The 112,351-nt window shown below is 73.7% G+C and carries 112 protein-coding genes and 1 tRNA gene (2 of these 113 only partly in view); 72 read left to right on the forward strand and 41 right to left on the reverse strand.

The genetic code is table 11. The features are described 5' to 3' along the window. The 9 genes from IG63_RS20520 to IG63_RS0107810 form a co-directional block, all read right to left on the reverse strand. Positions 1–1,437, reverse strand: partial view of a S1C family serine protease gene (locus tag IG63_RS20520; protein ID WP_084596871.1) — the 5' portion only. The gene continues 3 nt to the left of window position 1, outside the view; the window shows 1,437 of its 1,440 coding nt (coding positions 1–1,437); the start codon lies at positions 1,435–1,437; its stop codon lies off the left edge, out of view. Positions 1,438–1,521: 84 nt separating this feature from the next. Then, a complete protein-coding gene (locus tag IG63_RS0107775; protein WP_084596819.1) occupies positions 1,522–2,976 on the reverse strand; it encodes a sensor histidine kinase in 1,455 nt (484 codons plus the stop codon). A 29-nt stretch (positions 2,977–3,005) separates the two neighbouring features. Further along, positions 3,006–3,707, reverse strand: a complete 702-nt coding sequence (locus IG63_RS0107780; RefSeq protein WP_051706350.1) for a response regulator transcription factor — start codon at positions 3,705–3,707, stop codon at positions 3,006–3,008. Positions 3,708–3,897: 190 nt separating this feature from the next. Further along, entirely contained in the window at positions 3,898–4,752 is an 855-nt protein-coding gene (locus tag IG63_RS0107785) for a fructosamine kinase family protein (RefSeq protein WP_036194714.1), read from the reverse strand. A 70-nt stretch (positions 4,753–4,822) separates the two neighbouring features. Next, positions 4,823–5,416: a TIGR03086 family metal-binding protein gene (locus IG63_RS0107790; protein WP_030483815.1), complete on the reverse strand. Its 594-nt coding sequence runs from the start codon at positions 5,414–5,416 to the stop codon at positions 4,823–4,825. A 1-nt stretch (position 5,417) separates the two neighbouring features. Next, complete coding sequence (locus IG63_RS0107795) at positions 5,418–6,485, reverse strand: sigma-70 family RNA polymerase sigma factor (protein ID WP_084596821.1); 1,068 nt, start codon at positions 6,483–6,485, stop codon at positions 5,418–5,420. Positions 6,486–6,559: 74 nt separating this feature from the next. Further along, positions 6,560–7,057, reverse strand: a complete 498-nt coding sequence (locus IG63_RS0107800; RefSeq protein WP_030483817.1) for a low molecular weight protein-tyrosine-phosphatase — start codon at positions 7,055–7,057, stop codon at positions 6,560–6,562. After that, positions 7,054–7,428 (reverse strand): phage holin family protein, encoded by a 375-nt coding sequence (locus tag IG63_RS0107805; RefSeq protein ID WP_030483818.1) that lies wholly within the window; start codon positions 7,426–7,428, stop codon positions 7,054–7,056. The genes IG63_RS0107800 and IG63_RS0107805 overlap by 4 nt, the downstream gene beginning before the upstream one ends. A 9-nt stretch (positions 7,429–7,437) precedes the next feature. Next, entirely contained in the window at positions 7,438–8,130 is a 693-nt protein-coding gene (locus IG63_RS0107810) for a GntR family transcriptional regulator (RefSeq protein ID WP_051706351.1), read from the reverse strand. A gap of 110 nt (positions 8,131–8,240) precedes the next feature. Between IG63_RS0107810 and IG63_RS0107815 the strand changes: the two genes are divergently transcribed. From IG63_RS0107815 to IG63_RS0107825, 3 genes are read left to right on the forward strand one after another with little or no spacing between them, the layout of a single operon-like run. Continuing rightward, the gene (locus IG63_RS0107815; RefSeq protein WP_051706353.1) at positions 8,241–9,155 is read left to right on the forward strand and encodes a dimethylarginine dimethylaminohydrolase family protein; all 915 of its coding nucleotides are present in this window, start codon (positions 8,241–8,243) and stop codon (positions 9,153–9,155) included. A gap of 28 nt (positions 9,156–9,183) precedes the next feature. After that, positions 9,184–10,269 carry a histidinol-phosphate transaminase gene (hisC, locus tag IG63_RS0107820; protein WP_030483821.1) on the forward strand — a complete coding sequence of 362 codons (1,086 nt, stop codon included), beginning with the start codon at positions 9,184–9,186 and terminating at the stop codon, positions 10,267–10,269. Positions 10,270–10,306: 37 nt separating this feature from the next. Continuing rightward, positions 10,307–11,266, forward strand: coding sequence for a glutathione S-transferase family protein (locus IG63_RS0107825; protein WP_030483822.1), 960 nt, complete (start codon positions 10,307–10,309; stop codon positions 11,264–11,266). 18 nt (positions 11,267–11,284) lie between these two features. On the opposite strand, the gene IG63_RS0107830 is transcribed toward IG63_RS0107825, so the two are convergent. Next, positions 11,285–12,880: an MFS transporter gene (locus IG63_RS0107830; RefSeq protein WP_051706354.1), complete on the reverse strand. Its 1,596-nt coding sequence runs from the start codon at positions 12,878–12,880 to the stop codon at positions 11,285–11,287. A 113-nt stretch (positions 12,881–12,993) separates the two neighbouring features. On the opposite strand from IG63_RS0107830, the gene IG63_RS21390 reads away from it, so the two are divergent. Then, positions 12,994–13,908 (forward strand): MarR family winged helix-turn-helix transcriptional regulator, encoded by a 915-nt coding sequence (locus tag IG63_RS21390; RefSeq protein WP_051706356.1) that lies wholly within the window; start codon positions 12,994–12,996, stop codon positions 13,906–13,908. Here the strand turns inward: IG63_RS21390 and IG63_RS0107840 are convergent. Then, positions 13,905–14,117, reverse strand: coding sequence for a hypervirulence associated TUDOR domain-containing protein (locus IG63_RS0107840; protein ID WP_030483825.1), 213 nt, complete (start codon positions 14,115–14,117; stop codon positions 13,905–13,907). The genes IG63_RS21390 and IG63_RS0107840 overlap by 4 nt on opposite strands. Positions 14,118–14,287: 170 nt before the next feature. Here IG63_RS0107840 and IG63_RS0107845 point away from each other — a divergent pair, with 170 nt between their 5' ends. The 6 genes from IG63_RS0107845 to IG63_RS0107870 all read left to right on the forward strand — a co-directional run bounded on the left by IG63_RS0107845 (position 14,288) and on the right by IG63_RS0107870 (position 20,589). Next, positions 14,288–14,938, forward strand: coding sequence for a hypothetical protein (locus IG63_RS0107845; protein WP_051706358.1), 651 nt, complete (start codon positions 14,288–14,290; stop codon positions 14,936–14,938). A 183-nt stretch (positions 14,939–15,121) separates the two neighbouring features. After that, positions 15,122–16,291, forward strand: a complete 1,170-nt coding sequence (gene pdhA / locus IG63_RS0107850; RefSeq protein WP_030483827.1) for a pyruvate dehydrogenase (acetyl-transferring) E1 component subunit alpha — start codon at positions 15,122–15,124, stop codon at positions 16,289–16,291. After that, a complete protein-coding gene (locus IG63_RS0107855; protein WP_030483828.1) occupies positions 16,288–17,280 on the forward strand; it encodes an alpha-ketoacid dehydrogenase subunit beta in 993 nt (330 codons plus the stop codon). The genes pdhA and IG63_RS0107855 overlap by 4 nt, the downstream gene beginning before the upstream one ends. A gap of 12 nt (positions 17,281–17,292) precedes the next feature. After that, positions 17,293–18,771, forward strand: coding sequence for a dihydrolipoamide acetyltransferase family protein (locus tag IG63_RS0107860; protein WP_030483829.1), 1,479 nt, complete (start codon positions 17,293–17,295; stop codon positions 18,769–18,771). A gap of 70 nt (positions 18,772–18,841) precedes the next feature. Then, entirely contained in the window at positions 18,842–19,792 is a 951-nt protein-coding gene (locus IG63_RS0107865; RefSeq protein ID WP_030483830.1) for an ABC transporter ATP-binding protein, read from the forward strand. Next, on the forward strand, positions 19,792–20,589 hold the full coding sequence (locus IG63_RS0107870; protein WP_030483831.1) for an ABC transporter permease subunit: 798 nt from the start codon (positions 19,792–19,794) through the stop codon (positions 20,587–20,589). The genes IG63_RS0107865 and IG63_RS0107870 overlap by 1 nt, the downstream gene beginning before the upstream one ends. A gap of 21 nt (positions 20,590–20,610) precedes the next feature. On the opposite strand, the gene IG63_RS0107875 is transcribed toward IG63_RS0107870, so the two are convergent. Continuing rightward, complete coding sequence (locus tag IG63_RS0107875) at positions 20,611–21,618, reverse strand: NAD-dependent epimerase/dehydratase family protein (RefSeq protein ID WP_030483832.1); 1,008 nt, start codon at positions 21,616–21,618, stop codon at positions 20,611–20,613. A gap of 74 nt (positions 21,619–21,692) precedes the next feature. On the opposite strand from IG63_RS0107875, the gene IG63_RS0107880 reads away from it, so the two are divergent. After that, entirely contained in the window at positions 21,693–22,355 is a 663-nt protein-coding gene (locus IG63_RS0107880; RefSeq protein WP_157210071.1) for a hypothetical protein, read from the forward strand. Here the strand turns inward: IG63_RS0107880 and IG63_RS0107885 are convergent. The 5 genes from IG63_RS0107885 to IG63_RS0107905 form a co-directional block, all read right to left on the reverse strand. Beyond that, positions 22,342–22,836 (reverse strand): GNAT family N-acetyltransferase, encoded by a 495-nt coding sequence (locus tag IG63_RS0107885; protein WP_245604363.1) that lies wholly within the window; start codon positions 22,834–22,836, stop codon positions 22,342–22,344. The genes IG63_RS0107880 and IG63_RS0107885 overlap by 14 nt on opposite strands. After that, positions 22,833–23,744 (reverse strand): SDR family NAD(P)-dependent oxidoreductase, encoded by a 912-nt coding sequence (locus IG63_RS0107890; protein WP_051706361.1) that lies wholly within the window; start codon positions 23,742–23,744, stop codon positions 22,833–22,835. Before IG63_RS0107890 ends, IG63_RS0107885 begins: the two co-directional genes overlap by 4 nt. Positions 23,745–23,751: 7 nt before the next feature. Then, positions 23,752–24,567 (reverse strand): maleylpyruvate isomerase family mycothiol-dependent enzyme, encoded by an 816-nt coding sequence (locus tag IG63_RS0107895; protein ID WP_030483836.1) that lies wholly within the window; start codon positions 24,565–24,567, stop codon positions 23,752–23,754. Positions 24,568–24,658: 91 nt separating this feature from the next. Beyond that, a complete protein-coding gene (locus IG63_RS0107900) occupies positions 24,659–24,883 on the reverse strand; it encodes a DUF6458 family protein (RefSeq protein WP_051706367.1) in 225 nt (74 codons plus the stop codon). A gap of 124 nt (positions 24,884–25,007) precedes the next feature. Then, a complete protein-coding gene (locus IG63_RS0107905) occupies positions 25,008–26,885 on the reverse strand; it encodes an acyl-CoA dehydrogenase (RefSeq protein WP_030483838.1) in 1,878 nt (625 codons plus the stop codon). Between the two features lie 203 nt (positions 26,886–27,088). Here IG63_RS0107905 and IG63_RS0107910 point away from each other — a divergent pair, with 203 nt between their 5' ends. The 5 genes from IG63_RS0107910 to IG63_RS0107930 all read left to right on the forward strand — a co-directional run bounded on the left by IG63_RS0107910 (position 27,089) and on the right by IG63_RS0107930 (position 30,436). Next, entirely contained in the window at positions 27,089–27,547 is a 459-nt protein-coding gene (locus tag IG63_RS0107910; RefSeq protein ID WP_030483839.1) for an RrF2 family transcriptional regulator, read from the forward strand. A 124-nt stretch (positions 27,548–27,671) separates the two neighbouring features. Next, positions 27,672–28,112 (forward strand): hypothetical protein, encoded by a 441-nt coding sequence (locus IG63_RS0107915; RefSeq protein ID WP_030483840.1) that lies wholly within the window; start codon positions 27,672–27,674, stop codon positions 28,110–28,112. Positions 28,113–28,190: 78 nt separating this feature from the next. Then, on the forward strand, positions 28,191–28,862 hold the full coding sequence (locus IG63_RS21395; RefSeq protein ID WP_030483841.1) for a S24/S26 family peptidase: 672 nt from the start codon (positions 28,191–28,193) through the stop codon (positions 28,860–28,862). Further along, on the forward strand, positions 28,859–29,269 hold the full coding sequence (locus IG63_RS0107925; protein ID WP_030483842.1) for a hypothetical protein: 411 nt from the start codon (positions 28,859–28,861) through the stop codon (positions 29,267–29,269). Before IG63_RS21395 ends, IG63_RS0107925 begins: the two co-directional genes overlap by 4 nt. 75 nt (positions 29,270–29,344) lie before the next feature. Further along, complete coding sequence (locus tag IG63_RS0107930) at positions 29,345–30,436, forward strand: hypothetical protein (protein ID WP_030483843.1); 1,092 nt, start codon at positions 29,345–29,347, stop codon at positions 30,434–30,436. 4 nt (positions 30,437–30,440) lie between these two features. On the opposite strand, the gene IG63_RS0107935 is transcribed toward IG63_RS0107930, so the two are convergent. The 4 genes from IG63_RS0107935 to dcd all read right to left on the reverse strand — a co-directional run bounded on the left by IG63_RS0107935 (position 30,441) and on the right by dcd (position 32,761). Beyond that, the gene (locus tag IG63_RS0107935) at positions 30,441–31,184 is read right to left on the reverse strand and encodes a DUF2461 domain-containing protein (RefSeq protein ID WP_425411773.1); all 744 of its coding nucleotides are present in this window, start codon (positions 31,182–31,184) and stop codon (positions 30,441–30,443) included. Between the two features lie 125 nt (positions 31,185–31,309). Further along, a tRNA-Gly gene (locus IG63_RS0107940) sits at positions 31,310–31,382 on the reverse strand. Positions 31,383–31,410: 28 nt separating this feature from the next. Then, entirely contained in the window at positions 31,411–32,172 is a 762-nt protein-coding gene (locus IG63_RS0107945) for an SGNH/GDSL hydrolase family protein (protein WP_030483845.1), read from the reverse strand. A gap of 13 nt (positions 32,173–32,185) precedes the next feature. After that, positions 32,186–32,761, reverse strand: coding sequence for a dCTP deaminase (gene dcd, locus IG63_RS0107950; protein ID WP_030483846.1), 576 nt, complete (start codon positions 32,759–32,761; stop codon positions 32,186–32,188). A 102-nt stretch (positions 32,762–32,863) separates the two neighbouring features. Here dcd and IG63_RS0107955 point away from each other — a divergent pair, with 102 nt between their 5' ends. Next, on the forward strand, positions 32,864–33,826 hold the full coding sequence (locus IG63_RS0107955) for a siderophore-interacting protein (RefSeq protein ID WP_030483847.1): 963 nt from the start codon (positions 32,864–32,866) through the stop codon (positions 33,824–33,826). Between the two features lie 109 nt (positions 33,827–33,935). Here IG63_RS0107955 and IG63_RS0107960 read toward each other — a convergent pair whose 3' ends face one another. Beyond that, entirely contained in the window at positions 33,936–37,523 is a 3,588-nt protein-coding gene (locus IG63_RS0107960) for a heterodisulfide reductase-related iron-sulfur binding cluster (protein WP_030483848.1), read from the reverse strand. Between the two features lie 109 nt (positions 37,524–37,632). Continuing rightward, positions 37,633–38,388, reverse strand: coding sequence for an IclR family transcriptional regulator (locus IG63_RS0107965; protein ID WP_030483849.1), 756 nt, complete (start codon positions 38,386–38,388; stop codon positions 37,633–37,635). A 29-nt stretch (positions 38,389–38,417) separates the two neighbouring features. Between IG63_RS0107965 and IG63_RS0107970 the strand changes: the two genes are divergently transcribed. Beyond that, positions 38,418–38,978: an HAD family acid phosphatase gene (locus IG63_RS0107970; RefSeq protein WP_051706369.1), complete on the forward strand. Its 561-nt coding sequence runs from the start codon at positions 38,418–38,420 to the stop codon at positions 38,976–38,978. Between the two features lie 24 nt (positions 38,979–39,002). On the opposite strand, the gene IG63_RS0107975 is transcribed toward IG63_RS0107970, so the two are convergent. Further along, complete coding sequence (locus IG63_RS0107975; protein WP_030483851.1) at positions 39,003–39,998, reverse strand: glycoside hydrolase family 25 domain-containing protein; 996 nt, start codon at positions 39,996–39,998, stop codon at positions 39,003–39,005. Positions 39,999–40,346: 348 nt separating this feature from the next. Here IG63_RS0107975 and hutH point away from each other — a divergent pair, with 348 nt between their 5' ends. The 4 genes from hutH to IG63_RS0107995 all read left to right on the forward strand — a co-directional run bounded on the left by hutH (position 40,347) and on the right by IG63_RS0107995 (position 46,033). Then, positions 40,347–41,897, forward strand: coding sequence for a histidine ammonia-lyase (hutH, locus tag IG63_RS0107980; RefSeq protein WP_030483852.1), 1,551 nt, complete (start codon positions 40,347–40,349; stop codon positions 41,895–41,897). Further along, the gene (hutU, locus tag IG63_RS0107985; protein ID WP_030483853.1) at positions 41,894–43,558 is read left to right on the forward strand and encodes a urocanate hydratase; all 1,665 of its coding nucleotides are present in this window, start codon (positions 41,894–41,896) and stop codon (positions 43,556–43,558) included. The genes hutH and hutU overlap by 4 nt, the downstream gene beginning before the upstream one ends. A 118-nt stretch (positions 43,559–43,676) precedes the next feature. After that, entirely contained in the window at positions 43,677–45,158 is a 1,482-nt protein-coding gene (locus IG63_RS0107990; RefSeq protein WP_036194721.1) for an amino acid permease, read from the forward strand. Then, positions 45,155–46,033, forward strand: coding sequence for a universal stress protein (locus tag IG63_RS0107995; RefSeq protein ID WP_030483855.1), 879 nt, complete (start codon positions 45,155–45,157; stop codon positions 46,031–46,033). The genes IG63_RS0107990 and IG63_RS0107995 overlap by 4 nt, the downstream gene beginning before the upstream one ends. 139 nt (positions 46,034–46,172) lie before the next feature. Here the strand turns inward: IG63_RS0107995 and IG63_RS20535 are convergent, their stop codons facing one another. Beyond that, complete coding sequence (locus IG63_RS20535; protein ID WP_169741774.1) at positions 46,173–46,796, reverse strand: class F sortase; 624 nt, start codon at positions 46,794–46,796, stop codon at positions 46,173–46,175. Beyond that, positions 46,793–47,323: a DnaJ family domain-containing protein gene (locus IG63_RS0108005; RefSeq protein WP_030483856.1), complete on the reverse strand. Its 531-nt coding sequence runs from the start codon at positions 47,321–47,323 to the stop codon at positions 46,793–46,795. The genes IG63_RS20535 and IG63_RS0108005 overlap by 4 nt, the downstream gene beginning before the upstream one ends. A gap of 67 nt (positions 47,324–47,390) precedes the next feature. Between IG63_RS0108005 and IG63_RS0108010 the strand changes: the two genes are divergently transcribed. The 4 genes from IG63_RS0108010 to IG63_RS0108025 all read left to right on the forward strand — a co-directional run bounded on the left by IG63_RS0108010 (position 47,391) and on the right by IG63_RS0108025 (position 50,757). Next, positions 47,391–48,176, forward strand: a complete 786-nt coding sequence (locus IG63_RS0108010) for a TSUP family transporter (RefSeq protein WP_030483857.1) — start codon at positions 47,391–47,393, stop codon at positions 48,174–48,176. A 22-nt stretch (positions 48,177–48,198) separates the two neighbouring features. Beyond that, on the forward strand, positions 48,199–48,789 hold the full coding sequence (locus IG63_RS0108015; RefSeq protein WP_030483858.1) for a hypothetical protein: 591 nt from the start codon (positions 48,199–48,201) through the stop codon (positions 48,787–48,789). 151 nt (positions 48,790–48,940) lie between these two features. Continuing rightward, complete coding sequence (locus IG63_RS0108020) at positions 48,941–49,951, forward strand: daunorubicin resistance protein DrrA family ABC transporter ATP-binding protein (RefSeq protein ID WP_030483859.1); 1,011 nt, start codon at positions 48,941–48,943, stop codon at positions 49,949–49,951. Next, a complete protein-coding gene (locus IG63_RS0108025; RefSeq protein ID WP_030483860.1) occupies positions 49,951–50,757 on the forward strand; it encodes an ABC transporter permease in 807 nt (268 codons plus the stop codon). Before IG63_RS0108020 ends, IG63_RS0108025 begins: the two co-directional genes overlap by 1 nt. 79 nt (positions 50,758–50,836) lie before the next feature. On the opposite strand, the gene IG63_RS23005 is transcribed toward IG63_RS0108025, so the two are convergent. Together IG63_RS23005 and IG63_RS0108035 are read right to left on the reverse strand one after the other, a co-directional pair. Continuing rightward, a complete protein-coding gene (locus IG63_RS23005; RefSeq protein WP_169741775.1) occupies positions 50,837–50,980 on the reverse strand; it encodes a hypothetical protein in 144 nt (47 codons plus the stop codon). Between the two features lie 161 nt (positions 50,981–51,141). Continuing rightward, the gene (locus IG63_RS0108035) at positions 51,142–51,813 is read right to left on the reverse strand and encodes a nitroreductase family protein (RefSeq protein WP_342665949.1); all 672 of its coding nucleotides are present in this window, start codon (positions 51,811–51,813) and stop codon (positions 51,142–51,144) included. Between the two features lie 10 nt (positions 51,814–51,823). On the opposite strand from IG63_RS0108035, the gene IG63_RS0108040 reads away from it, so the two are divergent. The 8 genes from IG63_RS0108040 to IG63_RS23010 all read left to right on the forward strand — a co-directional run bounded on the left by IG63_RS0108040 (position 51,824) and on the right by IG63_RS23010 (position 60,849). After that, positions 51,824–53,029: an allantoate amidohydrolase gene (locus IG63_RS0108040; RefSeq protein ID WP_245604364.1), complete on the forward strand. Its 1,206-nt coding sequence runs from the start codon at positions 51,824–51,826 to the stop codon at positions 53,027–53,029. Next, positions 53,026–54,243, forward strand: coding sequence for a formimidoylglutamate deiminase (locus IG63_RS0108045; RefSeq protein ID WP_051706371.1), 1,218 nt, complete (start codon positions 53,026–53,028; stop codon positions 54,241–54,243). The genes IG63_RS0108040 and IG63_RS0108045 overlap by 4 nt, the downstream gene beginning before the upstream one ends. Beyond that, positions 54,240–55,397, forward strand: coding sequence for an imidazolonepropionase (gene hutI, locus IG63_RS0108050; RefSeq protein ID WP_030483864.1), 1,158 nt, complete (start codon positions 54,240–54,242; stop codon positions 55,395–55,397). The genes IG63_RS0108045 and hutI overlap by 4 nt, the downstream gene beginning before the upstream one ends. 118 nt (positions 55,398–55,515) lie before the next feature. Next, positions 55,516–55,647, forward strand: coding sequence for a hypothetical protein (locus IG63_RS23805; protein WP_281174277.1), 132 nt, complete (start codon positions 55,516–55,518; stop codon positions 55,645–55,647). An 8-nt stretch (positions 55,648–55,655) separates the two neighbouring features. Further along, a complete protein-coding gene (locus tag IG63_RS0108060) occupies positions 55,656–58,496 on the forward strand; it encodes a helix-turn-helix transcriptional regulator (protein WP_169741776.1) in 2,841 nt (946 codons plus the stop codon). Between the two features lie 111 nt (positions 58,497–58,607). Further along, the gene (locus tag IG63_RS0108065) at positions 58,608–58,835 is read left to right on the forward strand and encodes a hypothetical protein (protein ID WP_030483866.1); all 228 of its coding nucleotides are present in this window, start codon (positions 58,608–58,610) and stop codon (positions 58,833–58,835) included. Continuing rightward, complete coding sequence (locus IG63_RS0108070; RefSeq protein WP_030483867.1) at positions 58,832–59,971, forward strand: cupin domain-containing protein; 1,140 nt, start codon at positions 58,832–58,834, stop codon at positions 59,969–59,971. The genes IG63_RS0108065 and IG63_RS0108070 overlap by 4 nt, the downstream gene beginning before the upstream one ends. 89 nt (positions 59,972–60,060) lie before the next feature. After that, positions 60,061–60,849: a ferredoxin family protein gene (locus IG63_RS23010; protein ID WP_051706372.1), complete on the forward strand. Its 789-nt coding sequence runs from the start codon at positions 60,061–60,063 to the stop codon at positions 60,847–60,849. Between the two features lie 9 nt (positions 60,850–60,858). Here IG63_RS23010 and IG63_RS0108080 read toward each other — a convergent pair whose 3' ends face one another. Genes IG63_RS0108080 through IG63_RS0108090 form a run of 3 tightly spaced genes read right to left on the reverse strand, consistent with a single transcriptional unit; the run spans position 60,859 to position 64,882 of the window. Continuing rightward, positions 60,859–63,534 (reverse strand): FtsX-like permease family protein, encoded by a 2,676-nt coding sequence (locus IG63_RS0108080; protein WP_030483868.1) that lies wholly within the window; start codon positions 63,532–63,534, stop codon positions 60,859–60,861. Continuing rightward, positions 63,531–64,262, reverse strand: coding sequence for an ABC transporter ATP-binding protein (locus tag IG63_RS0108085; RefSeq protein ID WP_030483869.1), 732 nt, complete (start codon positions 64,260–64,262; stop codon positions 63,531–63,533). Before IG63_RS0108085 ends, IG63_RS0108080 begins: the two co-directional genes overlap by 4 nt. Continuing rightward, on the reverse strand, positions 64,259–64,882 hold the full coding sequence (locus IG63_RS0108090; RefSeq protein WP_030483870.1) for a PadR family transcriptional regulator: 624 nt from the start codon (positions 64,880–64,882) through the stop codon (positions 64,259–64,261). The genes IG63_RS0108085 and IG63_RS0108090 overlap by 4 nt, the downstream gene beginning before the upstream one ends. Positions 64,883–65,033: 151 nt before the next feature. On the opposite strand from IG63_RS0108090, the gene IG63_RS0108095 reads away from it, so the two are divergent. The 10 genes from IG63_RS0108095 to IG63_RS20545 all read left to right on the forward strand — a co-directional run bounded on the left by IG63_RS0108095 (position 65,034) and on the right by IG63_RS20545 (position 75,001). After that, positions 65,034–66,425 (forward strand): L-lactate MFS transporter, encoded by a 1,392-nt coding sequence (locus IG63_RS0108095; RefSeq protein WP_030483871.1) that lies wholly within the window; start codon positions 65,034–65,036, stop codon positions 66,423–66,425. Continuing rightward, positions 66,422–66,589: an MFS transporter small subunit gene (locus IG63_RS22605; RefSeq protein WP_157210074.1), complete on the forward strand. Its 168-nt coding sequence runs from the start codon at positions 66,422–66,424 to the stop codon at positions 66,587–66,589. The genes IG63_RS0108095 and IG63_RS22605 overlap by 4 nt, the downstream gene beginning before the upstream one ends. Before the next feature lie 53 nt (positions 66,590–66,642). Next, the gene (locus tag IG63_RS0108105) at positions 66,643–68,052 is read left to right on the forward strand and encodes a cytochrome P450 (RefSeq protein WP_211249251.1); all 1,410 of its coding nucleotides are present in this window, start codon (positions 66,643–66,645) and stop codon (positions 68,050–68,052) included. Further along, a complete protein-coding gene (locus IG63_RS0108110; RefSeq protein WP_030483873.1) occupies positions 68,049–68,264 on the forward strand; it encodes an SCO4848 family membrane protein in 216 nt (71 codons plus the stop codon). Before IG63_RS0108105 ends, IG63_RS0108110 begins: the two co-directional genes overlap by 4 nt. A gap of 198 nt (positions 68,265–68,462) precedes the next feature. Continuing rightward, positions 68,463–69,425: an ABC transporter permease gene (locus IG63_RS0108115; RefSeq protein WP_030483874.1), complete on the forward strand. Its 963-nt coding sequence runs from the start codon at positions 68,463–68,465 to the stop codon at positions 69,423–69,425. Between the two features lie 83 nt (positions 69,426–69,508). Continuing rightward, entirely contained in the window at positions 69,509–71,275 is a 1,767-nt protein-coding gene (locus IG63_RS0108120) for an ABC transporter substrate-binding protein (protein ID WP_030483875.1), read from the forward strand. A gap of 124 nt (positions 71,276–71,399) precedes the next feature. Continuing rightward, positions 71,400–72,413 carry an ABC transporter permease gene (locus tag IG63_RS0108125; protein ID WP_030483876.1) on the forward strand — a complete coding sequence of 338 codons (1,014 nt, stop codon included), beginning with the start codon at positions 71,400–71,402 and terminating at the stop codon, positions 72,411–72,413. Then, a complete protein-coding gene (locus IG63_RS0108130; RefSeq protein WP_030483877.1) occupies positions 72,410–73,477 on the forward strand; it encodes an ABC transporter ATP-binding protein in 1,068 nt (355 codons plus the stop codon). The genes IG63_RS0108125 and IG63_RS0108130 overlap by 4 nt, the downstream gene beginning before the upstream one ends. Next, positions 73,474–74,469: an ABC transporter ATP-binding protein gene (locus IG63_RS0108135; RefSeq protein WP_051706374.1), complete on the forward strand. Its 996-nt coding sequence runs from the start codon at positions 73,474–73,476 to the stop codon at positions 74,467–74,469. The genes IG63_RS0108130 and IG63_RS0108135 overlap by 4 nt, the downstream gene beginning before the upstream one ends. Positions 74,470–74,479: 10 nt before the next feature. Then, positions 74,480–75,001, forward strand: a complete 522-nt coding sequence (locus tag IG63_RS20545; RefSeq protein ID WP_036194728.1) for a hypothetical protein — start codon at positions 74,480–74,482, stop codon at positions 74,999–75,001. Between the two features lie 84 nt (positions 75,002–75,085). Here the strand turns inward: IG63_RS20545 and IG63_RS0108145 are convergent, their stop codons facing one another. Together IG63_RS0108145 and IG63_RS0108150 are read right to left on the reverse strand one after the other, a co-directional pair. Further along, positions 75,086–75,934 carry an aldo/keto reductase gene (locus IG63_RS0108145; protein WP_030483879.1) on the reverse strand — a complete coding sequence of 283 codons (849 nt, stop codon included), beginning with the start codon at positions 75,932–75,934 and terminating at the stop codon, positions 75,086–75,088. 43 nt (positions 75,935–75,977) lie between these two features. Further along, on the reverse strand, positions 75,978–76,883 hold the full coding sequence (locus IG63_RS0108150) for an EamA family transporter (RefSeq protein ID WP_030483880.1): 906 nt from the start codon (positions 76,881–76,883) through the stop codon (positions 75,978–75,980). Positions 76,884–76,923: 40 nt separating this feature from the next. Between IG63_RS0108150 and IG63_RS0108155 the strand changes: the two genes are divergently transcribed. After that, complete coding sequence (locus IG63_RS0108155) at positions 76,924–77,463, forward strand: MarR family winged helix-turn-helix transcriptional regulator (protein WP_051706378.1); 540 nt, start codon at positions 76,924–76,926, stop codon at positions 77,461–77,463. 19 nt (positions 77,464–77,482) lie between these two features. Here the strand turns inward: IG63_RS0108155 and zwf are convergent, their stop codons facing one another. Then, complete coding sequence (gene zwf, locus IG63_RS0108160; protein ID WP_030483882.1) at positions 77,483–78,925, reverse strand: glucose-6-phosphate dehydrogenase; 1,443 nt, start codon at positions 78,923–78,925, stop codon at positions 77,483–77,485. 287 nt (positions 78,926–79,212) lie between these two features. Between zwf and dnaK the strand changes: the two genes are divergently transcribed. From dnaK to IG63_RS22070, 6 genes are all read left to right on the forward strand, one after another. After that, positions 79,213–81,084, forward strand: a complete 1,872-nt coding sequence (gene dnaK, locus IG63_RS0108165) for a molecular chaperone DnaK (protein WP_030483883.1) — start codon at positions 79,213–79,215, stop codon at positions 81,082–81,084. Then, complete coding sequence (gene grpE / locus IG63_RS0108170) at positions 81,081–81,695, forward strand: nucleotide exchange factor GrpE (protein ID WP_051706381.1); 615 nt, start codon at positions 81,081–81,083, stop codon at positions 81,693–81,695. The genes dnaK and grpE overlap by 4 nt, the downstream gene beginning before the upstream one ends. 41 nt (positions 81,696–81,736) lie before the next feature. Beyond that, on the forward strand, positions 81,737–82,915 hold the full coding sequence (dnaJ, locus tag IG63_RS0108175; protein ID WP_030483885.1) for a molecular chaperone DnaJ: 1,179 nt from the start codon (positions 81,737–81,739) through the stop codon (positions 82,913–82,915). Then, entirely contained in the window at positions 82,915–83,355 is a 441-nt protein-coding gene (locus IG63_RS0108180; RefSeq protein ID WP_051706444.1) for a heat shock protein transcriptional repressor HspR, read from the forward strand. The genes dnaJ and IG63_RS0108180 overlap by 1 nt, the downstream gene beginning before the upstream one ends. 139 nt (positions 83,356–83,494) lie before the next feature. Beyond that, positions 83,495–84,808, forward strand: a complete 1,314-nt coding sequence (locus IG63_RS0108185) for a DUF445 domain-containing protein (RefSeq protein WP_051706383.1) — start codon at positions 83,495–83,497, stop codon at positions 84,806–84,808. Then, on the forward strand, positions 84,805–85,695 hold the full coding sequence (locus IG63_RS22070; protein WP_084596832.1) for an Abi-alpha family protein: 891 nt from the start codon (positions 84,805–84,807) through the stop codon (positions 85,693–85,695). Before IG63_RS0108185 ends, IG63_RS22070 begins: the two co-directional genes overlap by 4 nt. Positions 85,696–85,699: 4 nt before the next feature. Here the strand turns inward: IG63_RS22070 and IG63_RS21400 are convergent, their stop codons facing one another. Further along, positions 85,700–86,458, reverse strand: coding sequence for a response regulator transcription factor (locus tag IG63_RS21400; protein WP_051706385.1), 759 nt, complete (start codon positions 86,456–86,458; stop codon positions 85,700–85,702). Positions 86,459–86,848: 390 nt separating this feature from the next. On the opposite strand from IG63_RS21400, the gene IG63_RS0108205 reads away from it, so the two are divergent. Next, a complete protein-coding gene (locus tag IG63_RS0108205) occupies positions 86,849–89,464 on the forward strand; it encodes an ATP-dependent Clp protease ATP-binding subunit (protein ID WP_030483890.1) in 2,616 nt (871 codons plus the stop codon). 9 nt (positions 89,465–89,473) lie between these two features. On the opposite strand, the gene IG63_RS0108210 is transcribed toward IG63_RS0108205, so the two are convergent. Continuing rightward, entirely contained in the window at positions 89,474–90,307 is an 834-nt protein-coding gene (locus tag IG63_RS0108210) for a YidC/Oxa1 family membrane protein insertase (RefSeq protein WP_030483891.1), read from the reverse strand. Positions 90,308–90,349: 42 nt separating this feature from the next. Then, positions 90,350–90,619 (reverse strand): hypothetical protein, encoded by a 270-nt coding sequence (locus IG63_RS0108215; protein ID WP_030483892.1) that lies wholly within the window; start codon positions 90,617–90,619, stop codon positions 90,350–90,352. 88 nt (positions 90,620–90,707) lie between these two features. Between IG63_RS0108215 and IG63_RS0108220 the strand changes: the two genes are divergently transcribed. After that, complete coding sequence (locus tag IG63_RS0108220) at positions 90,708–91,838, forward strand: hypothetical protein (RefSeq protein WP_030483893.1); 1,131 nt, start codon at positions 90,708–90,710, stop codon at positions 91,836–91,838. 12 nt (positions 91,839–91,850) lie between these two features. Here the strand turns inward: IG63_RS0108220 and IG63_RS0108225 are convergent, their stop codons facing one another. After that, the gene (locus tag IG63_RS0108225) at positions 91,851–93,047 is read right to left on the reverse strand and encodes a pyridoxal phosphate-dependent aminotransferase (RefSeq protein ID WP_036194730.1); all 1,197 of its coding nucleotides are present in this window, start codon (positions 93,045–93,047) and stop codon (positions 91,851–91,853) included. Between the two features lie 78 nt (positions 93,048–93,125). On the opposite strand from IG63_RS0108225, the gene IG63_RS0108230 reads away from it, so the two are divergent. The 10 genes from IG63_RS0108230 (at position 93,126) to IG63_RS0108280 (ending at position 101,610) form a co-directional block, all read left to right on the forward strand. Next, complete coding sequence (locus IG63_RS0108230; RefSeq protein WP_169741777.1) at positions 93,126–93,839, forward strand: class E sortase; 714 nt, start codon at positions 93,126–93,128, stop codon at positions 93,837–93,839. Between the two features lie 49 nt (positions 93,840–93,888). Beyond that, positions 93,889–94,437 (forward strand): orotate phosphoribosyltransferase, encoded by a 549-nt coding sequence (gene pyrE, locus IG63_RS0108235; protein WP_030483896.1) that lies wholly within the window; start codon positions 93,889–93,891, stop codon positions 94,435–94,437. Beyond that, on the forward strand, positions 94,434–95,096 hold the full coding sequence (locus IG63_RS0108240) for a VTT domain-containing protein (RefSeq protein ID WP_030483897.1): 663 nt from the start codon (positions 94,434–94,436) through the stop codon (positions 95,094–95,096). Before pyrE ends, IG63_RS0108240 begins: the two co-directional genes overlap by 4 nt. A 107-nt stretch (positions 95,097–95,203) precedes the next feature. Beyond that, positions 95,204–95,836, forward strand: a complete 633-nt coding sequence (locus IG63_RS0108245) for a TrmH family RNA methyltransferase (RefSeq protein ID WP_036194897.1) — start codon at positions 95,204–95,206, stop codon at positions 95,834–95,836. A 114-nt stretch (positions 95,837–95,950) separates the two neighbouring features. Further along, positions 95,951–96,982: a class II fructose-bisphosphate aldolase gene (fbaA, locus tag IG63_RS0108250; protein ID WP_030483899.1), complete on the forward strand. Its 1,032-nt coding sequence runs from the start codon at positions 95,951–95,953 to the stop codon at positions 96,980–96,982. A 220-nt stretch (positions 96,983–97,202) separates the two neighbouring features. Then, positions 97,203–98,231 carry a hypothetical protein gene (locus IG63_RS21405; RefSeq protein ID WP_157210075.1) on the forward strand — a complete coding sequence of 343 codons (1,029 nt, stop codon included), beginning with the start codon at positions 97,203–97,205 and terminating at the stop codon, positions 98,229–98,231. A gap of 175 nt (positions 98,232–98,406) precedes the next feature. Beyond that, positions 98,407–99,084 (forward strand): response regulator transcription factor, encoded by a 678-nt coding sequence (locus tag IG63_RS0108265; RefSeq protein ID WP_030483901.1) that lies wholly within the window; start codon positions 98,407–98,409, stop codon positions 99,082–99,084. Beyond that, on the forward strand, positions 99,077–100,420 hold the full coding sequence (locus IG63_RS0108270; protein WP_030483902.1) for a sensor histidine kinase: 1,344 nt from the start codon (positions 99,077–99,079) through the stop codon (positions 100,418–100,420). Before IG63_RS0108265 ends, IG63_RS0108270 begins: the two co-directional genes overlap by 8 nt. An 88-nt stretch (positions 100,421–100,508) precedes the next feature. After that, a complete protein-coding gene (locus IG63_RS0108275; RefSeq protein WP_030483903.1) occupies positions 100,509–101,054 on the forward strand; it encodes a PepSY domain-containing protein in 546 nt (181 codons plus the stop codon). 133 nt (positions 101,055–101,187) lie between these two features. Then, positions 101,188–101,610: a DUF3151 domain-containing protein gene (locus tag IG63_RS0108280; RefSeq protein ID WP_030483904.1), complete on the forward strand. Its 423-nt coding sequence runs from the start codon at positions 101,188–101,190 to the stop codon at positions 101,608–101,610. An 18-nt stretch (positions 101,611–101,628) separates the two neighbouring features. Here IG63_RS0108280 and IG63_RS0108285 read toward each other — a convergent pair whose 3' ends face one another. After that, positions 101,629–102,540 (reverse strand): diacylglycerol/lipid kinase family protein, encoded by a 912-nt coding sequence (locus tag IG63_RS0108285; protein WP_030483905.1) that lies wholly within the window; start codon positions 102,538–102,540, stop codon positions 101,629–101,631. A 209-nt stretch (positions 102,541–102,749) separates the two neighbouring features. Between IG63_RS0108285 and IG63_RS0108295 the strand changes: the two genes are divergently transcribed. Continuing rightward, a complete protein-coding gene (locus tag IG63_RS0108295; RefSeq protein ID WP_030483906.1) occupies positions 102,750–104,033 on the forward strand; it encodes an adenylosuccinate synthase in 1,284 nt (427 codons plus the stop codon). Here IG63_RS0108295 and IG63_RS0108300 read toward each other — a convergent pair. Continuing rightward, positions 104,023–104,610, reverse strand: coding sequence for a maleylpyruvate isomerase family mycothiol-dependent enzyme (locus tag IG63_RS0108300; RefSeq protein WP_030483907.1), 588 nt, complete (start codon positions 104,608–104,610; stop codon positions 104,023–104,025). The genes IG63_RS0108295 and IG63_RS0108300 overlap by 11 nt on opposite strands. Positions 104,611–104,683: 73 nt before the next feature. On the opposite strand from IG63_RS0108300, the gene IG63_RS0108305 reads away from it, so the two are divergent. The 8 genes from IG63_RS0108305 (at position 104,684) to IG63_RS0108340 (ending at position 111,474) form a co-directional block, all read left to right on the forward strand. Then, the gene (locus IG63_RS0108305; RefSeq protein WP_030483908.1) at positions 104,684–105,136 is read left to right on the forward strand and encodes a MarR family winged helix-turn-helix transcriptional regulator; all 453 of its coding nucleotides are present in this window, start codon (positions 104,684–104,686) and stop codon (positions 105,134–105,136) included. 22 nt (positions 105,137–105,158) lie between these two features. After that, complete coding sequence (gene purD, locus IG63_RS0108310) at positions 105,159–106,400, forward strand: phosphoribosylamine--glycine ligase (RefSeq protein WP_030483909.1); 1,242 nt, start codon at positions 105,159–105,161, stop codon at positions 106,398–106,400. An 11-nt stretch (positions 106,401–106,411) separates the two neighbouring features. Next, positions 106,412–107,830: an adenylosuccinate lyase gene (gene purB / locus IG63_RS0108315; RefSeq protein WP_030483910.1), complete on the forward strand. Its 1,419-nt coding sequence runs from the start codon at positions 106,412–106,414 to the stop codon at positions 107,828–107,830. Positions 107,831–107,933: 103 nt separating this feature from the next. Beyond that, positions 107,934–109,526 (forward strand): M28 family metallopeptidase, encoded by a 1,593-nt coding sequence (locus IG63_RS0108320; protein ID WP_030483911.1) that lies wholly within the window; start codon positions 107,934–107,936, stop codon positions 109,524–109,526. Between the two features lie 123 nt (positions 109,527–109,649). Beyond that, entirely contained in the window at positions 109,650–109,793 is a 144-nt protein-coding gene (locus tag IG63_RS22610) for a hypothetical protein (RefSeq protein ID WP_157210076.1), read from the forward strand. Between the two features lie 141 nt (positions 109,794–109,934). Further along, positions 109,935–110,843: a phosphoribosylaminoimidazolesuccinocarboxamide synthase gene (locus tag IG63_RS0108330; RefSeq protein WP_030483912.1), complete on the forward strand. Its 909-nt coding sequence runs from the start codon at positions 109,935–109,937 to the stop codon at positions 110,841–110,843. Then, entirely contained in the window at positions 110,843–111,289 is a 447-nt protein-coding gene (locus IG63_RS0108335) for an SRPBCC family protein (protein ID WP_030483913.1), read from the forward strand. The genes IG63_RS0108330 and IG63_RS0108335 overlap by 1 nt, the downstream gene beginning before the upstream one ends. Next, the gene (locus IG63_RS0108340) at positions 111,286–111,474 is read left to right on the forward strand and encodes a hypothetical protein (RefSeq protein WP_030483914.1); all 189 of its coding nucleotides are present in this window, start codon (positions 111,286–111,288) and stop codon (positions 111,472–111,474) included. Before IG63_RS0108335 ends, IG63_RS0108340 begins: the two co-directional genes overlap by 4 nt. A gap of 6 nt (positions 111,475–111,480) precedes the next feature. On the opposite strand, the gene IG63_RS0108345 is transcribed toward IG63_RS0108340, so the two are convergent. After that, positions 111,481–112,351: the 3' portion of a type VII secretion protein EccC gene (locus tag IG63_RS0108345; protein WP_030483915.1), read on the reverse strand. It continues 3,125 nt past the right edge of the window; 871 of the gene's 3,996 nt are visible here — the last part of the coding sequence; the start codon falls outside the window, past its right edge; the stop codon is at positions 111,481–111,483.

The following is a 112,351-nucleotide window of genomic DNA, read 5'->3' on the forward strand; positions in this document are numbered from 1 at the left end:
GGAGGTCGAGGTGCCCTCGTCGGAGGCCAGCGTGGCGGTCGTGGTGCGGGTGTCGCCGTCGCGCTGGTAGGTCAGCGTGACCTCGTCGCCAGGGCGGTGCCCGCGGATGGTGGCGACCAGCGAGTCGGGTCCCTCGATGACCTGGTCGTCGACCTTGGTGATGACGTCGCCCTCCTGGAGGCCTGCCTCCCCGGCGGCACCGCTCGGCTCGACCTGGCTCACCAGCGCACCGGGCGCGGGGTTGTCGATGGTGGCCTCGGGCTCGCCGACCGAGACGCCCAGGCGGGCGTGGGTCGGGGTGTCGCCGGCGACGATCTGGTTGACGATCGGCAGCACCTCGTCGATGGGGATCGCGAAGCCCAGGCCGATCGAGCCCGACTGGCCGCTGCTCTCGCTCGCGGTGCGGATCGAGGAGTTGATGCCGACCACGCGACCGGACATGTCGACCAGCGGACCACCGGAGTTGCCGGGGTTGATCGCGGCGTCGGTCTGCACGGCCGGGTAGGTCGTCGACTGCGAGGCCGTCTGGCCCTGCTGCTGGCCGAAGGGGTCCGGCTGCTGCGGCTGGCTGCCCACCGAGACCGGGCGGTTGAGGGCGCTCACGATGCCGGAGGTGACCGTGGCGTCGAGGCCGAAGGGCGACCCGATGGCGACCACGGACTGGCCGACCTTGAGGTCGTCGGACTGCCCGATCGACGCCGGCGTCAGGTCGCTGACCCCCTCGGCGCGGATCACCGCGATGTCGACGAGCGGGTCGGTGCCGACGACGGTGGCGCGGGCCGTGGTGCCGTCGTTGAAGCTCACCGAGATGGCGCCGTCGCCCTCGGCGCCCTCGACCACGTGGTTGTTGGTGAGGATCTCGCCGTCCTCGCTCAGCACGATGCCGGATCCTGACCCGGCGCCCTCCTGCCCGACCACGTTGACCTTCACCACGCTCGGCAGCACGGCGTCGGCCACCGACTCGACGGTGCCGTCCTCGACCACGGAGGTCTTGGTGGCCTCGAACTCGGTCGGCGCGGTGCGCGTCGCGGCCGGGCCGTCGCCGTTGAGGGCGTCGTACGCCGCGGCCCCGCCGACGCCGGCCGCGCCGCCGACCACCAGGGCCGCCACGAGGACCCCGGCGACGAGCCGCTTGCGGCCACGCTCGCGGGGGGGCGCGGTGGCGACGGCCGCGGGCGCGGCGTAGGGGGCGCCGGCCCAGATCGGCGGCTCGTCGAAGCGCCGGGTGTCCTCGGTGGGGGCGGTGGAGGGGTGGTGGCCGGCGACGGGCTGGTCGCCGGCGGGAGGGCCGACCTGACCAGGCGCGACGCCCGGCGCCTGGCTCGTGCCGGGCTGCGGTCGGTCGGTGGAGGCGGCGTCCGACGGCGGGGGGAAGAGCGGGCGGGTGTGCTCGTCGTGCGAGTCGGCCTCACCCGGGCGGCGGTTGTCCTCGGTCATGTCCACCATCGTGCGCGCCCATCCTGAGAGCCCGCTGGGAGGGCCCTACGACTCGCCTGGAAATCGTCGGGCGCCGACGCCGGGCTAGGTCCGGGCGACCGAGCGGGCCGCGGCGTCGTCGACCCCGGGAGGGTTCGGCGTGCCGGGGACGTGGAACCAGAAGGCCGCGCCGCCGTCGGGTCCGGTGCCGGCCCGCACGACGCCACCGTGCCGGTCGGCCACGGCCTTGACGATCGACAGGCCGAGCCCCGAGCCGGGCATGGTGCGCGACTCCGCCGAGCGGTAGAAGCGCTCGAAGACGTGCGGCAGGTCGACCGCGGCGATGCCGGACCCCTGGTCGGCGACCATCACGGTGCCCTCGGCGACCTCGACGGTGACCACACCACCGCCGGGGCTCCACTTCACGGCGTTGTCGAGCAGGTTGGTGATCGCCCGCTCCAGGGCCGCGGCGTCGCCCATCACCCACCACGGCCGCGTCGAGACCTCGAAGGAGACGGTGGTGGTGCGACGGCGCACGCGCGTGACCGCCTGGGCGACCACGGCGGCGAGCTCGACCGGCTCGACGGACGGGGCGCTCGGGGCGTCGCGCGCCAGCTCGGTGAGGTCGCCGATCAGCTGGGTGAGCTCGTCGATCTGGGCGCGGACGTCGTCGAGCAGCTCGCGGCGCGCCTCGCGGGAGAGGTGGTCGGAGGACTCGGCCTGCGCGAGCAGGTCGAGGTTGGTGCGCAGCGAGGTGAGCGGGGTGCGCAGCTCGTGACCGGCGTCGGCGACGAGCTGTCGCTGCCGCTGCTGAGAGGCCGACAGCGCGGCCAGCATCGCGTTGAAGGCGACCGCGAGCCGAGCCACCTCGTCGTTGCCCTCGACGGTGATCGGGCGCAGCTGCTCGGTGCGCGCGATCTGCTCCACGGCGGTGGTCAGGCGGCGGACCGGGCGCAGGCCGTTGCGCGCGACCGCCCAGCCGGCCAGGCCGGCCGAGACCATGCCGAGGGTGCCGAAGAGCAGCATCACCAGGCCGAGCCGGTCGAGCATCCGGTCGGTCGGCTGCAGCGACTGCGCCAGGATCAGCGCCTCCCCGGACTGCGCGGGCACCGCCACCACGCGGTAGCGCTCCCGGTCGATCAGCACCGTGCGCGCCGACCACGCCTCGGTGCCGAGCGCAACCTTGGCCTCGGGCAGGTAGTCCATCGACGCGCTGGTCTGACCGTCGGCGCTCTGGATCAGGCCGGTGCGGGCGTCGAGGAAGAGGATCTTGACGTCGGCGGCGCCGAGCATCCACGGCGGCACCTGCTGGCGCTGCAGCACCTCGAGGGTGTCGGTGTGCGCCGCCTGCGCGGCGCGGGTGCGCAGCGACTCGTCGAGGCTGTCGAGGGTCTGCATCCGCACCGTGGCGTACGCCGCGAAGGCGACGCCGGTCACCGCCAGGCCGACCGCGATCGTGGTGAGCAGGGTGACCCGGCTGGCCAGCGAGCGGCGGTAGCGCCACGTGCCACGGCGCCCGACGGGTCCGCCGTCGCCGCCGGGGTACGCCGCGCCGCTCACCGCTGTCTCACTTCTGGCTCACCGCTGCCTCACTGGCTCTCGCGCAGCACGTAGCCGACACCGCGCACGGTGTGCAGCAGCCGGGGCTCGCCGGCCTCCTCGGTCTTGCGCCGCAGGTAGCCGACGTAGACCTCCAGGCTGTTGGCGGTGGTGGGGAAGTCGAAGCCCCAGACCTCCTCGAGGATGAAGGAGCGCTCGAGCACCCGACGCGGCCGGCGCAGGAAGAGCTCGAGCAGGTTGAACTCCGTGCGCGTCAGCTCGATGGCGCGGCTGCCGCGGCGTACCTCGCGGCTGGCGAGGTCCATCGAGAGGTCGGAGAAGGCCAGCCGCTCGTCGCCCTCGTCGGTCGGCGTCACGCGCCGCAGCAGCGCCCGCAGGCGGGCGAGCAGCTCCTCGAGGGCGAAGGGCTTGGTGAGGTAGTCGTCGGCGCCGGCGTCGAGTCCCTCGACCCGGTCGCCGACCGCGTCGCGCGCGGTGAGCACCAGGATCGGCACGGAGTTGCCCACCTCGCGCAGCGCACGCGTCGTCTCCAGCCCGTCGAGGCGCGGCATCATCACGTCCATCACGACGGCGTCGGGGTCGATCGCCCCGATCCCGGCCAGCGCCTCCGCGCCGTCGCTCGCCGTCGAGACCTGGTAGCCGTTGAACTCCAGCGACCGTCGCAGCGACTCGCGCACGGCCCGGTCGTCCTCCACGACCAGCACGTGCTGCCGCTCCTGATCCGCACTCACGCAGGCAAGGGTGCCACTGGTGGCTGAGCGGGCGCTGAGACGCGCGCCGGGCCGGGCGCTTTCCGCGGGGAAAGCGGGTGGGTCCCGCTTTCCGCGTGACCGGGTCGTCGTACGTCGGCGTGTCGGGTGCCGTCGGCGCGGAAACCCGGGCGCGGGGGTCTTTCCCCGCGGAAAGGCCGGCGGCAGCGGCTCAGGCGTAGCGGCGCGCGAGCTCGGCGGCGCGCTGGCCGTAGTGGCCGCCGAAGAGGGCGGCGTGGACGAGCACGGGGTGGAGCTGGTGCAGCGGCTGCCGCTCCTCCCAGCCGTCGGCGAGGGGGCTGGCCTCGGCGTAGGTGTCGAGCAGGCGTCCCAGGTGCGGCAGGCCGAAGAGGGCGAGCATGGCGAGGTCGGTCTCGCGGTGGCCGCCGTGCGCGGCGGGGTCGACCAGGGTGGCGTGGTCGACCGACCAGACCACGTTGCCCGACCAGAGGTCGCCGTGGAGCCGCGCCGGGGGCTCCGCCGGTCCGGCGAGCTCCACCAGGCGGCGTACGACGGACTCGACGGCGGCGACCTCGTCGCGCGCGACGTGGCCGCGGTCGCGGGCCAGCTTGAGGTAGGGCAGCACCCGCGTGGTGGCGTAGAAGTCGGGCCACGTGGTCGTCTGCTTGCCCGGCAGCGGCAGCGTGGCGATGTAGCCGTCGGCGCCCTCGATCCCGCCGTACGCCGGGGCGCCGCTGGCGTGCAGCTCGGCGAGCTCGCGACCCAGCCGGGCCGCCACCTCGGGCGTCGGCCGCGCGTGCTCGACCCAGCCGAGCACGAGGCAGTCGTGCTCGACGGCCAGGACCTCGGCGACCGGGGCGACGCCGGGCTCGGCCAGCCAGCGCAGGCCGCGCGCCTCGACCTCGAAGAAGTCCTCCGGCGCGTGCGCCCGGGTCTTCACCAGCGCCGAGGTGCCGTCGGAGAGCCGCACCCGCGTCGCGGTGCAGACGTCGCCGCCCGCCACCGGGGTGGTGGACACGACGGCGCTGTCGAGCAGCCGCTCGACCCGCTCCGCCACGCCCCGCATCCGTGCCACGCCCCTCAGCCTGCCGCGACACCGGTCACGACGCCAGGGCGCGCTCGTCGGGAGGACGGCCTCAGGCGGTGCGGGCGACCGGCCGGCACCACCCCGGGTCGCGGCCGAGGTGTGCCAGCAGCCGGTCGGCCGCCGGAGCGCCCGCGGGCAGCGGCACGGCCGGCGCGAAGCGGCGTCCGCGGTCGCCGACGACGGCCCGCGCGACCGGGAGCAGCCGCTCGCCGAGGTCCTCGGGCAGGGCGTAGGGAGCCTCGACGGTGCGGGCGACGTCCCAGCCGTGCACCAGCACCTCGACCGCCCCGACGAGGGCGAGCGTGTCGCGGCCGAGCGGCAGGTCGTCGATCCGCACGGAGGCCGAGGTGACGCGGGCCGCCCACGCGGTGCGGGTCTCGAGGGCGCGGCGGCACACCCGGTCGACCAGGGCGCCGGTGTCGTCGCCGGGAGCCGGCTCCACCGCCACGTGGCCGAGCCGCGCCGCCTCGCCCAGCGCCGCGAGCGAGTCGTGCATGTGGACGAGGAGGTCGCGCAAGGTCCACGCCGCGCAGGGCGTCGGCAGGAGCGGGTCGGCGGCGCGGGCCAGCTGCAGCGAGCCGCAGGTCCACGTCAGCGCGGCGTCGAGGACCGCCAGCGAGGGCGGTCGCTGACGCGGGGCCACGTCAACCGCCGACGTACGACGCGGGCAGCCGCTCGGGCAGCCCGAAGGTGCGGAAGAGCTCGCTCGCTCCCGCGTGCGGCTGGGCGTCGGGGCCGACCGGCACGTCGTCGCGGCTCAGGTCGAAGAAGGCCACCACGTGCTGCACCAGCCCGCCGACGATCTGCAGCACCTGCAGCTGGAAGGGCACGAAGTCGCCGTCGGGGGTGCGCATGTAGAGCCCGAAGGCCGGCTGGCCGTTGGCCGTGGTGCGGATCATCGGCATGTCCTGCGGGCCACCGGGGCAGTTGTGCTGGATCAGCTCGCCGATCGTCTCGGGGCCCTGGTACCAGCCGGTGAAGGGCGGCATCTCCCAGACGGCGTCGGCCGCGAGCATGGTGGCCAGCGCCTGGGTGTCCTTGGCCCAGAACGCCGCGGTGTAGCGGTCGAGCATCTGCTCCAGCTCGGGGGTGAGCTCGTCCTCGACGGTGCCCTCGGTCAGCTGCTTCTCCGCGAGCTGCGCGTGAGCGCGCTGCAGCGCGCTGTTGACCGCCGCGACGGTCGTGTCGAGCGCCTGGGCGGTCTCCTTCGCGCTCCACCGCAGCACGTCGCGCAGCACCAGCACGGCCCGCTGCCGCGGGGGCAGGTGCTGCAGCGCGGCGACGAAGGCGAGCCGGATGGCGTCGCGGTTGCCGACGACCTCGGCCGGGTCGACGTTGGCGACGTCGACCATCACGTCGGGCATCGGCTGCAGCCACGGCACCTCGTCGGCGGTCACCAGCTCGTCGGTCGCGCCCGAGTCGGGCATGCCGAGGCCGGTCGGCAGCGGCCGGCGTCCCTTGCGCTCCAGGCCGGTGAGGCACACGTTGGTGGCGATCCGGTAGAGCCAGGTGCGCACGCTCGAGCGGCCCTCGAAGTCGTCGAAGGCCTTCCACGCGCGCAGGTAGGTCTCCTGCACCATGTCCTCGGCGTCGTAGACCGACCCGGTCATCCGGTAGCAGTGCGCCGTCAGCTCGCGACGGAACTGCGCCGTGGCCTGGTCGAATCCCTCCGGTGCGGGCACGGCGGTTGTGGCGTCGTCGAGCTGGGTCATGCGTCCTCCTGGTGCGGTCTCCCGAGCGTACGTAGCCATAGACCCCGCGTCAGCCCTCGACTCATCGGTGCCGCTCAGCCCAGGAGTCGGCGCAGGTCCTCGACCAGCGTGTCGCTGGTGCGCTCGACCACCGCCAGCACGTCGGCGAAGCCCTCGTCGCCGCCGTAGTAGGGGTCGGGCACCTCCCGGTCGTGCGGCGTCGCGAGCGGGTCGAAGGAGCGGAAGAGCCGCACCCGCTCCGTCTCGCCCCGGCCACCGGTGAGCTCGTGCAGGTTGGCGGCGTCCATGGCCAGGAGCAGGTCGTGCTCGTGCCACGCGGGCGACAGGTGCTGCGCGCGGTGGCGGCTGGCGTCGTAGCCCGCGGTGGTCAGCTGCGCGGCCGCCCGCGGGTCCATGGCCTTGCCGACGTGCCAGGAGGCGGTGCCGCAGCTGGCCACGGCGACGCGGGAGGAGAGCCCGGCCGCCTCGACGCGCTGCGAGAGCACCACGTCGGCCATCGGCGAGCGGCAGATGTTGCCCAGGCACACCAGCCCGATCCGGTACGGCGTGCCGAGCGGCTCCGGCAGGGTCACCGCTTGGCGCCGGGCAGCAGGGCGGTGAGCACCATCAGCGCCAGCGAGATCACGATCGAGCCCCACACCGCCGGCCAGAAGCCGCTGACCTCGAAGGCGACGCCGAGGGCGTCGGCGATGACGCCGCCGAGCATGAGCATCAGCGCGTTGATGACGATCCAGAAGAGGCCGAGCGTGAGCACGATGAAGGGGATCGAGAGCACCCGCACGATCGGGCGCACCACGGCGTTGACGGCGCCCAGCACCGCCCCGACGACCACGAGGTTGAGCGCGAGCTCCCCGCCCTCGCCGCCCACGCGGATGCCCGGCACCAGCAGGTCGGCGACCCACAGGGCGACCGCGTTGACCACGAGCCACAGGAGGATCTGCATGTCGCGAGTCTAGGAGTCGCGCGAGACCACCACGTCGAGCAGCGAGCTCTCCGCCTCGGCGAGGTGGGCCTCGAGCTCGGCCAGGGCGGCCTCGGTGTCGCCCGACTCGACCAGGCGCACCAGCTTCTCGTGGGAGTAGACCTGCTCGGCGGCGTTGCCCCGGGAGCGGTCGACGTGCGCGAGGGCGACGCGCATCTCGGCGTAGAGCCCGTCGGCGAAGGCCAGCAGCCGCTCGGAGCCGGCCAGCCCGACCAGCGCCCGGTGCACGCGCAGGTGGGCGGCGGTGAACTCGGTGATCGGCCCGTCGAGCGTCCGCACCTCGGCGTACGCCGCCAGCGCCTCGCGCAGCTCGGTGCGGGCCTCGGCACCGGAGCCGGCGTACGCCCGCACCCCGGCGCTCTCGGCGACCAGTCGCGCGCGGGTCACCTCGCGCACCTGCACGGCGTCCATGCGGCGCACCTGGATGCCGCGACGGGGGAGCCGGTCGGCGAGCCCCTCGGCGACGAGCACGCCGAGCGCCTCGCGCACCGTGGAGCGCGCGACCCCCAGGGCGTGGGCCAGCGCGACCTCGCGCAGCGGCGTCCCGGGCTCGATCTCGCCCTCGAAGAGGGAGCGGCGCAGCTCCTCCACCGCACGGTCGACCGTCGAGATCGACTCGAGGCTGAGCCCGGCGTAGGGGTCGCTGGCGGAGGAGGGCGGCATCGGCCCTCATTGTCGGACAGATCACGTGTCGGGCCAACCCCGGGTGTGCGACACTGGCGTCGGATTGTCTGACAATCAGGCAACTGTGATCCTCGTCTCCAGGAGGTGCCGTGAGCACTGCTCGTCCGTCCCGCCCGCTCGACCGCTCCCTGGAGTGGGGCCGCCACTACCTGGCCGTCTCGCCCGACCACTTCCGCATCGACTACGCGATCAACCCCTTCATGCGGCTCGACGACCAGCCCGACCCGGTGCGCACCCGCGCGCAGTGGGACGCCATGGTCGGCGCGATCGAGGCCGCCGGCGCGCGGGTGGAGGTGCTGCCGCAGCTGGCCGAGACCCCCGACATGGTCTACGCGATGAATCTCGGGCTCGCCATGCAGCGCCCCGACGGCAGCCCCCACGTGGTGCTCTCGCACATGCGCTACGCCGAGCGCCGCGGCGAGACCCCGGCGGCGCAGGCCTGGTTCGCGGCGTACGGCGCCACCACGCAGCGCGTCGGCGCCGAGGGCGTCGGCGCCCACCTCGAGGCGGGCGACGCCTTCGCCTGGCGCGGCGAGCTGGTGGTCGGCTTCGGCCCGCGCACCGAGGAGCTGGCCCTCAAGCACCTGGCCACCGAGCTGCAGGTCGCCGTGCGTGGCCTGCGCATCGTGCACCCGGGGATGTACCACCTCGACCTGGCCTTCTGCCCGCTCACCGAGACCGCGGCGATGGTCTGCCCCGACGCCCTCGACGACGCATCGGCCGAGGCCCTGCTCGCGCTGGTGCCCGACCCCCTGGTGCTCAGCGAGGCCGAGACGATGACCTTCTGCGCCAACTCCGTGGTCGTCGGCCGCACCGTCGTCATGCCCGCCTGCCCCGACCGGGTGCGGCACTGGCTCGAGCGGCGTGGGCTGGAGGTCGTCGTCGTCGACGTGACCGAGCTGCAGAAGGGCGGCGGCGCGGTGCGCTGCCTGACCAACCCCCTCGACGTACGCCTCGGACGCGACCTGGTGGAGGTGCCCGGGGGCCGGGTGCTGCTGCCCTGAGCGGCGCGGGCCTCCTAGGGTCGGAGGCGTGAGCACACCTCCCCAGCCGCGGGCCGCGGTCGCGGCCATCCCGGCGTACGTCGCGGGCAGGCCGCCGGTGGCCCGCGACGGCCGTCGCGTCTACAAGCTGTCGTCCAACGAGAACCCCTACCCGCCGCTGCCCGGCGTGGTCGAGGCCGCCGAGCGGGCGGCGCGGCAGATGAACCGCTACCCCGACATGGGCAACACCGCGCTCTACGCCGCCCTCGCGGGGCGGCTCGGCGTCGACGCCGGTCAGCTGGCCGCCGGCACCGGCTCGGTGGCGGTGCTCTACCACCTGCTGCAGGCCTTCTGCGAGCCCGGCGACCAGGTGGTGCATGCCTGGCGCTCCTTCGAGGCCTACCCGATCGCGATCACCGCGAGCGGGGCGGAGGGGGTCCGGGTACCGCTGCTGGCCGACGGCCGCCACGACCTCGACGCGATGGCCGACGCGATCACCGAGCGCACGCGGGTGGTGCTGGTGTGCACCCCCAACAACCCGACGGGGCCCAGCGTCACCGGCACCGAGCTGCGCGCCTTCGCCGAGCGGGTGCCGGCGCACGTGCTGCTCGTGGTCGACGAGGCCTACCGCGAGTTCGTGCGCGCCGACGACCCGGCCGACCCGGTCGCCCTGCTCGCCGAGCACGCCCACGTCGCGGTGATGCGCACCTTCGCGAAGGCCTACGGCCTGGCCGGCTTCCGCGTCGGCTACCTGGTCGCCCACCCCGAGGTCGCCGCCGCCGTGCGTGCCTGCTCATTGCCCTTCGGCGTCTCCAGCGTGGCCCAGGCGGCCGCCGCCGCGGCGCTGGAGGCCGAGCCCGAGCTGCTGGCCCGGGTCGACGCCCTCGTGGCCGAGCGCGACCGCGTGCGGGGGGCGCTGCTCGCGCAGGGGTGGGAGGTGCCGGACGCCCAGGGCAACTTCGTGTGGCTCCCGCTCGGCGCCGACGCGCTCGGCTTCACCGCGGCCGCCGAGGAGGCCGGGATCTCGGTGCGACCCTTCGCCGGCGACGGCGTCCGCGTGAGCATCGGGGAGCCGGAGGCCAACGACCTCCTGCTCGGTGTCGCGGAGCGCTGGAAGGAACGTTCCACCCCCTGACTCGTTGAAACTTGTCAGATATGGGCAAACTGCTCCCATGGGGAGTGACAAGGGGACCGGCTCGTACGTCGAGCCCGGCAAGGGCTTCGACCGCGACATGAACTACATCCCGGACCGGATCGTCCGGGACCCGCAGCCCGACGCCGACCCGCCGCAGTGGCCGGTCGAGCCGGGCCGCTACCGGCTCGTGGCGGCCAAGGCCTGTCCGTGGGCCAACCGCGCGATCATCGTGCGCCGGCTGCTGGGGCTCGAGGACGTCATCTCCCTCGGCCTGTGCGGCCCGACCCACGACGCGCGCAGCTGGACCTTCGACCTCGACCCGGGCGGCGTCGACCCGGTGCTCGGCATCGAGCGGCTGCAGCAGGCCTACTTCGCGCGCTTCCCCGACTACCCGCGCGGCATCACCGTGCCGGCGATGGTGGAGGAGTCCACCGGCCAGGTCGTGACCAACGACTTCCCGTGGATCACCCACGACTTCTTCTTCGAGTGGCGCGACCACCACCGCCCCGACGCGCCGGACCTGTGGCCCGACGACGTCCGCGAGGAGATGGACGCGGTGATGAAGCGGGTCTTCACCGAGGTCAACAACGGCGTCTACCGCTGCGGCTTCGCCGGCTCCCAGGAGGCCTATGACGACGCCTACGACCGGCTCTGGACCGCGATGGACTGGCTCGAGGAGCGGCTGGCCGACCGCCGCTACCTGATGGGCTCGACCATCACCGAGGCCGACGTGCGCCTCTTCACCACGCTGGCGCGCTTCGACCCCGTCTACCACGGCCACTTCAAGTGCAACCGCAACAAGCTCACCGAGATGCCGAACCTCTGGGGCTACGCCCGCGACCTCTTCCAGACCCCCGGCTTCGGCGAGACCGTCGACTTCGACCAGATCAAGGCGCACTACTACGTCGTCCACACCGACGTGAACCCCTCGGGCATCGTCCCGAAGGGTCCCGACCTCGCCGGCTGGCACACGGCCCACGGCCGCGAGCGGCTGTAGTCGCCGGCGTACCAGCCGTCAGGCGCCGGGGGTCGAGGCCGGTGCCTCGCCGCGGACGACGAAGTCGCGCTGGCGGATGAGCACGAGGCACAGCGCGCCGCAGACGTAGGCGACCACGGCGGAGATCAGCGTGATGTGGTTGAGCGCGTCGACGACGCCGGTGGTGCCGACCTGGGTGACCAGGTCGGCGGCCGCGCTGCCACCCCGGGTGCCGGCGGCCTCGGCGGCGGCGCGCACCTGGCCGCCCGAGAGGGCGGCGACGAGGCCGTCGAGCGCGTCGCCGGAGGGGACGGCGCTCGCGAGCGCAGGGCGGACGGCGTCGGTGACCTGCTGGGCGAAGATCGACCCGAGCGCGGCGATGCCGGTGGCGATGCCGACCTGGCGGAAGGTCGAGTTGACGCCGCTGGCCATCCCCGAGCGCTCGACGGGCACGACGCCCACGGCGGTCGAGGCGAGCGGCGGGTTGATCATGCCGATCGCGAGCCCGCAGACCACCATGCCGGGGATCAGGTGGGTCCAGGCCGACTCGGTCGTCAGGCCGCGCAGCAGCAGCAGCCCGGTGCCGAGCAGCAGGAAGCCGGGGGCGATGAGCCACTTCACCGGCACCTTCTCGGTGAGCCGGCCCGCCGCGACGGCCGCGACGAAGGACGCCGCCGAGAGGAAGAGGAAGCGGACGCCGGTCTCGACCGCGGAGTAGCCGAGCACGTTCTGCACGTAGATGACCAGGTAGGTCAGCAGCGAGAAGATCGACGCCGAGACGCCGAACGCCGCGACCAGGCCGCCGACGAAGGTCGGCTTGCGCAGCAGCGACAGGTCGAGCATCGGCGAGCGCTGGCGCTGCTGGCTGACCACGAAGCCCACCAGCAGCACCGCGGCCACCCCCAGCGACCAGAGCACCCGCGTCGAGCCCCAGCCGAGCTGACCGGCCTCGATCAGGCCGTAGACCAGGGCTCCGAGCGCGACCGAGAAGGTCGCGAAGCCGAGCCAGTCGGGGCGTCCGGCGCGCGGGTCGTGCGACTCGCGCACCCGCCAGGCCGTCACGACGAGGGCGACCAGGCACAGCGGCACGTTGACGAAGAAGATCCAGCGCCACGACAGCCCCGAGGTGAGCACGCCGCCCAGCACCGGGCCGATCGCGACCGCGACGCCCGTGACGGCGCCGAAGGCGCCGAAGGCCACCCCGCGGTCCTTGCCGCGGAAGGCGCTGGCGAGCAGGGCCAGCGCGGTGGCGAACATGGCGGCGCCGCCGATGCCCTGGAAGGCGCGCGACCACGTCAGCACGGTGATGTCGGTGGCGGCGCCGCAGGCGATCGAGCCGAGGGTGAAGAGCACGGTGCCGACGAGGAAGAGGCGCTTGCGGCCGTAGAGGTCGGCCAGCGAGCCCGCGGTCAGCAGCAGCGAGGCGAGGCTGAGCGCGTAGGCGTCGATCACCCACTGCAGGTCGGAGATCGAGGCGTCGAGCTCGGTCTGGATGTCGGGCAGCGCGACGTTCACGATCGTGATGTCGAGCAGCAGCATGAAGACGCCGAGGCAGACCGCGGCGAGGGTCCACCACTTCGGGTCGGTGGCGGGTCGGCCGGCGCGGTGGGCGGGCGCGGTGGCGGTGTCGGTCATCGGACCTCGTGAGGTGGGCGCGGAGCAACCGTCAAGGAGTTAACGATCACCTGAAGTACGGTACGCCGTGTGCAGGATCCGTCAAGTGGCTGACGATCTGGCAAGGTACGAGTGTGACCGAGTCGACCGCCGGGAGTGCCTCCGGCAGCCCCGCCGACGGCGGCCCCGTGCTGCTGGCGGAGCTCGCCGTCCTGCCCGGTCACCTGCTCTGGCGAGCCGCGGCACGGGTCACCGCGACCGCCGCGACCGAGCTCCCCGACGAGGTCGACGTGCACGCCTACGCCGTGCTGGTCGCGCTCAAGGGGGGCGCCGTCCGGTCGCAGCAGGACCTCGCCGACGGGATCGCGGTCAGCCGCACCACGATGACCAAGGTCGCGCGCGACCTCGTCCGGGCAGGCCTGGTCGCGCGCGTGCGCAACCCTGAGGACCGTCGCTCCTACGCCCTCTCCCGCACCCCGGCGGGCACGCGCGCCGAGGCGACCTGGCGCGCGCACGTGCTGCGGGTGCAGCGCGCGGTGGCGCCGGGGCTGAGCGTGCCCGAGCGGGCCGACCTGGCGGACCTGCTCCGCCGCGTGGTCGAGCCGCGCCTGTCGGCCGACATCCCGGCCGAGCTGTGGTCGGCCCTGGGCTTCCTGGTCGTCAAGGCCCACGCCGTGGCGCACCGTGACGTGCTGGCCGCGCTGGAGCCGTGGGGCCTGGAGCCACGCCACCTCGGCTCCTCGACCGTGCTGCGCGCGCTCGGCCCGGTGCCGCAGGTGGCGCTGGCCCGCGCCCTCGGCGTCACCCCTGCCAGCACCGTGCAGATCGTCGACGAGCTCGAGCGACTCGCCCTGGTCGAGCGCCGCCGCTCCACGACCGACCGGCGCACCCAGCTGCTGCACCTGACCCCCGGCTCGGCCGCGGTGCTGCCCGAGGCGGGACGCGCCGCCGGCCGGGCGATGGACGACGTGCTCGGGGTGCTCGACGCCTCCGAGCGCTCGCGGCTCGTCGCGCTGCTGCAGCGCTTCGTGACGAGTGCGACTTCCTAGGACTCCTGCAGCTCGCTCTTCAGCTTGAGCACGGTCGTCCCGTCCTCCTGCTCGATGACGTACGCCGGGTCGTCCTTGCTGCCGTCGCGCGTGACCTGCTCGCCCTTCGACGTCCGGCTCACCTTCTCGTGGTGGGTGCTCTGCACCGTGCCCTCGGCGGTGTTGCTGCCCCACTTCCAGCTGACCTTGCTGCCCTTGCGGATGGCCATGGCGGTCTCCTTCCCGAGTCCTCGATCGTGACGCTGTGAGGGGGGTACCCGGCCACGTCGGCGTTTCGCGCCCGGCTGCGGGCCGCGCGCGGGAGAGGGTGGGGGCGCAGCAGAGCACGGCGCACACCCACCTGCGCACACACACTGGGGGACGGATCGAGGAGGAGCCCATGGTCAGCATGCGACGCAAGCGTCCGGAGGACGGCACGGGGGAGCAGCCCGGAGGGACCCCGCACGACGGGACCCTGCACGATGGCACCCTGCGCGACGGGCAGGCGCCGCCGGCGGCCGAGCCGGTCGACCCGGCGTACGAGCGCTTCGGGGGCGTCAACCTCGGGGCCGCCTTCTTCGGCTGGATGGTCGCCGTGGGCATGACCGTGCTGCTCACCGCGATCGTGGGAGCGGTGTACGCCGTCGTCGGGCAGAGCGTCACCGTCGACGAGCTGCAGGCGGGGGCGGACCTGACCACCGCGGGCATCGTCACGGGCGTGGTGCTGCTGGCCGTGCTGCTGGTCGCCTACTACTCCGGCGGCTACGTCGCCGGCCGGATGTCGCGCTTCGATGGCGGCCGCCAGGGCCTCGCCGTCTGGCTCCTCGCCCTGCTCTTCGCGGTGCTCGCCGCGGTCGCCGGCTGGGTCGCCGGGGAGCGCTACCAGGTGCTCGACCGGGCCGACCTGCCCACGCTCTCGGTCACCACCCAGGACCTGACCGTGGCCGGCGTCGTCAGCCTCGTCGTCGTCCTCGGCGGCACCCTGCTGGCCGCCATGGCCGGCGGCAAGGTCGGGCGCCGCTACCACGTGCGCGTCGACCGCGCCCTCTGACGCCGAGCCGACACCCGGCCGTGATTTCCGGCCTTACCTGACCGCGCGGTAGGTTTCTCCCACGGTGTGGCCCCGGTCACACCGCCTGGCTCTGCCCGGACGCGGCACCACCCTCGCCGCCCGGGCGCTGACGAACGCCGGTGCGGTGACCCCGCGGCGGTGCGAGACGACGAAGGAGCGGCGATGACGCCTACCCCGAACCCCGGTCCCGACTTCGGCCCCGGCCTCGCCGAGGTCTTCGGGCCGCAGCAGCAGGACGGCGGTCCCGAGCTGGTGCAGCTGCTCACGCCGGAGGGGGAGCGGCGCCACCACGACGACTTCGACCTCGACTTCTCCGCCGAGCAGCTCCGCGGCTTCTACCGCGACATGGTGCTCGTGCGCCGCCTCGACACCGAGGCCACCGCGCTGCAGCGTCACGGCGAGCTCGGCATCTGGGCGCAGCTGCTGGGCCAGGAGGCGGCGCAGATCGGCTGCGGTCGCGCGCTGCGTCCCCAGGACTACGTCTTCCCGACCTACCGCGAGCACGGCGTCGCGTGGTGCAAGGGCGTCGACCCGCTCGACCTGCTCGGCCTCTTCCGCGGCGTCGACCACGGTCGCTGGGACCCGCGGGAGAACAACTTCCACCTCTACACGATCGTCATCGGCGCGCAGGCGCTGCACGCCACCGGCTACGCCATGGGCGTCCAGCGCGACGGCGCGGTCGGCACGGGCGACCCCGAGCGCGACACCGCGGTCGTGGCGCACTTCGGCGACGGCGCGAGCAGCCAGGGCGACGTCAACGAGGCCTTCATCTTCGCCGCGTCCTACCAGGCGCCGGTGGTCTTCTTCTGCCAGAACAACCAGTGGGCGATCTCGGAGCCGATCGAGCGGCAGAGCCGGATCCCGCTCTACCAGCGCGCCCTCGGCTTCGGCTTCCCCGGCGTGCGGGTCGACGGCAACGACGTGCTCGCGACGTACGCCGTCGCCCAGGCCGCGCTGCAGCGGGCGCGCGAGGGCAGCGGGCCGACCCTGGTCGAGGCCTACACCTACCGGATGGGCGCGCACACCACGACCGACGACCCCACGCGCTACCGCGTCGACGACGACGTGGAGCACTGGAAGCTCAAGGACCCCATCGCCCGGCTCGAGGTCTACCTGCGGCGCAACGGCCTGATCGACGACGACTTCCAGGCGACCCTCAAGCAGGAGGCCGACGACCTGGGTCACCGGCTGCGCGAGGGCTGCAAGGCCCTGCCCGACCCGGCCCCGTCGGCGATGTTCGACCACGTCTACGCCGAGGAGACCCCCGAGCTGCGGGCGCAGCGCGAGGGCTACGCGGCGTACCTCGGGTCCTTCGAGGAGGCCGGCCGATGAGCGCGCAGCGGACCACCCGGATCACCCTCGCCAAGGGCCTCAACATGGGGTTGCGCCGGGCGATGGAGGACGACCCCAAGGTGCTGGTGATGGGGGAGGACGTCGGCAAGCTCGGCGGCGTCTTCCGGATCACCGACGGCCTGCAGAAGGACTTCGGCGAGGACCGCGTGATCGACTCCCCGCTGGCGGAGTCGGGCATCGTGGGCACGGCCGTCGGCATGGCGCTGCGCGGCTACCGCCCGGTGGTGGAGATCCAGTTCGACGGCTTCGTCTACCCGGCGTACGACCAGATCGTCTGCCAGGTCGCGAAGATGTGCTACCGGTCGAAGGGCCGCACGCCGATGCCGATGGTGATCCGGATCCCCTTCGGCGGCGGCATCGGTGCGGTCGAGCACCACTCCGAGAGCCCCGAGGCGCAGTTCGCCCACACCCCCGGCCTCAAGGTCGTCGCGTGCTCCAACCCCGTCGACGGCTACTGGATGATCCAGCAGGCCATCGCCAGCGACGACCCGGTGGTCTTCCTGGAGCCCAAGCGGCAGTACCACGCCGACAAGGCCGACCTCGACGAGACGACGACCCCGGAGCCGCTCTTCGCCTCCCGCGTCGTGCGCCGCGGCACCGACGCCACCGTGGTCGCCTACGGCCCGACGGTCAAGACCGCGATGCGGGCCGCCGAGGCCGCCGCCACCGAGGGCCAGAGCCTCGAGGTGGTCGACCTGCGCACCCTCAGCCCGCTCGACCTCGACCCGGTCTACGACTCGGTGCGCCGCACCGGCCGCCTGGTCGTGTGCCACGAGGCGCACGTCAACCTCGGCATGGGGGCGGAGGTCGCCGCCCGGGTCGCCGAGGAGTGCTTCTACTCGCTGGAGGCCCCGGTGCTGCGGGTCGGCGGCTTCGACACGCCGTACCCCGCCTCCCGCATCGAGGAGGACTTCCTGCCCGACCTCGACCGCGTGCTCGACGCCGTCGACCGCTCGCTCGCCTACTGACCGGAGGACACCGTGGCTGACTACCTGCTGCCCGACGTCGGCGAGGGGCTGACCGAGGCCGAGATCGTGGCCTGGCGCGTCAAGGAGGGCGACACGATCGAGATCAACGACGTCGTCGTCGACATCGAGACCGCGAAGTCGATCGTCGAGCTGCCCTCGCCGTACGCCGGCACCGTCACTGCCCTGCTCGTCGCCGAGGGCGAGACCGTCGAGGTCGGCACGCCGATCATCTCGATCGGTGCCGCCGACGCGACGTCGCCGGCGCCCGCCCGGGAGGAGCCGCCTGTCGCCGACATGGTCATCGACCTCTCCAACCCCGCCGCCTCCGGAGGCGGCGAGGGCGAGAGCCTGGTCGGCCGCAACAAGGCCGACCGCGGGCCGCAGCGGCGTCCGCGCAAGGGCTCGGCCTCGCCCTCGAGCCCGGCGGCCGCCGCCACCCAGATGCAGCTGCAGGGCGCCTTCGCGCCCGGCGGCGCGCAGAGCCAGCCGGTCGTGGAGTCCGAGGAGCCGGCCGTGCCCGCCCGGGCCGCCCGGGTCGAGGGGCCGCCCGACGCCTTCGTGCCCGACCGCGCCCGCGGCGACGTCCGCGTGCTCGCCAAGCCGCCGGTGCGCAAGCTGGCGAAGGACCTCGGCGTCGACCTCGCCGACCTGACCCCCTCCGGCGCCGGCGGCACGGTCACCCGCGACGACGTGCAGGCCGCCGCCTCGGGAGGCCCTCTGGGGCCGAAGGCACGCGACACGCCGAGCTCCGAGAGCCCCGTGGCCGGAAGACCCGGCGAGCGGGAGTGGCGCGAGCCGGTCAAGGGCGTGCGCAAGATGATGGGCGAGGCGATGGTGGGCTCCGCCTTCACCGCCCCCCACGTCACCGAGTGGGTGACCGTCGACGTCACCCGCACCACCGAGCTCGTCGAGCGGCTGCGCGCCCACCGCGACTTCCGCGACGTCAAGGTCAGCCCGCTGCTGGTGCTGGCCAAGGCCGCGCTGCTCGCGCTGCGGCGTACGCCGGTCGTCAACTCCACGTGGGACGACGCCGCCCAGGAGGTCGTCTTCAAGCGCTACGTCAACCTCGGCATCGCCGCGGCCACCCCGCGCGGGCTGGTGGTGCCCAACGTCAAGGACGCCGACGCGCTCGACCTGCGCGGCCTGGCCGAGGCGCTGGCCGCGCTGACGGCCACGGCGCGGGAGGGTCGCACGCAGCCCGCCGACATGGCGGGCGGCAGCTTCACCATCACCAACGTCGGGGTCTTCGGCGTCGACGCCGGCACCCCGATCATCAACCCGGGCGAGTCCGCGATCCTCTGCTTCGGCGCTACCAGGCGGGCGCCGTGGGTCGTGGGCACCGGCGCGGAGGAGCGGCTGGAGATCCGCGACGTCTGCACGCTGGCGCTCTCCTTCGACCACCGGCACGTCGACGGCGAGGCCGGCTCGCGCTTCCTGGCCGACGTCGCCGCGATCATGGAGGACCCCGCCAGCGCGCTGCTCTACGCGTGACAGACGTCATGACGTGCCGGTGACGTCCGCGACTTGGCCCGCCCCCACGGCGACCCGTAGCGTCCTCGGCATGGACTCCCGCAGCACAGGCGCCCGCGTGGAGGTACGCGGGCTCACCAAGCGCTTCGGCGGCTTCACCGCCGTCGACGACCTCACCTTCACCGTCGAGCCCGGCCGCATCACCGGCTTCCTGGGGCCCAACGGCGCCGGCAAGACGACCACGCTGCGGATGGCGCTCGGGCTGGTGCGACCGACCTCGGGCGACGTGCTCATCGACGGTCAGGCGTACGCCGACCTCGTCTCGCCGCTCTCGGTGGTCGGGGCGGCGCTCGAGGCGACCAACTTCCACCCCGGGCGCTCGGGGCGCGACCACCTGCGGGTGCTCGCCACGACCGCCGGCATCCCCACGAGCCGGGTCGACGAGATGCTCGAGCTGACCGGGATCCCGGCCTTCGCCCGCCGCCGGGCGGGGGCCTACTCGATGGGCATGCGGCAGCGGCTCGCCCTCGCCGCGGCCCTGCTCGGCGACCCCCGCGTGCTGGTGCTCGACGAGCCCGCCAACGGCCTCGACCCGGAGGGCATCCGCTGGCTGCGGGGCTTCCTGCGGATGCTGAGCCGCGAGCACGGCAAGACCGTCCTGGTCTCCAGCCACCTGCTCCAGGAGGTGTCGCAGACCGCCGACGACGTCGTCATCCTCGCCAACGGACGGCTCGTCCGGGAGGGCACCATGGCCGACCTCCAGGGAGAGCCGTCGGTGCTCGTCCGCACCTCCGACGCCTCGGCGCTCGCCGAGGCCCTCAACGCGCGCGAGCTCGCCGTCGAGCCGGGGGGCGACGGCGGGCTCGTGGTGCGCACGGCCGACCCGCGGGTGGTCGGCGACGTCGCGCTGGCCGCCGGGCTGCCCGTGTGGGAGCTGACGCCGCAGCGGGCCGACCTCGAGCAGCTCTTCTTCTCCCTCACCGAGGGCACCAACCGCAACCTCGGCCCCGTCGCCGGGGCCACCCGGGAAGGAGCCGCGTGATGACCGGCGCGATCAGGGCCGAGCTGCTGAAGTTCTTCACCACCCGGCTGTGGTGGGGGATGGCGATCGGCATCTTCCTGGCCGGGGCGGCCTTCGCGCTGCTCTTCGGGCTGCTCTTCACCGGGGCCTTCGGCGAGGAGTCGATGCAGGGCATGCCGACCGGCGACGCCACGCAGGTCGCCAACAGCGTCTACACCGGCGGGCTGAGCATCGGCTACCTGCTGATGCTGACGATCGGCGTGATCCAGATCGGCTCGGAGTACCGCCACCACACCATCACCTCGACCTTCCTGGCCCAGCCCCACCGGCTCCGGGTGATCGCCGCCAAGGTCGTCGCGCTGCTGGCGATCGGCGCGGGCTACGGCCTGGTGAGCCTGGCTGGATCGGTGCTCGTCGGGGCCCTGGTGCTGACGGCCCGTGGTGAGGAGGCCTTCCCCTCCGGCGACGTCGCGCGCACCCTGGCGCTGAGCCTGCTCGTGCTCGGCCTGTGGGCGCTGATCGGGCTCGGCGTCGGCATCCTGATCCCCAACCAGGTCGCGGCCCTGCTGATCGGGGTCGGTGTGGCCTGGATCGTCGAGCCGCTGCTCGGGCTGGCGCTGCGCGCCTTCGAGTTCGGCCGGGAGAACCTCGCGCCGTACATGCCCTCGGAGGCGACCAACGCCATCATCGACGCCGTGCAGCAGAGCCCGGACCAGCAGCGTCTGGAGTGGTGGGCGGCCGCCCTCACGCTGACCGCCTGGGCCGCGGTGCTGGCCGGCGCCGGCTCCGTGCTCACCGCCCGCCGCGACGTCAGCTGACCCTCCCGCGCGCACGCCGGGTCAGGCGTGGGGGGCGCTCGCGCCGAGGGTGGTGAGGTGCCAGTCGTCGAGGAGGTCCTGCTCCTCGGCGCGGGCGAGGCCGGTGACCTGGCCCCGACCGGCGGGGGTGCGCAGCCAGGCGAGGGTGTCGGCGGCGGTCTCGGCCACCGGGCGGGTCCGCAGGCCCGCCTCGAAGGTCGCGCAGACGTCGTGGGTCAGCATGCCGCCCATCTCCTCGGGCAGCCACAGCGGCAGCGACCGCGGACCCGCCCACGGCTCCACCTGGTGGCGGCGCAGGAAGCCGGGGTGGGCCCAGAAGAGCCGGGCGTCGCTCCCGACCCCCTCGGCGACGGCCTCGAGCAGCTCGCCCATGGTGGTGATCCAGCCGGTCGCGTCGAGCACCCCGGTGCGCTGCTGCTCGGCGCAGTCGACCAGCCACGCGGCGAGGTCGCGGACGTCGAGCACCTGGACGTCGCGCTCGGGCGCGCCGGGGGCGAGCACGTCGCCCCCCTCCGCGAGCCGGTCGGGCCAGTAGGAGAAGCGGCCGCTGGGGTCGCCGGGACCCACGAGGAGCCCGGGTCGGACCACCAGCGAGGACGCCGCCCGCTCCCGGACGAGCTGCTCGCACGCGACCTTGTGGCCGCCGTAGGTCTCCGGCGTCGTCTCGACGTCCTCCTGCCACAGCGGCTCGAGCAGCGGCAGCGTCTCGGGGCTGCCGTGGGGCGTGGCGTGGTCGGCGTACACGCTGATCGAGGAGACCAGCAGCCAGTACGCCGCCCGCTCGCCGAGCGCGTCGAGCGCGGCGGAGACCCACGAGGGGGTGCGGGCGACGTCGACCACGGCGTCGAAGTCGCCCTCGAGGACCGACCAGTCGGGGTCGGTGCGGTCGAGCCGGGCCAGCCGGGCGCCCTCGGGCACCTCGCCCGACGTGCCGCGTGCCGCGCACGTCACGTCGTGGCCGCGGCGCACTGCCTCCGCGGCGACCTCGTGGGAGAGGAAGACCGTGCCTCCGAGCACCAAGAGCCTCATGGCCCCACCCTCTCCTGCAGGCGACGCGCAGCCAACCACCCGTAGCGGACACCGGTACGCCCTAGGGTGCAGCAGTGACCAGAGTGACAGGTGTGGTGCCCGGAGTCGTGCCGAGCGTGCTCCTCGGCCTCGTGCTGGCGCTGCTGCCCGCGTGGGCCACCGCCACCGCGGAGGCCGCCGCGCCGAGCCACCGGGCGGTGCTCGTCTTCGCCAAGAACCACGACGACCCCTTCGACTCGCGGCTCGTCTGGAGTCTCTACGAGCGCCGCGGGGCCGAGGAGCGGCTCGTCGAGCGGCGCGACTGGCGCGCCGGCGCCGGACTCCCGGCCAGGGGTGGCAAGGACCCCTGCGTCCGCTCGGTCGGCTGGCCGCCCGACGGCAGCTACCGGCTCACCTACCACCGCGACTACGGCGGCAACGCGATCAAGGGCCGCGCCTTCCGGATGGACGACAAGGCCTGCCGCGACGGCACGGTGCGCCGGAGCCTCTTCATCCACACCGAGCAGGGGGCCGGGAGCCGCCAGTGCGCCGACCGGCCGGGCGACCAGCTCTGCCGCTGGGAGTGGCCGCGGATCAACGACTACAAGTCCAACGGCTGCCTGAAGATGTCGCCCGGCGACCTGCGCGAGCTGGCCGGTCTCTTCGAGCGCCGCTTCAGCGCCGGCGTGCACCCCCCGCTCTCGCGCGTCGACCTGCAGGTGCGCACCGTGCGACCCCGCTGGATCAGCCAGCACTGAGGTCGGGCGCCAGGGCCTTGGCCATCATCGAGACCAGGTGGCCGCCCGACTCCCGCTGCCCCACCTCGACGTAGCCGCGACCGCGGTGGAAGGCCAGCGACGCCTCGTTGGGCGGCTCGAGGTTGACCTCGAGGCAGAGCACCGGCCGGCCGCAGTCGCGCTCGAGCTCGTCGTAGACGGCGCTGGCCACGCCCTGGCGCCGCGTGTGCGGAGCGAGCACGATGCGGTCGAGGTAGTGCAGGTCGTCGTACCGGGCGCCGAACCAGGCGAAGTTCTCCCCGTCGTACGCCGACCCCGTCGCGAAGGTGAGCACGAAGCCGGCGAAGCCGCCGTCGAGCTCCACCACGAGGGCGCGGTCGGACCAGGCCACCAGGCGCTGCAGCCGCTCCTCGTCGATCGGCGACAGCAGCTCGACGAAGTCGGCGTTGAGGGCGAGCACCTCGGCGTGGTCGTCGGGGACCATCGGCCGGGTGCGGGTCACGCCCACGGCTCGGCCCCGGCGTGCTCGACGGCGAGCGCCCACAGCCGGGCGCGCAGCTCGCGGTCGCGGGCGGTGCGCGGCGGGTTGACGATGCGCGCCGTCGTACCCAGCCCGAGCGCACCGCCGAGCCCGACGACCGTCGAGCCCGGGAGGTCGGCCGTGGCCGCCATCAGCACCGGGTGGTGCGCGACCTCGCCCCGCTGGCCGACGGCCCGGGCGGCGGCGTCGAGGATGCTCGGACCGCGGCCGCGGCGCACCTGCTCGGCGCGTCCGAGCGGACCGGAGACGTCGAGCCCGGCGACGGCGGCCAGGCTGCGCAGCCCGGCGCCGGCGTCCCGGGCGCGCGCGTCGAGCTCGAGGGCGAGCAGCAGCGTCGCGAGCGCGGCCTCCGACGGCCCGCCCCAGCCCGTGCGCCGCAGCATCCCCTCCTCGTCGAGCTCGGCCGAGACCTCGCGCGCCAGCCGGTAGGAGGGCGGCACCACGCTGACCACGCGCCCGAGCAGGTCGTGCAGCCGGGCGACCAGCAGGAAGGGTCCCCAGGCGCGCGCCACCAGGGCGACCTCCTCGCCGTCGGACGTCGTCGCGCCGCGCTCGCGCCCCGCGTCGTGCAGCACCAGCAGGTCGAGGCCCTCGAGCGCGACGCTGCGCGCGTGCGCCGCCGCGTCGCGCACCGAGTCGAGGTCGGCCAGGTCGAGCGGCACCGCGACGGGTCGCGCGGCACCGGCGGCGTCGACGCGGCGCACGGCGTCACCGAGGGCGTCGAGGTCGTGGTCGGCGAGGAGCAGCTCGGCGCCGCGACCGGCGAGCGCCAGCGCGGTCTCGCGGCCGAGCGCGCTGCCCGCGCCCGTGACCAGGGCGCGGCGGCCGGTGAGGTCGGGCAGGTCGTCGGGCGACCACGGCGTGCTCATGGGGTGCTCACGGGGTGACCGCCAGCGAGGCGAGCAGGCGTGCGGCGAGCTCGCGGTCGCCCTCGACCTCCGGCGCCGTCGCCTCGGGTGGCCGCCGGCCCGCCGCGAGCACGACGTAGTCCTCGGTGGTCAGCCGGACCGTGGTCGCCGGGACGGCGTCCTCGTCGAAGCGGGCGCGGCCGTCGTCGCCCACCACGGCCGTGACGCCGAGGCCGGCCTGAGGCAGCTCGAGCCGCACGCCGCGACCGACCTCGGGCGCCACCCGCTTGCCCACGACCATCGGCAGCCCGGCGACCAGCACGCTGAGCGTGTGCCGCGCGGGGGCGCCGTCGAGACCGCCGGGGCGTCCGAGCGCACGCCGGATGTCCTGCTCGTGCAGCCAGACGTCGAAGGGTCGGTTGCGCAGCACCGTGCCGGTGTCCCACCCGACGCCGCCGGGCGTGCGCGGGGGTGGGGCGCTCGCGTCGGTGGGCGGGTCGGCGCGGAGGGCGGCGTACCGGGTGGTGACCGCCTCGCGCAGCTCCTCGACGAGCTCGGGCAGCAGCCGCCCGCGGCGCGCGAGCACGCCCGCCTCGGTGTAGTACTGCATCGGCCGCTGCAGGTGCGGGGCTTCGGGCACCTCGACGTCGTGCTCGGGCGCCCCGGCCAGCACGGCCTCGAGGTGGGCGAGGTGGGCGAGGTTGTCGGCGACGTTCCACCCCGGGAGGTCGGTAGCGACCAGGCCGTCGGAGGGATCGAGGTCGGCGACCAGGGTGGTGAGGTCGTCGACCGCCAGCAGCCACACCTCGACCAGTCGCCACAGCCTCTGCGCATCATCGCTCATGGGGGCCAAGGTAGGCCGGGACGCACGACGACCCGCCTCCGGGCGGGGGCGGGTCGTGGTGCGGCGGTCTGGCGGAGCCGCCGGTGCGTCGTCAGGTGCCGTCGACGCGGCGCTCCTCGACGTGGGTGTGGGTGCTGGAGTGACGCTGCTTGTTCATCACCATCGCCAGCACGATCGCCAGCACGCCGACGATCACGAAGATCCACCCCAGCGTGTCGGACGCGACGGCGTTCTCGATGCTGGCAGGGAGCGAGACCGCGCCGAGGGCCAGGATGAGGCCGATCAGCAGCAGCACGACTCCGAGTCCGATGCCCATGGCAGGCCCCTTTTCGCTCGACTAGCGCGCTAGTGCCCCGAGCCGCCGCAATCCATGCGCCGGTGCGCGGCGGCCCCGGCTCCCACGTGGGAGCCGGGGCCGTCGGGCGTGGTGCGGGGTGCCTCTAGAAGGCCGCCTCGTCGAGGTCCATCACCGAGAGGTCGGTGGCCTCGAGGATCGCCCGCTCGGCGGTCAGCTTGGGCAGGTTGTGCTGGGCGAAGAACTGCGCGGCGGCGACCTTGCCCTCGTAGAAGCGCTGGTCCTGCGGCGAGGCGCCCTCGTCGAGCCGGCGCAGCGCCACCTCGGCCCCGCGCAGCAGCAGCCACGAGCAGACCACGTCACCCAGGGCCATGAGCAGGCGCGAGGTGTTGAGGCCGACCTTGTAGATGTTGCGCACGTCGCCGCCCTCGGCGCCGGGGTCGGCGCTCATCAGCATCTCGATCATCGAGCCGACCATGGCCTGGGCGTCCTCGAGCGCGGTCGCCAGCAGGGCACGCTCGTTCTTCAGCCGGCCGTTGCCCGCCTCGCTGGCCAGGAAGGCCTCGATCTCGCCGGCGAGGTGCCCCAGGGCCTTCGCCTGGTCCTTGACGATCTTGCGGAAGAAGAAGTCCTGGCCCTGGATCGCCGTGGTGCCCTCGTAGAGGGTGTCGATCTTGGCGTCCCGGACGTACTGCTCGATCGGGTACTCCTGCAGGAAGCCCGAGCCGCCGAAGGTCTGCAGCGACTCCGTGCCGAGCAGGGTCCACGAGCGCTCCGAGCCGTAGCCCTTGACGATCGGGAGCAGCAGGTCGTTGACCCGCATTGCGAGCTCGTCGGTCTCGCCGCGGTGCTCGGCCAGCTGCACCCGGTCCTGCCAGGAGGCGGTGTAGAGCACCAGCGAGCGCATCGCCTCGGCGAAGGACTTCTGCACCATCAGCGAGCGGCGGACGTCGGGGTGGTGGGTGACGGTGACGCGCGGTGCGGTCTTGTCGGACGCCTGGGTCAGGTCGGCGCCCTGGACGCGCGTCTTGGCGTAGTCGAGCGCGTTGAGGTAGCCGGCGGAGAGCGTCGCGATCGCCTTGGTGCCGACCATCATCCGGGCGTTCTCGATCACCTGGAACATCTGCGCGATGCCGTGGTGCACCTCGCCGAGCAGCCAGCCGCGGGCCTGCTCCCCGCCACCGACGGACGGGTCGCCGAAGGTGACCTCGCAGGTGTTGGAGACCTTGATGCCCATCTTGTGCTCGACGTTGGTGACGTAGACGCCGTTGCGCTCACCGGTCGGCTCGCCGGTCTCCACGTCGAAGTGGTGCTTGGGGACGATGAAGAGCGAGAGCCCCTTCGTGCCCGGACCGCCCACGCCCTCGACGCCCACGGGACGCGCCAGCACCAGGTGGATGATGTTGTCGGAGAGGTCGCTCTCGCCCGAGGTGATGAAGCGCTTGACGCCCGTGATGCTCCAGGTGCCGTCGTCGTTGGGCGTGGCCTTGGTGCGGCCGGCGCCGACGTCGGAGCCGGCGTCGGGCTCGGTGAGCACCATCGTGGTCGTCCACTGCCGGTCGATGATGTGCTGCGCGATCTGCTTGTCGCGGTCGTTGCCGTTGCGGTGCACGATGCCCGCGAAGGCCGGCCCGGCGCCGTACATCCAGATGGGGGCGTTGGCGCCGAGCACCATCTCGCCGAGCGCCCAGACCAGCGACGCCGGCGCGGGCGTGCCGCCGAGCTCCTCGCTGACCTGGAGCCGCCAGTACTCGGCGTCCATCCAGGCGCGGTAGCTCTTCTTGAACGACGGGGTGACCGGCGCGGTGTGCGTGGCGGGGTCGAAGACCGGGGGGTGGCGGTCGCTGTCCTCGTAGGACGCCGCGAGGTCCTCGCGCGCCAGCCGCTCGACCTCGACGAGGATCGAGCGAGCCGTCTCGCCGTCGATGGCCTCGAAGGGACCCTGCCCGAGCACGTCGTCGCGGCCGAGCACCTCGAAGAGGTTGAACTCGATGTCGCGCATGTTGGTCTTGTAGTGGCTCACGGCCGACCTCTCTGACGAAGGGGGAAGTGGGGCGGTGGGTGGCTACTGACGGGTTCTACCTGTCGGTAACATCCAAGTATCCAGACGGATCGTCCACCACGCAAGGGAATCCGCCGTTTCGAGGCCCTGCTCACTCGATCGCGTGGGCCGCCGTGGCCGCCGCCTGCGCGTCGACACGCGGGGTCTCTGACAGACTTCGGGGCATGCGCGTCTCCGCCAAGGCCGACTACGCCCTCCGGGCGCTGATCGAGATCGCGGTGCGCGACGACGGTCGCCCGGTCAGCGCCGAGGAGCTCGGCCGGCTGCAGGACATCCCGCACGGCTTCCTGCAGGCGATCCTGGCCGACCTGCGCCGGGCCGGCATCGTGGTCAGCCAGCGCGGCCAGTCCGGAGGGTGGCGGATGGCCGCCCGCCCGGCGGACGTCAGCGTCGCCGACGTGATCCGCGCCGTCGACGGGCCGCTGGTCAGCGTCTACGGCCTGCGTCCCGAGGCGGTCTCCTACAACGAGGCCGCCGAGGTGCTCCAGCTGGTCTGGATCGCCGCGCGCTCGTCGCTGCGCGAGGTCTTCGAGACCGTGACGATCGAGTCGCTGGCCGCCCGCGAGCTGCCCCCCGAGGTGGCCGCGCGCACCGAGGACAAGGACGCCTGGCAGCCCCGCTGAGGGTCGCCGACTTTCAACAGTTCTGACGATGTGCCGGGGTCGGTGCGGGCGGCAGGGTGAGCCTCGCCGCCGACGCCTCCAGCGTGTCGGGGCGATCCCCCTTCACGCTCGAGGAGAACCAGCCATGAAGAAGCTCGTCGTCGTCCCCGTCGTCGCGGTCGTCGCCGCTGTCGGCGCCGCCTCCGCTGCCGGCTTCGCCGGTGGCGTCAGCGCCGGTCCGCTGCAGGTCGGCCAGACCGACGACCTGGAGTGCGCCACCAGCGCCAAGGTCATCGAGTGGGGGTACGACGACGGTCAGGTCCAGGCCGACTTCCCCTCCGTCGTCAACGTGCGGGTCCAGCTCGAGGGCGCCCAGTGCTCCAACCAGGCCGTCAACGTGATCCAGATCGACGAGGACGGCAACCAGTCGGGACCGCGCGCCAGCGGTCGCATCCCGCAGCAGGACGCCGGCAAGCAGACCGTGCGCTTGAAGTTCGACAAGCCGGTCGACGCGGAGAAGCTGGACAACATCCGCATCTCCATCGACCCCGGCTTCAACGGTCAGGGCTACGGCACCATCGGCTGACGTACCGGTGGGGACGGCGCCCAGCGCTCCGTCCCCACCGTCGTCGTCCACCGCTCCTGACCGACCCCGGAGGTCCCCGTGTCCCGCCGCGTGCGCCGCACCCTCGCCAACTTCGGCGTCGTCGCGCTCCTCGGCGCGTGGTTCGTGACCTTCGCGCCGACCGCCTTCGGCGGGCCCGCGGCGTACATCGAGGTGCAGGGCCACAGCATGGACGGCACCTACGCCACCGGTGACCTCGTGGTCACCCGCGAGCAGGACACCTACGCCGTCGGCGACATCGTGGCCTTCCGGGCGGGGCAGGGGCAGGTGATCCACCGGATCACCGGCGGCGACGGGGAGGGCGGCTACACGCTCCAGGGAGACAACAACCCCGACCCCGACCCGTGGCACCCGACCGACGGCGACGTCGTCGGCGCCGCCTGGCTGCACCTGGAGCAGAAGGCGTGGCTGCTGCACCTGCCGCGCGAGCCGTGGTTCGCCGGGCTGACCGCCGGGCTGCTCACCCTCCTCGTGCTCGGGTGGGACGCCCGACCGCGGCGTGGCGACGCCGTCCGCGCCGACGGGAGCGCCGAGACCGACGTCGAGCCGCTGCCCGCGCCACCGGCGCCGATCGTGGTCCCGGCCCAGCGCCGCGGCGACACCGCTCCCGGAGCCGTGCCGCCGTCCACCCGCCGCCGGCTGCGGGCCGTCGAGCCGGGTCTCAGACCGGCCGGCGACCCCTCCGACGACCTGCCCGGTGGTGGCCGGTGAGACGCGTCGTGCTCTGGCTCGTCGTGCTCGCGGCGGTGCTCGGGACCGGCCTGGCGCTGCGGCCCGCGGCGGCCGCCCGGCTCGAGGTGAGCGCGGCACCGCTGCAGACCTGGACGCAGTCCGTCAGCCTCGACGTGGCGCCGCCACCCACCGAGCCCGAGGAGCCGGCACCGTCGGCACCACTCGGGCCAGCGGTCTCGGCGGAGGCGCCTGCTGCCGCGCCCACGACGCCGGCGACGCCCCAGCAGGCGCCGCAGGACGGCGTCACGCCTCCGGTCCCCACGCCCGCCGTCGAGCCCCCCGTCGCCCCGCCCGCCGAGCTGCCCGCCGAGCCAGCGGCGGTGCCGGCCGTCGACGAGCCCACCGTCGACGAGCCCGCCGTCGCGGAGCCGACCGCCGGCGGTTGAGGTGGCCACGCGGTCGTCGCCGGCAGGTCACGCCGATGTCACCGCGACGTACGCCGCCGGGCGCACGCTGGCGGCATGGCACGACGCACGCTGATCTGGCACCTGGGCCTGGCCGATGCCGCCCGGCCCGTCGTCCCGGCCGGGCTCGAGCACCACCGCGACGCCCTGCGCGACCTCGGCGTCGAGGTGGTGGCCGACCGTCGCGAGGCGGAGCTGGCGACCCACGAGCTGCTGCGCACCCACGAGGAGGTGGGCCTGCGACGGCGCGACGTCGAGGGGCGGTGGGCCCGGATCGCCGACCGCGTCTGGGCGCACAAGGGCGTCTCGCTGCTCTCCACGCCCCAGCTGGGCGCCGCCGACAAGGACCGGCTGCGGCTCGCCCTCGACCCGCTCGTCGGCGTCGAGGTGCACCTCGTGGTCACCGTCGAGCACCTCGCCGACCAGCTCTACGGCGCCTGGGTCGCCGACCTGCTCCGGGGCAGTCGCAGCGGCGCGCGCAAGCACGCCCGCCGCGTGGAGCTGCCGCTGCTCGAGCCCGGCGCCGGCACGGCCGCCTCGGCGCGCTTCTGGGCCGGGCACGAGCTCGGCTCCTTGCTCGCCCGGTGGGGCTGGACCATGCACGCCGACCGTCTGCACGTCGTCCCGGGGGACGTGCGGGCGCACTGGGCCGGGCTGCTCGAGGTCGCCGGGCTCGAGGCCGGGTCGCTGCCGCCCGTCGTGCCGGCGTACGTCGACCCCGCCTCGGCGGCGCTGCTGCGCGAGGTCAACCGGCGGGTCGACGAGCCGCTGCCCTACGCCGAGCGGCTGGCCCTGCTGGAGGAGTGGTCGGTCGACGACCCCGCGGCGACGCCGGCGCCGGCGTACGACGTGCGCGGCTACGCGGCGCTGGTCGACCGCTGGGCCGCCGCGGCGACGCGGGCGGGCCACGACCTGCGCGGCGACCTGGGCGGCGCCGTGCTCGCGCAGCCGGTCATCGCAACGGCGGCCCCGGGTCCGCGGGTCCGGTGGGAGGTGGCCGCCCAGGCGCTCGCCGACGTGCTGGGCGAGCAGGCCGCGCTGCGCGACCGGGTCGCCCGGCTCGAGCGCGAGGTCGAGACGCTCGACCGCAAGCGACGCACCTGGAAGCGCCGCGCGAGGGAGCAGCAGCCGCTCTCCGCGGTGTCGTGACCGGTCAGCCGAGCGGGTCGACCCGCTCGGCGAACCAGTCGACGAGCGGCCGCAGCCGGCGCCAGTCGGCCCGCACCAGGTCGAGCAGCTCCGCGGTGTGGATCACGGGCTCGAAGCCGTAGCTGCGACCCAGCGCCAGCGACTTGTGCCGCAGCAGCGCGATGCGCGGGTGGTCGGCGGGCCAGCCGCGGGGCGAGGTCTTGAGCTGCTCGCCGCTGCGCTCGAAGCCCCGGCGCTGCAGCCGGGCGAGCAGCCGCTCCAGCTCGCGCCCGGAGTGCTCGGCGTCGATCGCCGCGCGGATCCGCGCCAGGTCCGGCGGGTCGGCGTGGTAGAGCCCGGCCCCGACACGCACGCCGGGAGCGCTGACCTGGACGTACCAGCCCAGGCCCGGACCCGCGTGCACCACGGCCCCCTGGTGGGTCTTGTACGGCGTCTTGTCCTTGCGGAAGCGCACGTCGCGGTAGGGGCGGAAGATCTTGGCCTGCCCGAACTCGTCGGCCAGCGCCGCCGTGAGCGCCTCCATGGGCGCCCGCACCGCCGCGTCGTACACGTGCTTGTGCGCGGCCCAGAACGTCTTGGTGTTGTCGAGCTCGAGGTCGTCGTAGAAGTCGAGGGCGGTGACGGGGAAGCCATCGAATTCGGGGATGGAGTCGGGGATGACTCGGCGCTCCTGGGATCGGTGTTCGGTCTCGCGGTCGGGCCGGGTCACCGACGGCGGGCGCCGACGCCGCTCACTGACGCCGCTCACCGACGGCGGGCACCTCACCGGGTCTCGTCGCGGCCGTCGCGACCTCGTTCCTCGGTCGCGGGCCTTGCTCGACCTTCGGCCGCGACGGACCGGTGCTCCTTCGTCGCACAGGTCCTGCGTCCTTGAGCGGATGACGAGACTCGAACTCGCGACATCGACCTTGGGAAGGTCGCGCTCTACCAACTGAGCTACATCCGCGCGCCCGGCGTACCGGACGGAGCAGAGGCTACCCGACCTGCTGCAGCGTGGGGCGCCGGGGCGAGAGGCCGTCGCCGGAGGAGCGACCAGTGAGGCGGCGGTGCACCCAGGGGAGCGCGAAGTCGCGGGTCCAGGCGGCGTCGGCGCGGAGCCGCTCGGCCAGCGAGACCTCGGGCGGCGGCACCGGCTCGGGGGCGCGGAGGTCGTGGGCGACGCCGAGCGCGTCGAGCACACCGGCCGCGACGACGGTGTGGCCACGGGCGTTGAGGTGCATCCGGTCGGCGTCGAAGACGTCGGCCACGGGCTCGCCCCGCATCCGCCACAGGTCGACGACGGTGGCGTCGTGGCGCTCGGCGATCTCGCGGACGTGCTCGTTGAAGATCGCCATCCGGCCCCGCAGCGCGGAGTAGAGGCCGCCGCTGCCCGGGTCGTAGACGGTGAACATCGCGACGGTCGCCCCGCCGGCGCGCAGCCGCCCGATCGCCTCGTCGTACGCCGCGGCGAGGGCGTCGAGGTCGACCTTGGGCCGCAGCACGTCGTTGGCGCCGCCGTGCACCGTCACCAGGTCCGGCTCGAGCGCGAGGGCCGGCTCGAGCTGCTCCTCGATGATCGGCAGCAGCTTGCGGCCGCGGATGGCGAGGTTGGCGTAGCCGAAGGGGTCGGCGCGGGTCGCGAGCACCTCGGCGACCCGGTCGGCCCAGCCGCGCAGTCCGTGCGGCCGTGCCGGGTCGGGGTCGCCGACGCCCTCGGTGAAGGAGTCGCCGAGGGCGACGTAGCGGTGCCAGGTCATCGTGCGGGGCGTCTCAGATCGGGGTGCGGTGGAAGTTGGCGTAGGACTTCGACGGCGTCGGGCCGCGCTGGCCCTGGTAGCGCGACCCGTACTTCGCCGAGCCGTAGGGGTGCTCGGCCGGGGAGGTGAGCCGGAAGAAGCACAGCTGCCCGATCTTCATGCCGGGGTAGAGCTTGATCGGCAGCGTCGCGACGTTGGCCAGCTCGAGGGTGACGTGGCCGGAGAAGCCGGGGTCGACGAAGCCCGCGGTGGCGTGGGTGAGCAGGCCGAGGCGTCCCAGCGACGACTTGCCCTCGACCCGCGCGGCGAGGTCGTCGGGGAGGGTGACGACCTCGAAGGTCGACCCCAGGACGAACTCGCCGGGGTGCAGGATGAAGGGCTCCTCGCCCTCGGCGACGACCTCGCGGGTCAGGTCGGACTGGTCGACGGCCGGGTCGATGTGCGGGTAGCGATGGTTCTCGAAGACCCGGAAGTAGCGGTCGAGCCGGAAGTCGATCGACGAGGGCTGGATCATCGCGGGGTCGTAGGGATCCATCGCGATGCGACCCGCCTCGACCTCGGCCAGGATGTCGCGGTCGGAGAGCAGCACGGGGGTCAACCTACCCGCGGCCGCGCGGGCGCCCCTGTCGGTCCGCGCGTCGATCAGGTTAGGCTGACCTAAGTCCCTGCTTCGGACCCGGAGGTTCCGCCCATGAGTGCCGCGCGCGTCGAGACGCCCGTCGACTTCCCGATGGTGATCGCGCCGATCGTCGCGGCGTCGGTCGAGCGCCTCTCGCCGACCTTCGTGCGCGTCGAGTTCGCCGGCGAGGCGCTCGCGGACCTGGGCGTCGACGGGCCCTGGTACGACCAGCGGGTCAAGCTGGTCTTCCCGCACGGGGACGGCCCGGTGCCGACCTTCTGCCTCGACGACTCGTGGTACACCGCCTGGCGGGCGCTGCCCCTGGAGCAGCGCGGCCACATGCGCACCTACACCGTGCGCGACGTGACCGGCTACGGCGTCGACACCCGGCTGGTGGTCGACTTCGTGGTGCACGACGACGGCCACGCCGGACCGGGCGCGGGCTGGGCGCAGCGCGCCTCGACGGGCGACGAGCTCGTCCTGATCGGCCCCCGTCGCGGCGTCGCGTGGGGCGGCATCGAGTTCACGCCCGGCGAGGCCTCCTCGCTGCTGCTCGTGGGCGACGAGTCCGCCGTGCCCGCGGTGGCCGGGATCCTGGCCGGGCTCGGCTGCGACGCCCGCGGCCGCGTCTACCTCGAGGTGCCGTCGTCCGCCGACGTCCAGGACCTGCCGCGTCCGCCCGGCGTCGAGGTGTGCTGGCTGCCGCGCGGCCACGACGAGGTCGGGTGCCGGCTGGTGCCCGAGGTGCGTGCCTACGTCGGCCTCCCCCCGCCCCCGGCGGGCGACGAGGAGGTCGGCGACATCGAGCCGACACTGTGGGAGACCCCCGTGTGGTCCAGCTCCGGCGAGCCCGTCGACGGCGCCGTGCAGCCCGCCCTGCTCGGTCACGAGCTCGCCGGCGTCTTCTGCTGGATCGCCGGCGAGTCCGCCATGGTCACCCGGCTGCGCCGCGCCCTGGTCCGCGAGCTCGGCGTCGACCGCCGTCAGGTCGCCTTCATGGGCTACTGGCGCCGCGGCGTCGCCATGGCCTCCTGACGCCCACCCGCCACCTGCGGCGTCGGCCCCGCATGTAACGCTCCGTTACGCGGTCTGAGTGACCCCTGCGCGGGGTGTACGCGCGGCACAACGGAGCGTTACATGGCGCTCACAGGTCGAAGAGCGAGCCCGACTCCTCGATGTCGGTGTCGGTGCGGGGCTGGTGCGCCTCGCCCGACGGCGCCTTCTGCGTCGAGGTGCTCGCCTCAGGCTCCTCCTCCGCGTCGTCGTCCGAAGGCTGCGGTACGGCGCTCCCCGCCGCGTCGGGCTCGCCGGCCGGCTCGGGCTGGTCGGTCGCGTCGTCGGAGGGGCTCTCGCCCGCGAACTGCGCCTTGATGTCCTTCAGGCTGCGGATCGGCGCCGTCTCGGCCTCCGCCGCCGGCTTGGGAGCGGTCTCGGGGTCAGGCTCGGGGTCGGTCTGGTCCTGGTCGGGGGCGACGTCGGTGTCGGCGGCGTCCTGGGACCGGTCGACGCCTGCGCCGGTGTCCTGCGTGCTCGGTTCCGAAGGCGCAGCGGCCGGGGTTGCCGAGGTCTCGGTCTCCTCGGGCTCGAGGTCGAAGAGGGAGCCGCCCTCGGGGATCTCGGTGGCCGGGGTGACGGTCGTGGTGGTCGCCGCGGTCGGTGCCGGCTCGGGCTCGGGGTCGGACTGGTCCTGCTCGGGGGCGACGTCGGTGTCGGCGGCGTCCTGTGACCGGTCGACGCCTGCGCCGGTGTCCTGCGTGTTCGGCTCCGCGGGTGCGGAGCTCTCGGTCGGCTCGACGTCGAAGAGGCTGCCGCCCTCGGGGATCTCGGTCGCGGGGGTGACGGTCGTGGTGGTGGGCGACGAGGTCGGTGCCGGCTCTGGCTCCGTGGTCTCGACAGGCTCGACCGACGAGGTGGGCTCGACCGACGAGGTGGTCTCGGTGGGCTCGACGTCGAAGAGGCTGCCGCCCTCGGGGATCTCGGTCGCGGGGGTGTCGACGCTGCGGGTGGGGTCGGGCTGGTCCGTCTTGGTCTCGACAGGCTCGACCGACGAGGTGGGCTCGACGTCGAAGAGGCTGCCGCCGTCCGGGACCTCGGTCGCCGGGGTGTCGACGGTCGCGGTGGTCTCGACAGGCTCGACCGACGAGCTCTCGGTGGCCTCCCCGTCGTCGCCGCCGACGTCGAACAGCGAGCCGCCCGGGGCAGCGGTCTCGGTGGTCGAGGAGTCGGTGTCGTCGGCGTCGAAGAGCGAGCCGCCCGTCGGGGTGGCCTCGGTGGTCGAGGAGTCGCTGTCGTCGGCGTCGAAGAGCGAGCCGCCGGTGGTGGCGGTGTCCTCCGTCGCCGCGTCGTCGAAGAGCGAGCTGCCGCCGGAGGCCTTGGCGAGCGGGCCGACGTCCTCGGTGTCGGTGACGGTGTCCTCGGTCTGGGTGACGTCGTCGGCGTCAGGCTCGGCCTTGAGCGCGGTCGCCGTACCGGCGCCGGCCGCAGCAGCCGTGGCGGCCGGCGCCGCAGCAGCCGGGGCGGGCGCGCGGGTCTCGCCCTTCACGGAGGCGAGCAGCATCTGCGCGACGTCGAGGACCTCGACCTCCTCGCGGGCCTCGCCCTTCGACTGCTGGTTGGTCAGCCCGTCGGAGAGCATCACGCGGCAGAAGGGGCAGCCGACCGCGATCTGGTCGGCGCCGGTCTCGACGGCCTCCTTGGTGCGGTTGAGGTTGATCCGCTCGCCGGTGTTCTCCTCCATCCACATCCGCGCGCCGCCGGCGCCGCAGCAGAAGGACCGCTCGGAGTTGCGGGGCATCTCGACGAGGTTGGCGTCGGGGATGACCTCGAGCAGCTCGCGCGGCGGTGAGTAGACGCCGTTGTGGCGGCCGATGTAGCAGGGGTCGTGGTAGGTGACCGACCGCTTTGGGCCGGTGCTGTCGGTGGCCACGGGGGTGAGGCGCTTCTCGCGGACCAGCCGGTTGAGCAGCTGCGTGTGGTGCACGACCTCGAGCTCGACGCCGAAGGCGGCGTACTCGTTCTTCAGCGTGTTGAAGCAGTGGGCGCAGGTCGAGACGACCTTGGTGGCCCTGGTCTCCTTGAGCACCTCGGCGTTCTGCGCCGCGAGGCCCTGGAAGACGAACTCGTTGCCGGCGCGGCGTGCCGGGTCACCGGTGCAGGTCTCGCCGTTGCCGAGCACGGCGAAGTCGACGCCGGCCATGTCGAGCAGCTCGGCGACGGCGCGCGTCGTCTTCTTCGCGCGGTCCTCGTAGGCGCCGGCGCAGCCGACCCAGAAGAGCCACTCGACCTCCTCGAGGCTCTCCACCTGCTCGCCGACGACCTTGACCTCGAAGGGCAGGTCCTTGGCCCAGTCGAGCCGGGCCTGGGGCGACATGTTCCAGGGGTTGCCCTTGTTCTCCAGCCCCTTGAAGAGGCCGTTGAGCTCGGAGGGGAAGCTGCTCTCGATCAGCACCTGGTAGCGACGCATGTCGACGATGTGGTCGACGTGCTCGATGTCGACGGGGCACTGCTGCACGCAGGCGCCGCACGAGGTGCAGTTCCACAGCACCTCGGGGTCGATCACGGCGGCCCCGCTCTCGGGCATGTAGAACCAGTCGTCGCCGGTGTCGCCGACCAGCGGGCGCTCGGCCTCGACGGCGAGCCGCGGGTCGGCCTCGAGCAGCGCGGCACGGTCGCCCTCGCTCGCCTGCACGTACGGCGCCTTGGCGTAGGCGTGGTCGCGCAGCGCGGTGATGAGCAGCTTGGGGGAGAGCGGCTTGTCGGTGTTCCACGCCGGGCACTGGCTCTGGCAGCGGCCGCACTCGGTGCAGGTGGAGAAGTCGAGGATGCCCTTCCAGGCGAAGTCCTCGACCGACCCGACGCCGAGCCTGGTGTTCTCGTCGATGTCGTCGAGGTCCTCGAAGTCGATCGCCTGGCCGCCCGAGGTCATCGGGGCGAGGCCGCCGAGGGAGGTGCGGCCGGTGGCGTGGCGCTTGAAGAAGATGTTGAAGAAGGCCAGGAAGCGGTGCCAGGCCACGCCCATCGAGGGCTGCCGCGAGATGACGATCATCCAGGTGAAGGAGATGACGATCTTCAGCGTCGCCACGACCCAGATCAGGTTGGCCAGGCCGGCCTCGGAGACGCCGCTGAAGAGCTCGCCCAGCCAGGAGGTGAGCGGGAAGTGGAAGGCGCTGGCGTAGTCGGGGTCCTCGTACGTCGCGAGGGCGTACTCCAGGCCGCGCAGCAGCACGATGCAGATGCCGACGCCGAGGATGACCAGCTCGACGAAGTAGCCCTGCCACATCGTCGAGCCCCAGAAGCGACCGCGAGGGCCGCGCACGCGCTCCTTCGGGCGGGTGGCGCGGTAGGAGATGAAGGCGACGATCGCCACCAGCATCACCCAGGTGAAGAGCTCCGTGGCCCACTCGAAGAGGAAGAAGTGACCCAGCAGGGGGATGTGGAAGCTCGGGCTGAAGAGCTGCCCGAAGGCCGTGACGAGGGTGAAGAAGAGCAGCCCGAAGCCGGTCATCACGAACCAGTGGCCCGCGCCGACCCACGTCCACTGCAGCATCCGGGTGTGGCCGAGCGTCTCGCGCACCATCGTCACCGTGCGCGCGCCGAGGCGGTCGGTGCGGTGCGCCGGCTGCCCGATCCTCATCGTCGCGATGATCTGGCGGATCGCGCGGACGAAGAGCGTGATGCCCACCGCCGCGATGGACAGCGAGATCACGAGCGCGAGGACCTGCAGGACCGGCATGGAGACTCCCGTCGGGCTGGGACGTGCGGCGGCTGGCTGAGCCTACGACCCGAGTGCCCCGCCGCGTGTCAAGTGTGACGAATGCTACCTGGGGGTAACTTGGCGCCGCTCACGCCCGCCCGCCCACGCGCTGGCTGACGGTGCGGGCCGTGGCCGTGACGGCGGCGACGAGGGCGGACCGGTCGACGGCCTCACGGGTGTCCCAGGTGCAGGCGATGCCCCCGAGGGGGCTGCCGTTGGGGTCGAGCACGGCGACGGCGACCGAGGCGAAGCCGGGCGTGACCTCGCCGTCCTCCGCGGCCCAGCCGCGCTGCCGGGCCTCGGTGAGGAGCCGGCGCAGCGCCGTCAGCGTGGTCGGACCCCGGCCGTGACGGTCGACGAAGGCGTCGCGGTCGGGGTAGAGCGCGCGCACCTGCGCCTCGGGCAGGCCGGCCAGGATGGCGCGTCCGCTGGCCGTCAGGTGGGCCGGCAGGCGTACGCCGACGTCGGTCACCAGCGGCGGGCGGCCGGGCGCGCGCTCCTCCACGACGTACAGCACGTCGCGACCGTGCGGCACCGCCAGGTGCGCCGAGAGGCCGGTCCGGTCGACCAGCGCCGTCAGCGACCTGCGCGCCAGGCGCTGCAGCGGCGCCTGCCGGGCGTAGCCCGTGCCGACCTCGAAGGCCGCGACGCCGAGGCAGTAGCGGTGGTCCTCGGCCACGTGGGTGACGAAGCCCTCCTCGATCATCGCCCGCAGCAGGTGGTACGCCGTGGAGCGCGGCAGGCCGACGGCCGCGCAGATCCGCTCCAGCGGCACCGGGTCGGGCTGCGTCGCGAGGAATCGCAGCACCCGCAGCGCGCGGGATGCTGCCGGAACCTGGCTCACGACCGCAATCTACGGGGCACAATGAGGGCGTGCGACGACTCCTCGGCACCCTGGTGACCCTGCTGCTGCTCGGCACCCTCGTCGCGGCCACCCCCACCGCCCACGCGTCCCGGATGCCCAGCAAGCGCACCTGGCAGGCGCAGAACGCCAAGATCATGCGCGGCTCCGTGACCTGGCTCCGCGAGCGGGTCGAGAGCCGTCACCCGACCGAGAAGCTGGCGATCAACCTCGACATCGACAACACCTCGCTCGCGTCGTACTACGCCCCCGGCAAGCCCGTCCGGCCGACGCTGCGGCTGGCGCGGGTGGCCGACTCGCTGGGCGTGAAGGTGCTCTTCAACACCGCGCGCCCCGAGAAGGGCAAGCGCAAGGCGGTGCGCGAGCTGCGCCGGGCCGGCTTCCCCGTCTACGGCATCTGCGCGCGCGCCAAGGGACTCAGCGTGGTGGAGGGCAAGCAGGACTGCCGCGCCCGCTTCCGCAAGCGCGGCTACACCCTCGTCGTCAACGTCGGCAACCGGCCGACCGACTTCGAGGGCGGCGGCTTCGAGAAGCGCTACAAGCTGCGCTCGTACGGCGGCCGGCTCAGCTGACCCGCGCCTGCGCCTGCTTCTGCCTCAGGTCTGGGCGAACCACTCGGGCAGCCGCGCCGAGGCGCCGGGACACGTCACGTTGAAGTCGCGGCTGTCCATCACCCACTGCGACATCACCGGCGACCCGCCCTGGATCGAGGCCTCGGGCCCGCAGCGCCGCAGCGCCTCCTCGCGGGAGGTCTGGCCCGCCGCACGCCACTCGGGGACGCCGAGGGTGAGGTCGGCGACGATCTCGCGCCACATGTACTGCGTGGAGTAGACGCCGACCCGGTAGCCGGCGTCGGTGTAGCCGCGCGCCGCACCCTCGACGACGGCCGCGTTGGCCACGGGGTCGTCGCTCCACGAGAAGCTCGGCACCGGCTCCACGTCGAGCCACACCAGCGGCGTGCGGAAGCCGATCCGCTGCATCGTGGCGACGTTGTAGCCGGCCTGCTGGTAGCCGACGTTGCGCAGCGCGCCGAGCCGGGTGCTGCCGTCGTACGGTCCCTCGTCGCCGTAGCGCGCGAGCTGGTCGCCGTAGGGGTAGGAGAGCACCGAGTAGGCGGAGACCAGCAGGCCGCGCTCGCGCACCCACGCCAGTTGGCTCTCCACGCAGGGGTTGGGGGTGAAGCCGGGGCCGTTGGTCAGCCCGATCACGACGTACGCCGCCTCCGGCACCGGCATCGGCAGGCCGAGGGTGCGCTTCTGCGGGATGCCCATGCCCTTCGGGCACTGCGGCCAGCTCACGTCGCCGCCGAGCACCGGGCCGCGTCGCGCGGCGGCCGACTCGAGGCCCTCGGGGATGGTGATCTCGTCGGGGTCCGGCACGCGCTGCCGCTCCTCCGGCTCGGCGCTCCCGCTCGCGCCGGCCGACGGGCTCGGTGCGTCGGTCCGGGTGGGGCTGGCGCTGGCGGTCGGGCTGGGGCTCGCGGTCGGGCTCACCTCGGCGCTGCGCCGTGACTCCGGCTCGAGCGGCGCCTGGCAGCCGGCCAGCGCGACGCCCACGGCCAGCGCCGCGACCGTCGTACGCCCTCGCCCCATGCCTGCCCCCTTTGTGACCGCGATGGTGCCACGGGGGGCCGCGCCGGGCCCATGTAACGCGGGGTTATCGCATGTGGAGAAGTGCTGTGCACGGCGTGTCGCGTCCACAGCACCGCGGCAGAGGGGAGTGAGCCGCTGGGGCGACGCCGCGGCCGGCGAGAGCGCCGCGCCACAGGTACTGCGGGGCTCTTGCGTTGGTGGGCGCGCATAGGCCTTGTTCACATGCGATAACCCCGCGTTACATGCCGGACGCCCCCGCCGCCCCTCGCCCCGCCCGGTCTCGAATCCGAGACGCGCGGTACGCCGTGAGGCTGGCGGGCGGCGGTGGGACGCGCGTTGACTGAGGTCATGCAGGCGGTGGAGGTGGGCGTCGGGCCGGTGACCCCGGCGGAGGTCGTGGCGGTGGCGCGGCACGGTGCGGCGGTGCGGCTCTCGGAGCCGGCGCTGCGGGCGATCGACGGGGCGCGGGCGGCGGTCGAGGTGCTGGCGGCGGCCGCGACACCGGCGTACGGCGTGAGCACGGGCTTCGGCGCGCTGGCCACCCGCCACATCCCGACCGAGCTGCGCGCACAGCTGCAGCGCTCCCTCGTGCGCAGCCACGCCGCGGGGTCGGGGCCGGAGGTCGAGCGGGAGGTCACCCGGGCGCTGATGCTGCTGCGGCTGAGCACGCTGGCCACCGGCCGCACCGGCGTACGACGGGAGACCGCGCAGCTGATCGCCGGCCTGCTGAGCCACGGCATCACCCCGGTGGTGCACGAGTACGGCTCGCTGGGCTGCTCCGGCGACCTCGCGCCACTCTCGCACTGCGCCCTGGCGCTCCTGGGCGAGGGGATGGTGCGTGACGCCGGCGACCGGCTGCTGCCGGCCGGGGAGGCGCTCGCCGCCGCCGGCCTGGAGCCCGTCGAGCTGGCCGCCAAGGAGGGCCTGGCGCTGATCAACGGCACCGACGGGATGCTCGGGATGCTGGTCCTCGCCCTGCACGACCTCGACCGGCTGGTGCGCACCGCCGACGTGGCCGCCGCGATGAGCGTGGAGGCCCAGCTGGGCACCGACCGGGTCTTCGCGGCCGAGCTGCAGGAGCTGCGCCCGCACCCCGGCCAGGCCGCCTCCGCGGCCAACCTGCGCGCGCTGCTGCGCGACTCCGGGGTGGTCGCCAGCCACCGCGGCCCCGACTGCCACCGGGTGCAGGACGCCTACTCGCTGCGCTGCTCCCCGCAGGTGCACGGAGCGGTGCGCGACACCCTCGACCACTGCCGCACCGTCGCGGGCCGCGAGCTGGCGAGCGCGGTCGACAACCCCGTCGTGGTCTCGACGGGCGAGGAGCCCCGCCTGGAGAGCAACGGCAACTTCCACGGGGCCCCGGTGGCCTACGTGCTCGACTTCGCCGCGATCGTCGCGGCCGACCTGGCCTCGATCAGCGAGCGGCGCACCGACCGCTTCCTCGACAAGGCGCGCAACCACGGGCTGCCGCCCTTCCTCGCCGACGACCCGGGCGTCGACAGCGGCCTGATGATCGCGCAGTACACCCAGGCCGCGGTCGTCTCCGAGCTCAAGCGGCTGGCCCACCCGGCGAGCGTCGACTCGATCCCCTCCAGCGCGATGCAGGAGGACCACGTCTCCATGGGCTGGTCGGCCGCCCGCAAGCTGCGTCGCGCCGTCGACGGGCTCGGTCGGGTGCTCGCCGTCGAGGTCATGGCCGGCGCCCGCGCGCTCGACCTGCGGCGTCCGCTGCAGCCCTCGCCCGCCACCGAGGCCGTCGTACGCCGCCTCCGCGACGCCGGCGTCGCCGGGCCGGGCACCGACCGCCACCTGGCCCCGGAGATCGAGACCACCCACCAGCTCGTCGTCAGCGGGGCCGTCGTGGCCGCCGCCGAGTCCGCGATCGGAGAGATGCAGTGACCGAGACCAACCCCCGCCTCCCCATCCACGCCCCCCACGGCACCGAGCTCTCCGCGCGGTCCTGGCAGACCGAGGCGCCGCTGCGGATGCTGATGAACAACCTCGACCCGGAGAACGCCGAGCGCCCCGAGGACCTCGTCGTCTACGGCGGCACCGGCAAGGCCGCGCGCAGCTGGGAGGCGTACGACGCCCTGGTGCGCACGCTGCGCGACCTGCGCGACGACGAGACCATGCTGGTGCAGAGTGGCAAGCCCGTCGGGGTGATGCGCACGCACACCTGGGCGCCGCGGGTGCTGATCGCCAACTCCAACCTGGTGGGCGACTGGGCCAACTGGGAGGAGTTCCGGCGGCTGGAGGACCTCGGGCTCACGATGTACGGGCAGATGACGGCCGGGTCGTGGATCTACATCGGCACCCAGGGCATCCTGCAGGGCACCTACGAGACCTTCGCCGCGATCGGTGAGAAGCGCGGCGGCACGCTCGCCGGCACCATCACCCTCACCGCCGGCCTGGGCGGCATGGGCGGCGCGCAGCCGTTGGCCGTGACCATGAACGACGGCGTCGCCGTCTGCGTCGAGGTCGACCAGGCCCGCATCACCCGGCGGCTGGAGCACCGCTACCTCGACGTGCAGGCCGACGACCTCGACCACGCCTTCGCGCTCGCGGTCGAGGCCCGCGACGAGCGGCGTCCGCTCTCCATCGGCCTGCTCGGCAACGCCGCCGAGGTCTTCCCGGCCGTGCTCGAGCGCGGGCTCCCCGTCGACGTCGTCACCGACCAGACCAGCGCCCACGACCCGCTGTCCTACCTGCCGGTCGGCGTGCCCTTCGACGACTGGCACGACGCGGCGCGCCGCGACCCCGACGGCTTCACCAAGGACGCCCAGGCCTCCATGGCCGCCCACGTGCGCGCCATGGTCGAGCTGCAGGACGCCGGCGCCGAGGTCTTCGACTACGGCAACTCGATCCGCGACGAGGCCCGCAAGGGCGGCTACGACCGGGCCTTCGCGTTCCCCGGATTCGTGCCGGCCTACATCCGGCCGCAGTTCTGCGAGGGTCGCGGCCCCTTCCGCTGGGCCGCGCTCTCCGGCGACCCCGCCGACATCGCGGCCACCGACCGGGCCGTGCTCGAGCTCTTCCCCGACGACGAGCGGCTGCGGCGCTGGATCACCATGGCCGGCGAGAGGGTGCACTTCCAGGGCCTGCCCGCGCGCATCTGCTGGCTGGGGTACGGCGAGCGCCACCGCGCCGGGCTGAGGTTCAACGAGATGGTCGCCAGCGGCGAGCTCAAGGCGCCCATCGTGATCGGCCGCGACCACCTCGACTGCGGCTCGGTCGCCTCGCCCTACCGCGAGACCGAGGCGATGCTCGACGGCTCCGACGCCATCGCCGACTGGGCGCTGCTCAACGCGCTGGTCAACACGGCGTCCGGGGCGACCTGGGTGAGCATCCACCACGGCGGCGGCGTCGGGATCGGCCGCTCGATCCACGCCGGCCAGGTGTGCGTCGCCGACGGCACCGCCCTGGCCGCGGAGAAGCTCGAGCGCGTGCTGACCAACGACCCGGGCATGGGCGTGATCCGCCACGTCGACGCCGGGTACGACCGCGCGGCGGAGGTCGCGGCCGAGCGCGACGTCCGGGTGCCGATGTCGGAAGAGGGCTGAGGCCCCCGACCGCACGCGGGGCCGGCGTTGCGTTCGTGTGAACGCCGCCCGTGGCCCTTCCCTCGCATGGTTGCGCGGGTCTACCTTCAGCCCAGGGGGCAAGGGAGGGAGACCCGCGATGACGGACGTGGCCAACAGGGGCGGATCGGGGATCGGCGCCCAGCTGCGACGGCGCAAGCCCATCGACCTGGCCCGCTCGGGGCAGGGTGGCAAGCTGGAGCGGAGCTTCGGCACCTTCCAGCTCATGATGTTCGGGGTCGGCGCGACCGTCGGCACCGGCATCTTCTTCGTGCTGCAGGAGGCGGTGCCCGACGCCGGCCCCGCGGTGATCGTGGCCTTCCTGATCGCCGGCCTCGGCGCCGGGCTCTCGGCGATCTGCTACGCCGAGGTGGCCGGGGCGATCCCGGTGAGCGGGTCGACGTACTCCTACGCCTACCACTCCATGGGCGAGCTGGTGGCGATGGTCGTCGCGGCCTGCGTGCTGCTGGAGTACGGCGTGGCCGCCTCCGCGGTCGCGGTGGGCTGGAGCGGCTACTTCAACGAGCTGCTCTCCAACCTGATCGGCACCGGGCTGCCCGACGCGCTGTCGTACTCCCCGGTGCCCTACGAGGACAACACCACGGGGCTGGTCAACCTGCCCGCCGTGGTGCTCGTGGTGATGTGCGCGGTGCTGCTGGTGCGGGGGGCCAGCGAGTCGGCGCGCGCCAACACGATCATGGTGATCATCAAGCTCAGCGTGCTGCTGATGTTCGTCGCCATCAGCCTCACCGCCTTCCAGGTCGACCACTTCCAGGGCTTCTGGGACGCCGGCCCGAAGGGCATCGGCGCGGCCGCGGCCACGATCTTCTTCTCCTTCATCGGCCTCGACGCCGTCTCGACCGCGGGCGAGGAGGTGAGAGACCCGCAGCGCGCGCTGCCGCGCGCCATCATGGGCGCGCTCGCCGTGGTCGTGACGGTCTACGTGCTGGTGGCCATCGCTGGCGTCGGGGCGCAGCCGACCGAGGAGTTCGAGAGCCCCGAGCAGCAGTCGGCCGGGCTCTCGGTGATCCTGGAGAACATCACGGGCAACAACGTGTCGGGCACGGTGCTGGCCGCGGGCGCGGTCATCTCGATCTTCTCCGTCACCCTCGTCACGCTCTACGGGCAGACCCGGATCCTCTTCGCGATGGGCCGCGACGGCATGCTGCCCGACCGCTTCGCCTCGGTGAACCCGCGCACCCTGACCCCGACCTACAACACGGTCGTCGTCGCGATCGTCGTCTCGATCGTCGCCGGCTTCGTGCCGGCCGACTACCTGTGGGACACCGTCTCGATCGGCACCCTGATCGCCTTCTCCGTGGTGGCGCTCGCGGTGCTGGTGCTGCGGCGTACGCAGCCCGACCTGCACCGGCCCTTCAAGGTGCCTGGCTACCCGGTCACCCCCGTGCTCACGATCGTGGTCTGCGGCTACATCCTCTACGGCCTGCCGCTGGTGACCTGGGTGATCTTCCTGGTCTGGCTCGCCCTCGTGCTGGGCTTCTACCTGCTCTGGGGACGCCGCCACGCGGCGCTCGACCGCGGGCTCGTCGCCGACACCGACCTCCCCGGGGAGCAGCCGTGACGCTCGTCGTCGGTCACCCCCCGCACAAGGAGGACCGCGGGGCGCTCTACCTGGCCGCCTCCTTCGCCCGGGCCGCCGGCGAGGACCTGCGCCTGGTCAGCGTCGTCCCCGGGGCGTGGCCGACACCGGTCTCGGGCGGACCCGACAAGGAGTTCGCCCGGTGGTCGCGGGAGTACGGCGAGCAGGCCGTGGCCACCGCCACCTCCGCGCTCGCCGAGCTGTGCGCCGACCTGCAGGCCTCGGCGACGACCCGCCACGGCTCCTCGGTCGCCGCCGAGCTCATCGACGAGGCGGCCGAGGTGGCCGCCGGGATGATCGTGGTCGGGTCCGGCAGCGACGGCGCCTGGGGCCGGGTCGTGATCAGCTCCACCGCCGACCGCCTGCTGCACTCCTCGCCGGTGCCCGTGGCCGTCGCCCCGCGCGGCTTCCGCAGCGAGCCGGGTGGGCGCGTCTTCCGGGTCACCTGCGCCTTCCGCGGCGACGAGGCCTCGCGCGACGTGCTGGCGCGCGCCGTCCGCATCTGCCACGGGATCGGCGCCGAGCTGCGCGTGGTCACCTTCGCGGTGCGCGGGCGCACGATGTACCCGCCCGAGGTGCTCGGCGAGGGCGACGTGCTGGCGGCGTACGTCGAGCAGGCGGCGCACCGGCAGCAGCAGGCGATCGACGAGCTCGTGCGACCCACCCTCGGCCACGTCGACAGCGCCGTCGCCACCGGCCGCAGCTGGGCCGAGGCGCTCGAGCAGGTCGACTGGCACGGCCACGACGTGCTCGTGCTCGGCTCCTCCTCCGCCAGCCTGATGTCGCGCCTCTTCCTCGGCTCCAACGCGACCAAGATCATCCGGCACTCGCCCGTCCCGGTCGTCGTGGTGCCCTAGCGCGTCCGGTCGGGGGGGTGGCGAAGTCACTGGTCAACCAGTGACTTCGCCACTTCGCCAAGGAGATCTTCTTGGCGAAGTGGCAGTCTCACTGGTTGACCAGTGACTCTGCCCGGGCGGAGACCCGCGCCGGAGCGTCCTACGCCGACGGGCTCGCGAACCACACCGTCCGCTTGGTCCAGACGCCGGGGCCGAGGCGGGTGCCGGAGCAGACGACCAGGGCGACCTGCGGCCGGCCGTCGGTCTCGTAGTAGCGGAAGAAGGGCTCGGTGGCGTCGACCTCGACGCGGTCGGTCACGCGGTAGCAGAGCCGCCCGTCGGGGCCGGAGAGCACGAGTCGGCCGCCCTCGCGGAGACCGTCGAGCAGGCGGTTGCCGAGGGCGGAGCCGTCGGGGAAGGTGTGCGCGTTGAGGAGCACGTTGCCGCGCCGGTCGCCGGGACGCACGCCCTGGTCGCGGTCGAAGGCGACCTGCTGCTTGCCCACCGCGTCGGTCGGCGGGGTGCCGGGCACGTCGGCGGTCACGCGCGCGGGGTAGACGACCTGCACGTCGGCCTGCACTCCGGCCACGACCACCGTGGTGGGCTCGAAGGGGCGCGCGCGGTCGGGGCAGGGCCGCTCGCGCAGCTCGGTGCCGCCGGCGACGGCCTGCGGGCGGGCCGTGGGCGCCGCCTGCTCCTCCTCGGGCCCCGGCCGTGCGCCGCACCCGCTGACGGCGAGCGCCAGCGCGACTGCCGCCAGGCCCGCCCTCACTGGCGCCCTCACCGGCGCCGCCACCAGCGCCGAGTCCGCGGCGGCTCGGGCGGGGCGGGCGGCGGCGTACGACGCGCGCGCAACCGCTCGCGCCACGCCTCGACCGCAGCGTCGACGTCGCGTGTGGGCGTGACCACCGGCGGGCCGCCCTGCAGCTGTCGTCGCGCCTCGACGACGCGGCGGTTGAAGTCGTCGACGAGGTCGCGCACCCGGCGCTCGGCGGTCTCGCGGTCGAGCAGCGCGTCGAGCTCGGCGTCCTCCTTGCGCAGCTGCAGCGCGGGCGGCAGCACGCCGGTGATCTGCTCGCGCTCGATCAGCTTGCGCAGCCACCACTCGCGGTCCTCCGGCGCGCCGAGGTCGCCGAGCGGCTTGCCGGCACCCGGCAGGTCGTCGAAGTCGCCCCGCTCCATCGCGCGCTGGATCTGCAGGTCGACCCAGCGGGCCTGGTGCTGAATCCGCGTCGCGGCGGCGCTGCTCCCGGTGCGCTGGTCGCGCTCGCGCTCCTGCCGCTGGCGGCTGGGTTCGCGCTCGTCGGTCATGGTCCGTCCCGGGATCGGCTGCGGTCCCAGGATAGGTGGGCGGGGGAGCGGACCGTAGCCTCGCCGGGTGCTCGACGACGTCTCGCTGACCGTCCTGCTGCTCCTGGTGCTGGCGGGGCTCGTGGCCGGCTTCGTCGACGCTGTCGTCGGCGGCGGTGGGCTGGTGCAGCTGCCGGCCCTGCTCCTGGGACTGCCGGGAGCCAGCCCGGTGCAGGTGCTGGCGACCAACAAGATCGCCGCGGTGTGCGGCACGGCGACGAGCGCGGCGACGTACGTGCGCCGGGTCCGCCCCGACCCGCGGACCTTCGTGCCGCTGATGGTTGCGGCCTTCGCGGGCTCCGCGGCCGGCGCCGTCGTCGCCAGCGGCCTGAGCAAGGAGGTCTTCACCCCGGTCGTGCTCGGCGCGCTCGTGGTGGTCGGCGCCTACGTGCTGCTGCGGCCCGAGCTCGGCGCGGTCACCGAGCTGCGCTTCGCGGGGCGTCACCACACCGCCGCCGCGGTCGGCGTCGGGCTGGCCGTCGGCTTCTACGACGGCGTGCTCGGTCCGGGCACCGGCAGCTTCCTGGTGATCGGCCTGGTGGCGGTCCTGGGCTACGACTTCCTGCAGTCCTCCGCGAAGGCCAAGATCGCCAACGTCGCGACCAACCTGGCCGCGCTGTGCGTCTTCGTGCCGCAGGGCGCGGTGCTGTGGCAGGTCGGGCTGCTGATGGGGGCGGCGAACCTGCTCGGCGGGTGGGTCGGCGCCCGCACCGCGATCGGTCGGGGCTCCCGCTTCGTGCGGGTCTTCTTCCTCGTCGTGGTGGGGGCCTTCGTGGTGCGCCTGGGCGGCGAGGTGCTGGGCCTGTGGGGTTGAGGGCGTGGGGTTGACTGGGCGGATGTCGCCCCTCGTGCTCCCGCCGCTCGCGCTGGCCGACGTACGGCGCTGGGCGGTCGTGGTCGCGCTCGGGCTGCTGGTGCTCAGTGCCGCCGCCTGGTGGCTCACCGACGCACCCGTGTGGGTGGCGCTGGTCTCGCTGGCGCCGCTGGTCGTGCTGCTGTGGGTGAGCGCGCGGCGCGTGCACCTCGACCCGGAGACCGGCGACCTCACCGCCGTGCGCCTCGGGGTGCGGCGTACGACGCGCCTCGCCGAGGCCGAGTGGGTGCACCTCGCCGACGTCGGCGCCGGCTGCATGGCCCTGCTCGTGGGTCCGCCGCGCGGCGCCACGCTGCGGGTCGGGGTCCTGGTCGTCGGCCGCTGGGCCGAGGACTGCCGCGACCCCGAGGTTCTGCACCTGCTCGCGACGGCGCTGGAGCGCCACGCCCGCACCGACGACCCGCTCGCCCAGGTGCTCCGGCTGCAGGCAGCCCACCTGCAGGCAGGCGGAGACGTCGCCTCCTCGCCACTGGCCGGCATCGTCCTGCGGCCGCGCTCGCGGCGCGGCTCCGGCGAAGGCAGCAGCTCGGCCCTGGCCCGCCTGCTGGAGTGACCGCGGGCGGCGTCCGCGTCGCCCCGCTCCCGCCGCTCTGCCGGCCGGTGACTGTCACACCGGCGGCCTACTGTCGTCACTGCGATGAGTCCCGGCCCGACGCCGGGTCGACACGCACACATCTGCACCACCAGGGGAGCGAGGCGACGGCATGGCGACGGCGATCAGGGCGCAGGGGTTGCGCAAGCGCTACGGCAGCGAGGTGACGGCCCTCGACGGCCTCGACCTCGAGGTCGAGGAGGGCACCGTGATGGGGCTGCTGGGCCCCAACGGCGCCGGCAAGACGACCACGGTGCGCGTGCTCACCACGCTGCTGCGGCCCGACGAGGGCACGGCGGAGGTCGCCGGGATCGACGTCCTGGCCGAGCCCCAGCGGCTGCGCCGCAGCATCGGCGTCTCCGGCCAGTACGCCGCCGTCGACGAGCACCTCACCGCGCGGGAGAACCTCGACATGGTCGGCCGGCTCTACCACCTCGGCCGCGACCGGAGCCGGCAGCGGGCCAGCGACCTGCTGACCCGCTTCGACCTCGACGAGGCGGCCGACCGGCAGGTCAAGGGCTTCTCCGGCGGCATGCGGCGCCGGCTCGACCTGGCCGGGGCGCTGGTGGCGGAGCCGCCGGTGCTCTTCCTCGACGAGCCCACCACCGGCCTCGACCCGCGGGGCCGGGCCGGGATGTGGGACGTCATCGAGGACCTCGTCGCGGGCGGCACCACGCTGCTGCTCACCACGCAGTACCTCGAGGAGGCCGACCGCCTCGCCGACCGCATCGCCGTGATCGACCACGGCCGCGTGATCGCGCTCGGCACGGCCGACGAGCTGAAGTCGCAGGTCGGTGGCGAGCGGGTCGAGGTCGTGGTCGCCCATGCTGCGGACCTCGACCGGGCCGCCGCGCAGGCGCGCACCCTCGGGCCGGCCGAGCCCGTGCTCGACCGCCGCGACGGGCGCGTGACGGTGCCGGTCGACGGGGGCGCCCAGGCGCTGGTGGTGCTGCTGCGGCTGCTCGACCAGGAGGGCATCGAGGTGAGCGACGTGGGCCTGCGACGCCCGACGCTCGACGACGTCTTCATGCGGCTCACCGGCCGCCCCGCCGAGGACGCCGCACCCACCGCCGAGGAGCCGGAGACGTCCGAGTCGGCCGCGACGACCGAGGAGGTCGCGTGATGAGCGCCGTGGCCGAGCTGGCGACCGACACGGTCACCATCACCCAGCGCAACCTGAAGAAGATCCTGCGCGTCCCCGACGTGTTGGTCTTCACGCTGATCTCGCCCATCATGTTCGTGCTGCTCTTCGCCTTCGTCTTCGGCGGCGCGATCGGAGACCAGGGCGGCGTGGGCTACCGCGAGTTCCTCATCGCCGGCATCTTCGCCCAGACGGTCGTCTTCGGCTCGACCTTCACCGGCTTCAGCCTGGCCGAGGACCTGCAGAAGGGCATCGTCGACCGCTTCCGCTCGCTGCCGATGTCGCCCGGCGCCGTGGTCTTCGGCCGCACCCTGGCCGACGTCGGCATCAACGTGCTCAGCCTCGTGGTCATGGCGCTCACGGGCCTGCTGGTGGGCTGGCGCATCCGCACCTCGGTGCTCGAGGCGGCGGCCGGCTTCCTGGTGCTGCTCGTCTTCGCCTACGCCATCTCGTGGGTGATGGCCTACGTCGGGCTGCTGGTGCGCACCCCGGAGGTCGTCAACAACGCCTCCTTCATCGTGATCTTCCCGCTCACCTTCAGCGCCAACACCTTCGTGCCCATCGAGACGCTGCCGGGGCCGCTGCGCGTCTTCGCGGAGTGGAACCCGGTCTCGTCGGTCACGCAGGCCGCGCGCGAGCTCTTCGGCAACACCGCGCCGGGAGCGCCGGAGCCCGAGGGCTGGGCGCTGCAGCACCCGGTGCTCTACACCCTGCTGTGGGCGGCGGTCATCGTGGCGGTCTTCGCCCCGCTCGCGGTCCGGCAGTACCAGCGGGCGGCCAGCCGCTGAGCTGCCGGCCGCCCAGACACCGCAGGCCCCGTCCGGATCGGACGGGGCCTGCGGTGTCGTGCGGTGTCGCGCGTCGAGGTCAGAAGACCCGTCGTCGCGTGCCGCCGATGGGCACCAGGTTGAGGATCAGCCCGACCACGATCAGCACGATGCCGATCGTCGTGAGGATCGACTGGGGAAGGACCAGTCCGAGGATGAGCAGGATCAGACCGAGGACGATCATGTGGCGACTCCTTTGTCGGGGGGTGGGCATGCCGAGCCTCCCCGTACCCCCACCCCGATCCGCACAAACCGGGCCGACCTGGTCTCGGATCCGAGACGTCGCCTCGGTGTGGGCGGTGGCCCCCGACGGCCCCGGTCGGGTGGACTGGCGTGGTGCCCCGCTCACCCGCCCCAGCGTCCGCGGTGCACCACGTCCGTCGCCGGACGCCGACGGCGCCGAGCGGGGGAGCCCGCGGCGCCGCCGGCCTCGGGGTGCCCGAGGGTGACGGCGCCCACCGGGTCGAAGTCGGCCGGCACGCCGAAGGCGTCGCGCAGCGGCTGCACCCGGTCGGCCGCGACGCCGAAGAGGCAGCCGCCCAGGCCCTCGTCGACGGCCGTCTGCAGGATGAGCAGCGCGGCCATCGCGGCGTCGGTGTGCCAGTAGGGCACCGGCCAGCGCTCCTCGTCGCGGTCGGTCCAGCCCTTGTCGGGCAGCGCGTAGCGCTCCAGGTAGGCCTGCTTGCTCGAGCACGGCACCACCACGACGGGGGCGCGCATCATCCCCTCGAGCCAGCGGTCGGGCTGCGCGAGGTCGTCGGGATGGCGCACCGTGGCGGTCCAGAAGCGACGCACGTCGTCGGCCGTGTCGAGCACGAGGAAGCCCCAGCCCTGCGTGAAGCCGGCGCTCGGCGCCCGCACCGCGTGCGCGAGCGCCCGGTCGACCACGGCCGGGTCGACGGGCTCGTCGCGGTAGCGGCGGACCATGCGGCGACGGCGGACGACCTCGGCGAACTCCATGCCGCCCAGTATCGAGATGCCCAGCATCGAGATGCCGCCCAGTGTCGAGCGCCCCACCGGAGGACCCGTGCCTGACGACTTCGAGACCATGTGGCGAGACCTCGCCCCCGTCGGCCGGGCCGCCGGCGGTGGCTACTTCCGCCAGCCGTACGCCGCGGCGGAGCGCGAGCTGCGCGCGTGGTTCGCCGAGCAGTGCGAGGCGCGGGAGCTGGTGGTCGAGGCCGACGGCGACGGCAACCTGCTGGGCTGGTGGCACCCGCCGGGCGGCTCGGCCGACCGGGCGGTGCTCACCGGCTCCCACCTCGACTCCGTGCTCGACGGTGGGGCGTACGACGGCCCGCTCGGCGTGGTCTCGTCGCTCGCGGCGGTCGACCTGCTGCGCGAGCGCGGCGTGGCGCCCGCGCGCCCGCTCGCGGTGGCGGCCTTCGCGGAGGAGGAGGGGTCCCGCTTCGGGGTGGCCTGCCTGGGGTCGCGCCTGGCGGTCGGGGCCACGACGCCGGAGGCGGCCCGCGAGCTGCGCGACCGCGACGGCGTCGCCCTCCTCGACGCGATGGCCGCGGCGGGCGTGGAGCCCGGGCTGGGCCGCGCGTCCTGGCTCGACCGGGTGGGCTGCGCGGTCGAGCTGCACGTCGAGCAGGGGCGCGACCTGGTGCACCGGGAGCGCGCGGTCGGACTGGCGTCGGTGATGTGGCCCCACGGTCGGTGGCGCTTCGACTTCGCGGGCGAGGCCAACCACGCCGGCGCCACCCGGATGGAGGACCGGCACGACCCGATGCTGACCTACGCCATGACCGTGCTGGCGGCCAACAAGCAGGCCCGGCTGGCCGGCGCCCGGGCCACCTTCGGGCGCGTCGCGGTCGAGCCCAACGGCACCAACGCCGTGCCCTCGCTCGTGAGCGCCTGGCTCGACGCCCGTGCCGACACCTCGGCGTCGCTGGAGGAGCTGGTCGCGGGCGTCGCCCGCCAGGCCGGCGAGCGCGCCGAGCGTGACGGCACCCGGCTCGAGGTCACCCCCGAGTCGGTCTCGCCCGAGGTCGCCTTCGACGCCACCCTCACGGCCCGGCTCGCGGGGCTGCTCGGCGACGCCCCCGCGATCCCCTCCCTGGCCGGGCACGACGCCGGGGTGCTGGCCGCCGCGGGGGTGCCCACGGCGATGCTCTTCGTGCGCAACCCGACCGGGGTCTCGCACTCCCCGGCCGAGCACGCCGAGACGGTCGACTGCCTGCAGGGAGTGGTGGCGCTCGCCGACGCCCTCGAGGAGCTGCTGAGGTGACGGCGTACCTGCTGGAGCACGCGCTGCTCCCCGACGGCGAGGTGCACGCCGACGTGCCGGTGGAGGTCGCCGACGGGAGGATGGTCGCCGTCGGAGGCCCGCCGGTCGCGACGGTCACGTCTGTGCCCGGACTCACCCTGCCCGGGCTGGCCGACTGCCACAGCCACGCCTTCCACCGCGGGCTCCGTGGCCACGTGCAGCGCGAGCGGGGCTCCTTCTGGACCTGGCGGGAGCAGATGTACGCTTTGGCCGCGACGCTGACGCCGGAGTCGTACTTCACGCTCGCGCGCGAGACCTACGCCGAGATGCGGGCGACCGGCATCACCGCCGTGGGGGAGTTCCACTACCTGCACCACCAGCCCGACGGCACGCCCTACGCCGACCCGCACGCGATGAGCCGGGCCCTGCTCGCGGCGGCCGACGAGGCCGGGGTCCGGATCCGGCTGCTCGACGCCTGCTACCTCGCCGCCGGCTTCGGGCGCGAGCCCGAGGGCGTGCAGCGACGCTTCAGCGACGGCGACGCCGCCGCGTGGGCGGAGCGGGTGGCCGACCTCGACGACCCGCGCGTCGGCGTCGCGATCCACTCGGTGCGGGCCGTGCCGCCCGCCCAGCTGGCCACCGTGGTCGAGGCCGCCCGCGGCCGGCCGCTGCACGTGCACCTCTCGGAGCAGGTGGCCGAGAACGAGCAGTGCCTCGCCGCGACCGGCCTCACCCCCACCCAGCTGCTGGCCGAGACGGGCGCCCTGGGCCCCCTCACCACCGCCGTGCACGCGACGCACCTGACCGACGACGACGTGCGCCTCCTGGGTGAGAGCGGCACCCGGGTGTGCTTCTGTCCCACCACCGAGCGCGACCTCGCCGACGGCCTCGGACCGTCGCGCCGCTTGCACGAGGCGGGCGCGGTGCTCACGCTGGGCTCCGACAGCCACGCGGTGGTCGACCTCTTCGAGGAGATGCGGGCGGTGGAGATGCACGAGCGGCTCGCGACGCAGCGCCGCGGCCACTGGAGCGCGGCCGAGCTGCTCGCGGCCGCCACCCACGACGGCCACGCCTCCCTCGGCTTCGACGACGCGGGCCGGATCGAGGTCGGGGCGCGTGCCGAGCTGGTCACCGTCGCGCTCGACTCGGTGCGCACGCGGGGCACCGGGGCGAGCGCCGAGACGCTGGTCTTCGCGGCGTCGGCCGCCGACGTGACGCGGGTGACGACGCCGTGACGACCCTGCTCCTGACCGGCATCGCCGAGCTGGTCACCAACGACGCAGAGGCCGGGCACGACGCCACGCCCCTCGGCCTCGTCGAGGACGCCGCCGTGGTGGTCGAGGCGGGCCGCGTCGCGTGGGTCGGCCGCCGGGTCGAGGCGCCGGCCGCCGACGTCGCCCGCGACCTCGGGGGCCGCGCCGTGGTGCCGGGCTTCGTCGACTCCCACGCCCACCTTGTCTTCGCGGGTGATCGGGCGGCGGAGTTCGCGGCCCGCATGGCCGGCACGGCGTACGACGGGGGCGGCATCCGCACCACCGTCGCCGCGACCCGCGCGGCCACCGACGAGCAGCTCGAGGCCAACCTGCTGCGCTTGCTGGCCGAGATGCGCCGCCAGGGCACCACCACCGTCGAGGTCAAGAGCGGCTACGGCCTCACCGTGCACGACGAGGCCCGCTCGCTGGCGATCGCGCGCCGTCACACCGACGAGACGACCTTCCTCGGGGCGCACGTGGTGCCCCCTGAGCACGCCGACGACCCGGCGGCCTACGTCGACCTCGTGACCGGGGCCATGCTCGAGGCCTGCGCGCCGCACGCCCGCTGGGTCGACGCCTTCTGCGAGCGCGGCGCCTTCGACGTCGACCAGGCCCGCGCGGTGCTGGCGTCCGGGGCCGCGTCGGGGCTGCGCTGCCGGCTGCACGCCAACCAGCTCGGCCCGGGCCCGGGCGTCCGGCTGGCCTGCGAGCTCGGCCTGGTGGCCGTCGACCACTGCACCCACCTCGACGACGCCGACGTGGCGGCGCTGGCCGACTCGGGCACGGTCGCGACGCTGCTGCCGGGGGTCGAGTTCAGCACCCGCTCGCCCTACCCCGACGCCCGGCGGCTGCTCGACGCCGGCGTCACGGTCGCGCTGGCCAGCGACTGCAACCCCGGGTCCTGCTACACCTCCTCGATGCCGCTGTGCGTGGCCCTGGCGGTGCGCGAGATGCGGATGACGCCGGCCGAGGCGCTCTGGGCCGCCACCGCGGGAGGCGCGCTGGCGCTCGACCGCGACGACGTGGGCGTGCTGGCGCCGGGGCGCCGGGCCCACCTCGTCGTGCTCGACGCGCCGTCGCACCTCCACCTGGCCTACCGCCCCGGGGTGCCGCTGGTGGCCGAGGTGCTCGCCTGAGGCACCTCAGACGACCTCAGGCCGTGGGCGGGGCGGCGTACGGCGCGATCTGAGGCTTCGCCCGATGTGCCGGGGGCGGCTCAGGAGTGGCATGGGGGTCACACCGAGAGCAGAGGACGTGATCCCCATGTACAACTCCCTCGCCCTGGACGCGCTGCGCGTCGAGCACGAGCGTCGCCTGGCCGAGCTCACCCGCCGGCGCGGCCGGCCCGTCGGCACGGGTCGCCCCTGGGGGCGCCGTGCGCGATGATGCCGGACGTGCGTCACGACCGGGCCCGGGCCGAGCTCCTCGTCGGCCGTGACGCCGAGGTCGAGGCGCTGGTCGGGTACGCCGACGACGACACCACGCGGCTCGTGCTGGTACCCGGCGAGGCCGGGGTCGGCAAGACCCGGCTGCTGACCGAGGCCGTGCGCCGGTGGGAGCAGCAGGGCTGGCGCTGCGTGGTCGGCCACTGCCTCGACCTCGGCGAGGGCACCATGCCCTACCTCCCCTTCGCCGAGATCGCCCGCGGCACCGACGCGGCGCCGTGGGGCCGCGACGGCGCGCTCGACCGCGGCGCGGTGGCCGACGGCGTCCGGGCCATGCTCGACGGGCTCGCCGCCGAGGCGCCGCTCGCCGTCGTCGTCGAGGACGTGCACTGGGCCGACGCCAGCACCCGCGACCTGCTCAGCTTCCTGCTGGCCACCCAGCTCACCGGTCGGGTGCTGCTGGTGGCCACCTACCGCTCCGACGAGATGCACCGCCAGCACCCGCTGCGCGCCCAGGTCGCCGAGTGGGTACGCCGCCCCGGCGTGCAGCGCCTGGCCCTCGAGCCGCTGCCGGCGGGGGCCGTGAGGCGGATGGTCGGCGAGCTGGCGGGGGACCTGGCCGGGGAGGCGCCCGCGGCCGACGCCGTCGACCGGATCGTGCAGCGGGCCCAGGGCAACGCCTTCTACGTCGAGGAGCTGGTCGCCGCCCTGGCCGCGGGCGAGCGCGACCTGCCCGACGACCTCGCCCAGCTGCTGCTCGTGCGGCTCGACCGGCTCGGCGAGCCGGCCCGCCAGCTGGTGCGGGTGGCGGCCGTCGCCGGCCAGCGGGTGCCGCACGACCTGCTGGCCGCCGTCGCCCCCGACCCCGACGGGCTCGACGCCGCGCTGCGCGAGGCGCTCGACGCCCACGTGCTGGTGCGCAGCGGCGAGAGCGAGTACGCCTTCCGGCACGCGCTGCTCGGCGAGGCGGCGTACGACGACCTGCTTCCGGGCGAGCGCACCCGGCTGCACACGGCGTACGCCGCCGCGGTCCGCGAGCTGCGCGGGAGCCGCGGCGCGCCCGAGCTGGCGCGGCACGCCCTGGCCTCGCACGACCTGCCGGCGGCGCTGCTGGCCAGCGTCGAGGCGGCCGCCCTCGCGATGGCGGCGGGCGGCCCCGAGGAGGCTGCCCGGCACCTGCGCACCGCGCTCGACCTGCACCCCCGGGTGGCCCCCGGCATGGCCGACGCGCCGCCCGAGGAGGACCTGGTGCTGCGCGCGGTGGAGGCGCTGGTGGCGGCGGGTCGTCCCGAGCGGGCGGCGGCGCTGGCCGGGCAGCACGTCGCGGCGGCCACCGACCGCGAGCCGCGGCGCCGCGCGGTGCTGCTGCTGGCGCACCTCGACGCGATGCGCGCCACCGAGGCCGTCGCGCACCCCGTGGAGGTCAGCGCGGAGGCGCTCGCGCTGCTGGGCCCCGAGCCCACCCCGCTGCGGGCGCGGGTGCTCGCGGCGCACGCACTCGCGCTGATCTGGGAGGACCGCCACGCCGAGGTGCTCCCGAGCGCCGAGGAGGCGCTGGCGCTGGCCGACGAGCTCGGCCTGCCCCACGTGGCCTCCGACGCCCGGCTGTCGCTGACGTGGGTGCAGCAGCGCCTCGGCCGCGGCGAGAGCGCGGTGGCGGAGGTGCGGCGCATCGTGGCGCAGGCGCGCGCCGACGGCGACGTCTACGCCGAGGGGCGGGGCCTGACCCGACTGGCCTTCATCGCCGCCGAGGCCGGCCGGCTGGAGGAGGCGCAGCAGCACTTCGTCGACACCGTGCGCGTGGGCCGCGAGTCGGGTCGGCGGTGGAGCACCATGGCGGTCGTCGGTCGGACCCTGGCGGGCCTGATGGCCTTCCAGCGCGGCGAGTGGGACGAGGCGCTCGCCCTCGTCGACCACCGCGACGAGGACCCGCCGCCGACGCCCCGGGCCCTGCTCGACAGCGTGGCGATGGTGGTGCGGGGCGCGCGGGGCGACGTCGACGCGCTCCGGCTGCTCCCGGCGGTGCGCGAGCGGTGGCGCGACGACGGGCTCACCGGCACCTGGTCCTCGCACGCCGCGATCCAGCTCCGGGGGTGGCAGGAGGGACCGTGGGCCGCGCTGGCGGCGTACGACGAGGTGGTGCGGGTCTTCGCGCCGCTGTGGGGTGACCGCTTCGACGCCATGGTGCGGCTCGGCGCGCTGACCCTGGCGGCGCTCGCCGACGCCGCGCGCCGCGCGCCGACGGGTGAGCGGGAGGAGCTGCGTGCGGCGGCCGACCGGGTCGTCGCCGACGTCGACCGCGTGCGCGACGGGTGGGTCGCCGACGACTGGACGCCGGGGGTCGAGGGGCGCGCCTGGGCGGCCCGGGTCGGGGCCGAGCGGCTGCGCCTCGACTGGCAGCTGGGCGACGAGGTCGACCTCGCCGCCCTGGAGTCCGCCTGGCGCGAGAGCACCCGGCTCTTCGACGAGCTCGGCTGGGTCGAGGAGGCCGCCCGGTCGCGAGCCCGGCTCGGCGCGGTGCTGCGGGCCGCCGGCCGCGGGGAGGAGACCCAGCGGGAGGCGCGGGCCGCGCTGCACGCCGCGCGCGAGGTGGCGGTGCGGCTGGGCGCCGCACCCCTGCTGGAGGAGGTGGGCGAGCGAGCCCCGTCGGCCGACCTGCTGACGCCGCGCGAGCACGAGATCCTCGCCCTCGTGGCCGACGGGCGCAGCAACCCCGAGATCGGCACCCGGCTCTTCATCTCCGCCAAGACCGTCTCGGTGCACGTCTCCAACCTGATGGCCAAGCTGGGCGCCGGGAGCCGCACCGAGGCCGCCGCCCTCGCCCGCCGCGCCGGCCTGCTCGACCCCTGAGGGGCGGCGGCCGGCCCCCGGTGGCGGCGGCGGAATGCATCCGCCAGGATCGGGAACGCCATCACGTACGGCGCCCCGCCGGGCGCCGCGCACCCACTTCAGGAGGACACCATGGACCAGGGCCTGGGCGACGACGAGATCGAGACCACCCCGACCGCCGGGAGCACGCCGAGCGCGGCCGACGCCGACGGCACCGACGGCGACGCGACCGACGGCGACGGTGACGCCACCGACACCACCGACGGGGACGCCAGCGACGGCGACGCGACCGACGGTGACGGTGACGCGACCGACACCACCGACGGCGACGCGAGCGACGGCGACGCCACCGACGGGTGAGCGCGCTCGACCTGCTCAGCGGTGACGCCCGGGCCTTCTGCGAGAAGGTCTGGGCGTCCCGGGTGCACCTCCACCACACCGAGCCCGAGCGGCTGGTCGGCCTGCTCTCCTTCGACGACGTCGACCACCTGCTGACCAGCACGGCCATCCGGACCCCTGCGGTGCGCCTGGCCCAGGACGGGGCTGTGCTCGCCGCCTCCCGCTACACCCGGGGCGCCACGCTGCAGGGCCAGCCGCTCACCGGGCTGGTCGACGCCCGCAAGGTGCTCGACCTCTTCGAGGGCGGGGCCACCGTGGTGCTGCAGGGCCTGCACCGCTACTGGCCGCCGCTCTCGCGCCTCTGCGCGGAGCTCGAGCTGGAGCTCGGCCACCCGACGCAGGCCAACGCCTACCTCACCCCGCCCGGCTCGCAGGGCTTCGCCGTGCACAGCGACACCCACGACGTCTTCGTCTTCCAGACCCACGGCTCCAAGCGGTGGGAGGTGCACCCGCCCGACGGGGAGGGCGAGGTGCAGGACGTGTTGCTCGAGCCCGGGCTCGCGATGTACCTGCCCACCGGCACCCCGCACGCCGCGCGGGCGCAGGACACCGTCTCGCTGCACGTGACCCTCGGCATCAACCAGCACACGTGGTCGACGCTGCTCGACCGCGCCGTGCGCCGTGCCCGCGGCGCCGTCGACGACACCGGCCACCTGCCCGCGGGCCACCTCGAGCAGCCGTCGCTGCTGGCCGAGGGCCTCGCCTCGCGCCTGGAGCAGCTGGCCGCGGCGCTGCGCGAGACCGACCCCGTCGACGTGGTGGCGGCCCACCAGACCGACTTCGTGGAGCACCGCGTCACCCCGCTGCGCGGCGGGCTGCTCGACCGGGTCTCGCTCGCCGACCTGGCTCACGACACGCCGCTGCGGCGGCGTCCGGGCAAGCCCTGCGTCGTGCGCCGCGTCGGCGACCGTCTCGAGCTCTCGCTCGGCGACCGTCGCGTCACGGTGCCCGCCCGCATCGAGGACGCGGTCGAGCGGCTGCGCGCGGTGCTGACCGAGCCGTCCTTCACGCCGGCGGCGCTCGGCATGGACGAGCGCTCCGACCTGGTGCTGGCCCGCCGGCTGGTGCGCGAGGGACTCCTCGAGGTGGTCCGCTGACTGCCGTCCCTCCGGCCGCCTTCCGCTGCACGGCGGCCTCGCTCTCCCGCGGCGACGACCTCGCGGGCACGGCCACCCACGTCAACGGCGTGGTGCTGGTCGAGCACGACGGCCCCTGGGGCGAGGTCGCGCTGCGCGACGCGCGCCTCGACGCCCCGGTGCGCGCGCACCTCTCGGGCCACCGCGGCCTGAAGGTGCTGCTGGTCCGCCGCCACCGGCGCCCCGACCGCCTCGGCGGGTGCCGGGTCTTCGTCTGGACGCCGGGCCGCTCGCTGCTCACCGCCTCCTTCGAGCGGCACGCCGACCTGCTCGACCTCGACGTCGCGGCGGTGGCGCGCCGCGAGGCGCCGGCCGGGCTCGTCGCCCACCCCGATCCGGTGTACGCCGTGTGCACGCACGGCCGCCACGACGCCTGCTGCGCCGAGCGCGGTCGTCCGGTCGCGCGGGCGCTCAGCGAGGTCCGGCCCGACCAGACCTGGGAGGTCTCCCACATGGGTGGCGACCGCTACGCCGGCAACCTGCTGGTGCTGCCGCACGGTCTCTACTACGGGCGCGTCACGCCCGAGACCGCGCCGGGCATCGCGGCGGCGTACGACCGCGGCGAGGTCGACCTGGCCCACCTGCGCGGCCGCAGCTCGCGTGCGATGGCCGTGCAGTACGCCGAGATCGCGCTGCGCCGCCACCTCGAGGAGCCCCGGCTGGCGGCGCTGCGCCTGGTCGCCCGCGACGACGCCACCACCGAGTGGCAGCACGGCGACACCCGGTGGCGGGTGCGGGTCTCCCGCAGCCTGGGTGCCCCCGACCAGCTCACCTGCGGAGCCGCCCGCCTCAACCCGGTGCCGTCGTACGCCGTCGAGGAGCTCGTCCGGCTCGCGTGACCGGTCCGGTCACGCCGCCCGTGCCACCAGGGGCAGCCGCGAGCGCGTGAGCAGGCCCACGACGGCGGCGGTGAGCAGCGGCAGCACCACGACCAGCCCCAGCACGAGCAGCCAGGGCACGTCGAGGAAGGGTCCGGTCACGGGCGGTGCGCCGCTGACGACGTCACCGCCCTCGACGGTCCAGCCCCCGTCGGCCCCCTGCGAGGTCAGCGGCACCGCCACGGCCAGCCCGGGCACCAGGCCGACGACCGCCCCGAGCGCGGCGCCGACGAAGCCCACCACGAAGGCGTAGGAGGCGGCGATCCCGCGTCGCGCCCGTGGTGAGGCGCCCACGGCCGCGAGCGTGGCGAGGTCGGGCCGGGCGTCGGAGAGCGCCAGGAAGGTCGCGGTGAGCGTCCCGCCGAGCACCAGCACCGCTCCCAGCGCGAAGAGCACCAGCAGCACGATGACGTCCTCGTCGTCGGCCTGGTAGCCGCGCTCGACGTAGAAGGAGCCCTGCATCCCGAGGGCCGCGACGCCCTCGCTGACGGCCTCCTCCTGCGCGTCGCCGATCGGCGCCCCGTCGACCACCAGGCCGACGGTCCGGGTCGGACCGAGCTCGCGCGCCAGCTCCGGCGGCAGCAGCAGCTGCGCCGGGGCGGTGGCCGCGCCCACCGCGACGTAGGTCGCGGGCAGCGTCCGCTGCGCCACCCGCGAGGTGGTGCCGTCGTCCTCGACCCGCTCGACCCGCACCCGCACCGTGTCGCTGTCACCGGTCTGGTCGGCGAAGACGACCGCCCGCCCGTCCGCGAGCGCCGTACGGACCCGCTCGAGGGTGGCCGCGGAGAGTCCGGGCGCCGCCGCGAGTGCCTCGTCGCCGACCAGCTCGGAGCCGCCCAGCGCGGAGCCGTAGGAGGAGAGCACCGGCACGCTGCTGCCCGGACGGCTCACCTCGGTGTAGGAGTTGCCGTCGTCCTGGCCCAGCCCGACGACGGCTGTCGTCCGCGCCTCCGGCAGGGCACGCTCGACGACGGTCTCGGCCGCCTCCCAGGAGCCCGGCAGGGGCTCGCCGGTCTCGCTCCAGCCGGGCGTGACCACCCCGCTGCCCATCGCCAGCGAGGGCTGGTAGGTGCTCCTGCTCTCCAGGGCGTCGCTGCTCGCGCCGATGCCGAGCGTGACGACGCCCGCGACCGTCGCCGCGACCGCGGCCACCGCCGGGGCGGTGCGCGAGCGCTGGCGGGCTGCGTCGCGCACGGCGTACCGCACGACCAGCGGGAGCCGTCGCGCCAGCCTGCCGAGCAGCGCCAGCACCAGGGGCACGAGCAGCACGGTGCCGAGCACGCAGAGCACGGCCGCGAAGGCGATGAAGAGCTCGCTGCCCCGCGTGAGGGCGCCGTACGCCGACCCCGCGACGCCGAGGGCCAGCAGCAGCGTGCCGACGACGGGGGAGACACGCGAGGGGCGCGCCTCGCCGCGACGACCCGCCAGCACGGCGACGACGTCCTGCCGCGCGACCATCACCGCCGGGGCGAGCGCGGCGAGCAGGGCGCTCAGCAGCCCGAAGGCGAGCACGGCGAGGACCGGCAGCCAGGGCACGTCGAAGGGTCCGAGCCACGAGGCGGAGAGCCGCTGCACCAGGGGCATCGCCGCCGCGGCGAGGGCGAGACCGAGCAGCACGCCGCCGACGGCCGCGACCGAGCCCAGCACCACGGCGGTGGCGAGCAGCGAGCGCCGGACCTGCGCCGGCGTCGCGCCGCTGCTCGACATCAGCGCGAGGCTGCGGGCCTGGCGCTTGGCGCCCACCGCGAAGGCGGGTCCGGCGAGCAGGACCACCTCGAGGAGGACCATCGCGACCACGAGTGCGACCACGGCCACGATCACCGGGTCGGTGGTCCCCGTGACGCCGAGCTCGTCGGGGAGCTGGTCGGCCGGCGGAGGATCGAGCACCACCGAGCGCGACACCACGACGGCCCCGGCCCGGTTGAGCCCGCGCACCTCGGACCAGGTGACGGGGTCGCCCCCCACCAGCCAGCTGCGGAGGCCGCTCGTGTCGATGCCGAGGCTGCCGAGTGGCCCCGCGGCCACCGGGGAGCTGCGCACCGTCGTCGACTCCGCGACGCCGACCACCCGGGGCGAGGGGCCCCCCTCCGCCGCCGGCTCGAGCCGGTCGCCCACCGCGAGGCCGAGGCGGTCGAGCAGGGCCTGGTTGGCCACGACCTCCCCGGGGCCCGAGGGCCAGCGGCCGGAGGTGAGGTCGAAGAGGCCCCGGGTGAGCGGGTCGCCCAGGTCGAGCTCGGTCGTCTCCACCGGGGCGGCCCCGTCGTCGCTGACGAAGCGCGCCTGCGACTGCCTCAGCTCGGTCGTGGGCGCGCCACCGAGGCGACGGGAGAGGTCTGCCGCGTCGAGCGGGCGCTGCGGGGCGGGACCCTCGGTGATGAGGGCGCCCTGGTCGGGGTCGGCACCTTGGACGACGCGCCCGATGTCGGGGGAGACGTCCACGCGCGCCTGGGCGGTCCCGAGACGCCGGTCGATGCCCTCGGCGCCGGAGACCTGCGTGGTGGCCACGACGACCGCGCTGGCGGTGACGGCCAGCACCGGGAGCGCGATGAGCACGAGCACCAGCAGGCTGCGTCCCTTGGAGCGCCAGGCCTCGCGACGGGCGACGCGCAGCGGCAGGGCCCAGCGCGCGGCGAGGCGGCCGGTCATCGCAGGCTCGGCTCGAGCAGCGCCGTCGGCGGCAGCGGGCTGGACTCGTCGACCACGACGCCGTCGCGCAGGAAGACCACGCGGTCGGCCCACGCGGCGTGCCGCGCCTCGTGCGTCACCATCACCGCCGCGGTGCCGGCGTCGCACCGTGCGCGCAGCATCCGCAGCACCTCCTCGCCCGTCTCGCTGTCGAGCGCCCCGGTGGGCTCGTCGGCCAGGACCAGTCGCCGCTCGCCCACCACCGCCCGCGCGATGGCGACGCGCTGCTGCTGCCCGCCCGACATCTGGTCGGGGAAGCGGTCGGCGAGCTCCTCGATCCCGAGCTCGCCGAGCGCGGCGAGGGCCGCCCCCCGCGCGGCCCTCGCCCTCACGCCGTCGAGCTCGAGCGGCAGCGCGGCGTTCTCGGCCGCGGTGAGCGCGGGCACCAGGTTGAAGTCCTGGAAGACGTAGCCCACCGACGTTCGCCGCAGCCGCGCCCGGCCCGCCCGGTCGAGCCCACCCAGGTCGCGACCCTCGACGCACACGGTGCCGCTGGTGGGGGAGTCCAGCCCGCCCGCGATCGTGAGCAGCGTCGACTTGCCCGACCCCGACGGCCCCATCACCGCGACGAGCTCGCCGGGGTAGACCGCCAGGGAGACGCCGCGCAGGGCCTGCACCTCCGTGGCCGCCTGCCCGTGCACGCGGTGCACGTCGTCGAGCCGCAGCACCGCGGTGCCCGCGGCGTTCACCGGGCACCGCCCGGGGTCTCGACAGGCTCGACCGACGAGGACGGCTCGACCGACGAGGACGGCTCGACCGACGAGGACGGCGTGCGGCGGGCGCGGTCGATCTCGGCGCGGCGCAGCCGGGTCTCGCAGTGGTCGAGCCAGCGGATCTCCGACTCGGCGGCGAAGACCAGCGAGTCGAGCACGAGGGTCCACGCGAGCTCGGCGGGGTCGTCGACCGCCGCGCGCGCCTTGAGCCGGGTGTACTCCTGGAGCGCGGTCATCGTCGCCGAGCGCTGCTGCTGGATCATCGCGCCGACGTCGACGCCCGGCACCGTCACGGCGACCGCCAGCTTGATCGCCAGCTCGTCGCGGGCCGGCTGGCTGCGGGCGACGGGGGTGGCGAACCACTCGCCGACCGCCGCCGTGCCCGCGGGCGTCGCGGCGTACATCCGGTGCCCCTCGCCGTCGTCGCCCCGGGCCTCCACCAGGCCGTCGCGCTCCAGGCGCGCCAGGGTGCTGTAGACCTGCCCGACGTTGAGCGGCCATGTGCCGCCGGTGCGCCGCTCGAACTCCGCCCGGAGCTGGTAGCCGTACATCGGCCCCTCCTCCAGCAGTGCCAGCAGCGAGTGCCTGACCGACATGGGTCCCCCCGGGTTCTCGTGGCCGCCCGACGCGACCATACCGGGTATGCATACCACGTATGCAGTGCCTCATGCGAGGGATCTGCGCGGTGGTTCGTGTTTCCACCACTTCGTGGGGGGTAAGTAGCCAGAGGCATTCACGAGGTGTCTCGTGGCCCTGACGTTCCTCGACAAGAAGCGCAGCGTGGCCGGACCCGGCTACAGCAAGTGGCTGATCCCCCCGGCGGCGCTGTGCGTGCACCTGTCGATCGGGCAGGTCTACGCCTTCTCGGTCTTCAAGAACTCCCTGGTGGAGCGCTTCGACACCTCGGGCACGGCGATCGCGTGGATCTTCTCGATCTCGATCGTGATGCTCGGCCTCTCGGCGGCGGTGCTCGGCACCTGGGTCGAGCGCAGCGGACCCCGCAAGGCGATGTTCGCCTCCGCGATGTGCTGGTCCACCGGCTTCCTGGTGGGCTCGCTCGGCATCGCCACCGGTCAGCTGTGGCTGCTCTACCTCGGCTACGGCGTCATCGGCGGCATCGGCCTGGGCATCGGCTACATCTCGCCGGTCTCCACGCTGATCAAGTGGTTCCCCGACCGTCCCGGCCTCGCCACCGGCATGGCGATCATGGGCTTCGGCGGTGGCGCGCTCATCGCCTCGCCGCTGTCGACCGCGCTGCTCACCCTCTACGGTGGCAGCGCCGACAGCGCCGGCGCCTCGGCCCTGGCCAGCACCTTCCTGACCCTGGGCGCGGTCTACCTCGTCTTCATGCTCATCGGTGCCTCCCTCGTCCGCGTGGCCCCCGGTCACGAGGACGACGAGAAGGCCGAGCACCAGCCGGGCCGCAACGGCGCGCTGGTGCGGGCCAACGAGGCGGTCAAGACCCGGCAGTTCTGGGCGCTGTGGGTGATCCTCTTCTGCAACGTCGCGGCCGGCATCGGCATCCTCGAGCAGGCCGCCCCCATGATCCAGGACTTCTTCCGCGGCGAGGGCGGCGAGAGCAGCGTGAGCGCGGCCGAGGCCGCCGGCTTCGTCGGCATGCTGAGCCTGGCCAACATGGCCGGCCGCTTCGTCTGGTCGAGCCTCTCCGACAAGGTCGGCCGCAAGCCGACCTACATGATGTACCTCGGCGTGGGCGGCGTGCTCTACGCGCTCATGGCCACGCTCGGCCAGACCAGCGTCGGCCTCTTCGTCGTCCTGGCCCTGGTCATCCTCAGCTACTACGGCGGCGGCTTCGCCACCATCCCGGCCTACCTCAAGGACATGTTCGGCACGCTCGAGGTGGGCGCCATCCACGGCCGGCTGCTCACGGCGTGGGCCGCGGCCGGCGTGATGGGCCCGCTCATCGTCAACGGCTTCCTCGACGCCGCCGGCACGCCCGGTCAGCTGGTCGCCTCCGACTACTACCCGGCGCTGCTGACGATGGTGGCGCTCCTCGGCGTCGGCTTCGTCGCCAACCTCACGGTGACGCCGGTCGCGGAGAAGCACGTCGACCACGACGTCGCGGGCGCCTCGGAGCAGGACGCCGCACCGGCCCACACCACGGGAGGCACCCGATGACCCAGACGCCGCAGACACCGCAGACCGCCTCGTCGGGGCACGCTCCGGGGAGCGGGTCCACCACCCCGCCGTTGGTCATCGCGGGCGCCTGGACCCTGGTCGGAGTCCCCCTGGCCTACGGCCTGTGGCAGACCCTGATCAAGGCCGCCCAACTGCTCGGCTGAGCGGCGGCGAGACGGCTCTCGCCCCGGCCGTCGTCTCCGGGCAGACTGCCGGTATGGCGACGTCGACCCCCTCGACCACCGACCACGCGCGCATCACGCTGCGCCGCTTCGAGCGGATGCGCCCCGACCGCAGCCGGGCGGCGCGCCGGCCGCGCGCGACGGACCTGCCCCCAGGCCCGCGGTGGCCAGGGCTGGTGCAGAGCATCGCGCTCACCCGCTTCCGGCACCGCTTCGTGCCGGCGCTGCGCCGCCGCTACGGCGACGTCTTCACGATCTCGATCGTGCCCGAAGACCAGCAGGTGGTCTTCTTCCACCGCCCCGAGCACGTGCGCGAGATCTTCGCCGGCGACCCGGAGGTCTTCCACGCGGGCAAGGGCAACGCCATCCTCGGGCCGGTGATGGGCGAGCACTCGCTGCTGCTGGTCGACTCCTCGCAGCACAAGCGCGCCCGCCGGCTGCTGATGCCGGCCTTCAACGGTCACGCGCTGCGTGGCTACGAGGACCTCGTGAGCGGCCTGGCCAAGTCGGAGGTCGGCTCCTGGGCCCACGGTGCGGAGGTGCGGGCGCTCGACCGGATGAACGCGCTGACCCTCGAGGTCATCCTCCAGGTGGTCTTCGGGGTCACCGACGAGGCGCGCCTGGCCGAGCTGCGACCGCTGGTCAACAAGACCGTCGACATCCACCCGATCGTCTTCCTGGGGTGGGGCATCCCGCAGCTGCAGCGGCTGGGCCCATGGAAGCGCACCGTCGACAACCAGGTCGAGCTCGACCGCGTGATCTTCACCGAGATCGCCGAGCGGCGCCGGGCCACCGACCTCGAGCACCGCACCGACGTGCTGTCGCAGCTGCTGCGGGTGCGTGACGAGGAGGGGGCCGGCCTGGGCGACGAGGAGCTGCGCGACCAGCTGGTCACGCTGCTGCTGGCCGGCCACGAGACCACCGCGACGGCGCTGGCCTGGGCCCTGCACGAGCTCGGCAAGGACCCCGCGGCGCAGGCGCGGGCGCGGGCCGCGGCCATCGAGGGCGACGCCGACCACCTCGAGGCCGTGCTCAAGGAGTCGATGCGGCTGCACCCCGTCATCCCGATGGTGGTGCGCCAGCTGCGAGCGCCTGCCACGGTCGGCGGCGTCGACCTGCCGGCGGGCGTCACCGTCGCCGCCTCCATCCTGCTCGCCCACGCCGACCCCGAGCAGCACCGCGACCCCGAGGCCTTCCGGCCCGAGCGCTTCGCCGACGGCGAGGTCGCGACCAACACCTGGATCCCCTTCGGCGGGGGCGTACGCCGCTGCCTCGGCGCCGGCTTCTCCCTCATGGAGGGGGTGGCGGTGCTCCGCGAGGTGCTGACCACCCACGAGCTCGGCCTGCCCGAGGGCGAGGCGGCCAAGGAGCACCCGCGGGTGCGCAACATCACCAGCGTCCCCGACCGCGGCGCCCGCGTCGTGGTCCGTAGGCTCGGGGCGTGAGGCTCGAGCGCAAGCACGCCCTGGTCCTGCTCGCCGTCGCGGCGTGGAACGTGGTGACCTACGCGCAGTTCACCAAGGCGCTGGTGGAGACCGAGGAGGACCGCCCGACGGCGTACTTCGTCGCCCACGGCGTCCTGATCGTGGTCAACCTGGTCATCGCGGCCGTGCTCGGCCGGTGGGGCTGGCGGGCGCTGCGCACCCCGCACGACTGACCCGACGCGACCGGTCGGTCACCGGCACGTCTCGGCGCGGTCACGATTCGGCATACCTGGGCACCGATTGCTTGACCCTGACCACTACCCGGGCGCAACGTGCCTTGACCGCGCCGCCGGGGTCCTCGACCCGGGCGGCCCCAGCCGCACGTCGAGCCCCCGGAGGCCGCGCTGAGCACGATCGACGAACCCGGTGCCATGACCGCCGATCCCGAGGCGGTGGTGGCCGGTGAGTCGCACATCCAGGGACGCTCGCTCAGCCAGATCGCGTGGAGCCGGCTCCGCCGCGACAAGGTGGCGCTGACGGGCGCGGTCTTCATCGTCTTCCTGGTGCTGCTCGCGGTCTTCGCGCCGCTGGTCACGCGGGTGTGGGGCGGCGAGCCCAACGCCTACCACCAGGACCTGGTCAACCCCGCCCTCGGCGGCATCCCCTACGGCGCCTGGGGCGGCATGAGCTGGGAGCACCCGATGGGGGTCGAGACCGTCAACGGTCGCGACATCTTCAGCCGGGTGGTCTACGGCGCGCGCATCTCGCTGCTGATCGCGATCCTCGCCACCGCCCTCTCGGTGGTCATCGGCACCACCGTCGGCGTCATCTCCGGCTTCTTCGGCGGCTGGGTCGACGCCGTGCTCTCGCGCCTGATGGACGTCTTCCTGGCCTTCCCGCTGCTCGTCTTCGCGATCGCGCTGTCGGGGGTGATGCCCGACCAGGCCTTCGGGCTCTCCGGCCTGCGGCTCGACCTGACCCTGCTGATCTTCATCATCGGCTTCTTCAGCTGGCCCTACCTCGGCCGCATCGTGCGCGGGCAGACGATCTCGCTGCGCGAGCGGGAGTACGTCGAGGCCGCGCGCAGCCTGGGCGCCCGCTGGCCCTACATCCTGCGCACCGAGCTGCTGCCCAACCTGCTGGCGCCGATCCTGGTCTACGCGACCCTGATCATCCCGACCAACATCCTCTTCGAGGCGGCGCTGTCGTTCCTCGGCGTCGGCGTGCCCCCGCCGACCGCCAGCTGGGGCGGCATGCTCGCGGACGCCGTGAAGTTCTACACCGTGCCGCACTTCATGTTCTGGCCCGGGCTCGCGATCTTCCTGACCGTGCTGTCGTTCAACCTGCTCGGTGACGGCCTGCGCGACGCGTTCGACCCCAAGAGCAGCCGGTGAGCGGCCGGCGTACCCAGACCTGGTCGCGGCGTGGGCCGCGGCCGGCCGGCGGACCAGGCCGGACGACACGAGAGGTGACATCCATGCGCATCACGCGTAAGCAGGCTGCGGCGGCATTCGTCGCGGTGGCGGCGCTCGGGCTCAGTGCCTGTGGCGGCGGCGGTGGCGGAGGCCAGGCCGGGGAGGGCGAGCCGGAGCTCTCCAACGCCGCGCTCGGCGGCATCGCCGAGGAGAGCGACGAGAAGGGCGGCACCTTGAAGTTCGGTCTCGCCGGCGAGTGGGGCGACACCGTCGACCCGGGCGAGACCTACTACGGCTACTCCTGGGACATGCTGCGCAACTACGCGCGCTCGCTGGTGATGTTCAAGACCGAGCCCGGCGAGGCCGGGGTCGAGCTCACCCCCGACCTGGCCGAGGACCTCGGTGAGTCCAGCGACGGCGGCAGGACCTGGACCTACACCCTCAAGGAGGGCCTGAAGTTCGAGGACGGCTCCCCGATCACGGCGCAGGACGTCAAGTACGCCGTGCTGCGCTCGACCGACAAGCAGACCTTCCCCAACGGTCCGGCCTACTTCGAGGGCCTGCTCGACCTGCCCGAGAACTACCAGGGCCCCTACAAGACGCCCGACGTCAACACCGACCAGGCGATCGAGACGCCCGACGAGCGCACCATCGTCTTCAAGCTCAAGCAGCCCTTCGCCGGCTTCGACTACCTCGCCCAGCTGCCGCAGACGGCACCGGTGCCCGAGGACAAGGACACCGGCACCCGCTACAAGGACCACGTCATCTCCTCGGGTCCCTACATGTTCGACGGCGAGTTCGACCCGACCAACGGCTTCACGCTGGTCCGCAACCCCAACTGGGACGCCGCGACCGACCCCAACCGCAAGGCGCTGCCCGACGAGATGACCGTGCAGCTCAACATGGACCCCGACGACGTCGACAACCAGATCATCGCGGGCACGCTCGACGTCGACATCGCGGGCACCGGCGTGCAGCCGGCCGCGCTGCCGAAGGTGCTGCAGCAGGCCGACCTGCGCGAGCGCGCTGACAACCCGACGCTCGCCCGGCTCTGGTACAGCTCGATCAACCCGACGGTGGCGCCCCTCGACGACATCGAGTGCCGCAAGGCCGTGATGTACGCGATGAGCCCGACGTCGTACCAGAACGCCTACGGCGGCGAGTACGCCGGCGGCGCGATCGCCACCACCATCCTGCCGCCCATGATCCCGGGCTACGAGGACTTCGACCTCTACGGCTTCAAGGACAACCCCAACGGCCAGGAGGACAAGGCGACCGAGGCGCTCGAGGCCTGCGGCCAGCCCGACGGCTTCGAGTTCAAGGTCGCCTACCGGGCCGAGCGCCCCAAGGAGAAGGCCACCGCCGAGGCGTTCCAGCAGTCGCTGGAGAAGGTCGGCATCACCGCGACCCCCGAGCCGCTCCCCGAGGGTGACTACTTCTCCGCGACCTGCGGCCTCCCGTCGTACGTCGTGGAGAACAACATCGGCATCTGCGTCAACGGCTGGGGTGCCGACTGGCCCGACGGCTACGGCTTCCTCTCCCAGATCGTCGACAGCCGCGTCATCCGTGACACCGGTGGCTCGTCCAACACCTCGGTCCGGATCCCCGAGGTCGACGACATGATCGACGAGGCGCTGGTGGAGCAGGACGAGGACACCCGCAACGCGATGTGGGGTGCGATCGACAAGCGCGTCATGGAGGAGGCGGTGATCTTCCCGGGCGTCTACGCCAAGGCGGTGCTGCTGCGCTCGCAGAACGCCACGAACGTCTTCGTCAACGAGTCGTTCGGCTACTACGACTACACCGCCATGGGCGTCAAGCCGGAGTAGTCGGCTCCCGACACCCTTCCACCCCGCCCACACCAGGAAGCAGGTACGGCGCAGGCGAGTGGGTCCGGTCCCGGCACTGCCGGGGCCGGACCCCTCCGCCGAGCCAGCCCATGAGGTCTGCGCAGTGATCCTCTACATCATCCGACGGCTGCTCGCCGCCGTCGGTCTCGTCGTGGTCCTCTCGATGATCACGTTCGCGATCTTCTACCTGATGCCGCGTCTGGCCGGTGCCTCGCCAGAGACGCTCGCGACCCGCTACGTCGGCCGCTCCTCGACCGGCGCGACCGTGGAGCAGCGCGCGGAGAGCCTCGGCTTCTACGACCCGGTCCCGGTGCAGTACTGGAACTGGCTCAAGGGCGTGCTCTTCGGCACCGACGTCAGCACCGGCGCCGACACCGTGCGCTGCCCCGCGCCGTGCCTGGGCTACTCGTTCAAGACCCAGGACCCGGTGCTGCCGGAGATCCTCGACCGGCTCCCGGTCTCCTTCTCGCTCGCCATCGGTGCGGCGGTCATCTGGCTGGTGCTCGGCGTCTCCATCGGCGTGCTCTCCGCGCTCAAGCGGGGCTCGTTCTTCGACCGGGCCGCGATGACGCTGGCGCTCGCCGGCGTCTCGCTGCCGATCTTCTGGACCGGTCTGCTGGCGCTGTCGATCTTCAGCTACCAGCTCGGCTGGACGCCGCCGGGAGGGTCGTACACCCCCTTCTCGGAGAGTCCGCTCGACTGGGCCTTCGCGCTGCTGCTGCCGTGGGTCACGCTGGCGCTGCTCTTCTCCGCGCAGTACGCCCGGCTCACCCGCGCCGGCATGCTCGAGACGATGAGTGAGGACTACATCCGCACCGCGCGCGCCAAGGGCCTGCCCGAGCGCACGGTGGTCGCCAAGCACGGCCTGCGCGGTGCGCTGACCCCCATCGTGACGATCTTCGGCCTCGACTTCGGCCTGCTGATCGGCAGCGCCGTGCTCACCGAGAGCGTCTTCGGGCTGCCCGGGCTCGGCGCCCTGGCCGTCGACTCCACCCGCAACAACGACCTGCCGATGGTGCTCGGCGTGGTGCTGCTCGTGGCGGTCTTCGTCGCGGTGGCCAACCTGGTCGTCGACCTGCTCTACGCCGTCATCGACCCGAGGGTGCGCACGCGATGAGTCTCATGACCCCCACCTCGCCCGAGGCGTCCCGCCACACCGGGCCCTACCTGCAGGTCGAGGACCTGCGGGTGCACTTCGAGACCGACGACGGCACGGTGAAGTCGGTCGACGGGCTCTCCTTCGCCGTCGAGAAGGGCAAGACCCTCGGCATCGTCGGCGAGTCCGGCTCGGGCAAGTCGGTCACCTCGATGGCGGTGATGGGCCTGCACACCTCCAAGAACGCCCGCATCAGCGGGTCGATCAAGGTCGACGGGCAGGAGCTCGTCGGGGCGCCGATCGACGTGGTGCGGCGGCTCCGCGGCCAGAAGATGGCGATGATCTTCCAGGACCCGCTCTCGGCGATGCACCCGTACTACACGGTGGGCAACCAGATCGTGGAGGCCTACCGGATCCACAACGACGTGTCGAAGAAGGCGGCCCGCGCGCACGCCATCGACATGCTCGACCGCGTCGGCATCCCCTCGCCGCGCGACCGCGTCGACGCCTACCCCCACCAGTTCTCCGGAGGCATGCGGCAGCGCGCCATGATCGCGATGGCGCTCTCCTGCGACCCCAGCCTGCTGATCGCCGACGAGCCGACCACCGCGCTCGACGTCACGGTGCAGGCGCAGATCCTCGACCTGATCCGCGACCTGCAGCGCGAGTTCCACTCCGCCGTCGTGATCATCACCCACGACCTGGGCGTCGTGGCCGAGCTGGCCGACGACATCGTGGTGATGTACGCCGGCCGCAAGGCCGAGCACGGCTCGGCCGAGCAGCTCTTCGGCGAGCCGCAGCACCCCTACGCCTGGGGCCTGCTGGGCTCGATGCCGCGCTTCGACCGGCCCCCGACCGAGCGGCTGCTGCCGATCAAGGGCACGCCGCCGTCGCTGATCAACGTCCCCGAGGGCTGCGCCTTCAACCCACGCTGCGAGTTCTCCTCCCGGGTGCCCGGTGAGCGCTGCGTCACCGACCGGCCCGAGGCGCTCGACGCCGGCGGCGGCCACCGCGTCGCCTGCCACCTGCCCACCGCCCAGCGTCGCCAGATCTGGGCCGACGAGATCGCCCCGAGGCTCGCATGAACGACGCTGCTCCGCTGCTCGAGGTCGAGGACCTCGTCAAGCACTTCCCCGTCAAGGGCAGGGGCCTGCTCCAGCGCGCGACCCAGGCCGTGCAGGCCGTCGACGGCGTCTCCTTCTCGGTGCGCCGCGGCGAGACCTTCTCGATCGTCGGGGAGTCCGGCTGCGGCAAGAGCACCACGGCCCGCCTGGTCACGCGGCTGCTGGCGCCGACGTCGGGGACGGTCCGGCTCGACGGCAAGGACATCTCCACGCTCCCGGAGCGCCAGCTGCGGCCGCTGCGCCGCGACGTGCAGATGATCTTCCAGGACCCCTACTCCTCGCTGAACCCGCGCCACACCGTCGGCAAGATCGTCGGCGCGCCCTTCCGGCTGCAGGACGTCGAGCCCGAGGGCGGTCGCAAGCGCGCCGTGCAGGAGCTGCTCTCGCTGGTGGGCCTGAGCCCGGAGCACTACAACCGCTACCCCCACGAGTTCAGCGGCGGGCAGCGCCAGCGCATCGGCATCGCGCGCACGCTGGCGCTCAAGCCCAAGCTGATCGTCGCCGACGAGCCGGTCTCGGCCCTCGACGTCTCGATCCAGGCGCAGGTGGTCAACCTGCTCGAGGACCTGCAGGACGAGCTCGGCCTGACCTACGTGATGATCGCCCACGACCTCTCGGTCGTGCGCCACGTCAGCGACCGGGTGGCGGTGATGTACCTCGGCAAGATCGTCGAGGTCGCCGACCGCGACGACCTCTACGAGCACCCGCGCCACCCCTACACCGCCGCCATGCTGAGCGCCGTCCCCGTGCCCGACACGAGGCGGCGCACGGAGCGCGAGCGGATCCGGCTCCAGGGCGACGTCCCGAGCCCGATCGACCCGCCGCCGGGCTGCCGCTTCCACACCCGGTGCTGGAAGGCCACGGAGGTGTGCCGCACCGAGGAGCCGCCGCTCGTGCAGATCGGACCGGCGCCCGGCCACCTCGCCGCCTGCCACCACCCCGAGGAGAAGTAGCCTCGGGCTCATGGAAGAGGAGCAGGGCCACGTCTGGGGCGTGCTGATCAAGGCGCTGGTCGCGCTCGCGCTGATCGCGGGTGCGATCGCGGTCGGCACCATCGTGATGGTGCGCATCCTGGGGCTCGACGAGGGACCGGCGTCGTCGGGGGCCGCGGGCGGTGCCGCCGGCGGCGGCGACCCGCTACCGACCACCGCGCTGCCCGTGCCCGGCGAGGAGTCGCCGTCGCCCTCCCAGCGGCCCAGCGAGTCGGAGTCGCCCGAGACCGGGCTGCAGCTCTCGGTGAGCCCGCCGCAGGTCGGCCCCAACCAGCGGATCAACCTCACCGGCAGCTACGAGGGCGGCGACGCCGAGCTGCAGGTGCAGCGCTTCGAGAACGGCGCCTGGGTCGACTTCCCGGTCACCGCCTCGGTCACCGCCGGCACCTTCCAGACCTGGATCCAGACCGGCCGCACCGGCGAGCAGCGGCTGCGGATGTTCGACCCCGCCGCCGACGTCGCGAGCAACGAGGTCCGCGTCACCGTCGGCTGACCCGCCCCAGATGCACACCGACCCGCCCCAGATGCACACCGACCCGCCCCGAATTCCGGAATTCGGGGCGGATCGGCGCGAGAGTCAGTCGGGGATGTAGTCGAAGGTGTCGGGGTTGGGGCCGGTGCGGCCGTCCTCGCCACGGTCGAGCCCGCTGATCGCGGAGACCTGGTCGTCGCTGAGCTCGAAGTCGAAGATCGCGAAGTTCTCCGCCATCCGCTCGGGCGAGGACGACTTCGGGAAGACGATGTCACCGCGCTGCACGTGCCAGCGCAGCGTCACCTGCGCCGGCGTCCGGCCCAGCTCGTCGGCGATGCCCGTGACGACCTGGTCGTCGAGCACCGCGCCCTGGGCGATCGGCGACCACGCCTCGACGAGGATGCCGGCGTCGCGGCTGGCGGCGCGGGCGGCCTCGTTGGTGAAGTAGGGGTGCACCTCGATCTGGTTGACCGCGGGCACGACGTCGGTCTCCTTCGCGAGCCGGGCCAGGTGGTCGGGCTGGAAGTTGGAGACGCCGATCGACTTCACGCCGCCCTGCTGCTGCAGCTCGATGAGCGTCTGCCAGGTCGAGACGTAGTCGCCGTCGTACTGCGTGGGCAGCGGCCAGTGGATCAGGAAGAGGTCGAGGTAGTCGATGTCGAGGTCGGCCATGGTCTGGTCGAAGGCCCGGCGGGCGTCGTCGGGCCGGTGGAAGCCGTTGTTGAGCTTGCTGGTCACCCAGAGCTGGTCGCGGGCGATGCCGGAGGAGCGCACGGCCTCGCCGACGCCCTTCTCGTTGCCGTACATCTCCGCGGTGTCGATGTGCCGGTAGCCGGCCTCGAGCGCCTGCGAGGTGAGCCGGGCGGTGTCCTCGGCGGGCACCTGGAAGACGCCGTAGCCCAGCTGGGGGATCTCGCGGCCGTCGTTGAGGGTCAGGTTGGGGACTGAAGTCATGCCTAGTAGATGTCCCCGCGCCCCCCGGGTATTCCGCGCCGGCTCAGGCGGCGCGGGCCAGCCGGGCGCGGGGGCTGCCCTGCGCGCGGGTGCGGCTGCGGCGCTGACCTGCGACGACGCCGCCGAGTACGAGGGCGGTGCCGAGCGCCTGGACCGGCCCGAAGACCTCGCCCATGACGGCGACCCCCAGGAGCGTGCCGACGACGGGGTTGAGCAGGCCGACCAGGGCCGTGGCGCCCGCCGGGGCGCGGGTCAGGCCGCTGAACCAGCAGACGTAGGCCAGGGCCGTGCCCACGCCGCCCAGCCACACGAATCCGGCCACGGCCGGCAGGTCGAGCGCCGGGGGCGCGCCCTCGACGAGCAGGGCGATCGGCACCAGCAGCACTCCGGCGGCCACGAGCTGCCACGACACCTGCGTCACCATGTCGACGTCGGCGGGCAGCCGCGGCTTCCAGCGCTTGAGCAGCACGAAGCCCAGGCTGCTGACGAGCACCGAGCCCGCGGCGGCGGCCAGTCCGACGGCGTCGACGCCACCCGGGCTCCGCAGCACCAGCAGGGCGACGCCGACCAGGCCGGCCAGCGCCCCGACGACCTGTCCGGTGCCGGCCCGCTCGGAGAGCAGGCCGAAGGCGAAGGCCATCACCACCAGGGGCGAGGTGGCCTGCAGGGTGGCGGCCAGGCCCCCGGGGAGGTGGTAGGCGGCGAGGAAGATCAGCGGGAAGAAGAGCCCGATCGTCAGCGTCCCGAGCACGGCGCTGCGCCACCACCAGTCGCCGGTCGGCAGCCGGCGCCGCCACGCGAGCAGCAGCAGCCCCGCGGGGAGCGCCCGTACGGCGGCCGCGAAGAGCGGCCGGTCGGGCGGGAGCAGCGCCTCGGTGACGAGGTACGTCGTGCCCCACGCGAGCGGGGCGACGGCGGTGAGGGCGAGCACCCGGTATTTCTCTTCCACGGAAGATAAAATAACTTCCAAGGAAGATATATTCCACCTCATGGCACGAGAGGTGGGTCACGGCGCCGCCGGGGCGACCGACGCGATCGATGTGGCGCTGGCCCAGTGGGCGCGCGAGCGACCGGACCTCGACGCCCGCCCGATGTCGGTGGTCGGGCGGCTGCACCGCCTGGGCGACCTCTGGGAGGGCGAGCTGCGCACCTTCTTCGCCGAGGCGGGGCTCGGCAACGGCGACTTCGACGTCCTGGCGTCGCTCCGGCGCGCGGGGGCGCCGTACCGGATGAGCCCGGGGCAGCTCGCGGCCAGCACGATCGTCACCTCCGGTGCGGTCAGCAAGCGGGTCGACCGGCTCGAGGCCCGCGGCCTGGTGCGCCGCACCGTCTGCGCCGACGACGCCCGCGGCCGCGACGTGCAGCTCACCGATGAGGGCGTCCGCTTCACCGACGAGCTGGTCGCCCGTCACTGGGCCAACGAGGAGCGCCTCCTCGGCGCCCTCGACGAGGGCGAGCAGGAGCAGCTGGTCGGCCTGCTGCGCCGCCTGCTCGTCGACCTCGAGGGCCCGGCCGACGTGCCCGACTGACCACCGAGCGGCCGCGGGCTCAGCCCCCGACCTCGTTGGGGTCGCGCCAGGTGCGCTCGAAGGGGAGCCGCCAGGCGTTGGGGGCGATCAGCTGGTGGATCCGGTTGGGTCCCCACGAGCCCTGGGCGTAGGGGCGCACGACGGGCGGGTTCTCCAGGAGCGGCGTGGAGACCTCCCAGAGCCGCTCGATGCCCTCGGCGGTGGTGAAGAGGGTGCGGTCGCCGCGGGCGGCGTCGTAGATGAGCCGCTCGTAGGCCTCGAGGATCGCGCCCGACCAGGCGGTGTCGTGCATGGCGAACTGCATCGAGAGCTTGTCGAGGCGGAAGCCGGGGCCGGGGCGCTTGCCGTAGAACGACAGCGACATCTTCGACTGGTCGGCCAGGTCGAAGGTCAGGTGGTCGGGACCGTTGTCGCCCACGCCGGACCCGGCGGGGAACATCGAGCGCGGGGGCTCGCGGAAGGCGATGGAGATGATGCGGGCGCCCTCGGCCATCCGCTTGCCGGTGCGCAGGTAGAAGGGCACGCCGGCCCACCGCCAGTTGTCGATGTAGCACTTCAGCGCGATGAAGGTCTCGGTCTCGGAGTCGTGCGCGACGCCCTCGACGTCGCGGTAGCCGACGTACTGGCCGCGCACCACGTCGCTGGGCTCGATGGGCAGCATCGAGCGGAAGACCTTGTTCTTCTCCTCCCCGATGGCCCGCGGCTCCAGCGCCGTGGGCGGCTCCATGGCGGTGAAGGCCATCACCTGGAAGAGGTGGGTCACCACCATGTCGCGGTAGGCGCCGGTGGCCTCGTAGAAGTCGCCGCGCTGCGCCAGCCCCAGCTCCTCGGGCACGTCGATCTGCACGTGGTCGATGTGGTTGCGGTGCCAGATCGGCTCGAAGAGGCCGTTGGCGAAGCGGAAGGCCAGGATGTTCTGCGCCGCCTCCTTGCCCAGGAAGTGGTCGATGCGGAAGATCTGGTCCTCATCGAAGACTTGGTGCAGCTCGTGGTTGAGCGCCTGCGCCGAGGCCAGGTCGGTGCCGAAGGGCTTCTCCATGATGATGCGGCTGCGCTCGACCAGGCCGGCGCTCTCGAGCTCGTGGACCACGGTGAGGGCGGCCTTGGGCGGCACGCTCAGGTAGTGGAGCCGCCGGACGTCCTCGCCCGGGGGGAAGAGCGACTCGGCGTGCTCGACGGTCTCGCGCAGTGCCTGGGGTCCGCCCTTGCCGGGCGCCCAGTGCAGCCGCTTGAGGAACTCCTCGAGGCCGGCCGGCTCCGGGCCCTCGCCGCCGTGGTCGACGATGGCGCGGCGGGCCAGGGCGATGAAGGAGTCGCGGTCGTGCTCCTCCAGCGAGGTGCCCACGACCTGCACCTCGCTGAGCAGTCCGGTCTCGAAGAGGTGCAGCAGGCCGGGCAGCAGCTTGCGCTGGGCGAGGTCGCCGGTGGCGCCGAAGAGGACGACGGTGGTGGGGGTCGGCATGGGTCCAAGCCTGCCGCCGTCGGTCCCGGTTGCAAAGGGCGGTGCCGGATTGGCCCGGCGGCGTCACGCAGCCGTTGCACGCGCCGTACGCCGTCGGGGTCGAGGTGCGAGACCCGACCGGGGGAACAAACCCCTGAAACGACCCGTTGGGACGAGTGTCTACAGTTGAGCCCGAGCGACTCAACTTGTTTGACTCCCGAGATCACACTCAGCAGCATGGCGCGTGGTCCTGACCGGACCCGCAGTCGTCTCAACCCAGTCGTCCCAACACGGAGGTAGCAACAACCATGGCAAAGGCCGTCGGCATCGACCTCGGCACGACGAACTCCGTCGTGGCCGTCCTCGAGGGTGGAGAGCCCACCGTCATCGCCAACGCCGAGGGCGCCCGCACGACGCCCTCGGTGGTGGCATTCTCCAAGTCCGGCGAGGTGCTGGTCGGTGAGGTCGCCAAGCGGCAGGCCGTCACCAACGTCGACCGCACCATCCGCTCCGTCAAGCGCCACATGGGCACCGACTGGAGCGAGAAGATCGACGACAAGGACTTCACGCCCCAGCAGATCAGCGCCTTCGTGCTGCAGAAGCTCAAGCGCGACGCCGAGGCCTACCTCGGCGAGACCGTCACCGACGCGGTGATCACCGTGCCGGCGTACTTCTCCGACGCGCAGCGCCAGGCCACCAAGGAGGCCGGCGAGATCGCGGGCCTCACCGTGAGCCGCATCGTCAACGAGCCCACCGCGGCCGCGCTCGCCTACGGTCTCGACAAGGGTGAGTCCGACCAGACCATCCTGGTCTTCGACCTCGGTGGCGGCACCTTCGACGTCTCCCTGCTGGAGATCGGCGAGGGCGTCGTGGAGGTCAAGGCCACCAGCGGCGACAACCTGCTGGGCGGCGACGACTGGGACAACAAGGTCGTCGAGTGGATGGTGAGCAAGTTCAAGAACGCCAACGGCGTCGACCTGTCGAAGGACAAGATCGCGCTGCAGCGGCTCCAGGAGGCCGCGGAGAAGGCCAAGATCGAGCTCTCCGCCTCCAGCACCACCAGCATCCACCTGCCCTACATCACCCACGGCGAGTCCGGCCCGCTGCACTTCGAGGAGACGCTGTCGCGCAGCGAGTTCCAGAAGCTCACCGCCGACCTGCTCGAGCGCACCAAGGCGCCCTTCCGGCAGGTCATCAAGGACGCCGGCATGGACGTCAAGGCCATCGACCACGTCGTGCTCGTCGGCGGCTCGACCCGGATGCCCGCGGTCACCGAGGTCGTCAAGGAGCTGACCGGCGGCAAGGAGCCCAACAAGGGCGTCAACCCCGACGAGGTCGTCGCCATCGGTGCCGCGCTGCAGGCCGGCGTGCTCCGCGGCGAGGTCAAGGACGTGCTGCTCCTCGACGTCACCCCGCTCTCGCTCGGCATCGAGACCAAGGGCGGCGTGATGACCACGCTCATCGAGCGCAACACCACGATCCCGACCAAGCGCTCCGAGGTCTTCACCACGGCCGACGACAACCAGCCCTCGGTCGAGATCAAGGTCGCGCAGGGCGAGCGCCAGATGTGGGGCCAGAACCAGCCGCTCGGCAACTTCGAGCTCACCGGCCTGCCCCCGGCGCCGCGTGGCGTGCCCAAGATCGAGGTCACCTTCGACATCGACGCCAACGGCATCGTGCACGTCTCGGCCAAGGACCAGGGCACCGGAAAGGAGCAGTCGATGACGATCTCCGGCGGCAGCGCGCTGTCGAAGGACGACATCGAGCGCATGGTCCGCGACGCGGAGAAGTACGCCGAGGAGGACGCCGCGCGCCGCGAGAGCGTCGAGACGCGCAACCAGGCCGACTCGCTCGTCTACTCGACCGAGAAGTTCCTCTCGGAGAACGACGACAAGCTGCCCGAGGACGTCAAGACCGAGGTGCGCACCGACGTCGACGAGCTGAAGAAGCTGCTCGAGTCCGACGACACCGACAAGGACGCCCTGGCCGCGGCGATCGCCAAGGTCGGCGAGTCCAGCCAGAAGATGGGCGCGGCGATGTACGAGGCCGCGGCCGCCGAGGCGCCCGCCGACGGCGAGCAGGCCGAGACCACCGAGTCGCAGGACGACGACGTGGTCGACGCCGAGATCGTCGACGAGACCGACGAGACCGGCGACGACAAGAAGGACGAGTCCAAGTGACGGCTGGCGACGGCCGTCCGGACCCCGGTCCCGACCTCACCGACGCCACCTCCGCCCCGGCCGGGGAGTCCGCTCCCCGGCCGGAGGCCGGTGCCGATGTGCCCCCGGCGACCGAGGGGCAGCCGGCAGAGGGGTCGGAGACTCGCGCCGAGACCGGCCCCGAGACTGGCCCCGGTCCGCAGGTCGCGGAGCTGGAGGCCCAGCTGGCCGAGCGCACCGCCGACGTGCAGCGCGTGCAGGCCGAGCTGGTCAACTACCGGCGCCGGGTCGAGCGCGACCGCGAGCTGGTCAAGCAGAACGCCACCTTCGCGGTGCTGACCAGCCTGATGCCGGTGCTCGACGACGTCGACCGGGCCCGGGAGCACGGCGAGGTCGAGGGCGGCTTCAAGGCCGTGGCCGACAGCCTCGACCGTGCGGTGACCTCGCTGGGGCTGACCAAGTTCGGCGCCACGGGGGAGGAGTTCGACCCCAACCTCCACGAGGCACTGATGCACGGTCACAGCGCCGAGGTCACCACGACGACCGTTGACAAGGTGGTCCAGGCGGGCTACCGCATCGGTGAGCGCGTCGTCCGCGCCGCCAAGGTGACCGTGCTCGACCCCGAGGCGTGACCACGCCTCGCTGACGACCGACCCCGGAGAGGAGGGATGACATGGCCGGCAACGCCGACTGGGTGAACAAGGACTACTACCAGGTGCTGGGCGTGGCCAAGGACGCCGACCAGGCGGCCATCAAGAAGGCCTACCGCAAGCTGGCGCGGGAGAACCATCCCGACGGACACCCGGGTGACAAGGCCGCGGAGGACCGCTTCAAGTCGGTCGCCGAGGCCTACGACGTCGTGGGCGACCCCCCGAAGCGCAAGGAGTACGACGAGATGCGCGCCGCCTTCGCGGGCGGTGGCTTCCCGGGCGGCTTCCCCGGTGGCTTCGGGGGCGGGGGCGCCTCGCGACCGGGCGGTGGGCAGGCCGGGGGCTTCGACTTCGGCGACCTGCTGGGCGACCTCTTCAACCGCGGCGGCGCGGGTGGGGGTGCCGGCGGTGGCTTCGGCCGCCCCCGCACCTCCGCGCGCCCGCAGCGGGGTGCCGACCTCGAGACCGAGACGACGCTGTCCTTCACCGACGCGCTCGAGGGCACCACGATCAGCATGCGGCTCTCCTCGGACGCCCCGTGCCCGACCTGCTCGGGCACCGGTGGCAAGCCCGGCACCCGCCCGCACGTGTGCACCACCTGCGAAGGCGCCGGCTTCGTCGCCAGCACCTCGGGCGGCGGCTTCTCGATGACCGAGACCTGCCCCGAGTGTCACGGCCGCCAGCTGGTCTACGACGACCCCTGCCCCACCTGTCACGGGTCGGGCCGCGGCGTCTCCCACCGCACGGTCTCCGCGCGGATCCCGGCCGGCGTCAAGGACGGCCAGAAGATCCGGCTCAAGGGCAAGGGGGCGCCGGGCGACTCCGGTGGTCCCGCCGGCGACCTGCTGGTCACCGTACACGTGCGCCCCCACTCGCTCTTCGGGCGCAGCGGCGACAACCTCACCCTCACGCTCCCCGTCGCCTTCGACGAGGCCGTGCTGGGGGCGGAGGTCAAGGTGCCGACGCTCGGCGGAGCCCCCGTCACCGTGCGGATCCCGCCCGGCACCCGCAACGGCCGCACCCTCCGGGTGCGCGGTCGCGGCGCGACCCGCAGGGACGGCTCCCGCGGCGACCTGCTGGTCACCGTCGAGGTGCTGGTGCCCGACGCACCCGACGAGCAGATCCGCGAGGCCGTCACGGCGTACCGCGCGGCCCGAGGTGGCCACGACCCGCGCGCCGGGCTCTTCGAGGGCGGTGCGTGATGGCGGCGCGTCCCTCGGAGTCGCACCGGGTCCCCGGCCCGACCGTGCCGGTCTACGTGATCAGCGTGGCCGCCGAGCTCACCGGGCTCCACCCGCAGACGCTGCGGCAGTACGACCGGGCCGGCCTGGTCTCCCCGGGTCGCACGGGAGGCGGCGGTCGCCGCTACTCCCTGCGCGACATCGAGCTGCTGCGCGAGGTCGCCGAGCTGACCTCCGCCGGCATCGGGCTGGAGGGCGTGCGCCGCATCCTCGAGCTCGAGGCCCAGGTCGCGGCCCTGCGCTCGCGCAACCGCGAGCTCCGCGGCCAGGTCGCCGACCTGGCTGCCGCCCTCGAGGCGACCGTCGGCAGCCTGCGCGAGCGACGTCCCAACCTGCCGGCGCTCCGCCCGCCCGGCACGCTGAGCCCGCTCGACCCGGGCCACCCCTTCGGCCGGCGCTGAGCGCCCTGCCCTCCGGCCCGAGGGGTCAGGAGCATCCCAGCGGCCCCTGTGTCCGGCATCTCGGTGACCCCGGCGGCTACTCGCCGTTAACCTCCGCAAGGACGCGTGCGACGACGCTCGGGTCGGACTAGGGGGGTCGATGCTGCCGCTGCAGGTGGACTGGCTCTTCCGTGAGGCCGACTGGCTCCACGTGCTGACCGTCCCGGTCTTCACCGGGGTGGTCGGCTTCCTGATCAACTGGACCGGGCTGTGGATGCTCTTCAGCCCGGTGCAGTTCCGCGGCGTCCGGGTGCCCGGCATGCGCACGCTGTCGCGGGTGCTGCCGCGCAAGCTGCAGGAGGTGCCCGGCCTGCTGCAGGGCGGGGTCGGCTGGCAGGGCATCGTGCCCGCCCGCGCCGCCAAGATGGGCAGCATCGCCGTCGACAAGGCGATCGCCAAGCTCGGCACCCCGGCCGAGTTCTACCACCAGCTCGACCCCGACCGGATCGCCGAGCACATCGTCACCGTCTTCGAGCCCGAGCTGCCGACGATGATCGACCAGGTGATGCGGCGCGAGCACCCCGCGCTGTGGCGCGACCTGCCCCCGCGCGCGCGGCAGGCCGTCGTACGCCGGGTGCAGCAGCAGCTGCCGGTCGTCGTGCACCACGTGACCGACGAGATCGGCGAGCACATCGACCAGCTGCTCGACCCGAAGATCATGGTGATCAACCACTTCCGGGCCAACCCGGGGCTGGTGGTGCGGATCTTCCGCGACTTCGGGCAGCGCGAGCTCAACCTGATGGTCGCCTTCGGCTTCGTCTTCGGCTTCCTGCTCGGCGTCCCGCTGGCGGTGCTCGACCACTGGATCGCGCAGTGGTGGGTGCTCCCGGTGCTCGGCGTCGTGGTCGGCTGGATGACCAACGCCCTGGGCATGTGGCTGATCTTCGAGCCGCCGGAGCCCCGGCGCGTGCTCGGCGTCAAGGTGCAGGGTCTCTTCCTGCGCCGCCAGGAGCAGGCGGCCGAGGTCTACGCCCGGATCATCGCCGACGACGTCATCACCCTGGAGAACATCGGTGACTTCCTGCTCGACGGCCCGCGCGGCGACCGCACCCGCCAGATGCTCGCCGACGCGATGCGGCCCGCCATCGACAACGCGGCCGGACCGGTGCGCGGCGCCGTCCGGGTCGCCGTCGGCCGGCAGCACTTCGACAACATCAGGGAGGCCGTCGCCTCCGAGGCGGTCGACCGCACGGGCGGCGCCTTCCGCGACCCCGAGTTCTCCCGGCAGCAGGCCGAGCGGATCAACGCGCTCGTCGCGCGTCGCACCAAGGAGCTGGCCCCGACCGACTTCGTGGAGATGATGCGCTCGGCGATCCGTGAGGACGAGTGGATGCTCTACGCCCACGGCGCCATCATGGGCTTCGGTGGGGGCCTGCTCCACCTCGCACTGCTCGGGACAGGAGGGCCGGCATGAGTGGCACCGACGGGAGACGGCCCGCGCCGCGCGACCCGCGCAGCCCGGCGCTGCGCGAGGCCACCGAGGCGCTGCCCGGGGTGGCCCGCATCGCCGCCACCGCCGCGGCGCGGTCGGCGGCATGGTCGCTGGGCTCGGGGCTGCGCTCGACCCGGTTGCTCGCCCGGGCGCTGACCGACCGCGAGGCCGCCGACGAGCTCGTGCAGGGGGTGGCCGAGGACGTCGCGGAGGCCTCCCGCACCGTGGGCGACGTCGCCCGCGCCGTGGCCGCCGGCGTGCCGGTGCCCAAGGCCCTGCTCGACGCCACGGTGTCGCTCTCCGAGGTGGTGCTCGCCGACGTCGAGCCGCAGCGGCCCGCGCACGCGCCGACGCTGCGCGAGCGTGGCGAGGAGCTGCTCCACCGCTCCCGCGACGTCTGGCAGGAGGAGCAGGCGCACCCGGCGTACGGTCGCATCCTCGACGAGCTGGCGCCCGACGAGGCCCGCATCCTGCTGCTCCTGCTGCGCGGGGGACCTCAGCCGTCGGTCGACGTGCGCACCGGCGGCCCGGTGGGGCGGGTCAGCTCGACCCTGGTGGCCGGGGGGCTGACCATGATCGGCGGCCGCGCCGGGCTGCGGCACCCCGAGCAGGTGCCGGCGTACCTCAACAACCTCTTCCGGCTCGGCCTGGTGTGGTTCAGCCGCGACCAGCTCGAGGACCCGATGGAGTACCAGGTCGTGGAGGCGCAGCCCGACGTGCTCGAGGCGGTGCACTCGGTGCGCTTCGCCAAGGTGGTGCGCCGCAGCATCCACCTGACCCCCTTCGGCACAGGCTTCTGCCGCAGCTGCCTGGTCGACCCCGAGGAGCCCACGGGCGACCTGCCCACGCACCTCGCGCCGGAGGAGTGAGCGCCTAGTCCCGGGGGATGAGCACCAGCACGCGGTCGTCGCCGTCGCGCAGGAGCGTGACCTGGAGCGGGACCGCACCCCCGGCCGGGAGGTCGAGCCGCGCCGAGTCGGCGGCGGCGTACGGCGCCAGCAGCGCTGCCAGGGAGCCCGACGTCGCCGCGAGGGGCTCGTCGAGGGCCACCGCGACGCCGAGCGCCGAGCCGGCTGCGGCGTTGCACTGCCGCACCACCAGGTCGGGCGAGGAGCTGAGGCGCAGCACGCCGAAGGGGACGGCGTCGAGCCAGGCCGGCCAGCGCGAGGTGCGGGGGGCGGCGGTCGGCGCCGACGCGGCCGGCTCGGGCACGACGGCCAGCTGCGGCGCGGGCGGGAGCGTCGCAGGCGGGTCGACCACCTCGCGCACGTAGCGCAGCGTGTCGCTGAGGCTCGCGCCCTTCTGCAGGTAGCCGTCGGCTCCGAGGTCGTGGGCGCGGGTCGACATCGCGCCGGCGTCGAAGCCCGAGAGGACGACGATCTTGGCCCGCGGACAGGCGCGCCGCATCCGGGGCAGTGCCTCGAAGCCGTCCATCACCGGCATCGCCAGGTCGAGGAGGACGAGGTCCGGGGCGTGCTCCTCGACGGCCGAGATCCCCTCGCGACCGTCGCCCGCCTCGGCGACGACGGTGAACTCGTGCTGCTCCAGCGCGAAGCGGAGCAGCTCGCGCAGGTCGGCGGTGTCGTCGACGATTACGACGCGCACCGGCTGCACCTCGGGGACGGCGCTCACCGCCCACCTCCGGAGCCGGTGGCGTCGTCGAGCAGGGCCAGCCAGCCGAGCTGGAGCAGCTCGGGGCCGGCGGTCACGACGGACACGGGCACGGCACGACACCTCTCGTCGACGGGGATGGACGCGGGCGGTCCCGGCCGACGGTAGGGGGCGGAAGCCCGCCAGAGCGCCGGATCTGGTCAAGTGGTCAACGATTCGTGCCAGTGAAACAGGACATCCACCCGCAAAGACGACGCCGGAGCTAGGCCAGTTGCTGGACCAGTCGGAGAGGTCGCCCACCTCGATTCTGCGGTGACATGAGGCATCGACGTGCGTAAAGTTGAGGGGAATGGACTCAACTTCGGGCGCGTTGCGGAGGTAGTGTCCCGAGCGAGAAGTGAAGGAGTGGGAGTGGACGCGAGCAAGCTGACCTCACGGAGCGTCGAGGTCCTCAACGCCGCCAGCACACGCGCGGTCAACGCCGGAAACCCGCAGGTCGAGCCGCTGCACCTCGCCGAGGCGCTGCTGCAGCAGGAGGGCGGCATCGCCCGGTCGCTGCTCACCCGCGCCGAGGTCGACGCGGGGGCCGTCGAGGTCGCCGTCGCCCGCGCGGTCGCGGCGCTGCCGCGCGTCTCCGGGTCGACCGTCTCCACCCCCGGCGCCAGCGCGGGGCTCACCCGCGTGCTCGCGAAGGCGCTCGAGCTGGCGGGCGAGCTCGGCGACGACTACGTCGCCACCGAGGTGCTGCTGCTCGCGCTCACCGTCGTCGAGGGTCCCGCGCGCACGCTCCTCGCCGAGCACGGCGTCACCGAGCCGGTCGTGCGCGCGGCCATCACGGCCGTCCGCGGCACCCGGACCGTCTCCAGCCAGGACGCCGAGGCGTCGTACGAGGCGCTGGAGAAGTACGCCGTCGACCTCACCCAGCGCGCCGAGGAGGGTCGCCTCGACCCGGTGATCGGTCGCGACGCCGAGATCCGCCGCGTCGTGCAGGTGCTCTCGCGCCGCACCAAGAACAACCCCGTGCTCATCGGCGAGCCCGGTGTCGGCAAGACCGCGGTCGTCGAGGGGCTCGCGCAGCGCGTCGTCGCGGGCGACGTGCCCGACTCGCTGAAGGGTCGCCGCGTGCTGAGCCTCGACCTGGCGGCGATGGTCGCGGGGGCGAAGTACCGCGGCGAGTTCGAGGAGCGCCTGAAGTCGGTGCTCGAGGAGATCAAGGCCTCCGAGGGCCAGGTGATCACCTTCATCGACGAGCTCCACACCGTCGTCGGCGCGGGCGCCGGCGGCGACTCCGCGATGGACGCCGGCAACATGCTCAAGCCGATGCTCGCCCGGGGCGAGCTGCGGCTGATCGGCGCCACCACGCTCGACGAGTACCGCGAGCGCATCGAGAAGGACCCGGCGCTGGAGCGCCGCTTCCAGCAGGTCTTCGTCGGCGAGCCGAGCGTCGAGGACACCGTCGCCATCCTGCGCGGGCTGCAGGAGAAGTACGAGGCCCACCACGGCGTCAAGATCACCGACGCCGCGCTGGTCGCCGCGGCGATGCTCTCCGACCGCTACATCACCGGCCGGCAGCTGCCCGACAAGGCCATCGACCTGGTCGACGAGTCGGCCTCCCGGCTGCGCATGGAGCGCGAGAGCTCGCCGGTCGAGATCGACCAGCTGCGCCGCTCGGTCGACCGGATGCGGATGGAGGAGCTCGCGCTCGAGCGCGAGACCGACGACGCCACCGTCGACCGGCTGGAGCGGCTGCGCGCCGACCTCGCCGACCGCGAGGAGGAGCTGCGTGGCCTCGAGGTGCGCTGGGAGCGCGAGAAGCAGGAGCTCGAGGGCGCCGCCGGGCTGCGCGCCGAGCTCGACCGGGTGGGCACCGTGATCACCCAGACCCAGAACCAGCTCGGCAGCGGCATCAGCGAGGAGCAGCGCCGTCCGCTGCTCGAGCAGCTGGCGACGCTGCACCAGACCCGGATGCGGCTGGAGCAGGAGATCGCCGCGGCCGAGAGCGCCGAGCACGACCTCGGTGACCGCATGGTCGGTGAGTCCGTCGGCCCGCAGGAGATCGCCGACGTGGTGGAGGCCTGGACCGGCATCCCGACGGGCCGGCTGCTCGAGGGCGAGACCGCCAAGCTGCTGCGCATGGAGGAGATCCTCGGCGAGCGGCTGGTCGGCCAGCGCGCGGCGGTGGCCGCGGTGAGCGACGCCGTACGCCGCTCCCGCGCCGGCATCAGCGACCCCGACCGGCCGACCGGCTCCTTCCTCTTCCTCGGTCCCACCGGCGTCGGCAAGACCGAGCTGGCCAAGTCGCTGGCCGACTTCCTCTTCGACGACGAGCGCGCGATCGTGCGCATCGACATGAGCGAGTACTCCGAGAAGCACTCGGTGGCCCGCCTGGTCGGGGCGCCCCCCGGCTACGTCGGCTACGACGAGGGCGGCCAGCTGACCGAGGCCGTGCGTCGGCGTCCCTACAGCGTGGTGCTGCTCGACGAGGTCGAGAAGGCCCACCCGGAGGTCTTCGACATCCTGCTGCAAGTGCTCGACGACGGTCGGCTCACCGACGGCCAGGGCCGCACGGTCGACTTCCGCAACACCCTGCTGATCCTCACCAGCAACCTCGGCTCGCAGTACCTCGTCGACCCGACGCTGGACCCCGACGAGCAGCGCGACGCCGTGATGGCGGTGGTGCGGTCGTCCTTCAAGCCGGAGTTCCTCAACCGGCTCGACGAGGTCGTGATGTTCGAGGCCCTCGGCAAGGAGGAGCTCGCCCACATCGTCGACCTGCAGCTCGCGGCCTTCGACCAGCGGCTCGCGCCGCGGCGGATCACCGTGAGGGTCACCGACGCCGCCCGCGACTGGCTCACCGAGCACGGCCACGACCCGGCGTACGGCGCCCGCCCGCTGCGGCGGCTCGTGCAGACCGCCATCGGCGACCCGCTCGCCCGGATGCTCATCGGCGGCCAGGTCACCGACGGCAGCACCGTCACCGTCGACCACCTCGACGGCGCCGAGGACCTGACGCTCACCGTGGAGTGAGCTGACGGCTCACGCGGCCGCGGCTCGCCCTGCCGCTCGTGCCGCGGCGGGCGAGCCGGGGGTCGGCCACCAGCGCCAGACCGTCGCCGACCAGGCAAGGGTCCACGCCTGGCTGCACACCCAGTAGACGAGCAGCGCCACCGGCACCAGCCCCCCGGCCAGGAGCAGCCCGCCGGCCGAGACCAGGGGCAGCAGCTGCTGGGTGGTGCTCAGGGCCTCGACGAGCTCGGGACGGGTGCCGTCCTGCGGCTCCCAGGGCACGGCGTTCTGGGCGACGAAGACCCGCTGGGTGACGAACGACAGCAGCGCCGCGACGCCCGCCAGCCCTGCCACGACCGCGAGGTGGCCGGGGCCGGCGCCGAGGTAGCCGCTCGCGGCGAGTGGCACGCCGGCCACCGTCGCGGCGGCCAGCGAGGTCACCAGAGGCGCGTCCAGCGGTCCCGTCGGCACCCCGAGCGCGGCGTGGGAGACCAGCTGGTAGAGCGCGATCCACACCGGCAGCTGCAGCAGCAGTGGCAGGCAGCCGAGCCTGGAGACTCCGTGCTCGGCGTTCAGGCGGCGTCGCTCGGTCAGGTGAGCCCGCACGCTGTCGGGGTCGGTGCGGTGGCGGTACCTCGCCGCGAGGTCGCGCACTGCGGGCCGGGCACGTGCCGAGGCGCGCGTGAGCCGCAGTGCGTGGACGGCCGCCGGGAGCAGGCAGAGGCGGACGGCCACGACGAGCAGGGTCAGGCAGGCGACCCAGGTGGGGCCCGTGTCGGGGTCGGCGCCGAGGGAGGTCAGGGCGCTGTGGGCGCCGGCGAGGATCGCCGCGAGGGCGTGCGAGATCGGTTCGAGCAGGGACATGCGTGGACTCCTGGACTGTGGGAGGACGGGCGCTGAGGGAGCTCAGCGCGCGCCAGGAGCCCGCGGTCGGCGCGGGTGGTGCACGGGGTCGGCGACGCGTCCGCGCAGCGCCGAACCGTCGTCGTAGGAGGTGCGGGAGGTCACGGTGCACGGCTGCGTCACGAGCAGCGTCGGCCGCAGGGCGACGAGTGCCGCCAGCGCCACGGCGAGGGCGACGAGGCCCGCGTGCGGAGCAGGCTGGGTCAGCAGGGGCGCGACGAGCACGAGCGCGGCGGCGAGCAGCCCGGCGTACGTGGCGAGGTGGCGCTCCATGCCCGGATCCTACGTGCCGGGGCAGCGCTCGGGCCGATCACGGCGTACGGCTGACGGGTCGGCCTGGTCCGGTTGGCAAGATGTCTGCATGAGCGACCGCAGCACGCCGGCCCGCCCGCGCCAGGTGACCATGGCTGCGGGCCTCGCGGTGGGTGGCTCGCTCTTCCTGCTGCTCACCGTCTTCGAGACGCTCGGCCGGCTGCCGTCGGTGCGGATGCGCGAGGAGGTCGCCGCGGCGCTCGACTCGGGCTCCGGCGCCACGCTGGGGCTCAGCGTCGACCAGGCGCTCACGGCGATGCGGGTCTCGCTGTGGGTGGCCGCCGTCGCCGCCGCGATCGCGCTGGTGGCGGGGGTCTTCGTCTTCCAGCGCCACCACGGTGCCCGGCTCGTGCTGAGCGCGGCCGCCGTGCCGCTGCTGCTGACCGCACCCTTCACCGGCGGCCTGCTCGGCATCCTCGTCGTGGCCGCGGCCGGCCTGACGTGGTCGGGTCCGGCGCGTGACTGGTTCGCCGGGCGCCCGGTGCGGGAGGTCTCGCGCCCGGAGCGGCAGGAGCCGCGCCCCGACCCCGTCCGCGAGCCCACCCCGACACCCTCCGCCACGCCGGGCCCCCCGGCCGCGACCCCCTCCTCGGTGTCGACCAGCAGCACCTCGACGGCGCCCGCGCCCACCCAGGGGTACGGCGCCCCGGGCGGCGCCGCGCCGTACGCCGACCCGACGGCACCGGGTGGTCCCTGGTCGGCGACCGCCCCCGTCGCCGACCGGGCGCCGCTGCCGGTGCGGCTCGCCTGCGCCCTGACCTGGACCGCGTGCACGCTCGTGGTGCTCGCGATCGTCGTCGGCCTCGCCTTCTTCGTCACCGACCCCGGGGTGGTGCGGCCCGTCTTCGACGAGGCGATGCAGCTGCAGGGCACGGCCGAGCTGCCGGCGGGGATGATCACCGCGACGGTGTGGACCGCGGCCCTGATGTTCGGCGGCTGGGCGCTCGGCGCGATCGTGCTCGCCGAGCTGTGCCGCCGGCGCCACGACTGGGCGCGCTACCTGCTGGTCATCAGCGCCGTCGTCTCGGGCGTGCTCTGCCTGCTCACCTTCCCGATCGGCCTGGTGCACGCCGCGGCGGCCGTCGGCGTCGTCGTCCTGCTCTTCCGGCCGTCGGCCCGTGACTGGTTCGCCGGCCGCGCTCCCCAGCAGCAGCCGACGGCGCGCCAGCAGCCCTGGTGAGCCTCGGCGCGGTCAGCGCGCCAGGTCGGCGGCCCGGAGCCGTCGCAGTCCCTCGTCGATGACCTCGGTCTCCTTGCAGAAGGCCCACCGCACCAGGTGCCGGCCCTCGGGGGAGGCCTCCTCGTAGAAGACCTGCGCCGGGATCGCGACGACGCCGGCCCGCTCGGGCAGCGCCAGGCAGAAGGCGAGGCTGTCGTCCCACCCGAGGCCCGACACGTCGGTGGTCACGAAGTAGGTGCCCTGCGGCACGTGCACGCCGAGACCGAGGTCGGCGAGCCCAGAGCAGAGCCGGTCGCGGCGGCGCTGCAGCGACGCGCGCAGGTCGCGGTGGAAGCCCTCCTCGTGGTCGAGGGCGTGCGCGATCGCGGGCTGGAAGGGCGCGCCGGAGGCGTAGCTGAGCCAGTTCTTGGCCCCCTCCACGGCCGCGACGAGGTCGGCGGGTCCCGTGGCCCAGCCGATCTTCCAGCCGGTGAGGCTGAAGGTCTTGCCCGAGCTCGAGATGGTCACCGTCCGCTCCGCCATGCCCGGCAGCGTCGCGATCGGCACGTGGCGGTGGTCGTCGAAGACCAGGTGCTCGTAGACCTCGTCGGTCACCACGAGCAGGTCGTGGCGGCGCGCGACCTCGGCGACGCCCGCCAGCTCGGCCTGGGAGAGCACGTGACCGGTCGGATTGTGCGGCGTGTTGAGCAGGATCATCCGGGTCCGCTCGGTCACGGCCGCCTCGAGCTCGGCGGTCTCGAGGCGGAAGTCGGGGGCACGCAGCGTGACCGGGCGGCGTACGGCGCCGGCGATCTGGAGCATGGCGCGGTAGCTGTCGTAGTAGGGCTCCAGCACCACCACCTCGTCACCGGGGTCGAGCAGCCCGAGCACGGCCCCGGCGATGGCCTCGGTGGCGCCGGTGGTGACGACGACCTGGTCGGCGCCGAAGTCCATCCCGTAGTGCCGTCGCTGGTGCGCGGCGACCGCGGCGACGAGCTCCGGCGCCCCGTGACCGGGCGGGTACTGGTTGCGTCCCGCCCGCATCGCCTCGACCGCCACGTCGACGACGGCCGAGGGCCCCGACACGTCCGGGAAGCCCTGGCCGAGGTTGACCGAGCCGGTGCGCGTCGCCAGTGCCGACATCTCGGCGAAGATCGTCGCGCCGACGCCGTCGAGCCGTCGAGCCGCCCGGTGGCGCGACCGCGAGGCCGTGGGTGAGTGGCTGCTCATGGGACCCACCTCACCACAGGTCGGGACAGCTGCGCCGTACGGCGCCGCAGCGACCGGGCGTCGGTCACAATGAGGGACATGCCGACCACCGCGCCCGCCGACGCGCCCGCGCCCGGACGCCGCGCGGGCCGCAGGCCGTGGTCGCGCCGGCTGACCACCTGGATCGGTCTGGCCATGGTGGCCGGTGGTCTGGGGATGCTCGGCTACGTCGGCTGGCAGTTCTGGGGCACCAACTGGACCTCGCAGCGGGCGCAGGCCGAGGTGACCGGTGAGCTGCAACGGCAGTGGGAGAGGGGCGGCGAGCAGCTCGCGCCCAAGTACCTGCCCGAAGGCAGCGCGTCGGCGCTGATCCGGATCCCGAAGTTCGGCGACGACTACGTCGTGCCGGTGCTGGAGGGCATGTCTGACGAGGTGCTCTCCAGCGGCTACGGGCACTTCCGCGACACCGCCGACCCCGGCGAGGTCGGCAACTACGCCCTGGCCGCCCACCGCGTCACCCACGGCGAGCCGCTGCGGCGGATGCCCGAGCTGCGGCCGGGCGACGAGGTGATCGTCGAGACCGCCGAGGCCACCTTCACCTACGAGCTCGACACCGACCCCAACGAGCTGGTGATCCCCTTCACCGGCGTGTGGGTCCTCGACGACGTCCCGAGGAACCCCGACGGCGGGGTCCAGCCCGCCCAGGAGGCCGGGCAGCGGCTGATCACGCTGACCACCTGCTCCGAGCTCTTCCACACCGACGACCGGATGATCGCCTTCGGCCACCTCGTCGACCGGCAGCCCAAGACCTGAGCCGGTCGGGGCCGGTCGTGGCCCACCTCGCGGTCGATAGCCTGCGGGCATGTCCACACCCCCGTCGGTCCCCGACCCGTCCCTGGCCGCCGACGTCGACGCCGTCTGCCGCCTGACCGGCGAGTTCACGCTCCGCTCGGGCCAGGTCTCCACCGAGTACTTCGACAAGTACCTCTTCGAGTCCGACCCCGCCCTGCTCGCCCGCGTGGTCGCCCAGATGGAGCCGCTGCTGCCCGAGGGCACCGAGCTGCTCGGCGGCCTGGAGCTGGGCGGCGTCCCGATCGCCACCGTGCTCGCGGCCCGCACCGGGCTGCCCGCGCTCTTCGTGCGCAAGGAGGCCAAGACCTACGGCACCTGCAAGCTCGCCGAGGGTCCCGACGTCGCCGGGCGGCGGATCACGCTGGTCGAGGACGTCATCACCACCGGCGGCGCGGTGCGGGACGCCACCCGCGCGCTGCGTGAGGCCGGCGCCGTGGTCGACACGGTCGTCTGCGCCATCGACCGCAGCCCGGAGGGCGAGAACCCGCTCGCCGACGTGGCGCTCGACGTACGCCCGGTGCTGACCAAGGCCGTGCTCGACGCGGCCCGCGCCTCGTGATCGCGCTGCCCCTGACCACCGCGGGCGGCGAGGAGCTCACCGGCATCTCCGGTTGGGCCGTCGACGTCATGGAGCGCCTGGGCGGTCCGGGCGCCGGGGCGATCGTGGCGCTGGAGAACCTCTTCCCGCCGATCCCCAGCGAGATCATCCTGCCGCTGGCGGGCTTCACCGCCAGCCGGGGCGACTTCTCGCTCACCGCCGCGATCTTCTGGACGACGCTGGGCTCGATGGTGGGCGCGCTCGCGATGTACTACCTCGGCGCCGCCTTCGGCCGCGACCGGATGTACTGGGTCTGGGAGCGGCTGCCGCTGGTCAAGACCGAGGACCTCGAGCGCACCGAGGCGTGGTTCGCCCGCCACGGCACCAAGGCGGTCTTCTTCGGCCGCATGGTGCCCATCTTCCGGAGCCTGATCTCCGTGCCGGCCGGCATCGAGCGGATGTCGCTGCCGCTCTTCCTGGTGCTCACCCTGCTCGGCAGCCTGATCTGGAACTCCCTCTTCGTCGGCCTCGGCTTCACCCTCGGCGAGCAGTGGCCGCGCATCGAGCCCTACGCCGACACCTTCCAGAAGATCGTGATCGCCCTGGTGGTGCTGGGGGTCTCGTGGTTCGTGGTCAACCGGGTCCGCGCCGTCGCCCACGAGCGCCGCCGCCGCCCGTGACCGAGCCGGTCGAGCCCACGGAGCCGGTCGAGACCACCAAGCCGGTCGAGCCTGTCGAGACCACCAAGCCGGTCGAGCCTGTCGAGACCCGCGCGCCGTACGACCCGATGCCGCACGGTCCGGCCGAGGTCGGCGTCGGGCCGTGGACGGGGGAGTGGCCCACCGGCGAGCAGTACGACGCGCAGCTGCTGGCCGAGGGCGACCGGCGCAACGTCGTCGACCGCTACCGCTACTGGCGGCTCGAGGCGATCGTCGCCGACCTCGACACCCGCCGCCACGACTTCCACGTCGCGATCGAGAACTGGCAGCACGACTTCAACATCGGCACCGTCGTCCGCTCGGCCAACGCCTTCCTCGCCGCCGAGGTGCACGTCGTCGGCAACCGACGGTGGAACAGGCGCGGCGCCATGGTCACCGACCGCTACCAGCACCTGCGCCACCACGAGACCTGCGCCGACCTGCGCGCCTACCTCGACGACCTCGGCGTACCGCTGCACGGCGTCGACAACCTGCCCGGCTCGCAGCGGCTGGAGACCTGGGAGGTGCCGCGCCGGGTCTGCTTCCTCTTCGGCCAGGAGGGACCGGGACTCTCCGAGCCCGCCCGCGAGGCGTGCGAGGGCACCTTCGCCATCGCCCAGTTCGGCTCCACCCGCTCCATCAACGCCTCCGCGGCCGCCGCCGTCGCCATGCACACCTGGGTGGTCCGTCACGCCGACCTCGACGGCGCCTGGCGTGGCTGAGCGCTCCGCGGCCCGGAGCCAGGTGCAGGCGGCACCGTCGGCGGCATGGCCGCACGTCACGCCGACGCCCTAGGGTTGGGGCTCCCCACCTGCCTGCCGCCGAGGAGTGCCCCGATGCCCATCGTCAGCCCCGAGAAGTACGCCGAGATGCTCGACGCCGCGAAGGGCAACGGCTACGCCTTCCCCGCGATCAACGTCTCGTCGTCGCAGACGCTCAACGCGGCGCTGGCGGGCTTCGCCGAGGCCGGCTCCGACGGCATCATCCAGGTCTCGACCGGCGGCGCGGAGTACCTGTCCGGACCCACGGTCAAGGACATGGTGGCGGGCTCGGCGGCCTTCGCGGCGTACGCCCGCGAGGTGGCGAAGAACTACCCGGTCAACATCGCGCTGCACACCGACCACTGCCCCAAGGACAAGCTCGACGGCTTCGTGCGGCCGCTGCTCGAGATCAGCAAGGAGCGCGTGGCGCGTGGCGAGGACCCGCTCTTCCAGAGCCACATGTGGGACGGCTCCGCGGTGCCCCTGGAGGAGAACCTGCAGATCGCCGAGGAGCTGCACGCCGCCTGCCAGGAGGCCCGCATCATCCTCGAGATCGAGGTCGGTGTCGTGGGCGGCGAGGAGGACGGCGTCGAGGCCGAGATCAACGACAAGCTCTACTCCACCCCCGAGGACGCCATCGCCACGGCCAAGGCGCTCGGCCACGGCGACCGCGGCTACTTCATGACCGCGCTGACCTTCGGCAACGTGCACGGCGTCTACAAGCCGGGCAACGTCAAGCTGCGCCCCTCGGTGCTCAAGGACGCCCAGGAGGCGGTCGTCGCGGAGTTCGGCCTCGAGCCCGGCTCCAAGCCCTTCCACCTCGTCTTCCACGGCGGCTCCGGCTCCTCGGCCGAGGAGATCGCGGAGGCGGTCGACTACGGCGTGGTGAAGATGAACGTCGACACCGACACCCAGTACGCCTTCACCCGCCCCGTCGCCGGGCACATGTTCGCCAACTACGACGGCGTGCTCAAGATCGACGGCGAGGTCGGCAACAAGAAGCAGTACGACCCCCGCGCCTGGGGCAAGGCCGCCGAGGCCGGCATGGCCGCCCGCGTCGTCGAGGCCTGCGAGCACCTCCGCTCCGCCGGCCACACCCTCGGCTGACCGCTGCCGGCGGCGTACGACGTCGTTGCGGGGCGGCGCACGGCATGTAACGCTCCGTTACGCCTGCTGGGTGCCCCCTCCTGGGGGTGTACGCGCGGGGTAACGGAGCGTTACATGCGAGCGCGCCTGGATCCGTCCACAGCCCGGGCGAGCACCCCGGTCGTCCACAGATCTGCGGGGGTGGGCCCGCGACGGGTGCTCGGTGGAGAGCCTGCCCGGCATGGACCCCCGACTCCGAAGAGCCGCCACCGCTCAAGGTGAGGTCTTCACGCGGGTGCAGTGCTACGCGGTCGGGCTCGACGACCACGATCTGGAGCGGTTGCTCGGCGAGCGCGGTCCATGGGTGGTGGTGCGACGGGGTGCGTACGCCGAGCGCGAGACGTGGGCGCGCGCCTCGCGTGCCGAGCGGCTGGCCATGGGCGACCGGGCGGCGCACCTGCTCATGGAGACCGAGCACCTGATGAGCCACGACTCCGCCGCTCGGGCACTCGGCATCCCCATGCTCTGGCCGCAGCGCGAGCTCGTGCACGTCACCCGTTCGGGCGTCGGTGGCTCGCGCACGAAGTCGGGCGTCAAGCACCACCTGACCAGGATCGAGCTCCCCGACACCACGGCCGTCGGGTGCCTGGAGGTGACTGGCCCCGGCCGTACCGCGCTCGACCTCGCTCGTGAGCACGGCCTCGAACCAGGGGTGGTGGCGATGGACCACGTCCTCGGTCGGGGAGTTCGCAGGAGCACGGTCGAGCGCGACCTGCAGGAGATGTGGTCGTGGCCCCACGTCCGCACGGCACGGGCCGCGCTCGACCTCGCTGACGGTCGTGCCGAGTCTCCGGCCGAGACCCTGGGCCGCCTGCTGCTCCTCGAGATGGGTCTCGATGTCGACGTGCAGTGGCCGGTGAGCTGCGGCGGCACGGTCTTCTGGACCGACTTGAGGGTCGGGTGCCACATCATCGAGGTCGAGGGCGTCGGCAAGCTGTTGCCGGTGAGTCAGGGCGGGCTCGCCACCAGACCCACCCGCGAGCTGCTCCGTGCACGGGAGAACAGGCAGCGCCTGATCCGCGCCGAGGGACTCGGGCTGTCGTTCGTGGGCTGGGACGACTGCTTCGGAGCGCGGCGAGCCCACACCCAGCAGTGGCTGGACGTCGAGATCGCCCTCACGACGGAGCGCTACGGCGCCCGGCTGCCTGCTCGCCTGGCCGAGCGCGCCGCCCTGATCCGCCGGCGTACGCCGCGTCAGCGCCCCAGCTGAGGGGTGCCGTGGTGCCGGCTGCGTGGTGGGGCGCGCGTCACCGACATGTAACGCTCCGTTGCATCGGGCGTACACCCCCAGCAGCGGTCACTCAGCCCACGTAACGGAGCGTTACATGCGCGCCGCCGCGGCCACCTTCAGGCCAGCTTCAGCGAGCCGGCACCACAATGTGGGGGTGCGGGTACTGGTGGTGGACGACGAGGTGCGGCTGGCGAGGTCGCTGAAGGTGGGGCTGGAGGCGGAGGGCTTCGCGGTCGACCTGGCGCACGACGGCACCGACGGGCTCTGGCTCGCGCGCGAGCACACCTACGACGCGATCGTGCTCGACCTGATGCTGCCGGGCGTCAACGGCTACAAGGTCTGCGAGACGCTGCGCCGCGAGGAGGACTGGACGCCGGTGCTGATGCTCACCGCCAAGGACGGCGAGTGGGACCAGGTCGAGGGGCTCGACACCGGCGCCGACGACTACCTCACCAAGCCCTTCTCCTTCCCCGTGCTCGTGGCCCGGCTCCGCGCGGTCGCGCGCCGCGGCGCCCGGGAGCGCCCGACGACGCTCGAGGCCGGCGACCTGCGGCTCGACCCCGCGGCGCGCCGGGCCTGGCGCGGCGAGGTCGAGCTCGAGCTGACGGCCCGGGAGTTCTCCCTGCTCGCCTTCCTGATGCGGCACGCCGGCGACGTGGTCTCGAAGCGGCAGATCATCGACGCGGTCTGGGACGTCGACTTCGACGGCGACCCCAACATCGTCGAGGTCTACGTGCGCCACCTGCGCAACAAGATCGACCGCCCCTTCGGCCGCGAGGCCATCCGGACCCTGCGCGGCGCGGGCTACCGGCTCGGGACCGACGGTGGCTGAGGCCGGACGCCGCAGCCCCGGCGTCCGCGCCCGGACGACGCTCGCGGCGGTCGCGGTCGTCGCCGCCGCGCTGCTGGTGGGCGGGGTGGCGCTGGTGCTGCTGCTGCGCGCGTCGCTGGTCGACGGGCTCGAGCAGTCCGCCGAGACGCGCGCCTCGGCCCTCGCCGACCAGGCCGACGCCGGCACCCTCCCCGAGGGCCAGGAGGGGGAGGAGGACGATCCCGAGGACGCCGACGACCTCGACGACGAGGTCTGGCAGGTGCTCGACGCCTCGGGGTCCGTGCTCGCCTCGTCGCAGGCGATGACGGCGCCGTTGCCGGCCGAGGACGCCGCGTCGGTGCGGCTCCCCGGGGGTGAGGCGGCGTACGTCGTCGCCACGGAGGAGACCGACGACGGCGGCACGGTCGTGGTCGCGCTGAGCCGCGAGGAGGTCGACGACTCCACGGCCGCCCTGGTGCCGCTGCTCGCGGTGGGGCTGCCGGTGCTGCTGGCGCTCGTCGCGGGCGTCACCTGGCTGACGACGGGTCGTGCGCTGGCGCCGGTGGAGCGGATCCGCGCCGAGGTCGAGGGCATCACCGGTGACCGGCTCGACCGGCGGGTGCCGGAGCCCGCGAGCCGCGACGAGGTGCACCGGCTCGCGCTGACGATGAACGCGATGCTCGAGCGGCTGCAGCGCTCGCGGGAGCGGCAGCAGCAGTTCGTCGCCGACGCCTCCCACGAGCTGCGCTCCCCGATCGCGAGCCTGCGCCAGACGGCCGAGGTGGAGCGCGCCCACCCCGGCGCTCTCGGGGAGGGGGAGCTCGCCGAGGCGGTGCTCGAGGAGTCGACCCGGATGCAGCGCCTGGTCGAGCAGCTGCTGCTGCTCACGCGCGCCGACGAGGGCCGGGTCGTCGCGACCCCGCGCGACGTCGACGTCGACGACCTGGCGCTGGCCGAGGCGCGCCGGGTGCGGCGTACCGGGCTGACCGTCGACACCACGGGCGTCGCCCCGGGGAGGGTGCGCGGCGACGTCGTGGCCCTCGGCCAGGTGACCCGCAACCTCGTCGACAACGCGGCGCGTCACGCCGCCTCGCAGGTGGCGCTGAGCGTGCGCGAGACCGACGCGAGCGTCGAGCTGGTGGTGGCGGACGACGGGCCGGGCGTCCCCCCGGGCGACCGCGAGCGGGTCTTCGAGCGCTTCGTGCGCCTGGACGACGCCCGCACCCGCGACGCGGGCGGCAGCGGCCTCGGCCTGGCGATCGTCGCCGAGGTCGTGCGGGCCCACGGCGGCACCGTCGCGGTGGGCGCCGGCGTGCTCGGCGGGGCGTCGTTCGTGGTGCGCCTCCCCGCTTCCTGAAGGCGCCTTCAGGCGGCTTCAGGGTGGCTTCAGCGCTGCTGTCGCACGGTGGTGCCCACACCGAGACACGACCCGAGAGAGGTCCCCCATGAACTTCCGCAGCAAGCGCGTCCTCGTCCCCGCCGCCCTCACCGCCGTCCTGGTCGGCGGTGGCGCCGTCTGGGCCACCACGGCCAGCGCCGACGACGTCCGCGGCTCCGAGCGCGACCGTGTCGTGACCGCCGCCCTGGAGGCCGTGCCGGACGGCGAGGCCGCCCAGGTCGAGACCAGCGACGACCCCGGCGAGGCCTACGAGGTCGAGGTCTTCCGCGCCGACGGCACCGAGGTCGACCTGGCCCTCGACGCCGACCTCGCGGTGGTTTCCCGCCACGACGACACCGACGACGACCGGGACGACTGGGACGACACCCGTGACGACCGTGACGCCGACGACCGCGTCCTCTCGGCCACCGAGCGCGAGCGCGCCGAGCAGGCCGCCCTGGCCGCCGTGGACGGCGGCGTGGTGACCGTCGTCGAGGCCAGCGACGACCGCGGCGTGGCCTACGAGGTCGAGGTCGTCGAGCGCGACGGCACCGAGCACGACGTCGACCTCGACACGACGTACGACGTGGTCGACCAGCGCGTCGACCGCTGACCCCCTCGCCGCTCTGACCCCGCACCAGGCATCTGGTGCGGGGTTGCGCGCGTCAGCGGGCCGCACAGGCCTTGTTCACATGCGATAACCCCGCGTTACATGGCGCGCGGCGCCCCGTGGCACGATCACGAGCATGAGTGACCTCCCCGGACGTGACCTGATGGCGGGGCCGCCGCCGACGCTGCTGCCGCAGGACCCGGCGGGTGCCCTGATCGAGGAGGGGCACGACGCGCGGGCCGTCGTACGACGCCACCCGGAGTCGCCGGTCGCGTGGGCCACGCTGGCCGAGCAGGCGCTCGACGGGGCCGAGGACGACGTGACGGCCTACGCCTTCGCGCGGGTCGGCTACCACCGCAGCCTCGACCAGCTGCGCCGCAGCGGCTGGAAGGGCCACGGCCCGGTCCCGTGGGAGCACGAGCCCAACCGCGGCTTCCTGCGGGCGCTGGCGGCGCTGTCGATCGCCGCCGGCCGCATCGGCGAGACGCCGGAGCAGCAGCGCTGCGCCGACTTCCTGCGCGACTCCAGCCCGGAGGGCGCGGCCGCTCTCGGCCTCTGAGCTGCGAGACCCGAGCCGTCAGGCCTGCGGGGCGCCCGGCACCAGGATCCGGTACGCCGCCGGCTCGAGCCGCCAGGTGCGCCGGCGCTCCGGGCCGTCGATCTCACCGTCGGCCGAGAGGTAGAACTCCTCGCCGCTGACGGTGACCGTGCGACCGCGCGCGGTGAGCACGTCCTCGCGCTCCTCGTGGGTGCCGCGGGTCAGCTTCCAGACGTAGCCGAAGCGCTCCAGCGGGCCGATCGCGCGCGAGACCATCACGTCGAGCCGGGCGTCGCCCGGGTCGGCCTCGGGGGTGAGCTCGGTGCCGCCGCCGACGCTGGTGCCGTTGCCCACCGCCACCATCAGGACGGGGTCGGCGACGTCGACCAGCACCTCGCCGTCGACCTCGATCCGCAGGCGCACGTACGGCGGGCGCACCGCCGAGAGCACGGCCCCGATCGGGTAGCCCAGGATGCCGAAGCCGAACTTGCCGAGCCGCCTCTTCCAGCGGGCACCGCGCCGGCTCGCCTGCGCGCTGGCCCCGAGGTGCACGCTGTTGACGACCACCTGGCCGAGCTCGTCGACGATGAGGTCCATGCGGCGCTCTCGACCGGTGAGCAGCGCCTCCGCCGCCGCCTGCGGCTCCAGCGGGAGCCCCAGCGTGCGGGCGAAGTCGTTGCCCGTGCCCAGCGGCAGCAGGCCGAGCCGGCTCTCGCCGAGCTCGCGGCGCTTGTGCAGCGCGGCGACCACGGCGTGCAGGCTGCCGTCGCCGCCGGCCGCCACGAGCAGCCGGCCGCCGGCGCGGTGCAGCACGCCGTCGAGCTCGCCGGGGTTGCTGGTGCGGGCGACCTCGACGTCGGCCTTGGCGCGCAGCACCTCGAGTGCCAGGCGGAGCGACTCCTGCTCCTCGCCGCCCGCCTCGGCGTTGGCGATCACGAGGACGGGCTCCATCCCGTCACCGTAGTAGAGGGGGCGCGACCACGGCAGCCCGACGTCCCAACCCGCGCGCTCGGTGTGACGAGCGACCCGGCAGCCGGTAACGTGACCCGGCGGACGAGCCCGGTGACGTTGCCGGAGCCGTCGCCTGCCGGAGCTCCGCCCAGCCCGAGAGTCCTCAGGTGCCAGCCGTTCTCGACACCCGCTGATGGAGGGGTGCACACATGCCTGCGATCGTCGTGCTCGGAGCCCAGTGGGGTGACGAGGGCAAGGGCAAGGCCACCGACCTGCTCACCACCCAGCAGTCCATCGACTTCTGCGTGCGCACCTCCGGGGGGCACAACGCCGGCCACACCATCGTGGTCGACGGCGAGAAGTTCGCCACCCACCTGCTGCCCAGCGGCATCCTGACCCCCGGCTGCACCAACGTCATCGGCAACGGCGTGGTGGTCAGCCCGGAGGCGCTCTTCCGCGAGCTCGACGCCCTGACCGCGCGCGACGTCTCCCTGGGCGAGCTGGTGATCAGCGGCAACGCGCACGTGATCGCGTCCTACCACTCCACGATCGACAAGGTCACCGAGCGCTTCCTGGGCAAGAACAAGATCGGCACCACCGGCCGCGGCATCGGGCCGGCGTACGCCGACAAGATCAACCGCGTCGGCATCCGGGTGGCCGACCTCTTCGACGAGAAGATCCTCGGCGAGAAGGTCGAGGCCGCGCTGGAGGTCAAGAACCACCTGCTCACCAAGGTCTACAACCGCCGCGCGATCACCGTCGAGGAGGTCGTCGAGGACCTCCGGTCGTACGCCGACCGGCTGGCGCCGATGGTCCGCGACACCTCGCTGCTGCTCAACCAGGCGCTCGACCGCGACGAGACCGTGCTCTTCGAGGGCGCGCAGGCCACGATGCTCGACGTCGACCACGGCACCTACCCCTTCGTGACGAGCAGCAGCCCGGTCGCCGGCGGCGTCTGCACCGGCGCCGGCGTCGGCCCCACCCGCATCGACCGGGTCATCGGCGTGATCAAGGCCTACACGACCCGCGTCGGCTCGGGCCCCTTCCCGACCGAGCTCTTCGACGCCGACGGCGAGAAGCTGTGGAAGGTCGGTGGCGAGGTCGGCGTCTCGACCGGTCGCGACCGCCGCTGCGGCTGGTACGACGCCGTGGTCGCCCGCTACGCGACGCGCGTCAACGGCCTCACCGAGCTCTTCATGACCAAGCTCGACGTGCTCTCGAGCTGGGAGCGGGTGCCGGTCTGCGTGGCCTACGACGTCGACGGCGTCCGTCACGACGAGATGCCGCTGACGCAGACGGAGTTCCACGCCGCCACCCCGGTCTACGAGTACCTCGACGGCTGGTGGGAGGACATCTCCGGCTGCCGCCGCTTCGAGGACCTGCCCAAGAACGCCCAGCGCTACGTCAAGGCGCTCGAGGAGATGTCGGGCGCGCCCTTCTGGGCGGTCGGCGTCGGCCCCGGCCGCGACCAGACGATCGTCGTCAACGACTGACGCGCCAGGGGTCCCGCCCGGTCACCAGCAGCAGCAGGTCGGCGATCGGTGCGTGGACCTCCTCGCCCTCGCCGACGGCCCAGTCGACGTCGGTGGCGACCAGGCGACGACCCGCGAGGCGGCGCTGGGCGTGGTGGGGGAAGCCGCGCTCCCAGATCCGGGTCGCGACCGCCGCGGCGGCCTCGGGTGGCACGGCGTGGTGACGTCCCAGCGGGCGCACGACGTCCTGCGTGTGCACCAGGACGTCGCCGAGCGGATCCATCGGCGCACCGCCGGGAGGGGTGCGCCGCTTGCCGACCCGGTCGCGGAGCAGACCCACCAGCTCCTCCTCCGAGCGGCGGGCGAGCCGACGGGCGGTGCCGTCGATCATGCGGTCGAAGTCGCCCCGGGCCCGCAGCATCTCCACCACGACGACCTTGGGGGTGGCCTCCATCGTCAGGTGCGCCAGCACCTCCCGCACCCGCCACCCCGCGCACAGCGACGGTGACTCCCACTCCTCGGTGCGCAGCGACGCCGCCAGGTCGGCCACCACGCGGCGCTGCTCGTCGACGTGGCGCCAGACGGTGTCGTCGTCCATGAGTCCTCCACGAGTAGTACGATGGTCGAACCATATTCGTTCGACTTTCTGACCACTGTCACGAGGAGGGCCCGTGTCCGAGGAGCCGGCCGACCGGTCCACCCTCCCGCTCGGGGTGCTCTGCTTCATCGCCTTCCGCGACGCCGAGGCACACGTGATGTCGCGGCTGCACGCCGCGGGCTTCGACGACCTCACCGTCGCCCAGGCTCGCGTCACCGCGCGGATCGCGCCCGACGGCACCCGGATGCGCGACCTCGCCGAGCAGGCCAGGGTGACCAAGCAGACCGGCACCGCGCTCGTCGACCAGCTCGAGCGGCGCGGCTACGTCGAGCGCGTCCCCGACCCGGCGGACCAGCGTGGTCGCGTGGTGCGGCTCTCCGCTCGGGGCTGGGAGGTGCGCCGGCTCGCGCAGGAGGCGCAGGCCGAGACCGACGCCGCCTGGCAGGCCCACCTGGGCGCTCGGCGCACCCGCGCCCTGCGCGGCGCGCTCGAGGCGCTGCGCGAGGTGGTGGACCCGTGGGCGTGAGGACTCACTAGGCTCGGCGACCGTGAAGGTCCTCGTCCTCGGCCCCGGCGGACGTGAGCACGCGCTCGCGCTGGCCCTCTCCCGCGACCCCTCGGTCAGCGAGGTGCACGCGGCGCCCGGCAACCCCGGCATCGCCGAGGTGGCCACGCTGCACGAGGTCGACGCGCTCGACGGCGCGGCGGTCGCGGCCCTGGCCGTCGACCTGGGGGTCGACCTGGTCGTCGTCGGCCCGGAGGCCCCGCTCGTCGCGGGCGTCGCCGACGCGGTGCGCGAGGCCGGCGTCAGCTGCTTCGGGCCGAGCCGCGAGGCCGCCCGGCTCGAGGGCTCCAAGGCCTTCGCCAAGGACGTGATGGCCGCGGCCGGGGTGCCGACCGCGATGGCGCGGGTGTGCACCACGCCCGAGCAGGTGGCCGAGGCGCTCGACGCCTTCGGGGCGCCGTACGTCGTCAAGGACGACGGCCTCGCCGCCGGCAAGGGCGTCGTGGTCACCGACGACCGGGAGGCGGCGCTCGCCCACGGCTCCGCGTGCGAGCGGGTCGTGGTGGAGGAGTTCCTCGACGGGCCGGAGGTCTCGCTCTTCGCGGTCACCGACGGCACCACCGTCTACGCGCTCCAGCCGGCGCAGGACTTCAAGCGCATCGGCGACGGCGACACCGGCCCCAACACCGGCGGCATGGGCGCCTACACCCCGCTCTCCTGGGCGCCCGAGGGCCTGGTCGCGGAGGTGCTCGAGCGGGTGCTGCAGCCCACGGTCGACGAGATGGCGCGTCGCGGCACCCCCTTCGTGGGCCTGCTCTACGCCGGCCTCGCGCTGACCGCCCGCGGCGTCAGGGTGGTGGAGTTCAACGCCCGCTTCGGCGACCCGGAGACGCAGCCGCTGCTGGCCCTGCTCGACTCGCCGCTCGCGCCGCTGCTGCGCGCCGCCGCCGAGGGTCGGCTCGACGAGGTCGACCCGCCCCGCTGGCGTCCGGGTGCGGGGGTCGCGGTCGTGATGGCGAGCGCGGGCTACCCCGCGTCGTCCTCGTCGGGCGACGTGATCACCGTCGGTGCCCTGCCCGAGGGCGTCGACGTGGTGCACGCCGGCACGGCGCGGCGCGGCGACGACCTCGTGACGGCCGGCGGCCGGGTGCTCGCCGTGACGGCCACGGGAGCCGACCTCGAGGCGGCGCGGGAGGCGGCGTACGCCGGGGTCGCGGCCGTCTCCTTCGCGGGGGCCCAGCACCGCACCGACATCGCCGCCGGGCTCGGAGCGCCGCCCGCGTAGGATCGCGGCACGTGAGCGTCCCGAACGTCCTGGCCACCCGCTACGCCGGCGCCGACCTGGCCGAGATCTGGAGCCCCGAGCACAAGATCGTGCTCGAGCGGCGCCTCTGGATCGCGGTGCTGCGGGCCCAGCGCGACCTCGGCGTCGACGTGCCCGAGGGCGTCGTCGAGGCCTACGAGGCGGTGGTCGACCAGGTCGACCTCGCCAGCATCGCCGCCCGCGAGCGGATGACGCGCCACGACGTCAAGGCGCGCATCGAGGAGTTCTGCGCGCTCGCCGGCCACGAGCACGTGCACAAGGGCATGACCAGCCGCGACCTGACCGAGAACGTCGAGCAGCTCCAGGTGCGCGCCAGCCTGCGGCTGCTGCGCACCCGCAGCCTCGCGGCGCTGAGCCGGCTGGCGCGGCTGGCCGGCGAGCACGACGCGCTGGTGATGGCGGGGCGCTCGCACAACGTCGCGGCGCAGGCCACGACCCTGGGCAAGCGCTTCGCCACCGTGGCCGAGGAGCTGCTGGTGGCGGTCGAGCGGCTCGACGACCTGCTGCGGCGCTACCCGCTGCGCGGCATCAAGGGGCCGATGGGCACCTCGCAGGACATGCTCGACCTGCTCGACGGCGACGAGGCCCGCCTCGAGGAGCTCGAGCAGCGCGTCGCGGCGCACCTCGGCTTCGAGCGGGTGCTGGCCAGCGTCGGCCAGGTCTACCCGCGCTCGCTGGACTTCGACGTCGTCTCGACGCTGGTGCAGCTCGCCGCGGCGCCGTCCAACCTCGCCACCACGATCCGGCTGATGGCCGCGCACGAGCTCGTCACCGAGGGCTTCCAGGAGGGCCAGGTCGGCTCCTCGGCGATGCCGCACAAGATGAACACCCGCTCGTGCGAGCGCGTCAACGGCCTGGCCGTGGTGCTGCGCGGCCAGCTCTCCATGGTCGGCGAGCTCGCGGGCGACCAGTGGAACGAGGGCGACGTCTCGTGCTCCGTGGTGCGCCGCGTGGCCCTGCCCGACGCCTTCTTCGCCGCCGACGGGCTCTTCCAGACCTTCCTCACCGTGCTCGACGAGTTCGGTGTCTTCCCCGCGGTGGTCCAGCGCGAGCTCGACCGCTACCTGCCCTTCCTCACCACGACCAAGGTGCTCATGGCCGCGGTGCGCCACGGCACGGGGCGCGAGCAGGCCCACGAGGTCATCAAGGAGCACGCCGTCGGCGTGGCGCTGCGGATGCGCGAGGGCCAGGCCGACAACGACCTCTTCGACCGGCTCGCCGTCGACGACAGGCTCGGTCTCGACCCGGCCGCGCTCGACGCGGCCGTGGCCGACCCGCTCGGCTTCACCGGCGCGGCCCGCTCGCAGGTGGCGGCCGTGTGCCGCCGCGTGGAGCAGCTGCTCGAGACCGAGCCGGACGCCGCGGCGTACACCCCGGGCTCGATCCTCTAGGCCACGCTCTCGCCCCGACCGTTGTGCTCGACATCGATCTGGACCTAGGTTCAGCCCAGGGTCGTGCGTCGGCGCCGACCGTGATGAATCTCGGAGGATCCGCATGCGCCCGTCCCGCTCCCTCGCCGTCACCTCGGTGCTCACCTCGCTCGCCCTGGTCGGGGGTGCCGTGCCGGCCGAGGCCAAGCCCGCCCGCGACCGCTTCTCCTGGGCTCCGGCGGAGCCGGCGGTGGTGACCCAGTCGCAGCAGCTGCGCAAGGCCGTGAAGCCCGCCGGGGTCAAGCAGCACCTGCGCGCGCTGCAGCGCGTGGCCGACGCCAACGGCGGCAACCGCGCCTCCGGCACCCCGGGGTACGCCGCCTCGCGCGACTACGTGGTCGGCAAGCTGCGCAAGGCGGGCTACCGCCCGACGGTGCAGAGCTTCCCCTTCGTCTTCTTCGACGAGACCACCCCGACCGAGCTGCAGCGCATCTCGCCCAACCCCACGACCTACGTCGACGGCGAGGACTTCGTCGTCATGGAGTACTCGGGCAGCGGCGACGTCACCGGAGCCCTGACGGTGGTCGACACCGACCTGAGCGCCTCGTCGACCAGCAGCAGCGGCTGCGAGGCCGCCGACTTCGCCGGCTTCCCGGCCGGCTCGGTCGCGCTGATGCAGCGCGGCACCTGCGCCTTCGCCGACAAGGTCGCCAACGCCGCCGCCGCGGGGGCGGCCGCCGCGATCGTCTTCAACCGCGGCGTCGACGTCGACGGCGACCCCGGCTCGACGGTGCTCAACGGCACCCTCGGCGAGCCGGGCGACATCCCCGCGGTGGGCACCGACTTCGCGACGGGCGTCGACCTCGGCGGGACCGCCGGCACGACGGTGCGCGTCAAGGCCGACGTCGTGACCGAGGAGCGCACCACCTGGAACGTCTTCGCCGAGACCGCCGGCGGCCGCGCGGGCAACGTCGTGATGGCCGGCGCCCACCTCGACAGCGTCACCGAGGGGCCGGGCATCAACGACAACGGCTCCGGCTCCGCGGCCATCCTCGAGGTCGCCGAGCAGCTGGGCCGGGTCTCCCCGAGCCGGCTGCGCAACAAGGTGCGCTTCGCGTGGTGGGGCGCGGAGGAGAACGGCCTGCTGGGCGCCTACCACTACGTCGAGGACCTCGTCGACAGCAACCCGCGCGCCCTCTCCGACATCGCGGCGTACCTCAACTTCGACATGGTGGGCTCGCCCAACTTCGCTCGCTTCGTCTACGACGGCGACAACTCCACCGGCCTGGGCGCGGAGGGTCCCGCCGGCTCGGCCCAGGTGGAGCGGCTCTTCACCAGCTACTTCCGCAGCAAGGCCCTGGCGACCGCGCCGACGGCCTTCGACGGCCGCAGCGACTACGGGCCCTTCATCGAGAACGGCGTCGCGGCCGGCGGCCTCTTCACCGGCGCCGAGGGCGTCAAGACGCCGCGCGAGGCACTGGTCTTCGGCGGCACGGCCGGCGAGCCGTACGACGCCTGCTACCACCAGGCCTGCGACGACCTCGGCAACCTCAGCGGGCAGGCGCTCGACGAGATGTCCGACGCCATCGCGCACGCCGTCTGGACGCTGGCGCGGAGCACGCGACTGCTCGGCGCAGGCACCGCCCGCACGGCCGCCGACCACCGGACCATGCGGGGCCAGGCCGTCCAGGGCGACCCGCACGCCTCTCGACAGTGAGTGCCTTTTGCTGTCATGGTGGGAAAAGTTCCCCCAGGACTAGTGCAAAACGGACAAAGTGACCTATGGTGGAGATGTGGCCGGGCCGCCGGGGTCCGGCAACTCAAGGGGAGGGAAACCCGCATGAAGATCAAGAGCCGTGGCATCCGTGGCGCTCTGCTGGCCGTCACCGTCGCCGTTGCCGTGAGTGCAGTGCCCGCGACGATGGGTGCCGCCGACGCGGCCCCGAAGGCGCCCAACAAGGCGATCCTCAAGGCCATCCTCTGAGCTGCTGCTGACCACACCAGCTTCTCCGACGGGGGGCGTGCCGACTCGGCACGTCCCCCGTCGCACGTCCGCAGCGGCCTCGTGCGCCCCGGCGACGACGCCCGGGACGGCGGGCTGGCCCCCAGCCTCTACGCTGACCGGGTGCTGCACATCCCGCCCGCGCCGGAGGTCCCCGGCGCCGTCCACCTCCACTCGGGCAAGGTGCGCGACCTCTACCGGCTCGAGGAGGGACCGCACGCCGGCCGCCTGCTGATGGTGGCCAGCGACCGGATCTCGGCGTACGACCACGTGCTGGCCACGCCGATCCCCGACAAGGGCGAGATCCTGACCCGGATCTCGCTGTGGTGGTTCGACCGGCTGCGCGACCTGGTGCCCCACCACGTGCTCTCGACCGACGTGCCCGAGGCGGTGCGCGGCCGCGCGGTGGTGTGCGAGGAGCTCGCGATGCTGCCGGTCGAGTGCGTCGCGCGGGGCTACCTCACCGGCTCCGGGCTGAGCGACTACGAGGCCACCGGTGCGGTCTGCGGGGTGGCGCTGCCCCCCGGGCTGACCGAGGCCAGCCGGCTGCCGGAGCCGGTCTTCACCCCGGCCACCAAGGCCGCGCTCGGCGACCACGACGAGAACGTCAGCTTCGAGCGCGTCGCCGCCGACATCGGCACCGAGAGCGCCGAGGAGCTGCGCGAGCTGACCCTGGCCGTCTACGCGCGGGCCGAGCAGGTCGCCCGCGAGGCCGGCCTCCTGCTCGCCGACACCAAGCTCGAGTTCGGCACCCGCACCGACGCCACGCTCGGCGACCCGGGCACGGTGGTGCTCGGCGACGAGGTGCTCACCCCCGACTCCAGCCGCTACTGGCCCGCCGACGACTGGCAGCCCGGCCGGGTGCAGGCCTCCTACGACAAGCAGGTGGTGCGCAACTGGCTCACCTCCCCCGAGAGCGGCTGGGACCGGCACGGCACCGAGCCGCCGCCCGCGCTGCCGCCCGAGGTGGCCGAGCGCACACGGGCCCGCTACGTCGAGGCCTACGAGCGCCTCACCGGGGAGCGGTTCTGATGGGCTCGACCTGGCGCGGGGCCACCACCACGCTGCTCTACGACGTCCCGCCCGCGGTCGCGGCGGCGTACCTGGCCGACCCGGTGCACCGCCCCGAGTGGCAGTCGTCGCTGCGCCGCGTCGAGGTGCTCGACGCCGGCGAGCCCCACGCGGGCCAGCGCTGGCGCGACCACACGGCCGTGGGGCTGGTCGCCGAGATGTGCACCACGGCGTACGAGCCGGGGGAGGTGTGGGCCGAGACCGGTCGCTGGCGCGGCGTCAGCGCCGACCTGACGCTGCTGCTCGAGCCGCACGGGAGCGGCAGCCGGGTGACGGTCACCTTCGCGATCCTGGGCCGCGGCGTGCTGGCCCCGGTGCTGCGGCTGGCGACGTACGCCGCCCTGCCGGCGGTGCGCTCCGACCTCGCCCGCGCCGGCCGGCTGCTCTCCGAGCGGCAGCACCGGTGAGGCGCCCGCTGCTGGTCGTGCTGGCGGTCGTCGTCTTCCTGACCGGGCTGCTGTGGACGCTCCAGGGACTCGGCTACGTGGGCGGCAGCCCGATGACCGGCCGCTCGGTGTGGGCCGTGGTCGGCCCGCTCGTGGCCGGCTTCGGCGTCGCGCTCGGCATCGTCGCCGTGCGCGGCTCCCGCTGAGGGGCGCTACAGCTCGGGCTCGCGCCAGGCCAGCTGCACCACGTCGGTGCCGCGGTCGCGGGTGATGAGCTGCGCCCGGCCGGCTCCGGCCTTGCGGGGCTTGGCCGTGCCGACGAGCTGACCCTCTTGCGGGTCGCCCGAGAGCAGCACGCCGGGCATCGCCAGCTCGCGCAGCGACTGGATCACCGGCTCGTAGAGCGCGCGCGAGGCGCCACCGGAGCGGCGGGCGACCACCAGGTGCAGGCCGACGTCGCGCGCCTGGCCGAGCAGCGGCACCAGCGGGGCGAGCGGCGAGGTGGTGCCGGTGACGACCAGGTCGTAGTCGTCGACCACGATGAAGACGTCGGCCCCGGTCCACCACGACCGGTCGCGCAGCTGCTGCGGGGTGATGTCGCTCCCCGGCAGCCGCTTCTGCAGCCACTGCGCCAGCCCGCCGATCTGCTCCTCGGTCTGCTTGGCGTTGGTCAGGTAGCCGACCTGGTAGTCCTCCGGCACCTCGCCGAGCAGCGAGCGCCGGTAGTCGACGGTGAAGATCTGCGCCTGCTTCGGGGTGCGGGTGCGCATCACCTCGTGCAGGTAGGTGCGCAGCAGCGCGCTCTTGCCGGAGCGCGAGTCGCCGAAGACCAGCAGGTGGGGCTCGCTGTCGACGTCGAGCCCGACCGGGGCGAGGTCCTTCTCGTCGAGCGCGAGGTAGACGTGGGGCGACCCGAGGCCGTGACGCTGCTCGGCGAGGGCCAGCACGTCGGCCAGGTCGATCCGCTCGGGCAGCAGCCGGAGCTTGGGCCCCTCGGGTCCCTGCCAGGCCTTGCGGCTGCGCTCGACGAGGTCGTCGATCCCGGCGCCGAGGTCGTGCACGCCCCGCGTGCCGTCGATCCGC

Source organism: Nocardioides aequoreus, from assembly GCF_000720335.1.
GTDB classification, from domain to species: Bacteria; Actinomycetota; Actinomycetes; order Propionibacteriales; family Nocardioidaceae; genus Marmoricola; species Marmoricola aequoreus.

Excerpts from the sequence above, each read along its gene's own strand:
- IG63_RS0108120 (WP_030483875.1), top strand. The coding sequence starts at position 69,509 with ATGCGCATCACGCGTAAGCAGGCTGCGGCGGCATTCGTCGCGGTGGCG.
- IG63_RS22610 (WP_157210076.1), top strand. The coding sequence starts at position 109,650 with ATGAAGATCAAGAGCCGTGGCATCCGTGGCGCTCTGCTGGCCGTCACC.
- IG63_RS0108220 (WP_030483893.1), top strand. The coding sequence starts at position 90,708 with ATGAGCGACCGCAGCACGCCGGCCCGCCCGCGCCAGGTGACCATGGCT.
- IG63_RS0108225 (WP_036194730.1), bottom strand. The coding sequence starts at position 93,047 with ATGAGCAGCCACTCACCCACGGCCTCGCGGTCGCGCCACCGGGCGGCT.
- hutH (WP_030483852.1), top strand. The coding sequence starts at position 40,347 with ATGCAGGCGGTGGAGGTGGGCGTCGGGCCGGTGACCCCGGCGGAGGTC.
- zwf (WP_030483882.1), bottom strand. The coding sequence starts at position 78,925 with ATGCCGACCCCCACCACCGTCGTCCTCTTCGGCGCCACCGGCGACCTC.
- IG63_RS0107785 (WP_036194714.1), bottom strand. The coding sequence starts at position 4,752 with ATGCGGGGCGTGGCGGAGCGGGTCGAGCGGCTGCTCGACAGCGCCGTC.
- IG63_RS0108275 (WP_030483903.1), top strand. The coding sequence starts at position 100,509 with ATGAACTTCCGCAGCAAGCGCGTCCTCGTCCCCGCCGCCCTCACCGCC.
- IG63_RS23005 (WP_169741775.1), bottom strand. The coding sequence starts at position 50,980 with ATGATCGTCCTCGGTCTGATCCTGCTCATCCTCGGACTGGTCCTTCCC.
- IG63_RS0107825 (WP_030483822.1), top strand. The coding sequence starts at position 10,307 with ATGGGGAGTGACAAGGGGACCGGCTCGTACGTCGAGCCCGGCAAGGGC.
- IG63_RS0108115 (WP_030483874.1), top strand. The coding sequence starts at position 68,463 with ATGACCGCCGATCCCGAGGCGGTGGTGGCCGGTGAGTCGCACATCCAG.
- IG63_RS0108015 (WP_030483858.1), top strand. The coding sequence starts at position 48,199 with ATGTCGCCCCTCGTGCTCCCGCCGCTCGCGCTGGCCGACGTACGGCGC.
- fbaA (WP_030483899.1), top strand. The coding sequence starts at position 95,951 with ATGCCCATCGTCAGCCCCGAGAAGTACGCCGAGATGCTCGACGCCGCG.
- dnaJ (WP_030483885.1), top strand. The coding sequence starts at position 81,737 with ATGGCCGGCAACGCCGACTGGGTGAACAAGGACTACTACCAGGTGCTG.
- IG63_RS0107915 (WP_030483840.1), top strand. The coding sequence starts at position 27,672 with ATGAAGAAGCTCGTCGTCGTCCCCGTCGTCGCGGTCGTCGCCGCTGTC.
- IG63_RS0108320 (WP_030483911.1), top strand. The coding sequence starts at position 107,934 with ATGCGCCCGTCCCGCTCCCTCGCCGTCACCTCGGTGCTCACCTCGCTC.
- IG63_RS0107960 (WP_030483848.1), bottom strand. The coding sequence starts at position 37,523 with ATGCCGGTCCTGCAGGTCCTCGCGCTCGTGATCTCGCTGTCCATCGCG.
- IG63_RS0107910 (WP_030483839.1), top strand. The coding sequence starts at position 27,089 with ATGCGCGTCTCCGCCAAGGCCGACTACGCCCTCCGGGCGCTGATCGAG.
- IG63_RS0107900 (WP_051706367.1), bottom strand. The coding sequence starts at position 24,883 with ATGGGCATCGGACTCGGAGTCGTGCTGCTGCTGATCGGCCTCATCCTG.
- IG63_RS0108295 (WP_030483906.1), top strand. The coding sequence starts at position 102,750 with ATGCCTGCGATCGTCGTGCTCGGAGCCCAGTGGGGTGACGAGGGCAAG.
- IG63_RS0107895 (WP_030483836.1), bottom strand. The coding sequence starts at position 24,567 with ATGAGCGATGATGCGCAGAGGCTGTGGCGACTGGTCGAGGTGTGGCTG.
- IG63_RS0108285 (WP_030483905.1), bottom strand. The coding sequence starts at position 102,540 with ATGGAGCCCGTCCTCGTGATCGCCAACGCCGAGGCGGGCGGCGAGGAG.
- dnaK (WP_030483883.1), top strand. The coding sequence starts at position 79,213 with ATGGCAAAGGCCGTCGGCATCGACCTCGGCACGACGAACTCCGTCGTG.
- IG63_RS21405 (WP_157210075.1), top strand. The coding sequence starts at position 97,203 with ATGGACCCCCGACTCCGAAGAGCCGCCACCGCTCAAGGTGAGGTCTTC.
- IG63_RS0107930 (WP_030483843.1), top strand. The coding sequence starts at position 29,345 with ATGGCACGACGCACGCTGATCTGGCACCTGGGCCTGGCCGATGCCGCC.
- IG63_RS0107975 (WP_030483851.1), bottom strand. The coding sequence starts at position 39,998 with ATGGGGCGAGGGCGTACGACGGTCGCGGCGCTGGCCGTGGGCGTCGCG.
- IG63_RS0107830 (WP_051706354.1), bottom strand. The coding sequence starts at position 12,880 with ATGACCGACACCGCCACCGCGCCCGCCCACCGCGCCGGCCGACCCGCC.
- IG63_RS0108080 (WP_030483868.1), bottom strand. The coding sequence starts at position 63,534 with ATGACCGGCCGCCTCGCCGCGCGCTGGGCCCTGCCGCTGCGCGTCGCC.
- IG63_RS0108145 (WP_030483879.1), bottom strand. The coding sequence starts at position 75,934 with ATGACTTCAGTCCCCAACCTGACCCTCAACGACGGCCGCGAGATCCCC.
- IG63_RS0108215 (WP_030483892.1), bottom strand. The coding sequence starts at position 90,619 with ATGGAGCGCCACCTCGCCACGTACGCCGGGCTGCTCGCCGCCGCGCTC.
- IG63_RS0107805 (WP_030483818.1), bottom strand. The coding sequence starts at position 7,428 with ATGCAGATCCTCCTGTGGCTCGTGGTCAACGCGGTCGCCCTGTGGGTC.
- IG63_RS0108135 (WP_051706374.1), top strand. The coding sequence starts at position 73,474 with ATGAACGACGCTGCTCCGCTGCTCGAGGTCGAGGACCTCGTCAAGCAC.
- IG63_RS0108020 (WP_030483859.1), top strand. The coding sequence starts at position 48,941 with ATGGCGACGGCGATCAGGGCGCAGGGGTTGCGCAAGCGCTACGGCAGC.
- IG63_RS0108025 (WP_030483860.1), top strand. The coding sequence starts at position 49,951 with ATGAGCGCCGTGGCCGAGCTGGCGACCGACACGGTCACCATCACCCAG.
- IG63_RS0108185 (WP_051706383.1), top strand. The coding sequence starts at position 83,495 with ATGCTGCCGCTGCAGGTGGACTGGCTCTTCCGTGAGGCCGACTGGCTC.
- IG63_RS0107990 (WP_036194721.1), top strand. The coding sequence starts at position 43,677 with ATGACGGACGTGGCCAACAGGGGCGGATCGGGGATCGGCGCCCAGCTG.
- IG63_RS0107875 (WP_030483832.1), bottom strand. The coding sequence starts at position 21,618 with ATGAGGCTCTTGGTGCTCGGAGGCACGGTCTTCCTCTCCCACGAGGTC.
- IG63_RS0108005 (WP_030483856.1), bottom strand. The coding sequence starts at position 47,323 with ATGACCGACGAGCGCGAACCCAGCCGCCAGCGGCAGGAGCGCGAGCGC.
- IG63_RS0108090 (WP_030483870.1), bottom strand. The coding sequence starts at position 64,882 with ATGTCGGTCAGGCACTCGCTGCTGGCACTGCTGGAGGAGGGGCCGATG.
- IG63_RS0107890 (WP_051706361.1), bottom strand. The coding sequence starts at position 23,744 with ATGAGCACGCCGTGGTCGCCCGACGACCTGCCCGACCTCACCGGCCGC.
- IG63_RS0108155 (WP_051706378.1), top strand. The coding sequence starts at position 76,924 with ATGGCACGAGAGGTGGGTCACGGCGCCGCCGGGGCGACCGACGCGATC.
- IG63_RS22070 (WP_084596832.1), top strand. The coding sequence starts at position 84,805 with ATGAGTGGCACCGACGGGAGACGGCCCGCGCCGCGCGACCCGCGCAGC.
- IG63_RS0108130 (WP_030483877.1), top strand. The coding sequence starts at position 72,410 with ATGAGTCTCATGACCCCCACCTCGCCCGAGGCGTCCCGCCACACCGGG.
- IG63_RS0108335 (WP_030483913.1), top strand. The coding sequence starts at position 110,843 with ATGGGCTCGACCTGGCGCGGGGCCACCACCACGCTGCTCTACGACGTC.
- pdhA (WP_030483827.1), top strand. The coding sequence starts at position 15,122 with ATGACGCCTACCCCGAACCCCGGTCCCGACTTCGGCCCCGGCCTCGCC.
- IG63_RS0107945 (WP_030483845.1), bottom strand. The coding sequence starts at position 32,172 with ATGACCTGGCACCGCTACGTCGCCCTCGGCGACTCCTTCACCGAGGGC.
- IG63_RS0107955 (WP_030483847.1), top strand. The coding sequence starts at position 32,864 with ATGAGTGCCGCGCGCGTCGAGACGCCCGTCGACTTCCCGATGGTGATC.
- IG63_RS22605 (WP_157210074.1), top strand. The coding sequence starts at position 66,422 with ATGACCCAGACGCCGCAGACACCGCAGACCGCCTCGTCGGGGCACGCT.
- IG63_RS0108300 (WP_030483907.1), bottom strand. The coding sequence starts at position 104,610 with ATGGACGACGACACCGTCTGGCGCCACGTCGACGAGCAGCGCCGCGTG.
- IG63_RS0107855 (WP_030483828.1), top strand. The coding sequence starts at position 16,288 with ATGAGCGCGCAGCGGACCACCCGGATCACCCTCGCCAAGGGCCTCAAC.
- IG63_RS0108105 (WP_211249251.1), top strand. The coding sequence starts at position 66,643 with ATGGCGACGTCGACCCCCTCGACCACCGACCACGCGCGCATCACGCTG.
- IG63_RS0107795 (WP_084596821.1), bottom strand. The coding sequence starts at position 6,485 with ATGACCCAGCTCGACGACGCCACAACCGCCGTGCCCGCACCGGAGGGA.
- IG63_RS0108230 (WP_169741777.1), top strand. The coding sequence starts at position 93,126 with ATGCCGACCACCGCGCCCGCCGACGCGCCCGCGCCCGGACGCCGCGCG.
- IG63_RS0108180 (WP_051706444.1), top strand. The coding sequence starts at position 82,915 with ATGGCGGCGCGTCCCTCGGAGTCGCACCGGGTCCCCGGCCCGACCGTG.
- IG63_RS0107865 (WP_030483830.1), top strand. The coding sequence starts at position 18,842 with ATGGACTCCCGCAGCACAGGCGCCCGCGTGGAGGTACGCGGGCTCACC.
- pyrE (WP_030483896.1), top strand. The coding sequence starts at position 93,889 with ATGTCCACACCCCCGTCGGTCCCCGACCCGTCCCTGGCCGCCGACGTC.
- IG63_RS0108065 (WP_030483866.1), top strand. The coding sequence starts at position 58,608 with ATGGACCAGGGCCTGGGCGACGACGAGATCGAGACCACCCCGACCGCC.
- IG63_RS0108245 (WP_036194897.1), top strand. The coding sequence starts at position 95,204 with ATGCCGCACGGTCCGGCCGAGGTCGGCGTCGGGCCGTGGACGGGGGAG.
- IG63_RS0108280 (WP_030483904.1), top strand. The coding sequence starts at position 101,188 with ATGAGTGACCTCCCCGGACGTGACCTGATGGCGGGGCCGCCGCCGACG.
- IG63_RS0108210 (WP_030483891.1), bottom strand. The coding sequence starts at position 90,307 with ATGTCCCTGCTCGAACCGATCTCGCACGCCCTCGCGGCGATCCTCGCC.
- IG63_RS20545 (WP_036194728.1), top strand. The coding sequence starts at position 74,480 with ATGGAAGAGGAGCAGGGCCACGTCTGGGGCGTGCTGATCAAGGCGCTG.
- IG63_RS0107845 (WP_051706358.1), top strand. The coding sequence starts at position 14,288 with ATGGTCAGCATGCGACGCAAGCGTCCGGAGGACGGCACGGGGGAGCAG.
- IG63_RS0107870 (WP_030483831.1), top strand. The coding sequence starts at position 19,792 with ATGACCGGCGCGATCAGGGCCGAGCTGCTGAAGTTCTTCACCACCCGG.
- IG63_RS0107810 (WP_051706351.1), bottom strand. The coding sequence starts at position 8,130 with ATGCCGCCCTCCTCCGCCAGCGACCCCTACGCCGGGCTCAGCCTCGAG.
- IG63_RS0107840 (WP_030483825.1), bottom strand. The coding sequence starts at position 14,117 with ATGGCCATCCGCAAGGGCAGCAAGGTCAGCTGGAAGTGGGGCAGCAAC.